The sequence below is a fragment of the Citrobacter sp. Cb004 genome, from assembly GCF_030337065.1.
In the GTDB taxonomy this organism is placed as follows: Bacteria; Pseudomonadota; Gammaproteobacteria; order Enterobacterales; family Enterobacteriaceae; genus Citrobacter; species Citrobacter braakii.
The window spans coordinates 1-114,922 of sequence record NZ_JAOWCH010000050.1 but is presented as its reverse complement, the minus strand read 5'-3'; the positions used below and the strand labels follow the sequence as shown (position 1 = coordinate 114,922).

Sequence of the window (114,922 nt, the reverse complement as noted above, 5' to 3'; positions counted from 1 at the left end):
CGGGTTAATCCGCCCTGCTCTACGAACCACTGATAGCCGTCATCGGCCAGCATTTGCGTCCACAGATAGGCATAATAACCTGCGGCATAACCGCCACCGAAGATATGGGCAAAATAACTGCTGCGATAACGCGGCGGCACGGCCTTGAGATCCAAACCTTCCGCCGCCAGCGCCTGCTGTTCAAATTGATCGACCGGATGAGATGACTCGCTCAACTCCAGAGAGTGCCAGCGCATATCCAGCAATGCAGCGCTGAGCAGTTCGGTCATGTCGTAACCTTTGTTAAACAGACTGGCCCGCTGCATTTTATACCGCAATGCCTGCGGCATTTGCTCCCCGGTATCAACATGTAGGGCAAAACGGGCAAAGACCTGAGGATGGCTCGCCCAGTGTTCGTTGATCTGTGAAGGAAACTCGACAAAATCACGCGGAGTGTTGGTCCCAGAAAGCGTGGCATAACGCTGAGTGGCGAACAGACCGTGCAATGTATGTCCAAATTCATGAAATAGCGTAATAACATCATCCCACAGCAGCAATGCAGGCTGATCCTGCGCAGGTTTTTGATAATTACAGACGTTGTAAATAACCGGTCTGGTTTCGTTAAGCAGCGATTGCTCGACAAAATTGCCCATCCAGGCTCCGCCGCTTTTTGATTCCCGGGCAAAGAAATCACCGTAAAATAGCGCCAACCCTACGCCATCATGATCGAATATTTCCCATACCCGAACATCCGGGTGATAAACCGGAATGTCGAATCGCTCAACGAATTTGATGCCAAAGAGTTGATTGGCCGTCCAGAAAACGCCCTCGTTCAGCACCGAATCCAGGGCAAAGTAAGGTTTGAGCTGTGCCTCATCAAGGTCATATTTCTCACGACGGACCTGCTCGGCATAAAACGACCAGTCCCAGGCCTCGGCGCTAAACGACTCGTGTTCTTGAAAGATAACGTTCTGGATTTCAGCCTGCTCATCCAACGCCCTCGCCCGCGCGGCTGGAACAATAGATCGCATAAATGTCAGTGCCGCTTCCGGCGTTTTTGCCATCTGGTCGGCAATTTTCCAGGCTGCGTAATTGGCAAAACCAAGCAGTTGCGCCTGCTGCATCCGGATTGCTACCAGTCGCTGAATAATAGCTCGCGTGTCGTTGGCATCATCATTTTCAGCCCGCGTCCATGCGCGGGTGAACAGTTTTTCGCGGGTCTGACGATCGCGTAAAACCGCAAGCGCCGGTTGCTGTGTTGTGTTTAATAGCGGGATAACCCAACGCGCTTCAAGCCCTTTCGCCCTTGCAGCTTCGGCGGCAACGGCAATTTCTTCTGTGCTGAGCCCCTCCAGATGCCGGATATCATCCACCACCATAGCACCTGACGTGTTTGCTGCCAGCAACCGTTGATTGAACTGGCTGGTCAGCGTGGCGGACTCCGTATTGAGCGCTTTAAGTTTGGCTTTATCGGTCTCGTTCAGACGGGCGCCGGCCAGTACAAAACGCTGATACACGACCTCCAGCAGACGTATTGATTCGCTATCCAGACTTAACGTACCACGCCTCTGCCAGACGGCTTCGACACGGGCGAAAAGCGCGCCATTGAGATAAATATCATTGGCAAGGTTCGCCAGCTCTGCGGAAAACTCTTCGTCAAGGCGCTGTAGTTCATCGTTGGTGTGCGCCGCCGTCATCGCGAAGAAAACGCTGGTCACGCGCGTGAGCAGCACCCCGCTTTGTTCAAGCGCCAACAACGTATTAGCAAAATCAGGAACCTGTGAGTTTTGCACAATAGCGTCGATCTCGGCGCGTTTTTGCCGCACGCCTTCATCAAACGCTGGACGATAATGCTGCACGTCGATCTGATCAAACTGCGGTGCCTGATACGGCAATGTGCTGTGGTGTAAAAATGGATTCGTTAACGACATCTTTCACTCCTGAAAACGATTTGTTTACCAGAGTAGACTTCCCGGTAATCGACCGCAATCGCGTTAAGCAGGAATAGCTCTGAACGGAAATGACGTGCTATGGTAGTACTACATAAAAAGCGTTGAGGAACAGTGAGATGATCGTTTTAGTAACCGGAGCAACCGCAGGTTTTGGTGAGTGCATTACGCGTCGTTTTATTGAGAATGGGCATAAAGTTATTGCCACCGGACGCCGCCAGGAGCGCCTGCAGGAACTCAAAGATGAGCTGGGTGACCGCCTCTATACCGCGCAACTGGACGTACGTAATCGTGCATCAATTGAAGAGATGCTGAACGCCTTACCCGCTGAATGGCGCGATATTGATGTTCTGGTCAACAACGCGGGTCTGGCGCTGGGCCTTGAGCCAGCCCACAAGGCCAGCGTTGAAGACTGGGAAAATATGATCGACACCAACAACAAAGGCTTGGTTTATATGACCCGTGCCGTTCTGCCAGGCATGGTTGAGCGCAACCGCGGTCATATTATCAATATCGGTTCTACCGCGGGCAGTTGGCCATACGCTGGCGGGAACGTCTACGGTGCGACCAAAGCGTTTGTTCGCCAGTTTAGCCTGAATTTACGTACTGACTTACACGGCACTGCGATTCGCGTTACCGACATTGAACCGGGTCTGGTTGGCGGTACGGAATTCTCTAACGTACGTTTCAAAGGCGATGACGCTAAAGCTGAAAAAGCCTACGAAAATACCACCGCCCTGACCCCGCAAGATGTTACAGAAGCGGTATGGTGGGTGGCGTCCTTACCCGCTCATGTCAACATTAACACCCTTGAAATGATGCCTGTCACACAGTCCTTTGCCGGACTGAGTATTCATCGGAGCTAATTTCTCTGCCCGGCCTTGCGCCGGGTATAGATAGCCTGAAATAAGTGATAAGATCTCCGGGTTAACTCTCTAAAAAGTAAGAATGAATGACCGTAGAAACGCAGCTCAACCCTACACAACCGGTAAATCAACAGATTTACCGTATTCTTCGTCGTGATATCGTGCACTGTCTGATTGCACCCGGTACGCCGCTGTCGGAGAAAGAGGTTTCCGTACGCTTTAATGTGTCACGCCAGCCGGTACGAGAAGCATTCATCAAACTGGCAGAGAACGGTCTGATTCAGATCCGCCCGCAGCGTGGCAGCTACGTAAACAAAATTTCGCTGTCGCAGGTGCAAAACGGCTGTTTTGTTCGCCAGGCAATTGAATGTGCCGTGGTCCGCCGCGCCGCATCACTGATCACCGATAAACAGTGCTATCAGCTCGAACAAAATCTGCATCAGCAGCGCATCGCGATTGATCGAAAACAAATCAATGATTTCTTCCAGCTAGATGACGAATTTCATCAGAAACTGGCTTTAATCGCCGAGTGCCAGCTCGCCTGGGACACCGTTGAGAATATTAAGGCCACGATTGACCGCGTTCGTTATATGAGCCTGGATCATATCTCTCCGCCTGAAATGCTGCTGCGTCAGCATCACGATATTTTTACCGCACTTGAGAAACATGATGGCGATGCCGTTGAGCGCGCAATGATGCTGCATCTCCAGGAAATTGGTGAGTCCGTTCAGCTAATCCGTCAGGAAAATAGCGACTGGTTCAGCGAAGATTAATATTACGCTCACCTCACACCGAGGTGAGTTTCTCCTGCTTTCCCCTCTCCCGCACATCTGCATAAAAAAAGCTGTGATTTTGATCGAAAACAAAAAAAATCATTAACGAGAAGCGTATTTATATTGCGCCCGTTACGTGGGACTAGAGCCCACGGGCTTTGACGGTAAGTTGGAAAGGAGAAAACACCATGAAAACATACGATCGTAACCGTAACGCAATCACCACTGGCAGCCGCGTCATGATTAGCGACACCGGACTTACAGGCCGCATTACAGCGATAGATACCGATGGCCTGACCGCTGAGCAAATTCGCCGCGGGAAAACAGTGGAAATCGAAGGGTGTGAAGGTAAATATGCTCCCCTCGAACTGATTCGTTTGGGCATGAACTAATTGGTGTGAATGCCAGAAAACAATGCGCCATCTGGCCCGTTTATAGCCAGATGGCGACTTAAATGATGTTCTCGTTACTTCATTTTTGCTGCATACTTCGCAACGGTTGCCTTCGCCCCTTCAGCCAGTAAAGCAAGATAGGCTTGTGTGACCTGATTCTTGAACAATTCTACCTGCGGCAGTTCACGACCAAAAATAGCATCGATCGCCAGCAGCGCCTGGACACGATCTTCGCCCTCGTTACTGCTATGCACCGCTTTCTGGATCACCGGTAACAGCGGATCGCTGATTTCAATCGCCTGGCCCTGATCATCCACACCGCCGACGTAACGCATCCAGCCAGCCACGCCCAGCGCCAGCAGTTCAAAGTGGCTACCGTGCACAATGTGCCAGCGAATGGAGTCCAGCATACGCTGCGGCAGTTTTTGACTGCCGTCCATCGCGATCTGCCAGGTGCGATGACGCAGTGCCGGGTTGCTGTAGCGCTCAATTAACAGATCGGCATAGTGCGGAAGATCCACACCTTTCACTTTTAACGTGGGCGCTTGTTCCTGCAACATCAGCGCGCGCGCGGCGAGGCGATAATTTTCATCACCCATGCAATCGTTAATGTGCTGATATCCCGCCAGATAACCCAGATAAGCAAGGAAAGAGTGGCTGCCGTTGAGCATACGCAGTTTCATCTCTTCAAACGGAATGACATCAGCAACCAGCTCCGCTCCCGCCTTCTCCCATTCAGGGCGGCCAGCGACAAAGTTATCTTCAATAACCCACTGACGGAACGGTTCACATGCTACGCCTGCCGGGTCGCGTACGCCGGTAATGTGTTCAATTTTGTCCAGCGTATCCTGGGTAACAGCAGGGACAATGCGGTCAACCATTGTCGACGGGAATGTGACATGTTGTTCGATCCACGCAGCCAGTTCCGCATCCACCGCCCGGGCATACGCGGTGACAACATTGCGCATCACATGACCGTTTTCTGGCATGTTGTCGCAGGACATCACGGTAAAAGCGGCTAAACCCGCAGCTTTGCGGCGTGCAAGCGCCTCAACCACAACGCCTGGCGCAGTTTTTGGCTGTTTTGGATTTTGTAGATCGGCAGCAATCATCTGGTTGTCTAACATCAATTGACCGGTCGCCGGAGAATGGCAATACCCTTTCTCGGTAATGGTCAGGGAAACAATCGCAACCTGCGGTTCACTCATCGCAGCCAGTACGCTTTCCAGCCCATCAACCTGCGCATGCAGCGCATTTTTCACCACGCCCACGACTCTTGCAGTCCAAGCATCTGCGGACATTTCTGCAACGGTATACAGGTTATCTTGCTGTATCAGATCGGCAATCTGCTGCTCGCCGCCAATCAGGTTCACTTCGCAATAGCCCCAGTCACTGCCGTGATCCGCAGCGAGAATGTCAGCGTAAACCCCCTGATGTGCGCGGTGAAATGCGCCAAACCCCAGATGGACAATACGCGGGACCAGTTTTGTACGATCGTAGTCGGGAAGTGCAGCCTGTGCCGTTAAGAGCTTGTTTTGCATGGTATGACCTACTTATCAATGAAATCAGGATTGATTCAGAGTAACGCCTGTATGGTTGTATGTTTTGATTTGCATTAAGCTTTTTATGATTGGTATGACATCACTTAAAGCTGTGTACCATAAAAGGTAAATTTGGCGGCATATTGCCGCCAAAGGATATTAATGTTTCTGCCACTGCTGGTATTCACGTTTAAGCCTTTGCGGTGCAGTTTCCGGCATCATCAGCAAACCAATAACTGAGATGACGCCAAGTACAATCACATAGGTTGCGAGTCCATAATAATGTCCACCAGTTACTTGCAGAATTTTTACTGCTACTAAACCAAGAATCCCACTACCAATTAGCGATCCCAACTGCCAAATTAATGCTATTCCGCTACAGCGAATATGAGTCGGGAAAAGCTCTGGGAAATAAGATGCCTGAGGTGCATAACACATACTATGCCCAACGCTCAGTACCAGGATCATTACTATTTGCGTAAGCCAAAAGCTATCCTGATTGATTGCAAGGAAGAAAGGAATAATCATAACAACCTGGAGCAATGCGCCGATAATATAAACTGGTTTACGCCCAATTTTATCGCATAGCGAGCCCATCATCGGTATTGCAATTATTTCTATAATCACCGCAACAATCATTGTCTCCATCAAGATATTTGCATCGAGATTGTTTGCCTTACCGTATGCAAGGACAATCACTGTAAACATTGCAAATGTGCAAGCCTCAATCAGCTTCGCACATACTCCCTTAACGACAATTCCCGGAAAATCACGGATAACTTCAACTAATGGACGTGATTCTTCTGCTTTTGTCTCCCTAATCTGAGCAAAGACTGGTGATTCATCAATTTTTAAGCGGATAAATAACCCAACAATAACCAGCAACAGACTTAACAGGAACGGTATACGCCACCCGTAATCCATCATTGCCTCTGGAGAAAGTGTGGCATTTAACAACGCAAAGAGTGCTAACGGCAGAAGAAAACCAACTGGGGCACCGATTTGAACCCAACTCGAAAAAAATCCACGATGTTTGGGCTCAGAATATTCAGCAGTCATCAATACTGCACCGGCTTGTTCTCCTCCAACACCAAAGCCCTGTAATACACGAATAAATATAAGTAAAGCTGGAGCCCATACACCTATTTTTTCATATGTAGGTAACAACCCAATACAGAATGTCCCTAAGCCAACGATTAATATAGTAATAACCAGTGCTTTTTTGCGCCCGACCTTATCGCCAATATGCCCAAAGACAATTCCTCCTAATGGTCTAGCCAGGAAACCAACGGCATAGGTTGCAAAAGCAGCCAGCGTACTAATTAACGGATCGTCACTTGGGAAAAATAAATGACCAAAAAAGAGTACGGCTGCTGTCCCATATGCAAAGAAGTCATAGTATTCGGCAGCAGTACCAATTGCGGAGGCTGAAGCCACTCTGCGAATAATGGGTTTATTATCTACGTTATTTTTAATATCGACTGAACTAACCATAAGTTTTACCTTCTGTAGGGTATTGAGTTAATCAACATCTTTCGTACGTAAAATTTATATTTACCAGTTCCACAACGTGCCATCTTCCAGACGAGCAACAGGCAGATATGCAGGGTCATACGGGTATTTCGCCGCCAGCTTTTCGTCAAACTCGATCCCAAGACCTGGTTTGTCTCCAGGATGCATATAGCCGTTATCAAAGGTCCAGTTGTGCGGGAACACTTCCAACATTTGCTCGGAATACCCCATATATTCCTGTACGCCGAAGTTCGGCACCCACAGATCAAAGTGCAACGCAGCGGCCATGCATACTGGGGACAGATCGGAAGGTCCATGCGAACCGGTACGTACCTGATACAGCGACGCAAAATCGGCAATTCGACGCATGCCAGTGATACCGCCCGCATGGGTGATGGTGGTGCGGATATAGTCGATCAATTGCTCTTCGATAAGCTGTTTGCAGTCCCAGATGCTGTTGAAAACTTCCCCTACCGCAATCGGCGTGACCGTATGCTGGCGGATCAGGCGGAAGCATTCCTGGTTTTCAGCCGGGGTCGGATCTTCCATCCAGAACAGACGGTATTGCTCGATGCTTTTGCCGAAACGGGCCGCTTCAATTGGCGTCAGACGGTGGTGCATATCGTGCAGAAGATGTTCGTTGAAACCAAACTTGTCGCGCACGGCTTCAAACAGTGTTGGCGTGAAATCGAGGTATTTCTCCGTTGACCATAACTGCTCTTCTGGCCACTGCCCTTTGGTGGCGGGTTCGTAGGCCAGTCCTTTGCCTTTAGACATACCGTAAGTGGTTTTCATACCCGGCACGCCGCACTGCACGCGAATTGCTTTAAAGCCCATCTCTTTATGGCGCGCATAATCTTCGAGTACGTCATCAACGGTATGGCCTGTGGTGTGACAGTAAACCATAACGCCTTCACGAGATGCACCGCCGAGCAACTGGTACAACGGCATATTCGCCGCTTTCGCTTTGATGTCCCACAATGCCATATCCACCGCGGAAATCGCCGACATGGTGACCGGACCACGACGCCAGTACGCGCCTTTGTAGAAAAACTGCCAGATGTCCTCAATTCGGTGCGCATCGCGACCAATCAGCTGCGGACAAACATGATCTTTCAGATAGGACGCTACGGATAACTCGCGTCCGTTTAACGTCGCATCTCCCAGCCCAGTGATCCCATCGTCTGTCGTAATTTTCAACGTGACAAAATTACGCCCCGGACAGGTGACAAACACTTCAGCCCCAACAATCTTCATCTCTTATTCCTTGCATTTGTTCTTGTGATGCAGGAAATTTACCCAACTGAGCTACTACCATACAAGTATGAAGATCAAAAAAGCGCTGATTGATCACAAAAAAGGCGCTATGCGCGCCCCCACCCAGCCACAATAATCAGCATGCCGCACAATGCCACCAGCGCGCCTGACCAGTCGTACAGGCTAAGTTTTACGCCGTCAACAATACGTAGCCAAAGCAACGCTGTCACCACGTAAACTCCACCATAGGCCGCGTACACACGCCCGCTTGCAGCCGGATGCAGCGTCAGTAACCAGACGAATAAGGCCAGTGACATCCCGGCGGGTATCAGCAGCCAAGCCGTAGCCCCTCGCTTAAGCCAGAGCCAGGGTAAAAAGCAGCCAATGATTTCGCATAACGCGGTGATGAAAAAAAGGAATGTGGTCTTAAGCATTGATGTTATTCAGTTACCTTCGGTTTAACCATGATACGACAGAATGTCGTTAGCGTATCCATCTCCGCTGAGTGGGTATGCCCGCAAGCCGGAATAGTGTAGAATTTAACCCTGTTTTATTGTTTTTCCCCTTTCCCATAAAAGGAATTCGCCATGAATATTACACTGACCAAACGCCTGTGCCTGACGGCTATGCTGACGCTGGCTGCGGCTGTGTACACCTCTTCCGCATTTGCTGAAACCAGTAAACTGATCATTGAATCCGGGGACAGTGCGCAAAGTCGTCAACAGGCAGCAATGGAAAAGGAACAATGGAACGATACGCGTCAGCTACGCCAGAAGGTCAACAAGCGTGCAGAGAAAGAGTGGGACAAAACCGACGCAGCTTTCGATAGCCGTGATAAATGCGAACAGAGCGCTAATATTAATGCGTACTGGGAGCCCAACACCCTGCGCTGCCTCGACCGCCGCACTGGCCGCACCGTTGCCCCATAATGATTGCACTTTGAAAGATATTGAAAGGATACGATATGACTAGCGCCCTCAGTGTTAAGCTGCGCCCGCTGGAGCGTGAAGATTTACGATTTGTCCATCAGCTTGATAACAACGCCAGCGTAATGCGTTACTGGTTTGAAGAACCTTACGAAGCATTTGTTGAACTGTCAGATCTGTATGACAAGCATATCCACGACCAAAGTGAACGTCGCTTTGTTGTGGAATGCGACGGTGAAAAAGCCGGACTGGTGGAGCTGGTTGAAATTAACCATGTGCACCGCCGGGCAGAATTCCAGATCATTATTTCGCCGGAATATCAGGGCAAAGGTTTGGCTTCCCGGGCTGCTAAGCTGGCGATGGATTATGGCTTTACCGTACTTAACTTATATAAGCTGTATCTGATCGTTGATAAAGAGAACGAAAAAGCCATCCACATCTACCGTAAACTCGGGTTTATGGTCGAAGGCGAGCTGATTCATGAATTCTTTATCAACGGTCAATACCGCAACACTATCCGCATGTGTATCTTCCAGCAGCAGTATCTGGCAGAACATAAAACGTCAGGTCCTAACCTGCTGCAACCTACCGCTCAGTAAAGACTGACTAATAGTAATCGATGGTGTTTTCAATCGAGTAATGGTGTTCAACTGCCGGCTTCACGCTCTCGTCAACGATAACAAGCTGGCAGTTGACCGGATTAGCATAGTCATCATACTTGCACGTTTGTTTTACATTACCTAACGGATGGTTATTAAGCAGGCTTACCGCGGTGTAATCCAGCTTCTTTAACGGGTCAACCGACGGTTTGGCATCAACCTGCAAGGTATTGTCCTTATTGACGGTGGTTTTACCCAGCGGGTAGCCTTCCGCATCATAGCGATATTGCACCTTCATCTCTTTTCCCGTGGCGGAAACGACAAAACCGTTATCGTCGGTATCCCATACCACGCCCGCCGCAGGCAGTTCTGCTAACTGACATTTACCCTGTAAGCGGATCCGTTTTTCCAGGGTTTTGGCGTCCCGGTAATAGTTAGCATCGAGGACCAGCGCCATGCCGGTATTGCTTTCAATATCATGCAATTCAAGCGTATCGAAGCACCCTTCCTGTGAGAGCGTACCGACAACGCGCTTGGTGACTTCACCTTTGTCATTAAGCAGCGTCTGGCTGAAATCTTTTACTGGCCCGCGCAGCGGATCGAAATCAAATTCATTGGAAAAACTGGCCATTTCCGGCGTAAAGGAATCCAGGCCTTTGGCGTTATCACACCCGACCAGCATGACGCACAGGAAACCTAACAAGATCTTTTTCTTCACATTTTTCACCGGGATAAGAAGATAATTCTCAATCATATTAGCAAATACAGTTATTTACACCAGAAATGCTAATCTTAGTCCAGGTCGATCATAAAGGAGCTGATGATGAAATACATAACAGGAATTGCCGCGCTCTTACTGGCCGTCGCGTCCCCGCAGGTTTTGGCGGCACCGGCGTCATGTGAACGCGTGAAAAGCGATATCGAACAGCGCATCATTAATAATGGCGTTGCTGAATCCAGCTTTACGCTGAACATTGTCCCCAACGATCAGGCCGATCAGCCTGATTCACTGGTCGTGGGACATTGTGCAAACGATACGCACAAAATTCTCTATACCCGAACCAACAGTGGCAACGCCCCTGCCAATAGCACCCCTGCCCAGGACGGGCACGTCGCCGAACCGCAATAAATCACGCCCTCCGTGCGCGGAGGGTCACTCCTGTTTGATATGCATTAAGATGACATACCCATAAGTGGGTAAACTCAAACCATTATTAGCATGCTATTAATTTCGTTATAGAAATTAATATATAGCGATAACTATAATGGGGTGAGTAATGTCAAAAACTGAGCAATACGGAGGCATTAGCCGCAGGACGTTAGTGAAATCCTCGGCAATGGGTTCGCTGGCGCTTGCCGCGGGTGGGCTGTCGTTACCTTTCGGAATGCGCACTGCCGCCGCAGCGGTACAGCAGGCGATACAGCCCGTTGAAGAGAAGGTTGTCTGGAGTTCTTGTACCGTTAACTGTGGTAGTCGTTGTCTTTTACGTCTGCACGTTAAGGATGACTCCGTCTATTGGGTAGAGTCGGACACAACGGGCGATGATACCTACGGTAATCATCAGGTACGTGCCTGCTTGCGTGGCCGATCGATCCGTCGCCGTATGAATCACCCTGACCGCCTAAAATATCCAATGAAACGTGTAGGCAAGCGTGGAGAAGGAAAATTTGAAAGGATCACCTGGGATGAAGCACTGGACACCATTAGTGGTAATTTGAAGCGGATCCTGCAGGATTACGGTAACGAAGCGGTTCACGTGCTGTACGGTACAGGTGTAGATGGTGGGAATATTACTAACTCCAACGTCCCCTACCGCCTGATGAATTCTTGCGGCGGCTATTTGAGCCGCTACGGTAGTTACAGTACCGCGCAAATCAGCGCCGCAATGGGTTATATGTTTGGTGCTAACGACGGCAACAGTCCTGACGACATCGCCAATACAAAACTGGTCGTCATGTTTGGCAATAACCCTGCCGAAACCCGTATGAGCGGCGGCGGTGTAACCTGGTATGTTGAGCAAGCCCGCGAACGTTCTAACGCACGAATGATCGTTATCGATCCTCGATATAACGATACTGCCGCTGGTCGTGAGGATGAATGGCTGCCTATCCGACCAGGAACTGACGCTGCATTGGCTGCGGCGATCGCCTGGGTACTGATCACCGAAGATCTGATTGATAAACCTTTTCTTGATAAATACTGTGTCGGCTTCGATGAAACCACTCTTCCCGCCAGTGCACCGCGGAATGCACACTATAAAGCCTATATTTTAGGCGATGGACCAGACGGGATAGCCAAAACACCGGACTGGGCTTCCCACATTACCAGCATTCCGGCTGAGAAAATTATCCAGTTAGCGCGTGAAATCGGCGCAGCGAAACCCGCTTATATCTGCCAGGGTTGGGGACCGCAGCGTCACTCCAACGGTGAACAAACCGCTCGCGCGATTGCGATGCTCTCCGTTTTAACCGGCAATGTGGGGATAAACGGTGGTAACTCAGGGATGCGCGAAGGGACCTGGGATCTGGGCGTGGAATGGTTCTCCATGCTAGAAAACCCGGTTAAAACGCAGATATCAGTCTTTACCTGGACGGATGCTATTGATCATGGTGCAGAGATGACCGCGACCAAGGACGGTGTTCGCGGTAAAGATAAGCTGGACGTGCCTATCAAGTTTATCTGGTGTTATGCCAGCAATACGCTCATCAACCAGCATGGCAATATCGCGCATACCCATGATGTCTTACAGGATGACAGCAAGTGCGAAATGATCGTCGGTATTGAGCATTTTATGACTGCCTCCGCAAAATACTGCGACATTCTGCTACCTGACCTGATGCCAACTGAACAAGAAGATCTCATCTCACACGAGTCTGCCGGGAACATGGGCTATGTCATCCTTGGTCAACCTGCGACATCGCCAAAATTTGAACGTAAACCCATTTACTGGATGTTAAGTGAAGTCGCCAAACGTCTAGGTCCGGATGTATATCAAAAATTCACCGAGGGTCGTACGCAGCATGAATGGGTGAAATACCTGCATGCCAAGACCAAAGAGCGTAACCCGGAAATGCCGGATTACGACGAAATGAAAACGACAGGTATTTTCAAGAAAAAATGCCCCGAAGAACACTATGTTGCTTTCCGTTCTTTCAGAGAAGATCCTGGGGCTAACCCATTGAAAACGCCATCAGGGAAAATTGAGATTTACTCTGAACGGCTAGCAACCATTGCAGAAACATGGGAACTCAAAGACGATGAGATTGTTCATCCTCTTCCAGCTTATGCACCAGGCTTTGACGGTTGGGACGATCCTAAGCGCAAAACGTATCCATTGCAGCTCACGGGTTTCCACTATAAGGCGAGAACCCACTCCAGCTACGGCAATATCGATGTTTTACAGCAGGCTTGCCCGCAGGAGATCTGGATAAACCCCGTCGATGCCAGGACGCGCGGCATCCGTAATGGCGACACAGTTAGGGTGTTTAATAATATCGGCCAGATGCTGATCAGCGCGAAAGTCACACCGCGTATTTTGCCCGGCGTCACTGCCATCGGACAAGGAGCCTGGCTCAATGCCGATATGTTCGGCGACCAGATCGATCATGGTGGTTCCATAAATATTCTCACGTCGCATCGACCTTCTCCATTAGCGAAGGGGAATCCATCCCACAGTAATCTCGTTCAGGTTGAAAAGGCATAAGGACTAACCCATGACAACTCAGTATGGATTTTTTATTGATTCCAGCCGTTGCACGGGGTGTAAAACCTGCGAGCTGGCCTGCAAAGATTACAAGGATCTCACTCCCGACGTCAGTTTCCGGCGTATTTACGAATACGCTGGAGGCGACTGGCTGGAAGATAACGGCGTCTGGCAACAGAATGTCTTCGCCTACTACCTCTCCATTGCCTGTAATCACTGCGAAGATCCGGCCTGCACCAAGGTTTGCCCCAGCGGCGCTATGCATAAGCGTGAAGATGGTTTTGTGGTAGTGGATGAAGACATATGCATAGGCTGTCGCTACTGCCACATGGCCTGCCCGTACGGCGCACCGCAGTACAATGCCGCCAAAGGTCATATGACCAAGTGCGATGGTTGTCATGATCGCGTAGCCGACGGCAAAAAGCCCATCTGCGTCGAATCCTGTCCGCTGCGCGCGCTGGACTTTGGTCCAATTGATGAGCTGCGCAAAAAGCACGGTGAACTGGCGGCGGTCGCTCCGCTGCCAGGTGCGCACTTCACCAAACCGAGTATTGTGATCAAACCCAACGCCAATAGCCGCCCGACCGGGGATACCACGGGTTATCTGGCGAATCCGCAGGAGGTGTAACATGGGCAATGGATGGCATGAATGGCCGCTGGTCCTGTTTACGGTGCTGGGCCAGTGCGTGGCCGGAGCGCTGATAGTGAGTGGCTATGGCTGGCTGACCGCTAAAGACGAGGTGGCAAAACAACGTATCGTGCGCAGCATGTTTTTTCTGTGGCTGGTGATGGGCATCGCCTTTCTCGCCTCGGTAATGCACCTGGGTTCGCCACTGCGCGCCTTTAACTCGCTGAACAGAGTTGGCGCATCTGCGCTGAGTAACGAAATTGCCAGTGGTTCACTGTTTTTCGCCGTCGGTGGCCTGTGGTGGCTGGTGGCGTTTCTCGGTAAAATGCCCGCAGCGTTAGGTAAAATCTGGCTGCTGGTGGGCATGCTGCTGGGTCTGGTATTTGTGCTGGCGATGACCAGCGTCTACCAGATAGATACTGTCCCGACCTGGTATAACGGCTACACTACGGTGGCATTTTTTATGACGATGTTGCTGAGCGGACCGCTGTTTGCCGCCCTGCTGCTGCGTGCTGCGGGTGTTTCCTCTGGCACCGCCAGATTCGCCTACATAAGCGTTTTGGCCCTACTGGTGATCGTGGCGGTTATTGTTCTGCAGGGACTGTCGCTCGGCGGGATCCACAGTTCGGTGCAATCCGCCAGCGCGCTGGTTCCCGACTACGGAAGCTTGCAGGTCTGGCGCATCATTCTGCTGGCCGCCGGTCTGGGCTGCTGGATATGCCCGCTGATCCGTCGTAAAGCACCATCCGTCGGCGGCCTGGCGCTGGGCTTAGTGTTAGTCCTCGCCGGTGAAATCATTGGCCGCGGATTGTTTTACGGTTTACATATGACAGTCGGAATGGCTGTTGCAGGTTAACTTTCGGGTGCGGGGCAACCCGCACTGTTCAGGATTGTTTGCATGACCCATTTTTCGCAAGGTGACAACTTTTCTACCGCGGCGCGCGTACTCGGCGCACTGTTTTACTATGCGCCAGATAGCGCGGAAGCCTCTGCATTAGTCAGTGCGTTAAGAGTCGATGGCTGGCAGGCGCAGTGGCCACTCGATCAGGCAATGCTTTTCCCGCTGGCAGTACGGCTACAAGCCGAGGTCGATGAGCCTCTCCCGCAGGCCTGGCAACGCCTGTTTGTCGGTCCATATGCGCTACCCTCTCCGCCCTGGGGATCCGTCTGGCTGGATCGTGAAAACGTGTTGTTTGGCGACTCTACGCTGGCACTCCGTCAGTGGATGCGGGACAACGGCATCCAGTTTGCCATGCAGCAAAATGAGCCAGAAGATCACTTTGGTTCACTGCTGTTGCTGACGGCCTGGCTTGCTGAAAATGAACGCCACACCGAGTGCGAACAGCTGCTGGCCTGGCATCTGTTCCCGTGGTCATCCCGCTTCCTTGATGTGTTTATCGAAAAAGCTGACCACCCGTTTTACCAGGCGCTGGGGGAGTTGGCCCGTCTGACGCTGGCGCAATGGCAGTCGCAGTTACTGATCCCGATAGCCGATAAGCCACTTTTTCGTTAGTTTCACCACAGGCAGGATGTGTCCTGCCTGTGTAGCATCCTGTTGCGCACGCTGAGCTTTTGCTTCTGTTGCCAAATAGCCGCAAAATAAAGCGTCTGAAATTTCCTGTCTGGCCACTCATGCATCATTTACATGCTTATCCTGACCTGCGCGCCATGTTCCGCCGCCTACTGATTGCTGCGCTGATTGGTATCCTTGCTGCGTTGGCCGTCGCAGGATTTCGCCACACCATGCTCCTTCTTGAATGGTTGTTCCTGAGCAATGACACAGGGAGTCTGGTCAACGCGGCAACAAACCTTTCCCCTGTAAGACGCATGCTGACACCTGCGTTAGGAGGGCTGGCGGCGGGTTTGCTGCTTTGGGGATGGCAAACGTTCAACCGGTTAGGCCCGCAGGCTCCCACTGATTACATGGAAGCCTTGCAAACTAACGGACAATTTGACGTCAGTGCAAGCCTGGTGAAATCGCTGGCCTCGTTACTGGTCGTCTCCAGCGGGAGTGCCATCGGGCGCGAAGGTGCCATGATTTTACTGGCAGCGCTGGCAGCCTCCAGCTTTGCTCAACGCTTCACCCCGCGCACAGAATGGAAGTTATGGATTGCCTGCGGAGCCGCTGCGGGTATGGCCGGAGCGTATCATGCCCCACTGGCGGGCAGTCTATTTATTGCTGAAGTGTTGTTTGGCACCTTGATCCTCGCGTCACTGGGACCGGTGGTGGTATCCGCCGTCGTCGCCTTGCTCACCACCAATATGCTGAGCGACAGCAATGCGCTGCTGTATGCCGTGCACTTCACACGGGAACTGCATGCGCTGGAATACGTCATGATCATCAGCACCGGTCTGGCTGCCGGCGTTTGCGGACCGCTATTCATGTGGTTGATGACCGCCAGCCATAATGTTTTTTTGCGCTTAAAACTCTCGCCACCGTGGCAACTGGCGCTTGGCGGGCTGATCGTTGGCCTGATGTCATTGCTCACGCCTGCGGTCTGGGGTAACGGCTACAGCGTGGTGCAATCATATTTACTCTCCCCACCGCTGCTGGCCGTGGTGAGCGGGATCTTCATCTGCAAATTACTGGCGGTGCTTGCCAGCAGTGGTTCCGGTGCGCCTGGCGGTGTGTTTACGCCAACGCTGTTTGTCGGTCTTTCGGTGGGTATGCTGCTGGGACGAGTGTGGGGATTATGGCTTCCGGGTCCGGATGAGATTGCTATTCTGCTGGGATTAACGGGGATGGCCACGCTGCTGGCAGCGACCACGCATGCGCCAATAATGTCGACACTGATGGTTTGTGAAATGACCGGGGAGTATCGTCTGCTCCCCGGATTGCTGATTGCCTGTGTGGTGGCGTCTGTGCTGTCGCGAACGTTACGCCAGGACTCTATCTACCGACAACACGCTGCCGAGCATTGACAGACGGATGTACTGAGACAGCTCGCGTTGCTCTGCGCGAGGCAGATAAGGCAGTTCACCGATCAGCGGTGCGGGTAATTTTTTGCCCAGCACATCAATGATTTCCGCATAATGTGCCAGCCCTGGGTTGATTCGGTTCGCGACCCAGCCAATCAAAGGCAGTCCGTCGCTGGCAATCGCCTGCGCGGTGAGGATGGCATGATTAATACAGCCTTCCTGGATACCCACCACCATCAGCACCGGCAGTTGTTCCTGCACCACCCATTCAGATAACGGACGCAGATCGTTCATCAGGCTCCGCCAGCCTCCGGTGCCTTCCACGACAACGTGATCCACTTTTTCGCTGAGGCTTGCGAGGCCGTTGGATAACAGGGTGTAATTGACCGGACCACTATGCGCTACGCTGCTTTCATCCTCACTCAACGCAATCGGGTTGACCGCCTCGTAGGGCAGTTCGATAGTAGACACGCTTTGCAGCACCAGCGCATCTTTGTTGCGCAGACCTTCAGGTGTCTCTTTGCTTCCTTTAGCCACGGGTTTGTAGCCCGCAACGCTTTTACCCCCTGACGCTAACGCTTGTAGTAATGCGCGGGAAACCACGGTCTTCCCAACAGAAGTGTCTGTACCTGTAATAAAGAAACGCTTCAGCATCACTAACTCCACCGTTATGCTTTGAAAATATAAGTCAGGAAAATAATACAGTGGAGAAAGTCTAAGGTATGACGACGAGAATCGGCTTGAGATAGCGCAATTTTTCGTACAACAGTTAAAAAATGTTAACCCTGTAATAGACGAATCAACAAAGAACCGTTATACATCGCGTCCTTCACGAGCGCCGCCCCTGCCATCGTCCCTTGATTGGTGAACTGCGTACTTTCGACGACAATATGCTGACTGTAGGCCGGGAGCGCTTGCTGACGAATGCAGTCAGCAATAGTGGGAAACAAAATATCCGCCGCTTTACTGAGCGGAGAACCAATCAATATCTTTTGCGGGTTGAACAAATTCACCATGATGGCCAGAATCCGTCCGACATGGGTCCCGACGCCGCTAATGATATCTTTCGCCAATAAATCCCCCTGCATCGCCGCCAGACACAGCGCGTCTACCGTTAACGGTTGCCCGTGTAGAGAAGAACTCATCGACTGCTTCAAGCGTACCTGTGCCAGTTCGAGCACGCTGTCGACGCTGGCGATCGTTTCCAGGCAACCATGGTTGCCGCAATAGCAGCGTTTGCCGTAGGGGTCCACCTGCGTATGACCAATTTCCACCAGGCTACTGCTGCCGGCATGCAGTAGATGACCGTCGGTGATTACTCCGGCCCCCACGTTATGATCGATCACCACCTGAATGACGTCGCGCGCGCCGCGCGATGCGCCAAAAAGCGCCTCGGCCATAGTCCAGGCGCTGATATCATGCTGAATATAGACCGGCACGCCGGTATGATTTTCAAGCGCTTCACCCAGCGGCATCTCTTTGACATCGTCGTAGAATGGCATGCGATGAACGATACCGTTTTCAGTATCAATAATGCCGGGTAAGGTAATGGCGATGGAGGTTAAGCGCTCCAGCTTTTGCTGGTGGCGGATGAAAAACTGATCGACCTGGGTAATAACGCGTTCCAGCAATGGTGTTTCACTGACCAGCGCCATTTCAAGACAATCTTCAACCACCAGTTTGCTGCTCAGATCGCGCAGCGCCAGAAAGATCTCGCCGCGACTGATACGAATGGATAGATAGTGCCAGGCTTCCGTTTCCACAACCAGCCCAACGGCCGGACGTCCTCGGCTGCCCGCTTCCTTGATTTCCAACTCTTGCACCAGGTGCGCTTCGAGCATTTCGCGGACAATTTTAGTAATACTAGCAGGCGCCAATTGTGCCAGGCGAGAGAGATCAATACGCGATACCGGACCCAGCTGATCAATCAGGCGATAAACCGCGCCCGCATTGGTCTGCTTAATTTGATCGATATGCCCAGGCTGACTATCAGCAACCACCACTTACTCCCTTTATTTTCGCGCTCCGAAATAATCTGCGGGCTATGGTGAAGCACTTCAATGGCTTCCGTCAACTTTTTACTTAGCCTTGTGATTTACTGCACATTTTCGCCCATTTTTAAACTAAATTAATCGCCTGAACGGCCGCCAGCAGTTGCTCGCGAAAGCGTTGCGCGGCGTGACTTTGCTCATGATGTTTTGGCCACACCAGCCACATTTCCGAAACGGCATCTTCTTCCGCTATCGGGATCCAACACATTTCATACAATTGCACCCGTTTAAAGGAAGCGGGAAGAATGGAAACGCCTAATCCTGCGGCCACCAGCCCGATGATAGTCATCGCCTCACCAACCTCCTGAGTGATAGTCGGCTTCAGTCCATAGCGACGCATGAGGCCAAGAATATCGTCATACAACCCCGTCCCCACATGCGGATCAAAAAAGACAAATGGCTCATTGGCCAACTCCGCCAATGTGACCACCGGCTTTTGCGCCAACGGATGCGCGCGCGGGATCATCGCCATCAGCGGCTCATGCAGAATGATTTCACGCTCCAGCGTTTCCGGAAGCTGCGTGTTGCGCAGAAGTCCCAAATCCAGCGTTCCTTCATTGAGCGGGGCAATTTGCTCGCGCGTGTTCATTTCACGGGTTTGCATATGTACAGCGGGGTAGCTCTGGCGAAAGAGGGATAACGTATCTGAAACCGCTTTGATAAACGGTGCCGATGACGTAAAGCCGATACGCAATTCCCCCGCTTCTCCCAGATGCAGACGCTCAGCCCTGGCAGCGGCCTCATTAACCAGCCCCAGGATCTGCCGACTGTCTGCCAGAAACTGCTTTCCGGCAGAGGTCAGCGCCACGCTGCGGTTAGTGCGCGCCAGAAGTCGGGCGCCGACCTGCTGCTCGAGGATCTGGATTTGCTGGCTCAGCGGCGGTTGCGAAATATTCAGCCGTGCCGCCGCCCGGCCAAAATGCAATTCTTCGGCAACCGCTACAAAGTAACGTAAATGACGCAGCTCGATATTCATATTTTTAAGATATCATTTGAGATTATTAATATATTAGACAGAATAATGTGATTTTCATACTCTTAATGCTAGTCATGTAGAGGTAATTGATTGAGCAAGGATTTCAAGTGAGCCGTACAACCACTGTCGATACCGCGCCGACAAGCGATGTTGATGAACAGAGAGTTACCCCGCCGGATAGTTTTATCAAACGCGGAACATCCCCATTTATGCGCGTCACGCTGGCGCTGTTTTCTGCCGGACTGGCGACATTTGCTCTCCTCTATTGCGTGCAACCCATACTGCCAGTGCTCTCGCACGAGTTTGGGGTCTCTCCCGCCAGCAGCAGTATTTCGCTTTCCATCTCAACGGCGATGCTCGCGATCGGTTTACTGTTTACCGGTCCACTTTCCGATGCGATAGGCCGCAAGCCGGTGATGGTGACCGCCCTGCTGCTCGCATCCTGTTGTACGTTGCTTTCGACGATGATGACCAGCTGGCACGGTATTTTAATCATGCGTGCGCTGATAGGTCTTTCGCTCAGCGGCGTGGCGGCAGTGGGAATGACCTATCTGAGCGAGGAAATACATCCCAGCTTCGTCGCCTTCTCAATGGGCTTATATATCAGCGGTAACTCGATTGGTGGTATGAGTGGCCGTTTAATAAGCGGCGTGTTTACCGACTTTTTTAACTGGCGTATCGCGCTGGCGGCGATCGGTTGTTTTGCCCTCGCCTCCGCGCTGATGTTCTGGAAAATCTTGCCGGAATCTCGTCATTTCAGACCAACGTCGCTGCGACCGAAAACGCTGTTTATCAACTTTCGTTTGCACTGGCGCGACAGAGGGTTGCCGCTGCTGTTTGCGGAAGGTTTTTTACTGATGGGGTCGTTTGTCACGCTGTTTAATTACATCGGCTACCGTCTGATGCTCTCTCCGTGGGAACTCAGCCAGGCGGTTGTCGGTCTGTTGTCCGTAGCCTATCTGACCGGGACCTGGAGCTCACCGAAAGCGGGGTCGATGACCACCCGCTATGGACGTGGTCCGGTAATGCTCTTTTCAACCGGCGTGATGCTGATTGGACTGTTGATGACCCTGTTCACGTCGCTGTGGCTGATCTTCGCCGGGATGCTGCTCTTTTCAGCCGGGTTCTTTGCCGCGCACTCCGTGGCAAGCAGTTGGATTGGACCACGGGCAAAACGCGCTAAAGGCCAGGCATCTTCCCTGTATCTGTTCAGCTATTATCTGGGTTCCAGTATTGCCGGTACGCTGGGTGGCGTATTCTGGCACAGCTACGGCTGGAACGGCGTGGGCGGATTTATCGCCCTGATGCTGGTGCTGGCGTTGCTGGTCGGTGCACGTCTGCACCATCGTCTGCACGTATAATCCACGTTGCCCGGGTTCCGGGCATCGCCTTCATCAACCATGCTGTAACGTCTGAGCCCCCATTTGCAGGGCAATAACCGTCCCGTTCATCGCTATATGCAGCATAACCGGCATCAGCAGGCCGTTGCTTTTCAGTCTGGCGATGATCAAAACCTGCGACACAAGAAACAGCATCAGCAACGTGCGCAGATCCACATACTGCGTATGCATGATGGCAAAAATGACCGATACCACCACCGACGACAGCCAGGTTTTATTATTGAACCAATACTGGAATGCGTTGAATAAACAGCCCCTGAAAACAATCTCTTCATACACTGGCGCAATAAATATCAGGGTCAGAGTAGATAACCACAGCGCGTAGCTGTTTAGGGATATCTGGCTGGTCACCCACGCTTCGGTTTGTCTGAGGCCCAGAAACCATGGCAGGATAAGCTGAATAAACAGCAGCGCCACGAACAAAATGGCAAACCACCTGGCGTTGAAAATTCCCTTTCCCAGCCCCTCTCTTTTTCTGAAGAAGAAGTAATACAGCGGGACCAGCACAACAAATTCCAGCGCAAACAGCAGCGGAAAAAGTAGCCCTTTGGCAAGCAGAACCTGGCTGGCGGGGAAAAACAACGGAATAAACGTGAGGCCAAACATCAGCAAAAACATGGTAAAACAGCCAGCAACCGCTTTGGTCCTGACGATATACAGGTTGTCGGCATCCTGTGACATACGATCTCCTTGCGCTTATCAAAGATAACTTGATGAATTATCAATATATGATAAAAATTCTCATTATCACTGACAACCTACCAACTTTTACGCAATGCCCACGGTTTACAACGTGTATAGCGTTACAGACTCTTTTCAGCGGAACATTCTCATCAGCTACTCAGTGGAGAATCCGCCAGCGGCAACGAAAAACGGAAACAGGCCCCTGCCGTTGAATTAATCAGGCGGATATCTCCCCCATGCAGTTCGAGCATTCTGCGCACGATCAGTAAGCCCAGACCACCACGCTCAGCCCGCTGCTCACGGGGTAGTAACGCCGTCGGGCGCTGAAATAATACTTCGCGAACAGCCTCTTCGACGCCAGGCCCGCTGTCCTGCACTTCTGCTAACAAGCGGTCTTCATCACGCCAGACTTTTAGCCACACTTCGCCCCCGTCAGGCGTATGACGGATAGCGTTATCCAGCAAATTCGTGACGATTCTTTCCATCATCGATAAATCGGCATTCACCAGCGGTAACGGACCAATTACGTCAAGGTGCAACTGCAAATGACGCGTGGCAACGGGTAGATCAAATTTCTGCGCCACATCCTGGATCAGCTCGCCAATAGCAAAACGTTCACGCTGTGGTTTTATGCCGCCATGCTCAAGTCTCGCCAGCTCAAAAAGCTGTTGTGACAGATGGCGAACCTTATGCCCCTGGCGCAGTGCAATACTAAGATAATGCCGGTTTTCCTCCGGCGTCATCGTATCGGCTTTCAGCGACAGCATTTCCAGATACCCCAGCAGTGAAGTGAGCGGCGTACGTAAATCGTGCGAAATATTGGCGATAAACTCTCTGCGCTGACGATCGCTGTCAGCTAATAAATCCCATTGGTGGGCAATTTTCTGTGCTAACTCAATAAATGCATTGTTCAGCAACGCAATTTCATTCGCCGGAGCTAAATCGGGCTTTTTCTGCGCTAGCTGTTTGATGACGCTAATGCTGTCCTGCTCCAGATTAACCACCTGACCGGTCAGCCTTTTCACCGGATTCGTCACCCATCTCCACACCAGGTACCCCGCGATTGCACCGGCTAATAAAACCAGTATTAACGTCCCGGTCACGGTGTTCCAAAGCGTTTTTTGCCAGGCGGTATTCGCCAGCATATTGAGATCTTCGCCCTGGAGAATAATGTACAAATAGCCATGCAGCTTGCCGTTAAATAAAACTGGCGCGGCGCTGAATACCTTTTGCTGGCTGCTGCGCGGATCATTGCCATAAACGGGCAGCTCGTCCGAATTAAGGAAAACCTGGATCGGCTGTACGCTAATGTTCTGGCGCTGAATATGCCCAGGCGGAGCGGCATCAGCAAGTATCTCGCCTGATGGTGAAACCAGATACAGCTCCACGCTAGGGTTGAGCGTCATCAGGTGATTAAACAGTCCTTTTAAGGTCTGCCGATTAACCTGCCCGCTGGCATCAATAAGCGACTCACTTTTGACAATTTTGCTTGCCAATTCCAGCGAGAGCCTTTGCACCATGGCGTCGCCATACTGTTTACTGCTGCGGATCTGGACAACGCTGACCGCAACCGCGCAAATCAACATAATAGCGGTAAAGACCAGGGTCAGACGCTGGCTCAGCGACAATCGATAAATCATGGTTGATGCTCCGCGTTAACCGCAGCAAGCTTATAGCCTCGTCCCCACACGGTAAGAATAATTTCCGGCTCCGCAGCATCTTTTTCAATTTTGGTGCGCAGGCGATTGATATGACTGTTCACCGTATGCTCATATCCTTCGTGCTGGTAGCCCCACACCTGGTCTAACAACGCCTGACGCGAAAAGACCTCCCCTGGATGGCGGGCGAAAAAATAGAGCAGATCGAATTCACGCGGCGTTAAATCGAGGGATTTACCCTGCAGGCGGACTTCCCGAGCTAATGGATCAATCTCCACACCATGGACGGTGATAATCCCCGCCTCCATACGCAGGTTCTGACTCATCGCCTCTTGACGGCGAAACAACGCCTTCACCCGGGCCATCAATTCCAGCACCGAGAAAGGTTTGGCTAAATAATCATCGGCGCCCATTTCCAGCCCCAGTACACGGTGAGTTTCACTGGTGCGAGCGCTGATAATAATGACAGGTAGATAGAAGCTCATTTGCCGAATGCGACGACAAATTTCCAGACCGTCCACGCCCGGCAGCATTAAATCGAGGATAACGGCATCCCAGACGTGCTTCTCCAGTAGCTCGACCGCTCGTGCCCCATCAGCCTCATGAATAATTTCGTACCCCTCATCCTTCAGGCTAAGTTGCAAAAGTGAGGCAATATCGCTGTCATCTTCCACCAAAAATATCTTTTTTGCGCCTGCCATCAGTGTCATCCCCCTCTCGTCATGCTGAAAGCTTACCTCAGGCAAGGGGCGGAAGTTATCACAAAATTTTTAACTTTTCGTGAGGATCCAGGGATACGCATGCGTCCAGTATGTCGTTATAGATAGGTCAGGCATCAACAGGGAAACGTCGATTTGTTTTCCTTAACATGAAAATAAAAAGGAAAAGTTATGCAGAAAAAACATCCACTTCGGGAAGCTGATGTTACCGCCGAGTCCGTTTTTTTTATGCAACGACGACAGATCCTCAAAGCTCTTGGGATAGGTGCGGCGGCGGCTTCGATCTCTTCCCCGACACAGGCCGGTCTGCTGAATTGGTTTAAAGGCAACGATCGCCCGTCTGCACCGGCGGGCAAACCGCTCGAGTTCACAAAACCCGAGATCTGGCAAAACAATCTGCCCTTGACGCCGGAAGACAAGGTCACGGGCTACAACAATTACTACGAATTTGGTCTGGATAAAGCCGATCCTGCCGCGAATGCCGGTAGCCTGAAAACCGATCCCTGGACGTTAACCATCAGCGGTGAAGTGAACAAACCTTTAACGTTGGATCATGATGCGCTGACGACTCGTTTTCCATTAGAAGAGCGTATTTACCGGATGCGTTGCGTTGAGGCGTGGTCGATGGTTGTACCGTGGGTCGGCTTTCCTTTGCATAAATTATTGGCGCTGGTTGAACCCACCAGCCACGCCAAATACGTCGCCTTTGAAACACGCTACGCGCCTGATGAAATGCCCGGCCAGAAAGATCGCTTCATTGGTGGCGGGTTGAAGTATCCCTATGTTGAAGGTTTACGTCTGGATGAGGCCATGCACCCGCTTACCCTTCTGACCGTGGGCGTGTATGGCAAAGCGTTGCCGCCGCAAAACGGGGCGCCAATACGCCTGACCGTACCCTGGAAGTACGGCTTCAAGGGCATTAAATCGATAGTCAGTATTAAGCTGACGCGTGAACAGCCGCCGACGACCTGGAATATGTCGGCACCTAACGAATACGGTTTTTACGCCAACGTAAATCCGCAAGTCGATCACCCCCGCTGGTCTCAGGCCACGGAACGTTTTATCGGTTCGGGTGGCATTCTCGATGTACAGCGACAGCCCACGTTGCCTTTTAATGGTTATGCCGATGAGGTGGCTTCTTTATATCAGGGCATGGATCTACGGGAGTATTTTTAAGTGAGGTTAACCGCAAAACAGATAACCGGCCTGAAAGTACTACTGCATCTCGCCGGTTTATTACCCCTGCTATGGCTCTTCTGGGCCGCACAGCATGGTGAGTTGGGGGCCGACCCGGGTAAAGATATCCAGCACTTTACGGGCATCACCGCGCTGAAGTTTCTGCTTGCTACCCTGCTGGTGTCACCGCTTGCCCGCTACGCAAAGCAGCCGTTGTTGTATCGCACCCGTCGATTATTAGGGTTATGGTGTTTTGCATGGGCCACGCTGCATATGACCAGCTATGCGCTGCTGGAGTTGGGTATACAAAATCTGGGATTATTGGGACGTGAACTGGTTTCACGCCCATGGCTAACGTTGGGCATGACTGGTTGGATAATCTTATTCCTGCTGACGCTGACCTCCACGCAAGCCGCGCAGCGTAAAATGGGCAAACGCTGGCAAACGTTGCACAACTACGTCTACCTGGCGGCCGTTTTGCTTCCGCTGCATTATCTGTGGTCGGTAAAAGTGTTATCACCGCTCCCCATTATTTATGCCCTCTGTTTTCTCGTGCTACTGGCTTTTCGCTATAAAAAGCTGTTACGCAAAGTCGGGTACAAAGGTGTGTTTATGAAAAGTGAATGAATCACGGTAAACTTCTCATCACACCTAAACAGAACGAGAACAAAAAATGAGTAACAATGATAATTACCATCAGCTCACCCGCACGTTCCAGCGGCTCTCTCGCTTCTCCCACCTCTCGGCAATCGCCAGTTGGGACATGTTCACCATGATGCCATCTGGCGGCAGCAAAGCTCGCGGCGAAGCACTGGCCGAGCTGAGCGTGCTTGAGCACCAGCTGCTAACCGACCCGAAGGTGGCAACGTGGATCGCCGCAGCCCAACAGGAGGACCTTAACGATGTTGAGCAGGCCAACCTGCGCGAAATGTCGCGACTACATCATCAGGCATCCTTACTACCTGAATCGTTGGTAGAAGCGAAATCACTCGCGGGTAGCCGCTGCGAGCATGCCTGGCGCAGCCAGCGACCAGCCAATGACTGGGAGGGATTTTCCGAAAACCTGAAAGAGGTCGTGAAGCACAGTCGTGAAGAAGCCCGGCTGCGTGCGGAAGCCACAGGCTGTTCGCCGTATGACGCGCTACTGGACATATTCGAACCAGGGATGACCAGTGCCCAATTGGATGTCCTGTTTGCAGACGTTAAAAGCTGGCTACCGGATCTGCTCAACAAGGTGGTGGCAAAGCAGTCTCAGCAGTCGCTCATCGCCCCAGTTGGTCCTTTCCCAACCGCAATCCAGCGAGAGTTGGGCCTTGAAACGATGGCGCAGTTGGGATTCGATTTTACGGCTGGTCGACTGGATATCAGTGCGCACCCCTTCTGTGGTGGCGTACCTGAAGATGTGCGTATCACCACCCGCTATGATGAAAACGAATTACTTAGCGCGCTGTTTGGCGTGATCCATGAAACCGGTCACGCCCGCTATGAGCAAAATCTGCCGCACAGTTGGTCAGGGCAACCTATCGCCCTGGCTCGCTCAACCGCTATTCATGAGTCCCAGAGTCTGTTCTTTGAGATGCAACTGGGGCGCAGTAAAGCATTTCTGACGCGGTTAATTCCTGCTGTGACGCGCCACTTTGGCGATCAGGCTGCGTTTGAAGAAAGCAATTTCATCGCCTGGAACCAGCAGGTTAAACCCGGTTTTATCCGTGTTGATGCCGACGAGGTGAGCTATCCTGCTCACGTTATCCTGCGTTATGAAATCGAACGCGCGCTCATTAATGGCGATATTGAAGTGGATGATATCCCGGCATTGTGGAATGAGAAAATGCAGTCCTGGCTGGGGCTGTCAACCATCGGCAACTATCGTAACGGTTGTATGCAGGATATTCACTGGACCGATGGCGGCTTTGGCTACTTCCCTTCCTATACTTTAGGCGCCATGTATGCGGCGCAGTTATTCAGTGCCGCTAACCGCGCATTGCCTGATTTAGAGCAGTCTATTGCGCAAGGTGAGTTTGGTGCCCTGTTTGACTGGTTACGTCAGAATATCTGGCAGCATGGCAGCCGTTTCACCACTGAACAGCTTATTACCCAGGCCACCGGAGAGCCGCTCAGCAGCCGTTATTTCCGCGCTCATCTGGAAGCCCGCTATTTGTAATCTCATACCGTGAGTCATTGTACATATCGTTACACGCCGAAACCAATGACTCACGGAAGCCCTGTGATTACAGCGATATAGTTATTTCAACGGCCCCGCAGTGGGGTTGAATGAAAAAACCAAATCGAGGGTATGAGAATGAAAAAAGTATTAGCTCTGGTTGTTGCCGCTGCTATGGGTCTGTCTTCTGCTGCATTTGCTGCTGAAACAACTGCTACCACCGCTCCAGCTGCTGCTGCAACCACCAAAGCAGCTCCGGCAAAAACCACTCATCATAAAAAACAGCACAAAGCAGCGCCGCAGAAAGCGCAGGCTGCCAAGAAACACGCTAAAAAATCCACCACAAAACCGGCTGTAGAACAGAAAGCGCCAGAGCAGAAAGCGCAGGCAGCTAAAAAACACACCAAAAAAGCCGTAAAACACGACACCGCTAAACCCGCTGCTCAACCAGCTGCATAACACATTTGTAGTTACTATGGCGTCCCCCACGCCATAGCATACGGCGCTAAATCGACCTGATTTAGCGCCGCCTTTTGGAGGGTAAAATGGTGTCACATTATCGCTTTGAGTTCATTCTTATTACCCTGATAATTTGCGCCCTCATTGCCATGCATTTTTATCTATCCTGAGTGTAGTTATCTGATTTTACTCCCACTTTCCCGCCGTCCCGTCTATAGTATTAACTGAGGGTTTGCTGTTAAAAATCATAATTCCCCACCAGAGTGTGATATGCATAAAACCATTGCTGTGTTACTGGGTTCAATTTGTTTACTTCCTGTCGTGGCGCATGCGGACCAGCCTGCAACGGCCAGCGCTGAAGCAGAAAACGTAAAAACGCTGTTTTTTGGTCATGACGATCGCATAAAAGTGACTGACCCAACGCAATCTCCATGGGACGCTATCGGGCAACTGGAAACCGCCAGCGGTAACCTGTGTACCGCCACGCTCATTTCACCACGACTGGCACTGACTGCCGGACACTGCTTACTCACCCCCCCGAAAGGCAAGCCGGATAAAGCCGTGGCATTACGCTTCGTGTCGAAAAAGGGTGTCTGGCGCTACGAGATCCACGGCATTGAAGGACGGGTAGATCCCTCGCTCGGAAAACGTTTAAAAGCCGATGGCGATGGCTGGATTGTGCCGCCTTCCGCGGCCCCGTGGGATTTTGGTCTGGTGGTGCTGCGTTACCCACCTTCTGGCATCACACCGCTGCCATTATTTGAAGGTGATAAAGCGGCATTAACCGCGGCGCTGAAAACCGCAGATCGTAAAGTTACGCAGTCGGGTTACCCGGAAGATCATCTCGATGACTTGTACACGCATCAGGATTGCGTGGTGACCGGTTGGGCGCAGAATACCGTCTTGTCGCACCAGTGCGATACACTCCCGGGCGACAGCGGTTCACCATTGATGTTGAAGACAGATACTGGCTGGCAGTTGATTGGTGTACAAAGCTCCGCTCCGGCGGCGAAAGATCGCTGGCGGGCCGATAATCGCGCCATATCCGTGACCGGTTTTCGCGATAAGCTGGATGAGTTGGCGAACGAATAACCTATGCTGCCCGTAGTAACGGGCAGCACTGAGATCAGGCAAGTTTAATCATTACCATTCCGGCAAGCAGCAGCGCCACACCGATCCAGCCTTTATGATTCAGGCGCTGACCAAACAATACCCAACCTGCCGCTAACGTCGCGGCAATCCCGAAGCCGCCCCACAAGGCGTAGGCAACAGAAAGGTCGATACCTTTTACCGCCTGGGACAGCGCGCTAAAGGCCGCTAACACGGCTGCCAGCGACAGCACGCCATAAGTCTTGCGGCGAAACCCATCTGAAAATTTCAAAAAGACGTTAGCGACGATTTCGAGCACAATGGCTATGCCAAGCCATGCGCCGTGAACCCACTCAAACTGCTGCATGGCTCACCTCTCTGCCCGCCTTTGTCGGTTTTCGTGTACCGGATTTAATCAGCACAATACCTAACACCAGCGAGACCAGTCCAGCCACCTTCATCGTGGACAAGGTTTCGTCAAATAACAGCACGCTGAACAGCGTAATAAATAAAATACCGATACCTTCCCATAAGGCATAGGCCACACCAAGGGCAATTTTTTTAACGGCAAAACTGAGAAAAATATACGATAAGGCAATCATTACCAGCATTAAAATAAAGCCCGAATTACCATGGCCGACGCTTGCCCATTTCATTGACAGCGTACCAGTAATTTCAGCCGCGATGGCCAGACCTAATAATATCCAGTAAAACATAATGCTTCTCCTGCTTGAGAATATAGTCCTTTGGTCCTACTGCATGCAGTAAACCAAAAAATAAAATTAGTTAGCTCAGCGCACAGCGCCAGCTCAGGCAGAAGAAGGGACTAAAGCGCGTTGCGCCAGTGTTGCTCACCCGCAAGCAAGAAAGTGGAGGAGGTACGAAGAAGTGAAGGTAAACGCAAAAACATCCTGAACATATTGTCCATAATATTACAATTATCCGCAGTGTTGCTTCTCATCATCGCGGATGATAATTGTCCTCGGTAGTTAAACACAGATGATTTGTACCATAGCTTCAATGCGAACTCAAAGTCTTTTCACTTCTTTACCTGCCCCATTTGATTTTTGTTATAACGGCTCGACGCAAATCACATTATTATTCAGATTCAAAAATGAAAAATGCAGGAATACACATGGCGAAACCGATCATCACGCTTAACGGCCTAAAAATAGTCATTATGCTGGGCATGCTGGTTATCATCCTGAGCGGCATCCGCGTTGCCGCAGATATCATCGTCCCATTTATTCTGGCGTTATTTATTGCCGTCGTGCTTAACCCCGTGGTGCAGCGGATGGTCAAACTTCGCATACCGCGCGTAATAGCGGTATCATTGCTCATTGTTATTATTGTGATGCTAATGGTGTTGCTATTAGCGTATTTAGGTACATCCTTAAATGAGCTTGCGCGAACGCTGCCGCAGTATCGCTCTTCACTGGTTATCCCACTCAAAAACCTTGAGCCGTGGTTACAGCGCGCAGGGATCGGCGTTTCCGTGGATGAACTCGTCAAATATATCGACCCGAACGCAGCAATGACGCTGGTGACCAATTTACTGGCACAGTTGTCTAATGCCATGTCATCGATATTTTTACTGCTGTTGACGGTGGTTTTTATGCTGCTGGAAGTACCGCAGTTACCCAACAAACTCAAACAAATGATGAGTCGTCCCATTGAGGGAATGGCAGCGATTCAACGCGCCATCGACAGCGTTTCCCACTATCTGGTGCTCAAAACGGCGATCAGCATTGTGACCGGGCTGGTGGCCTGGGGCATGCTCGCCGCACTCGACGTGCGTTTCGCCTTTGTCTGGGGACTGCTGGCCTTTGCGCTCAACTATATTCCTAATATCGGTTCAGTGCTGGCCGCCATTCCCCCTATTGCTCAGGTGCTGGTATTTAGCGGCCTTTATGACGCCCTGGTGGTTTTCGCAGGTTATCTGGTCATTAACCTGGTGTTCGGGAATATCCTCGAACCGCGGATCATGGGACGTGGACTTGGGTTGTCTACGCTGGTGGTGTTTCTGTCGTTAATCTTCTGGGGCTGGTTACTAGGGCCTGTCGGGATGCTGCTTTCTGTACCGCTGACCATCATCGTGAAAATCGCGCTTGAGCAAACCAACGGTGGTCAAAGCATTGCAGTGTTGCTAAGCGATCTCAATAAAGAATGAATATACACGGCGTTTTACGGTGATTAGACGGTTAAAACCGTATGGGTTTATGAGCGGTAATCATGAATAGCGGAGTATTAAAAAGACGGCCTCCGCAGAGGCCGTCTTGGTTTGCGCTGACGATTACAGCGCTTTCAGGATCGCATCCACGCTGGCTTTGGCATCGCCAAACAGCATATGGGTGTTTTCTTTAAAGAACAGCGGGTTCTGCACGCCAGCATAGCCGGTGTTCATAGAACGTTTGAACACGATAACGTTCTGCGCTTTCCATACTTCCAGCACCGGCATACCGGCGATTGGGCTACGCGGATCGTCCTGCGCCGCCGGGTTTACCGTATCGTTGGCGCCAATCACCAGCACGGTATCGGTATCGGCGAAATCATCATTGATTTCATCCATTTCCAGCACGATGTCATAGGGTACTTTGGCTTCCGCCAGCAGTACGTTCATATGACCTGGCAAGCGCCCTGCTACCGGGTGAATACCAAAGCGTACCTTGATGCCGCGGGCGCGCAGTTTCTCGGTGATTTCAGCAACCGGATATTGCGCCTGTGCCACGGCCATGCCATAGCCCGGGGTGATTATCACGGAGTGCGAATTCTTCAGCATTTCTGCCGTGTCTTCCGCATTAATCTCACGATGCTCACCGACTTCTTCATCAGACCCCGTAGAAGAACCGTCAGAACCAAAGCCACCGGCAATCACGCTGATAAACGAACGGTTCATCGCCTTACACATGATGTAAGACAGGATCGCACCGGAAGAACCGACCAGCGCACCGGTGACGATCAGCAGATCGTTGCTGAGCATAAAGCCCGCCGCCGCCGCCGCCCATCCTGAATAGGAGTTAAGCATTGAAACGACGACCGGCATATCCGCACCGCCGATGGACGCCACCAGATGCCAGCCAAAGGCTAACGCAATAATGGTCATCACCAGCAGCGCCAGAACCTGCAGACCCACGCTTTCGGTACGAACAAACACCACCAGCAGCAGGAAAGAAACAACCAGTGCCGCCAGGTTCATTTTGTGACGATTCGGCAGCATCAGCGGTTTAGAGGAGATCTTACCGCGCAGTTTGCCAAACGCCACCACGGAACCGGTAAAGGTCACCGCACCGATGAAGATACCAAGGAACACTTCCGTCAGGTGAATGTTCACCAGAATCGGTTCCAGGCCCGTGTCGTGATACAGGTAGCTGTTAAAACCCACCAGTACCGCCGCCAGACCGACGAAACTGTGCAGAATCGCCACCAGCTCCGGCATCTCGGTCATCTCGACTTTCTTCGCCAGACGAATACCAATCGCGCCGCCGATGATCATCGCCACCAGGATCCACGCAACGTTGCCGGTCTCCGGGCCAAAAATCGTGGCAATCAGCGCAATCGCCATCCCGGCGATACCGTAGTTGTTACCCTGTTGAGAGGTTTCGTGTTTCGAAAGCCCCGCCAGGCTGAAAATAAACAGGATCGCGGCAACAATGTATGCAGCTGTAACTAATCCTCCAGACATATGTTACCCCTTAGTTTTTCCGGAACATTTTCAGCATGCGCTGAGTCACGGTGAAGCCACCGAAAATATTAATGCTGGCAATAAGCACCGCGATAAAGCTCAGGAAACTCACCCAGCCACCCTGGCCAATTTGCAATAACGCCCCGACAACGATGATCCCGGAGATAGCGTTTGTCACGGACATCAGCGGAGTGTGTAGCGCGTGCGACACATTCCAGACCACGTAGTAACCCACTACACAGGAAAGCGCGAACACCGTAAAGTGACCCAGGAACTCTTTCGGCGCGACATCAGCAAGCCAGCCAAACAGTATGACGACCAGTGCCATCAACGCATATTTGCGCCACGGTGAGGCCGGTTTTTTCTCTTCTTTCGGCGCGGGCGCGGCTTTTGGCGCAGCCTGCGGCTGAGCTGAAACCTGGATAGGCGGCGCAGGCCAGGTGATTTCACCCTCGCGAACCACCGTAACGCCACGTACGACCACGTCGTCAAAATCGACGGTGATATTGCCGTCTTTCTCTTTGCACAACAGCTTGAGCAGGTTAACGAGGTTCGTGCCATAAAGCTGGGAAGACTGCGTCGGCAGTCGGCCTGGCAGGTCGGTATAACCGATAACCTTCACCCCGTTCTCGGTGGTGGTCACCTGGTTGGGCACGGTATATTCGCAGTTACCGCCGTTTTGCGCGGCGAGATCGACAATCACGCTGCCCGCCTTCATCGAATCGACCATTTCACGGGTGATCAGTTTCGGTGCCGGTTTGCCCGGAATCAACGCGGTGGTAACGATAATATCAACGTCTTTCGCCTGTGCGGCGAAGAGCGCCATTTCGGCTTTGATGAACGCTTCGGACATCACCTTGGCGTAACCGTCGCCGCTGCCGGCCTCTTCTTTAAAGTCCAGTTCGAGGAACTCAGCGCCCATACTCTGAACTTGCTCTTTCACTTCCGGACGGGTGTCAAAAGCACGAACGATAGCGCCCAGGCTGTTTGCCGCACCGATAGCAGCCAGACCTGCCACACCCGCCCCAATCACCATGACCTTGGCAGGTGGAACCTTGCCCGCGGCGGTGATCTGGCCGGTGAAGAAGCGGCCAAATTCATGAGCGGCTTCAACAATGGCACGATACCCGGCGATATTCGCCATCGAGCTTAAGGCATCAAGCGACTGCGCGCGCGAAATACGCGGCACGGAGTCCATCGCCATAACCGTCACGTTGCGCTCTGCCAGCTTCTGCAACAGCTCAGGGTTTTGCGCGGGCCAAAGAAAACTCACCAGCGTCGTGCCCGGGTTGAGCAACGGGATTTCCGCCTCTTCCGGCGCGTTGACCTTCAGGATGATCTCTGACTGCCAGACGGCATTTCCGTCAACAATTTCTGCGCCTGCTTGTACAAACGCCTTATCGTCAAAACTTGCCAGTTGACCTGCACCGCTTTCAACCGCGACGCTGAAACCCAACTTAAGCAGCTGCTCAACCGTCTTCGGCGTAGCTGCGACGCGGGTTTCATTGGTTAACCGTTCTCTTGGTATGCCAATTCGCATAATGTTCCCTTCCATCTGTATTTGTGATGATGGTTTATCAATGTTCGCACGAGGCATGCGCGCACTCTCGAAAGAGGTCAGTGTTACCCCAATAAAATAAAACAGTAACAAACTCTGTATAACCTACTGAAAATGACGCCTGTGATCTAGCGCCAAAAAACAGTATTTATTATGAAATTCGCGAAATAGAGATGAATCGAACCGCTGGCAGATAAAATACCCTAAAAATAGCCCACAAAGGCCGATAATTCGCTCAAGCGAAGCGGCAAAACATGATTACGTGCCTGCCAAAAACAATTGATTAACATTAAATTAACTTATGAAATTCAACTGCTTTATCAGTTTTGGTCGCCAAACGCCGAAATTTTCGACATATCACAAAATGTTATCTGTGTTGTTACGTCACGTGGCACGATGAGTGAAAATTGACGCAGACACTGACACAATTTAAATGCAATAATCAGCGACGTTTCTAGTCAATAACAATACCAGTACCTGGTTTGCGCAAGGCGAAGGATTATTTTTATGAAGCTTAAGAACACTCTCCTGGCGTCCGCACTTATTTCTGCGACTGCTTTTTCTGTAAATGCAGCGACAGAATTGACGCCGGAGCAAGCGGCTGCCCTGAAACCCTATGACCGCATTGTGGTTACCGGTCGTTTTAATGCTATCGGTGACGCGGTGACCGCCGTATCACGCCGTGCAGATAAAGACGGTGCAGCCTCCTTTTATGTTGTTGATACCTCAGATTTTGGCAGCGGCGGTAACTGGCGCGTTGTAGCCGACATCTATAAAGCCGATGCTGAAAAAGCGGAAGCGTCCAAAAACCGTGTCATTAACGGCGTGATGGAATTACCGAAAGATCAAGCCGTTCTGATAGAACCATTCGATACCGTTACGGTGCAGGGCTTCTACCGCAGCCAGCCTGAAGTGAACGATGCCATCACCAAAGCAGCGAAAGAGAAAGGCGCTTACTCCTTCTACATCGTGCGCCAGGTCGATGCCAACCAGGGTGGTAACCAGCGTATTACCGCATTCATCTATAAGGCTGATGCGAAAAAACGCGTAGTACAAAGCCCTGATGCGATCCCAGCAGATTCAGATGCCGGACGTGCCGCATTAGCCGCCGGTGGCGAAGCCGCGAAGAAAGTTGAGATCCCAGGCGTTGCGACTACCGCGTCTCCGAGCGCTGAAGTCGGTCGTTTCTTCGAAACGCAATCCACCAAAGGTGGGCGTTACACTGTCACGCTGCCGGATGGAACCAAAGTTGAAGAACTGAACAAAGCAACCGCCGCTATGATGGTGCCGTTCGACAGCATCAAGTTCACCGGTAACTATGGCAACATGACTGAAATCTCTTACCAGGTAGCCAAACGCGCAGCGAAGAAAGGCGCTAAGTATTATCACATCACCCGCCAGTGGTCTGAACGTGGTAATAACATGACGATCAGCGCTGACCTGTATAAGTAATACTCAATACCTTATCAGGTCTACAGCCTTGTAGACCTGATAATTTCCCGCCATCCTCCCCTCGGTCAAACAAAAACAGCAGTATTAAGACTACTTTTCACACTATTAGTCACAAATCTCTCTATCCCCATTGCATGCGTTCTCTTCTCTCCGTAAAATCCCGCGCCTTAGTGGCTTTCACCATTTTTATGCGGTTTGCCAAAATAATTATTCTCTCACTCTCGTTTTTGTCACTGGATACAAATGGAAAAGAAATTGGGTCTGAGCGCACTCACCGCGCTGGTTTTAAGCTCAATGCTCGGCGCTGGTGTTTTCAGCCTGCCACAAAATATGGCGGCGGTAGCAAGCCCGGCTGCATTACTGATTGGTTGGGCGATTACCGGTGCGGGTATCCTTTTGCTCGCCTTTGCCATGCTGATTCTGACGCGTATCCGTCCTGAACTGGATGGCGGCATATTTACCTATGCACGTGAAGGTTTCGGTGAGCTGATTGGCTTTTGCTCCGCGTGGGGATACTGGCTGTGTGCTGTTATCGCTAACGTTTCGTATCTGGTGATTGTTTTCTCTGCGCTCAGCTTCTTTACCGACACGCCGGAGTTACGTCTGTTTGGCGACGGTAATACCTGGCAGTCGATTGTTGGCGCATCGGTGCTGTTGTGGGTGGTCCATTTTCTGGTGCTGCGTGGTGTGCAAACGGCAGCCAGTATTAACCTAGTGGCGACGCTGGCGAAATTACTGCCGCTTGGTCTGTTTATCGTGCTGGCGTTTATGCTGTTTAAGCTCGACACCTTTACCCTCGATTTTACCGGCGTAGCGTTGGGCGTTCCCGTCTGGGAGCAGGTAAAAAACACCATGCTCATCACCCTGTGGGTTTTCATCGGTGTGGAAGGCGCGGTGGTGGTTTCAGCTCGTGCCAGAAACAAACGCGATGTCGGACGCGCTACGCTGCTGGCGGTACTCGCCGCGCTGGGCGTTTATCTGCTTGTCACCCTGCTGTCTCTGGGCGTTGTCGCGCGTCCCGAACTGGCGGAGATCCGCAACCCGTCAATGGCCGGTCTGATGGTGAAAATGATGGGGCCATGGGGTGAAATTATTATTGCCGCAGGTCTGATTGTCTCCGTGTGCGGTGCTTATTTAAGCTGGACGATTATGGCGGCGGAAGTGCCGTTCCTCGCCTCCACGCACAAAGCGTTTCCACGCATTTTTGCGCGGCAGAACGCGCAAGGCGCGCCATCGGCGTCGCTGTGGCTAACCAATATCTGCGTACAGATTTGCCTGGTGCTGATCTGGCTCACAGGTTCCGACTACAATACGTTATTAACCATCGCCTCAGAAATGATTCTGGTGCCCTATTTACTGGTCGGCGCATTTCTGCTGAAAATTGCCACTCGTCCAATTCATAAGGCTGTCGGTATCGGAGCGAGTATTTATGGCATATGGTTATTGTATGCGTCAGGTCCGATGCACCTGCTGCTGTCTGTGGTGCTGTATGCGCCAGGGCTGCTGGTCTTCCTTTATGCCCGTAAAACACACGCGCATGAAAACGTATTAAAACGCCAGGAAATGGCGCTGATCGGCCTGCTGCTTGTTGCTGCTGTTCCGGCGACCTGGATGTTGATGGGGTAACATTGTCCCCATCGTTCGCGACACATGGAGATTACGATGGGTAAAAAGCCCCCTTTGCCAATTCTTATCACCGGAGGAGGTCGACGTATCGGCCTCGCCGTCGCATGGCACTTTATTAATCAAAAACAGCCAGTTATCGTTAGCTACCGCACGCATTATCCGGCTATTGATGGCCTGCGAGATGCGGGCGTGCTGTGTATCCAGGCTGATTTTTCCACCGATGAGGGCGTACTGGCCTTTGCGGATGAGGTCAAAGCACAGACGGATGGCCTGCGCGGTATTGTGCATAATGCCAGTGCCTGGCTTGCAGAAAAGCCCGGTGCGCCGTTAACCGAAGTGCTGTCAGCCATGATGCAGATTCACGTCAATACCCCCTACCTGCTCAACCACGCGCTGGAAGGATTGCTGCGCGGGCATGGACACGCGGCCAGCGATATTATCCATTTTACGGATTATGTTGTGGAGCGTGGCAGCGATAAGCACATCGCTTATGCAGCCAGCAAAGCGGCGCTGGACAACATGACCCGCTCGTTCGCGCGCAAACTGGCACCAGAAGTGAAAGTGAACGCGATTGCCCCCTCGCTAATCCTGTTTAACGAGGGTGACGATGCAGAGTATCGTCAGCAGGCATTGAACAAATCACTGATGAAAACAGCGCCGGGTGAAAAAGAGGTCATTGATTTAATTGACTATCTGTTGACCAGCTGTTTTGTCACCGGGCGTAGTTTTGCCCTTGATGGCGGGCGTCATCTGCGTTAGTGCAATTTAATCCAACAAAAAATAAGCAACCATGCGCTCAGGCCCCAGCACACCACTGAACCGCCGAGCGCAACGGGTAAGCGCATAAATCCGGTGAAATACCACAGCGAAACGAGGTAGACAAAATAGGGAATAATCGACCACATGCTGAAGACAATGGTTGTACGCAACGCTTCGATCCCACGTTCACTGGCCACGATATAGTGGGCAATCAACGCAAAGGTCGGGAACAACGGAATTAATCCGGCAATATAGTAGTTCTTTGTTTTCGCCAGCACACCAATCAACACCACCACCAGCGCACCGAGCGCCGCTTTTATAACGAGTCCCATCACTCTGCCTTAACACATCAATAACATCAGCCCCTAGCATAACGGAAGCGTTCTTGTTTAGAAAAGATTAATGGAAGGAAAAACCAGGGCGGTGTATGTTGGCGTTTTATATTCAAAATGAATGATATGAACACCATCGTATTTGTTGAAGATGATCCCGAAGTTGGCTCGCTGATTGCGGCCTATCTGGCCCGGCATGATATTGAGGTTATCGTTGAGCCTCGAGGCGATTTGGCTGAGGAGAAAATCCTGCAAGTTCAACCCGATTTGGTGTTATTAGATATCATGCTGCCGGGCAAAGATGGGATGACTATCTGCCGCGATTTGCGTGGACGCTGGCAGGGTCCAATTGTCCTGCTCACCTCGCTGGACAGCGATATGAACCATATCCTGGCGCTGGAAATGGGTGCCTGTGACTATATTCTGAAGACAACGCCGCCAGCAGTGCTGCTTGCTCGCCTGCGTCTGCATCTGCGCCAGAATGAACATTCAGTCCAGTCTAAAGGCATTCAGGCGGCAACCATCACGCCGCACACGACGCTGCGCTTTGGCACACTCACTATCGACCCAACCAATCGTTCCGTGCTGCTCGGCGGCGAGCAAGTCTCACTCTCCACCGCAGATTTTGAATTACTGTGGGAGCTGGCAACCCATGCCGGGAAAATTATGGACCGCGATGCGCTGCTGAAGAACCTGCGCGGCGTAAGTTATGACGGCATGGATCGCAGCGTTGATGTCGCGATTTCCCGGTTACGCAAAAAACTGCTCGATAACGCGACTGAACCCTATCGAATCAAAACGGTGCGCAACAAAGGTTATCTGTTCGCACCGCACGCCTGGGACGATGAGCCTCAAATGTAATCCCTCAGGGCCGACCATTATACGTTACACCGTCACTTATAATATCACCCAGATTTGGGTGATGAAGATGGTGTGTATCGTCACCGTGAATTAGTCAGACCTCAAGTAAGATCAAAGCCTTCCCTTTCACGGAAGGCTTTCTTTTGTGTCAACTAAACGTCAGCCCGTCGTATTTTTTCCAACGGTAATTTACTGCAGAAATAATCCAGCAGCCGATAAAGACGCCAATAATCGCAAACCCGACATTCCCCATATGGTCACTCAACTCGCTGACGGTATCCCACAAACCTCCCTGGAGCGAAAATGCGTCAGAGAGAAGCCCCAGCGCCTCCAGCCCGCCAATAAAAAGCGCAACAATTACCGAGGTCCCGGTGATGGTCATATTGTAATAGAGCTTACGCTGCGGCTTATTGAATGCCCATCCGTAGGCCTCAACCATCAGGATACTGTCGAGGCAGTCGATCAGCGCCATGCCGCAGGTAAACAGCGCCGGGAACACGAGAATTGACCACACCGACATGCCACTGGACGCGCTTGAAGCAGAAATTCCGAGCAGAGAAATTTCAGTAGCGGTATCAAAACCCAGGCCAAACAAAAAGCCGACAAAATACATATGCCAGTCTTTGCCTACCAGCCGAAACGCCGAGCGGAAAAGCCAGTTCAGCGGGCCTGAAACTGTCATTTCCTCTGTGGTGCCATCGTAAGTACCGGTGCGTTTTAGATGACGAAAAGCCTTCCAGACATGACAGAATATAACGAGATTAATGGTAGCCAGAATCAGCAGAAATACGGCAGAAACCGTGGTACCTATCAGACCGCCGACATTCTGAAACCATGTCATGTGTTGCTTAAACACGCTGGTGGTCAACGCAATGCCAATGCTTGCCAGTACCACAATGGTGGAATGCCCAAGGGAAAACCAGGCTCCCGTCGTCAGGGCGCGTTTTTTCTGCTGCATGAGTTTACGCGTAGCGCTATCTATCGCGGCGATATGATCGGCATCAACAGCATGGCGCAAACCATAGCACCACGCGATCAAACTAAGCGCCAGTAACGACGTGTTGTTGCTAAACGCGGTGAAAGCCCACAGCCACGCCACGATGTTTGCCCCGATGAGTAAGACCATCAACAAAATAATGTTCGGGCGTTTTTTTAAAAATGAAAACAATGCGTTCATTGCTCCCAGCCTGTCAAATTTGCGCTAGACAACACACCACACCGCCGTTCAATGATTGATTAATAAAACATTTACCAGGCTAATGATAACTCTAAATAATTACCAACCCAGTGTCGTAGATCAAAATTGATTACCCCCAAAAGCGAGTTCCGCGCTCGCTAACTCTGCGATGCGCAGGGGTATCGTGGCGCAGTCTCCTTCTTGCAGAAACCAGGCAGACGACAACCCACACCAGGCAATAATCCACATCAGCAAACGCTGCCGTTCAATCCTCGCGATTTCAGACACAATATTTACCCGTTGTGCGAATATTTCTGGCTCAATGGCGACAGGTTTGGTGGGGTCGGCAAGATCGGGATTAGTAAAAATATTGGCGTAATCAAAGCCACGCTCGCCCACCAGCCCTTTAGGATCGATAGCCAGCCATCCTTTCGTTCCGAAATCAAGAATATTGCCGTGGTGTAAGTCACCGTGCAATACGACTTCATTCTGGGGAGAGGAGAGCAATATGTTTGCCACCTCTGCACAATGCGTCAGGATGCCGCCATGCTTTTTCGCGGCAGGAGCCAGATCGCGAAACCAATAAAGTAGCGGTGTTAACGCAGGCGTTGACGCATTCCGTGGGAGATGGAGTCGACTGGCTGCATGGCAAATAATGCGACAGGCCTGCGCATCATTGCCAGACCAGGACATGTCCGCTAAAGACCCCGCCCCTGTTGCACGTTCTAACAGAATCGCCCCTGCTGCATGAGCAAGCACTTTCGCAGCACCATTCCCGTTCCACCAGACCATTAGTTCGCAGCCGTTCCGTTCACTGTCATCGTCGGTGAGTTTGAGTATGGCTTTCTGACCATCTTTGGTCACCACGGGCAAAAGCTGTGATGTGTGCGTCTCAAGCGGTTGGCCATCAGGAGTAAGTCCCCAACGGCTGAGCCAGGTGTTGAACAGACTATTTTCCAAACATTAACCTCATTTTTCGCCGGAAATGCCCCTCGACGGGGGCGGTGTAGACATTATTCCTGCTTTCTGCTGGTTGGGCCACAACGACTCACGCCCACAATACCTGGCTTATCGTGTAGAGCACTAAAGTGCACACCCTTGCGTATCGGTGTGCCATGCTGACTGTGTTTTTTCAATAGAGGAAGACACGATGATCACGTTATGCAAAGCCTGTGGAACATCCTATGAGGTTGCAGACGCCCTTCCTGAACATTGCGATATCTGCCAGGACGAACGTCAGTATATCCCCGCGACCGGACAGGAATGGGTCGATTTTGCCGCACTTTGTGCTTCGCACACAAATAAGTGGCGGCAACATGACAGCACCCTCCTCAGCATCCGCACCGTTCCTGGTTTTGCAATTGATCAACGGGCGTTTATTCTGCGTACTCCGGAAGGCAATATTTTATGGGACTGCATTGCCACGCTCGACGACGCCACAAAAATGCTAATAACGTCCCTGGGCGGGCTTAAGGCCATCGCGATTTCGCATCCTCATTACTACACCACCATGCAAGACTGGGCTGACGAATTTAACGCTCCCATTTATCTCCATGCCAACGACCGCAAGTGGGTAATGCGCGACAGCCCGTGGATTAAATTTTGGGATGGCGACACCCTGGAACTAACACGCGACGTCAGTGTGATACGCCTCGGCGGACACTTTGCTGGCGGCTGCGTTCTGCACTGGGCGCGAGATGAAGGCGTGGTGCTTTCCGGCGATATCGTTCAGGTCACCCCTGGGGCGCATGCCGTCTCCTTTATGTGGAGCTACCCCAATATGTTGCCATTGCCAGCCGCAACGGTCAGCGACATTACCCACCGCCTGAGTACGGTGAAATTTAAGCAACTTTATGGCGCGTTTGAAGGGAAAGACATAACGAAAAATGCCGATGACATCGTGCAGCGCTCAGGTGAAAAGTACGTTTCCTGTCTCAAGTAAGCAGGCTGCCTGTCACTGACGTTCACCAGGATGAAATGGGATAGAAATGATAGGCCGCTCCGATGACAGACACATTCACTATCACACTGATAATAAAGTAGGTTTTGAATGGCTGTTTTTGTGTTTTATGGCGAAAGAGTTGTTGAGCGGCTATCGCGCCACCCCACCCGCCAACAACGCCAAACAGCAGCAAAGTGGACTCCGGCACTCGGCGCCAGGCCCTGCGCGCTGCCATTTTATCCGCACCGTACATTGCCAACGTCAGTATGTTGGCGAGCAAAAACCATATAACAAAGGGATGCGAGGTGAAAATGCAGCCTAACGCTGCGAAAATGAGTAGTAAATAACAACAGCGATTGAAATTCATATTTTTATATCACAGCAATTTTGAGAGTATCGGTGAGCATTATATTATGTATTCGGTGATTTTTTATGAAGAAGCTGTTTGTACAGTTTTATCTCCTGCTGTTTGTCTGCTTTCTGGTGATGACCCTGCTGGTCGGCCTGGTCTATAAATTCACCGCAGAGCGCGCAGGCAGACAATCCCTCGACGATTTAATGAAAAGCTCGTTATACCTGATGCGCAGCGAGCTTCGCGAGATCCCGCCACGTGACTGGGGTAAAACGCTGAAGGAGATGGATTTGAACCTCTCCTTTGACCTGCGCGTTGAACCGTTAAATAAGTACACGCTGGACGTTCAAACAATGCAACGTTTGCGCGAAGGCGATATCGTGGCGCTTGACGATCAGTACACATTTATTCAACGGATCCCACGCAGCCATTACGTGCTGGCCGTCGGCCCGCTTCCCTATCTCTATTTTCTCCATCAAATGCGCTTGCTGGACATCGCGTTGATGGCGTTTATTGCTATCTCGCTGGCCTTTCCGGTACTTATCTGGATGCGACCGCACTGGCAGGAAATGCTGCGACTGGAAGCTGCTGCACAGCGTTTTGGGGAAGGACATCTGGGCGAACGCCTCCATTTTGACAGCGGTTCCAGCTTTGAGCGATTGGGTATCGCGTTTAACCAGATGGCAGACAATATCAATGCGCTAATCGCCAGTAAGAAACAACTTATCGATGGCATTGCCCATGAGCTTCGTACCCCACTGGTACGCTTACGTTACCGGCTGGAAATGAGTGATAACCTCACCGCGCAGGAATCCCAGGCACTAAATCGCGATATTGGCCAACTGGAAGGGTTAATCGAAGAATTACTGACCTATGCCCGGCTGGACCGCCCGCAAAATGAACTGAAGCTCAGCGTCCCGGACCTGGCCGTTTGGCTGACAACCCATCTGGAGGATGTGCAAAGCGTAAATCCTGAGCGTGCGGTGCGCTTACGCCATCTTAATATTGGCGACTACGGCGCGCTGGATATGCGCCTGATGGAGCGCGTACTGGATAATCTACTGAATAACGCCCTGCGCTATTGCCAGTCTACGGTGCAAGCGAGCCTGTTATTGAATGGCAATCAGGCGACGCTGGTTGTGGAAGATGACGGTCCCGGTATTGCTCCAGACGCCCGCGAACAGGTTTTTGAACCGTTTGTACGCCTTGACCCCAGCCGTGACCGGGCGACCGGTGGTTGCGGGCTTGGGCTAGCCATTGTTCACTCGATCGCATTGGCTATGGGCGGTACGGTCGTCTGTGATGAAAGTGAACTCGGCGGCGCCCGCTTTTGTTTCAGTTGGCCCGTCTGGCATAACATTCCTGAAATTTCAGCTGCCTGACCCATTCGGCTCGGTGGTCAAATAGTGGAGCTTGTGCTATAAAAAAGTATGTTGTAACTAAAATGGTAAGTCTATGGCCCGTTACGATCTCGTCGACCGCCTGAACGGCACCTTCCGCCAGATGGAGCAAGAGCTGGCGCTTCTGAACGACAATCTGTTGCAGCAGACGCTGCTGATTGCGCGCGTCTTCTCGTTACCGGAAGTGGTCAAAGAGGCAGAGCATGCCCCACTGCAGAACATTGATGTTAAGCAGCATTTAGGTAAAGAGGCTGAAACGCTGGCGCTACGCCACTATCGTCATCTGTTTATCCAGCAACAGTCCGAGAATCGTAGCAGCAAAGCGGCCGTCCGCCTGCCAGGCGTACTGTGTTATCAGGTAGATAACGCAGCTCAGCGCGCTCTGGAAGAGCAAATACAGCGTATTAACCAGCTAAAAACCACCTTCGAGCGCATTGTCACGGTGGAATCAGGGCTGGCACCGGCAGCGCGTTTTGAATGGGTGCATCGCCACCTGCCGGGACTGATTACGCTGAATGCCTATCGTACGCTCACCCTTGTCAGAGAGCCTGCCACCCTGCGATTTGGCTGGGCCAACAAACACATTATTAAAAATCTGAAACGCGATGAAGTACTACAGCAACTGGAAAAAAGCCTGACGTCGCCGCGCAGCGTACATCCCTGGACGCGGGAAGAGTGGCAGGCGAAACTTGAACGGGAATATCAGGATGTCGCCGCCCTGGGCCAGCAGGCGCGCCTGAAGATTAAACGGCCGGTAAAAGTGCAGCCCATCGCCCGCGTCTGGTACAAAGGAGAACAAAAGCAGGTGCAATATGCCTGCCCGACGCCCTTGATCGCGTTGCTCAACAATGAAAACGGCATGACCGTACCAGATATCGGCGAGTTACTGAATTATGATGCCGACAATGTTCAGCATCGTTTTAAACCTCAGGCGCAGCCGTTGAGATTGATTATTCCCCGGCTGCACCTGTACGTTGCGGATTAACTGCCTGGCCGCATACTGCCAACCATCAGTTCCGGGCGTACCCAGCTGTCAAACTCCGCTTCGGTTAGATACCCCAGCGCCAGGGCAGAGGCTTTTAACGTCAGCCCCTCTTTGTGCGCCTTTTTGGCAATTTCAGCGGCTTTATCATAACCGATATGGGTATTGAGCGCGGTCACCAGCATTAGCGACTCGTTGAGCAGTTGATCGATTCGTTCACGATTGGGCTCGATCCCTGTCGCGCAGTGCTCGTTAAAGCTTTCCATACCGTCAGCCAGCAGACGCACCGACTGCAGGAAATTGTGGATGACCATCGGACGGTAAACGTTGAGCTCAAAATTACCTGACGCTCCGCCCATGTTGATGGCGACATCGTTGCCCATTACCTGACAGCAAAGCATGGTCAGCGCTTCACACTGGGTAGGATTGACCTTACCCGGCATAATGGAGCTGCCCGGTTCATTTTCTGGAATCGAAATTTCGCCAATCCCGCAACGCGGACCGGATGCCAGCCAGCGCACATCGTTGGCGATTTTCATCAGCGACGCCGCCAGCCCTTTTAGCGCGCCGTGGGCGTGAACCAGAGCATCGCAGGTGGCTAGCGCTTCAAATTTATTCGGTGCGGTAACGAACGGCGCACAGGTAATGTCCCGCAATTCATCCGCGACCCGACGGGCATATTCCGGGTGCGTGTTCAGTCCGGTCCCTACCGCGGTTCCTCCCAGCGCCAGTTCCGCCACGTGGGGTAAGCTGTTTTCAATGTGTCTGAGGTTATGTTCAAGCATTGCCACCCAGCCGGAAATCTCCTGGCCAAGCGTAAGCGGGGTTGCATCTTGCAGATGTGTACGACCAATTTTGACGATATCCGCGAAAGCGTGTGATTTATCACTGAGCGTTTTGGTTAACACATTTAACTGCGGGATCAGTGAGTTACGCAGCGCCAGCAGCGCGGCAACGTGCATTGCGGTCGGGAACACATCATTCGAGCTTTGGCTTTTATTAACATCATCGTTGGGGTGAACTTTCCGTTCCATCCCCCGCACGCCGCCCAGCAACTCGCTGGCCCGGTTTGCCAGCACCTCGTTCATGTTCATATTGCTTTGCGTACCTGACCCGGTTTGCCAGATGGCCAGCGGAAACTCATCGCGGTGTTTATCCGCCAACACCTCATCTGCGGCCTGCATAATAGCCCTGGCTTTATCCTCCGCCAGCAGCCCGAGATCCTGGTTAACCTTTGCTGCGGCGCGTTTCGTCAGCGCCAGCGCATGGATCAGCGAGACCGGCATTTTCTCCGTAGAGATACGAAAATGCTCCAGCGAACGTTGGGTTTGCGCGCCCCAAAGCTTATCGGCTGGAACATCAATCGCCCCCATTGAATCATTCTCGCGGCGTACCGTTACCATTACCTGCTCCTTACATTAACAATTGATTAGGTTATGTTTCGACATTGCCCATTTGCATTGGTCTTATGAGTATTAACGAGGATTAATCTGTCGTTTGGTGGTTCGTGCGGTAAAAAAAACCGCCCCGAAGGGCGGCTGACGTTACTTAACGCAGCGTGCGCACTGCGACGTCTGAATCTGCTTGAAGAAATCGTTGCCTTTGTCATCCACCAGGATAAACGCCGGGAAATCTTCCACTTCGATTTTCCAGATGGCTTCCATCCCCAGTTCAGGGTATTCCACACACTCCAGACTCTTGATACTGCCCTGGGCCAGCACCGCTGCCGGGCCGCCGATGCTGCCTAAGTAGAAGCCGCCATGCTTATGACAGGCATCGGTCACCTGCTGGCTGCGGTTGCCTTTTGCCAGCATGATCATGCTGCCACCTGCGGACTGAAGCTGGTCAACATACGAATCCATACGCCCTGCCGTGGTTGGTCCAAGCGAACCAGAGGCATAGCCTTCCGGCGTTTTTGCCGGGCCAGCGTAATAGATCGGATGATCTTTAACATACTGCGGCAAACTTTCGCCGTTATCCAGCCGTTCTTTCAGTTTCGCATGCGCAATATCACGGCCAACAATGATGGTACCGTTAAGCGACAGACGTGTAGAAACCGGGTACTGCGACAACTGAGCCAGGATCTCTTTCATCGGACGATTGAGGTCAACGCGTACCGCTTCGCCTTCTCCCACCTGGCGCAACTCTTCTGGTATATATTTGCCAGGATTATGCTCCAGTTTTTCGATCCAGATACCTTCACGGTTGATCTTAGCTTTGATATTTCGATCGGCTGAGCAAGAAACGCCCATACCAACCGGACACGACGCACCGTGACGCGGCAGGCGGATCACGCGGATATCATGAGCGAAGTACTTCCCGCCGAACTGAGCGCCCAGCCCCAGATTCTGTGCCTCAATCAGCAGCTCTTTTTCCAGCTCCACATCGCGGAATGCCTGACCATGTTCGTTACCTTCGGTCGGCAGCTCATCGTAATATTTAGCCGACGCCAGTTTCACCGTTTTCAGCGTGGCTTCCGCTGACGTTCCACCGATCACGAACGCAATGTGATACGGCGGACAGGCCGCAGTTCCCAGCGTTCGCATCTTCTCAACCAGGTAATTTTTTAATTTGCCCGGCGTGAGCAGCGCTTTGGTCTCCTGGTACAGATAGGTTTTGTTCGCCGAACCACCGCCTTTAGCAATACACAGGAATTTGTATTCATCGCCATCGACGGTATACAAATCTATCTGTGCCGGCAGGTTGGTACCGGTGTTCACCTCTTTATACATATCCAGCGCGGCGTTTTGTGAATAGCGCAGGTTGTCTTCGATGTAGGTGTTATACACACCGCGCGCCAGTGCAGCTTCATCACCGCCGCCGGTCCAGACGCGCTGACCTTTTTTACCCACGATAATCGCGGTGCCGGTGTCCTGACAGGTCGGCAAAATACCTTTTGCCGCAATATCAGAGTTACGCAGGAATTGCAGGGCCACATATTTGTCGTTTTCGCTGGCCTCCGGGTCACGCAGAATGTCGGCCACCTGCTGCTGATGCGCAGGACGCAGCATAAACGAGGCATCATGGAAGGCCTGACGAGCCAGCAGCGTTAAGGCTTGCGGCGCGACTTTAACAATCTCCTGCCCTTCAAATTCGGCAACGGAGACATGGTCACTGGTCAGCAGATAGTATTCGGTATCATCCTTTTTGAGGGGGAAAGGATGCTGATAATGAAAGGGTTTGTTTGACATTGTGCTCTCACTTACTGCTCGGTCTGGTTATTCTCTGGGCAGATGTTCCATTGCCCTGCTTCCCTGCCGCAGGTCGGGTTGTAGAAGGAAAGGCTTTCTGCAACCGGAATTACTCAGGGTATTAAAAGCGAGTCACCACATCCTACACAATTTTTTAACAAAAACTGAGACAAGTACGACTTTTTACATGTGCAGGTTACTTCGCTCAGGGTTTCTTGGTTTAATAGCCGTAGAAAATTCCACATTGAAACAGGGCTTGAGAATGCAAAAACTCATCAACTCAGTGCAGAACTACGCCTGGGGAAGTAAAACTGCGTTAACGGAACTTTATGGGATTGCCAACCCCACTCAGCAACCGATGGCTGAGCTGTGGATGGGCGCGCATCCGAAAAGCAGTTCGCAGGTTCTGAACGCTGACGGCCAGACGCTCGCTCTGCGTGATGTCATCGAACACGATAAATCCGCACTGTTAGGCGATGCTGTTGCGAAACGCTTTGGTGAACTGCCTTTCCTGTTTAAAGTGCTGTGCGCCGCGCAACCTCTTTCGATTCAGGTTCATCCTAACAAGCACAACTCTGAAATCGGATTTGCCAAAGAAAACGCGGCGGGGATCCCGATGGATGCCGCCGAGCGCAATTACAAAGATCCTAACCACAAACCGGAACTGGTTTTTGCTTTGACACCGTTCCTGGCGATGAACGCATTCCGCGAGTTCTCTGACATTGTCGCATTGTTACAACCAGTGTCCGCCGCGCATCCGGCTATTGCGCATTTCCTGCAGGAACCGAGTGCGGAACGTCTGAGCTATCTTTTCGCCAGCTTGCTGAATATGCAGGATGAGGAGAAATCCCATGCGCTGGCGATCCTGAAATCGGCGCTGAACAGCCAGCAGGGTGAACCGTGGCAAACCATTCGCCTGATCGCCGATTTCTATCCGAATGACAGCGGGCTCTTCTCCCCGCTGCTGCTCAATGTGGTGAAGCTCAATCCTAGCGAAGCGATGTTCTTATTTGCCGAAACCCCACACGCCTACCTGCAAGGTGTGGCGCTGGAGGTAATGGCTAACTCGGACAACGTGCTGCGCGCCGGACTGACGCCAAAATACATTGATATCCCGGAGCTGGTCGCCAACGTTAAGTTTGTCGCCAAGCCAGCCAATCAGTTGCTGACCACGCCAGTTAAGACTGACAGCGAACTGGACTTCCCCATTCCGGTCGACGATTTCGCGTTCTCCTTGCATGAACTGACCGCCAATGGCGCAGATATCAGCCAGCAAAGTGCGGCCATTTTGTTCTGCATCGAAGGTGAAGCCGTGCTGAGCAAGGGCGAGCAGCGTCTGGTGCTGCAGCCGGGTGAGTCGGCCTTTATTAGCGCGAATGAATCGCCGGTAAACGTCAGCGGCACGGGCCGTTTAGCTCGGGTTTATAACAAGCTGTAGCAAGATACTGATATTTTTAACAACTCTTGCTAAGCTGTAGTGAGTTAAAGACATGTCACTCCTCCAGGCGTCTTCAAACGCCTGGTTTTATTTTATGGATATCAAAATGAAAAAATCGCTGGTAGCTGCGGGTGTGGTGGTTGCACTGGGTATCGTCTGGACGGGCGGCGCCTGGTACACAGGAAAGAAACTCGAAACGCATCTCGCCGAGATGGTGACGCAGGCAAACGATCAGTTAAAACGCTACTCCCCAGAGGCGGGCATTGAACTGAGTTATCAAAACTACCAGCGCGGCGTGTTCAATAGCCAACTGCAGTTGGTGGTGAAACCTGTCGCCGGTCAGGCAGATTCCTGGCTGAAACCGGGACAAAGCATCGTCCTGAATGAAACCGTGGATCACGGTCCTTTCCCGCTGGCTCAGCTGAAATCACTGAATCTTGTTCCGGCAATGGCCTCCGTGAAAACGACGCTGGTCAATAACGACGTGACGAAGCCGCTGTTTGATATTGCCAAAGGTGAGACGCCATTCATCATTAATTCCCGTATTGGCTACAGTGGGGATACCCGTTCCGCTCTCTCCCTCAAACCGCTGAACTACGAGAAAGGCGACGAAAAAGTGGCCTTTAGCGGCGGGGAGTTCCAGTTTACGGCTGATAAAGAGGGTAATGCGGTGTCGCTGACTGGCGAGGCGCAAAGTGGCCTGGTTAATGCCGTCAATGAGTATGATCAGAAAGTACAAGTTACTTTCAATAACCTGAAAACTGAAGGTTCCAGCAGTATTGCAAGCTTTGGTGAGCGCATCGGCGATCAGAAATTGTCCCTCGAAAAACTGTCGATTTCAGTCGAGGGCAAAGAGCTGGCGGTGCTGGAAGGCATGGGTATCGATGGCAAATCCGATCTGATTAACGATGGCAAAACCGTCAACAGCCAGTTGGATTACACCCTGAACAGCCTTAAATTGCAGGGCCAGGATATGGGGAGCGGTAAGCTGACGTTGAAAGTTGGCCAGATTGACGGTGAAGCACTGCACCAGTTCAGCCAGCAGTACAGCGCCCAAACCAAAGCGCTGATGGCGCAGATTGATGTGGTGCAAAATCCTGAGCTTTATCAGCAGAAAGTCACCGAAGCCTTCTTTAATGCGCTACCGATTCTGATGAAAGGCGAACCGGTTGTCACCATTGCTCCACTGAGCTGGAAGAATGCAAAAGGTGAAACCACATTTAATCTGTCACTGCTGCTAAAAGATCCGACCGCAAACACGGTGGAGCCGCAAACGCTGGCCCAGGAAGTGGATCGTTCCGTCAAATCGCTGGATGCGAAACTGACCATCCCTGTCGATATGGCGACTGAGTTCATGACGCAAATTGCCAAACTGGAAGGATATCAGCAGGAAGAAGCGGCTGGTCTGGCGAAGCAACAGGTTAATGGCCTGGCGGCGATGGGGCAGATGTTCCGCATTACGACTTTGCAGGACAACGTTATCGGCACCAGCCTGCAATACGCAAACGGCCAGGTGACGCTGAACGGACAAAAAATGCCGCTGGATGAGTTTGTTGGTATGTTCGGTATGCCTTCTCTTACACAGCCGGATGCCCCTGCCATCCCGCAACAATAATCACTCGTCAGTGACAGGCCCGATAACAGTGTTTATCGGGCTTTTTTATTTCGCCGCCACCAGACGAGCGGAAAGCGTCAGATTGCGTGAATGACCTTCATCGTGGGCAATGCGTTGTAGCATACGTTCAGCAAGGGTGTATCCCATTTCACGCGCGGGCGAACAGGCCCAGGTAATCGGGATATCGTCCAACGCGTTTTCCGCCACATCAGCGAATCCGGCCAACGATATTTGCTGTTCGAAATAGCGATCGACACCAATTTCACCACTCTGACGTCCTGCTCTCATCAGGCCAAACCAGGCGCCTATGGCGATTATTTCGTTGTAGCACACCACCGCGCTGATCGTGGGATTGCGGCGTAACAGCGCCGTTACCTCTTCTGCGGCCTGCTTCTGGCTGGATGAGCACTCCAACACCCAGTCGCTATGAAACGGTAAACCATATTTTAGTAACGTTGCACAATAACCGCCGACGCGCTCTGCGCGAGTCAATGAAGAACTCTGCCCGCCCAGCCAGGCAATACGCTGGTGTCCGTGGCGGATAAGATGTTCAACCAGTAACTGTGCAGCCTGCATGTTATCGGGCCTGACGGTGTCTGCGTCATCCATGTAGCTGGCGCGTGATGCAAATACCACCGGGATCCCTTTGTCAGCGGCCAACTGTTGCAGTGCATCACTGCTACCGGCGGCCCCGGCAATGACCACGCCATCCACCCCCTGGTTGAGTAACATCGCGAAACGCTGCGCCAGCTGCTCCCCATCTTTACCGCCGTGCAGTAAGAAGACCATGCGCCCCTGCGCTTCTAACGCTTCCGTCAGACCCGCCGTCAGCTCGGCGTAAAACGGCGTTGAAAGATCGCGTACAATCAAACCAACTACTCCGCTCTGCCCGCCGCGCAGCGCTGATGCCTGGCGGTTACGCACAAACCCCAGTTGCTCAATAGCAGCATTCACCCGCTCCCCGGTCGCTGATGAAATTCGCCCTTTTCCACTGAGCACCAATGAGACGGTGCTGACCGAAACCCCCGCAGCCAGCGCAACATCATGGATGGTTATTTTTTTGGCTATAGCCATAAAAACAGAAAACTCCCTGATAACGTGACAGATAAAACGTTTTATCAATCACTTATATTTATACCCCCTATTATCGTTCGATAATGTGATTTATACCGCACTAAAATTAGGTAAAACGTTTTATCTTCTCGCCATCATTAGTCAGCTAGCCTTTACAAGGAGTCGTTTGATGACGGCGAGAACCACACCAAAAATAACGTTATGGGAATTTTTCCAGCAGTTGGGCAAAACCTTTATGCTGCCTGTAGCGCTGCTCTCATTTTGCGGGATCATGTTGGGGATCGGCAGCTCGTTGAGCAGCCATGATGTCTTAACGCTGATCCCGGCGTTGGGGAATCCGGTGCTTCAGGCCATCTTTACCTGGATGAGTAAAGTTGGCTCATTTGCGTTTAGCTTCCTGCCAGTCATGTTCTGTATTGCCATTCCTCTGGGCCTGGCGCGCGAGAACAAAGGCGTTGCGGCGTTTGCCGGTTTTGTTGGTTATGCGGTCATGAACCTCGCCGTCAATTTCTGGTTAACCGCCAAAGGTATCTTACCCACCACAGATGCGGCGATCCTGAAAGCCAACAACGTGCAAAACATTCTGGGGATCCAGTCGATCGACACCGGGATCCTCGGTGCCGTTATTGCCGGGATCATTGTCTGGATGCTGCATGAACGCTTCCACAACATTCGTTTGCCGGATGCGCTGGCGTTTTTCGGTGGTACGCGCTTTGTGCCTATCATCTCCTCGGTGGTGATGGGATTGGTCGGGCTGGTCATTCCCCTGATTTGGCCAGTTTTCGCCATGGGCATTACCGGACTCGGTCACATCATCAATAGCGCGGGGGAATTTGGTCCTATGCTGTTTGGTACCGGTGAGCGTCTGTTGCTGCCTTTTGGCCTGCACCATATTCTGGTGGCACTCATTCGCTTCACCGAAGCTGGCGGCACACAGGAAGTCTGCGGCCATAGCGTGAGCGGCGCACTGACTATTTTCCAGGCTCAACTGAGCTGCCCGACAACGCAAGGTTTCTCTGAAAGCGCAACACGCTTCCTGTCCCAGGGTAAAATGCCGGCGTTCCTCGGCGGTTTACCGGGTGCGGCATTAGCCATGTACCACTGCGCACGCCCTGAAAATCGTCATAAAATTAAAGGGTTATTAATTTCTGGCCTGATTGCCTGTGTCATCGGCGGTACAACTGAACCACTCGAGTTCTTATTCCTGTTCGTCGCTCCGGTTCTGTATGTAATCCACGCCCTGCTAACCGGTCTTGGCTTCACCGTGATGGCGGTGCTTGGCGTCACTATCGGTAACACTGACGGTAACCTGATTGACTTCGTGGTGTTCGGCATCCTGCACGGATTGTCCACCAAGTGGTACCTGGTCCCTGTTGTCGCGGCTATCTGGTTTGCGGTGTACTACGTGATCTTCCGCTTCGCCATCACGCGTTTCAATTTGAAGACGCCGGGCCGTGAAGTCGAAATTGCCAGCAATATCGAAAAAGTAATGGCCGGAGCGCCGGGTAAATCAGGTTACAACGTCCCTGCTATTCTGGCGGCGCTGGGCGGCGCGGAAAACATTGTCAGCCTGGATAATTGCATCACCCGTCTGCGCTTGTCGGTGAAAGATATGTCGCTTGTTAACGTACAGGCTCTGAAGGACAATCGTGCCATTGGCGTAGTACAACTCAATCAGCATAACCTTCAGGTCGTTATCGGTCCGCAGGTCCAGTCAGTGAAAGACGAGATCGCGGTTCTGATGAACACCGTACAGGCTTAAGGACAACAATATGTTTGATTTTTCAAAGGTTGTGGACAGGCACGGTACCTGGTGTACTCAGTGGGATTACGTTGCCGACCGTTTTGGTTCAGCCGACCTGCTGCCATTCACCATCTCCGATATGGATTTTGCCACCGCACCTTGCATTCTGGAGGCGCTGACTCAGCGCCTGTCACATGGCGTGTTGGGTTACAGCCGCTGGAAAAACGATGAGTTTCTGGCGGCGATAAGCCATTGGTTTCTTTCGCGGCATAACACTCAAATAGATCCTCAGTCGCTGGTATATGGCCCCTCGGTCATCTATATGGTGTCGGAGTTGATCCGCCAGTGGTCATCCGTGGGCGATGCGGTGGTTATCCATACTCCGGCGTACGATGCGTTTTACAAAGCGATTGAAGGTAATCAGCGCCAGGTACACGCAGTCGGACTGGAAAAACGCGCCGACGGCTGGTTTTGCGACATGGTTGCGCTGGAGAAAGCCCTGTCTCGACCTGAAAGCAAAATTCTTCTGCTTTGCAGCCCACAAAACCCAACGGGCAAAGTGTGGACGCGCGACGAGCTGGAAACCATGGCAGAACTGTGTCAGCGCCATGGTGTAAAAGTCATCTCCGATGAGATTCATATGGATATGGTATGGTCAGACCGGCCGCACATCCCGTGGAGTAACGTCGCGCGTGGCAGTTGGGCACTGCTCACTTCCGGCTCAAAGAGTTTTAATATTCCGGCATTAACCGGGGCTTACGGACTCATTGAAGATGCTCAAAGCCGCAACGATTACCTCAGCGCGTTAAAAGGCCGCGATGGTCTTTCCTCGCCTGCGGTGCTGGCGCTTAGCGCACATATTGCCGCTTATCAACAGGGTGCAAGTTGGCTTGATGCGCTGCGCGATTATCTTGCCAGCAATCTGCATTACGTTGCGCGTGAGCTTAATGCCGCATTCCCCGAACTCAACTGGCAGATTCCGCAATCCACCTATCTGGCATGGATTGACCTGCGTCCGCTCAATATTGATGACCATGCCTTGCAGGATGCTCTCATCCACCAGCAGAAAGTCGCTATCATGCCGGGATACACCTACGGAGAAGAAGGTCGCGGTTTTGTACGCCTCAATGCCGGATGCCCAAGATCCAAGCTTGAAAAAGGCGTTCAGGGGCTGATTAACGCCATCCGTTCTGTACGCTAATTAAGTTTGCGCAATGAAATTATTCATTGCGCAACATAGCTTTTTATCCCGATTTTTTCATATAATACGACGCACTTTACCTAAATACACGAGTGCGACCATGATTGATACTTCCCTCCCCCTGACCGACGTCCATCGCCACCTTGATGGTAACATCCGTGCCCAAACGATCCTGGATCTGGGTCGTCAGTTCAATTTAACGCTTCCGGCACAAACGCTGGAAACGCTGATCCCTCATGTGCAAGTCACATCAACTGAGCCGGATTTAGTGAGCTTTTTATCCAAGCTCGACTGGGGCGTGAAGGTACTGGCCTCTCTGGATGCGTGTCGCCGCGTGGCATTTGAGAATATTGAGGATGCAGCACGTAACGGCCTGCACTATGTAGAATTACGTTTTTCACCCGGCTATATGGCGATGGCGCATCAGCTCCCGGTTGCGGGCGTGGTTGAAGCCGTCATTGCCGGCGTACGCGAGGGCTGCAAGACCTTTGGCGTCGAAGCTCGCTTAATTGGCATTATGAGCCGTACCTTCGGCGAGGCCGCCTGCCTGCAGGAACTGGATGCGCTGTTAGCCCACCGTGACCATATTACGGCACTGGATCTGGCTGGTGACGAACTGGGTTTCCCGGGCAGTCTGTTCCTGTCGCATTTCAATCAGGCGCGCGACGCCGGCTGGCGTATTACCGTACATGCGGGCGAAGCCGCGGGCCCAGAAAGTATCTGGCAGGCCATTAAAGAGCTGGGCGCAGAACGTATTGGTCACGGCGTAAAAGCCGTTGAAGACCGTGCGTTGATGGATTACCTCGCCGAACACCGTATCGGCATCGAATCCTGCCTGACATCGAACATTCAGACCAGCACCGTCGCCTCTCTGGCAACCCACCCGCTGAAAACATTCCTTGAGCATGGCGTTGTAGCCAGCTTGAATACGGACGATCCGGCGGTACAGGGTGTGGATATTATTCACGAGTACACCATTGCCGCGCCAGCAGCAGGACTCACGCGCGAACAGATCCGTCAGGCGCAAATCAACGGCCTGGAAATGGCATTTCTGAGTAACGAAGAAAAACGTGCCCTGCGCGAGAAAGTCGCGGCAGCGTGACGGTTAAAGTGCCGGATGAGATGCTGAGCATCGCCATCCGGCATTTGCCTAATCAGGCAAGGCACAGCGTCGAGCGATGTTTCGCCGATTCAAGACCCAGCTCAATCAGCTCCATGATTTGAATAGCTTGTCTCGCCGGTACCGGGTTTTCACCATGACCATTTAGCGCATCACGAATGCCAGCATAGTACGCCGGGTAATTACCCGGTACAGTCAGCCAGGTCTCTTCAACCTGCTCTTCGCCTTCTATTCGCGTCAACACGCCATCGCGCATGTCGTAACCCCAGTCTTCCTGAGGCAGTCGCTCGCCATTTTTCAGGCGCTCTTCCTGCGGGTCAAGACCATACTTCACATAGCTGCCACGCGATCCGTGCACGATATAACGGGCCGACTCAGCGGCAGCGAGCATGGTGCCGTGCAGAATCACACGACGCTGCGGGTAAGTCAGGATGGCATGGAAGTAATCCGTCGCTTGCGCACCTGGGCGAAGCTGAGCCAGGTCTACCGTCATGCTGACGGGCAAACCAAACAGGTTAATTGCCTGATCCAGAAGATGCGGTGCTAAATCATACCAGATGCCGCTTCCCGGCCCCCCCTGTTCACGCCAGCGGTCACGAACCTGCGGGCGGAATCGATCGAAATGGGATTCGAAATACGCCACCTCCCCCAAAACGCCATCCGCCAGCAGGGCTTTCAACGTCAGAAAATCACTGTCCCAGCGGCGGTTATGGAAAACGGACAGCACGCGACCAAGGCTACGTGCCAACGCATCGAGTTCGCGTGCTTGTGACAGTGTCACGGTAAAAGGCTTATCAACAACCACATGTTTGCCCGCTTCCAGCGCAGCCTTCGCTAACGGGAAGTGAGTGTCATTAGGCGTGGGGATCACAATCAGGTCGATATTCGGATCGTTAAAAAGGTGTTTAGGCTCAGCAACAACCGCCACCGTTGGCCAGTCTGCCTTCACTTTTGCTTCATCACTACTGGAAACCGCAGCCAGTTCGAGGCCCGGTGTGCCCACAATCAGGGGGGCATGGAAGGTTTTACTGGCGTAACCATAGCCAATTAGCCCAACGCGGATGTTGTCACTCATGTTTTAGCCTCTCAATTCAGGACTGACCTATTTCACACCATACCCTGCAACGTCTCAATAGTTTAATAACCATTGCGCTACAAAGGTTGTTTATTAACTTAAGTCAAACATATGCCACTTATGCTTAACTTGCAGCGAAAAAGAGGGAGAAATCGTTCCCAATTATCTTGCTGTATTATTGAGAGATTAGTAACATTTGCAGCCTGTGTTTATGGATAAATCAAAGCAAATGTCATCAGTAATGAATCGTCTTATTGAATTAGCAGGTTGGATTGTTCTCACCGTCTCTGTGATCCTGCTGGGTGTTGCCAATCATATTGACAATTACCAGCCACCGGAGCCCGTTGCTGCTGTGCAGAAGAAATAAGCATCTGCAGTCCCTTATAACCCGGCAATTAACATCGAGTAACGGCAGGGTTTGGCTGCAAAAGATCGAATTTTGTCAAAAAAAGAGAATAATGCCGCATCCCACTCCGGTGCATATTGCCTGCTGTAGCGAAGCGCGTTACCCTTACCGCAGGTGCGCATAGCGCCTGTTTTTCCACAGGTATGAACACTCTTCTCACTTTTGCGCGTCAATCCGCTTTTACCTGTGCAGGTTGTTTATTATTTATATTTACTACTCCGTTGGTATTATTTTATTAATATGGATTTCCATTTATGACTGTTCAGGATTACTTATTAAAATTCCGCAAAATCAGTTCACTCGAAAGTCTGGAAAAACTGTTCGACCATCTTAACTACACGCTCACCGACGATAGCGACATTATCAATATGTATCGCGCTGCAGACCATCGCCGTGCCGAGCTTATCTCAGGAGGTCGTCTGTTTGATGTTGGTCAGGTACCCAAATCAGTCTGGCATTACGTGCAATAAAGAAGAAAGTAGCGCTCAACGTTAAAAGCTTTATAATAATTGCCCCAAAATGAATGGCATGTTTGATTGCGCGTGTAAACCTGGAGAAGAGATGACTACCACACCGGCACAACGTATCGGGGGCTGGCTACTTGGGCCACTGGCCTGGCTGTTAGTCGCATTGTTGAGCGCTTCGCTGGCGTTATTACTTTATGTCACTGCGCTGGCTACACCGCAAACCTTCCAAACGCTGGGTGCGCAAAGTACGGCAAATTTGCTGTTATGGGGCGTCTCTTTTATTACCGCGATTGCCATGTGGTATTACACGCTGTGGCTGACGATTGCGTTTTTCAAACGCAGAGCCTGTGTGCCTAAGCATTATATTCTATGGCTGCTGATCTCCGTGTTACTGGCGATTAAAGCGTTTGCGTTTTCACCGGTTCCGGACGCCTTTGCCGTGCGCCAACTGCTGTTCCCATTGCTGGCTGCAGCACTGCTGGTGCCCTATTTCAAACGCTCGCAACGCGTTAAATCGACGTTTGTGAATCCGTAATAACCCTACAGTTAACCTGTTGTCGCCTGTTGTAGATTGTCAGATAATAGGCGGCTTTTTTATTTCAGGCCGAAAAATGACTGATTACCTGCTGCTGTTTGTCGGAACTGTACTGGTCAATAACTTTGTACTGGTCAAGTTTCTGGGGCTCTGCCCGTTTATGGGCGTTTCTAAAAAACTGGAAACCGCAATGGGTATGGGCCTTGCCACGACGTTTGTCATGACACTGGCATCCATCTGCGCATGGCTGATTGACACCTGGATCCTCATTCCACTCAATCTCATCTATCTGCGCACGTTGGCTTTTATTCTGGTCATCGCCGTCGTCGTGCAATTTACCGAGATGGTTGTACGCAAAACCAGCCCTGCACTTTACCGCCTGTTGGGGATCTTCCTACCGCTGATCACCACTAACTGCGCGGTATTAGGCGTGGCGTTACTGAATATCAATCTCGGTCATAACTTTTTACAGTCGGCGCTATACGGTTTTTCCGCCGCCGTCGGCTTCTCACTGGTGATGGTACTGTTCGCCGCGATCCGCGAACGCCTCGCCGTGGCGGACGTGCCTGCTCCGTTTCGCGGTAATGCGATTGCGCTGATTACCGCTGGTTTAATGTCATTGGCCTTTATGGGCTTTAGTGGTTTGGTGAAGTTGTAATGAATGCTATCTGGATTGCCGTTGCCGCAGTGAGTCTACTGGGTCTGGCTTTCGGCGCTATTTTGGGTTACGCCTCACGACGTTTTGCCGTCGAAGATGATCCTGTCGTGGAGAAAATTGATGAAATTCTCCCGCAAAGCCAGTGTGGACAATGCGGCTATCCGGGCTGTCATCCTTACGCTGAAGCGATCGGCTCCCAGGGCGAAAAAATCAACCGTTGCGCACCCGGTGGCGAAGCGGTGATGTTAAAAATTGCCGCCCTGCTGAACGTCGACCCGCAGCCGATTGATGGTGATGAACACGATGTTACCCCCGTGCGTATGCTGGCGGTCATTGATGAAAATAACTGTATCGGTTGTACAAAGTGCATTCAGGCCTGCCCGGTTGATGCGATCGTGGGCGCGACCCGCGCCATGCACACGGTGATGAGCGATCTCTGCACCGGGTGCAACCTGTGCGTTGACCCGTGCCCGACGCAATGTATCGAATTACGCCCGGTGGCCGAGACACCTGATAGCTGGAAATGGGATTTAAACACCATCCCTGTGCGCATCATTCCCGTGGAACAACATGTTTAAGTTATTCTCTGCATTCAGAAAAAACAAAATCTGGGACTTTGATGGCGGCATTCATCCACCAGAAATGAAGACCCAGTCGAACGGTACGCCGCTGCGACAGGTTCCGCTGGCGCCACGCTTTGTTATTCCGCTGAAACAACATATTGGCGCGGAGGGTGAGCTGTGCGTAAACGTAGGCGACACCGTGCTGCGTGGTCAGGCGTTAACCCTTGGGCGTGGTAAAATGCTTCCGGTACATGCGCCAACGTCAGGCACCGTTGTTGCTATTGCGCCGCATTCTACTGCACATCCATCGGCATTAGCTGAGCTGAGCGTTATTATTGATGCCGATGGCGAAGATCGCTGGATTGAGCGAGACGGCTGGGCCGATTACCGTTCCCGCAGCCGGGAAGAGCTGATCGCACGTATTCACCAGTTCGGCGTCGCCGGACTGGGTGGCGCGGGTTTTCCCACCGGCGTTAAGCTGCAGGGCGGCGGAGATAAAATTGAAACGCTGATAATTAACGCTGCTGAATGCGAGCCGTACATTACGGCTGATGACCGCCTGATGCAGGACTGCGCGGCGCAGGTCGTCGAAGGTATCCGCATCCTGGCGCATATTCTTCAGCCACGCGAAATTCTACTGGGCATTGAAGATAACAAGCCACAGGCAATTTCCATGCTGCGCGCGGTGCTGGCTGATTCACACGATATCAGCTTACGCGTGATCCCCACCAAGTACCCGTCAGGCGGGGCCAAACAGTTAACGCAAATCCTGACCGGCAAGCAGGTTCCCCACGGGGGACGCTCCTCAGATATCGGCGTGCTGATGCAAAACGTTGGAACCGCCTACGCGATTAAACGTGCGGTGATTGACGGAGAACCGATTACCGAGCGTGTCGTGACGCTGACCGGCGAAGCCGTCAGCCGTCCGGGCAACGTCTGGGCGCGTTTAGGCACGCCGGTTCGTCATCTGCTCAACGACGCGGGCTTCTGCCCTTCCGCCGACCAGATGGTGATTATGGGCGGGCCGCTGATGGGCTTTACGCTGCCGTGGCTGGATGTACCGGTGGTGAAGATAACCAACTGTCTTCTGGCGCCCTCTGCCAGTGAAATGGGAGAAACGCCGGAAGAGAAAGGCTGCATTCGCTGTAGCGCATGCGCCGATGCCTGTCCGGCCGATCTCCTGCCGCAACAGCTTTATTGGTTCAGTAAAGGGCAGCAGCACGACAAAGCAACGGCGCACAATATCGCGGACTGCATTGAATGCGGTGCCTGCGCCTGGGTATGCCCAAGCAATATTCCACTGGTGCAGTATTTCCGTCAGGAAAAAGCCGAGATTTATGCCATTAGTCTGGAAGAAAAACGTGCCGCTGAAGCGAAAGCGCGATTTGAAGCCCGACAGGCGCGACTCGAACGTGAAAAAGCAGCACGTCTTGAACGTCACAAAAGCGCTGCCGTTCAGCCTGCGGCTAAAGATCATGATGCCATTGCCGCCGCGCTGGCTCGCGTAAAAGAAAAGCAGGCTCAGGCAATGCAGCCGGTAGTCATTCAGGCTGGCGAAAAACCTGACAATAGTGCCGTGATTGCCGCACGCGAGGCGCGTAAGGCGCAAGCTCGCGCAACCCGGATGGAAAACCCTCCCCAAACAGGAGGCAGCAGTACAGAGGTCGATCCGCGTAAAGCTGCCGTGGAAGCGGCAATCGCTCGTGCCAAAGCCCGCAAGCTTGAGCAGGAAACCGTAACGGAAACAGCCGAACCGGTCGACCCGCGTAAAGCCGCCGTGGAAGCGGCTATCGCCCGCGCCAAAGCTCGCAAGCTCGAGCAGCAGACGGTTACGGAAACGGTCGAACCGGTGGATCCGCGTAAAGCCGCCGTGGAAGCGGCTATCGCCCGCGCCAAAGCCCGCAAGCTCGAACAGCAGGCGGTTACGGAAACGGTCGAACCGGTGGATCCGCGTAAAGCCGCCGTGGAAGCGGCTATTGCCCGCGCCAAAGCCCGCAAGCTCGAGCAGCAGACGGTTACGGGAACAGTCGAACCGGTGGATCCGCGTAAAGCCGCCGTCGCGGCCGCTATTGCACGCGCTCAGGCAAAGAAAGCCGCCCAGCAGCAGGTTGTAAACGAGGAATAAATGGTATTCAGAATAGCAAGCTCCCCTTATACCCATAACCAGCGCCAGACATCGCGTATCATGATGCTGGTGTTACTGGCTGCATTGCCGGGGATCGCCGCTCAGCTGTGGTTCTTTGGCTGGGGTACGTTGTTCCAGATAGTTCTGGCCGCCATCAGCGCTATCGCCGCCGAAGCGGTCGTGCTTAAACTGCGCAAACAACCCATTGTCGCGATTTTAAAAGACAACTCCGCATTGCTCACCGGGTTACTGCTGGCCGTGAGTATTCCCCCGCTCGCCCCGTGGTGGATGGTAGTTTTAGGCACGGTATTCGCCGTTATCATTGCTAAACAGCTGTATGGCGGCCTCGGTCAGAACCCGTTTAACCCCGCCATGATTGGTTACGTGGTGCTGCTTATCTCATTCCCGGTACAGATGACAAGCTGGCTGCCGCCGCATGAAATTGCGGCGACTGTGCCTGGTTTTTTTGACGCCCTGAACGTTATCTTTAGCGGACATACCGCCAGCGGCGGGGATATGAACACGCTGCGTATGGGTATTGATGGTATCAGTCAGGCAACACCTCTCGATACCTTTAAGACTTCGCTGCATGCGGGACGTACTGTTGAGCAGGTGATGCAATACCCAATCTACAGCGGCATGCTTGCAGGCGCTGGCTGGCAGTGGGTTAACCTTGCCTGGCTGGTGGGCGGCGTCGTGTTGCTATGGCAGAAAGCGATTCGCTGGCATATCCCGGTTAGCTTCCTGCTGTCGCTCGCCGTTTGTGCCACTTTAGGCTGGATTTTCTCGCCAGATTCGCTGGCATCGCCTCAGTTGCACCTACTTTCCGGCGCGACCATGCTGGGTGCATTCTTTATTCTTACCGATCCCGTTACAGCATCAACAACCAACCGTGGCCGCCTGATTTTTGGCGCACTTGCGGGCCTGTTAGTGTGGTTGATTCGCAGTTTTGGCGGTTATCCTGATGGCGTGGCTTTTGCCGTATTGCTGGCAAATATCACGGTTCCCCTGATTGATTATTACACCCGCCCTCGCGTGTACGGACATCGCTAAGGACTCCCTATGCTGAAAACGATTCGTAAACACGGTATTACTCTGGCACTGTTTGCAGCGGGCTCGACGGGGTTAACCGCGGCAATCAATCAATTAACCAAGTCCACCATTGATGAACAAGCCGCGCTGCAGCAAAAAACGCTGTTCGATCAGGTTCTGCCAGGCGATCGCTACAATAATAACTTGTCCGAAAGTTGTTATCTGGTCGATGCGCAGGCGTTGGGCAAAGGCACTCACCGAGTGTATATTGCCCGCCAGGACGATCGTCCCGTTGCAGCAATTCTTGAAGCTACGGCGCCAGATGGTTATTCCGGGGCTATTCAACTGCTGGTTGGTGTCGATTTTTCGGGTACCGTGTTGGGTACGCGGGTGACCGAACATCATGAAACGCCAGGGCTGGGCGATAAAATCGAACTGCGACTGTCCGACTGGATCACCCACTTTAGCGGCAAAACGATCGCTGCGGGTAACGACGCTCACTGGGCGGTGAAAAAAGACGGCGGCGACTTTGACCAGTTTACTGGCGCAACCATTACGCCGCGTGCGGTAGTTAATGCAGTAAAACGCGCCGGTTTGTATGCGCAGACGCTGCCCGCGCAACTTCCTCAACTTAGCGCCTGTGGAGAATAAACCATGAGCGAAATTAAAGACGTTATTGTCCAAGGGTTATGGAAAAATAACTCCGCGCTTGTGCAGTTACTCGGGATGTGTCCGCTGTTGGCCGTCACCTCGACTGCCACTAACGCGCTGGGCCTGGGACTCGCGACTACGCTCGTCCTGACGCTGACGAATCTGACGATTTCTGCCCTTCGTCGCTGGACACCGCCTGAAATTCGTATTCCGATTTATGTCATGATCATCGCCTCCGTGGTGAGCGCGGTGCAAATGTTGATCAATGCCTACGCTTTTGGCCTGTATCAGTCTCTGGGCATCTTTATCCCGCTGATTGTGACCAACTGTATTGTTGTTGGCCGCGCTGAAGCCTTCGCAGCCAAAAAGGGCCCTGCGCTATCCGCACTCGATGGCTTTTCCATCGGCATGGGCGCAACTGGCGCCATGTTTGTTCTGGGCTCGCTACGTGAAATAATTGGTAACGGTACACTCTTTGATGGCGCAGACGGTTTGTTGGGTAGCTGGGCCAAAGTATTGCGCGTTGAGATCTTTCATACCGATACGCCGTTTCTGCTGGCCATGCTGCCACCAGGCGCGTTTATTGGCCTGGGTCTGATGCTGGCTGTTAAGTATCTGATTGATGAGAAAATGAAGAAACGTCGTGCCGAGGCGGCTGTCACGGACAGTCCGGCCGGTGAAACAGGGAATGTGTAATGAACAAAGCAAAACGGCTGGAAATACTGACGCGCCTGCGTGAGAACAATCCGCATCCGACAACCGAGCTAAATTTTACATCGCCGTTCGAACTGCTGATTTCAGTCTTGCTCTCCGCGCAGGCCACCGATGTCAGCGTCAATAAAGCGACGGCTAAGCTCTACCCCATCGCCAATACGCCAGCCGCGATGCTGGAGCTAGGCGTTGAAGGGGTTAAGTCCTACATCAAGACAATCGGTTTGTTTAACAGCAAAGCGGAGAACGTGATTAAAACCTGCCGCATTCTGCTGGAGCAACATAATGGTGAAGTGCCTGAAGACCGGGCCGCATTAGAAGCCCTGCCCGGGGTTGGGCGAAAGACGGCTAATGTGGTGTTAAATACCGCCTTTGGCTGGCCCACTATTGCCGTAGATACCCATATTTTTCGCGTTTGTAATCGTACCCAGTTCGCACCGGGTAAAAACGTAGAGCAGGTTGAAGAGAAGCTGCTGAAAGTCGTACCCAGTGAATTTAAAGTCGATTGCCATCACTGGTTAATTCTTCATGGCCGCTACACCTGCATAGCCAGAAAGCCACGCTGCGGTTCCTGCATTATCGAAGATCTTTGCGAATTCAAAGAGAAAGTCGATATCTGATGCTGCCGGGGCATACTGCTTGCCCCTCGCTAACATAACGATTAGTTATGCACTCCCCTGAGTTTATTTTCCCGACAATGATGCCGTTCAACCGCGCATATCTAATGCAATATTCTTGTTAATTAACACCTGAGCAGGTTAATCGTTTTTTTAGTAAAAGAAATTTCTATCTATACGTGATCCAGATCATCCAGATAACACAATGTTAAAAAATATTTATTTTTTAGTTAAAGTGACAATCAGATGACCTAACTGAACAGTTTCTAAACAAAACATTACACTGGCTATTTTTCAGATAATGGCCTATATCACTGGATTCAAGCGCAAATAGCAGAACATATCGCCACATTGCGGTTTTTACCCTGATTAAACAGTGTAAAAATCTGCCATTTTTCAAATGAAGAAATTTAACGCTAGATAACATTTCACAGCCCCGACGATTTCACCAGTCATGATATATGTAACAGATTATTACAAACCACTTGTCTGAATGGTCAAGATAGTGAACATTACTTGCCGTTTCCCCTCCCACTATAACAATCGGACGGATGAACTTGACTCATCACGTGCCTGAACACCCCCGTTGATATGGGATGTAAAAAAAGAGGTAAAAGTGTCTACTGCAAACAATAAACCAACAGAAAGCGTGAGTTTAAACGCCTTCAAACAACCAAAAGCGTTCTATCTCATTTTCTCTATTGAGCTGTGGGAGCGTTTTGGTTATTACGGCCTGCAAGGAATTATGGCCGTCTACCTGGTTAAACAACTGGGTATGTCAGAAGCGGATTCCATCACCCTTTTCTCGTCCTTTAGCGCCCTGGTGTACGGTCTGGTTGCCATTGGCGGCTGGTTAGGTGATAAAGTTCTGGGTACAAAACGTGTCATTATGCTGGGTGCCGTTGTCCTGGCCATCGGTTATGCGTTGGTAGCATGGTCTGGTCACGATGCGGGCATCGTTTATATGGGCATGGCGGCCATCGCGGTCGGTAACGGCCTGTTTAAAGCAAACCCATCATCCCTGCTCTCTACCTGCTATGCCAAAGATGACCCGCGTCTTGATGGTGCATTTACCATGTACTACATGTCCGTCAACATCGGTTCATTCTTCTCTATGCTGGCAACACCGTGGTTAGCTGCGCATTACGGCTGGAGCACCGCGTTCGCACTGAGCGTCGTGGGTATGCTGATTACCGTTGTTAACTTCGCATTCTGTCAGCGCTGGGTTAAACAGTACGGTTCTAAACCTGACTTTGAGCCGATCAACTTCCGTAACCTGTTGCTGACTATTGTTGGCGTCGTGGTACTGATCGCGATTGCAACCTGGTTGCTGCACAACCAGCAGATCGCTCGTATGGTTCTGGGCGTCATTGCTCTGGGTATCGTGTTTATCTTCGGTAAAGAAGCATTCACCATGCACGGTGCTGCGCGTCGTAAAATGATCGTCGCCTTCATTCTGATGCTGGAAGCGATTATCTTCTTCGTGCTGTACAGCCAGATGCCGACCTCACTGAACTTCTTCGCGATTCGTAACGTTGAGCACTCTATTCTTGGCATTGCTTTCGAACCTGAGCAGTACCAGGCACTGAACCCGTTCTGGATCATCATTGGTAGCCCAATCCTCGCCGCTATCTATAACAAGATGGGCGATACCCTGCCGATGCCAACCAAGTTTGCGATTGGTATGGTGCTGTGTTCCGGTGCGTTCCTGATCCTGCCGCTGGGTGCTAAATTCGCTACCGATGCGGGCATCGTTTCCGTTAACTGGCTGATCATCTGCTACGGTCTGCAAAGTATCGGTGAACTGATGATCTCCGGTCTGGGTCTGGCAATGGTGGCTCAGCTGGTTCCGCAACGCCTGATGGGCTTCATCATGGGTAGCTGGTTCCTGACCACTGCCGGTGCAAACATCATCGGTGGTTACGTAGCCAACATGATGGCTGTACCAGAGAACGTCACTGACCCGCTGATGTCCCTTGAAGTCTACGGTCGTGTGTTCCTGCAGATTGGTGTTGCTACGGCTGTTATCGCTGTTCTGATGCTGTTGACGGCACCGAAACTGAATCGTATGACTCAGGACGATGACGTCAATGAGAAAGCCTCTAAGGCCGCGACAGCGTAATTCTCAGGGAAACTCTTTTTCAGGCCGCTAACTGGTGTTAGCGGCTTTTTTTTTGCCTGAGCTAGCACTACCATACGATATACCTCAGCCAAAAGGAGTTACCGATGAAACTGTTCTACAAACCGGGCGCTTGTTCTCTTGCTTCCCACATCACACTTCGTGAGAGCGGTAAAGATTTCACGCTGGATGGTGTTGATCTGATGAAGAAGCGTCTGGAAAACGGCGATGATTTTTTCGCGGTAAACCCAAAAGGGCAAGTTCCCGCGCTGCTGCTGGATGACGGTACGCTACTGACCGAAGGCGTCGCCATCATGCAATACCTGGCGGACACCGTTCCAGACCGTCAACTCCTTGCCCCGACCAGCAGCCTCTCCCGTTACAAAACCATTGAATGGCTTAACTACATTGCGACAGAACTGCATAAAGGCTTTACCCCACTGTTCCGTCCCGATACGCCGGAAGACTTCAAGCCAACCGTTCGCGCGCTGCTGGAGAAAAAAATGCAGTATGTGAACGACGCGCTGCAAGATAACCAATGGATCTGCGGTTCGCGCTTCAGCATTGCGGACGCCTATTTGTTCACCGTGCTGCGTTGGGCCTATGCGGTTAAGCTGAATATGGCAGGGTTAAGCAATATCGATGCGTATATGGCGCGTATGGCTGAACGTCCGGCGGTTGCCGCGGCGTTGAAAGCAGAAGGGTTAAATTAATTGTTGTTGCCGGGTAGCGCTTGCGCTTACCCGGCCTACAGCCAAACGCAGGCCCGATAAGCGTGAGCGCCATCGGGCATTGGTTATAGCTGCGTCGCGCTGAAGTAGTGTTCAGGCTTCGCGATACAATCCTGCGCAGCCACGACCTGCAGCTCATACTCGTGCATTTTTTTGGTAGCAATCATCACTTCGTACACCGCCGCCGTCACGTGCTCCAACGCCTGCTGTAAAGACGCGCCCTGCAGCAGTTTAACCAACAATAAGCCGCTGGTGACATCACCCACGCCAACCGGTTGACGAGCGCCAAAATCGACTAACGGTCGGCTGATATGCCATGCCTGTTCAGCAGTAACTAACAGCATCTCGAAACGATCTGCGCTGATACCCGCGCGAGCCAGATGCTTCACCAGCACAATTTCTGGTCCCTGAGCGATGAGCTCACGCGCTGCCGCCACGGCCTCATTGACATTATTCACCGCATGCTCGCACAGAATTTCGAGCTCAACCAAATTCGGGGCGATAATATCGCTGGCTGGAAGCGCATGGCGTACATGAAACTCCGCTACGCCCGGCGCGACGATACACCCTTTTTCCGGATGGCCCATCACCGGGTCACAAAAATATTTCGCCTGCGGATTGGCCGCTTTTACTTTGCGTACAATACCCAGAATATGCTCGCCCTGTTCAGCCGAGCCAAGATAGCCGCTCAGTACTGCGTCACAAGTCTGGAGTTTATCGATATCGGCAATGCCCTGGACAATGTCAGTCAGATGACTCGGCGGCATAACGCAACCGGTCCATTTGCCGTACTGTGTGTGGTTAGAAAACTGAACGGTATTCAGCGGCCAGACATTTGCGCCAAGACGACGCATTGGAAATTCTGCTGCACTGTTGCCCGCATGACCAAAAACAACGTGGGACTGGATGGCGAGGATATTCTTCATTTTACTTACCACAACCCTGAAAAAATAAAGGGGCGTAGTTTCCCACGCCCCTGCTAACTAAATCTTACTTCCAGCAAATCAGACAATAGTTCTTCTTGCCACGGCGCAGTAAGGTGTAGCGCCCGAACAGGATATCACTCTCCTGGAAGAAATATTCCGGATCGGATTGCTTCTCACCGTTGATGGTCACCGCATTAGACGCGATAGTCTTACGTGCCTGGCCGCGAGAAGGTTGCAGCTCGGAGTCCACCAGCGCCTGCATCAGATCGGCACCTTTGTCCATCTCGATCATCGGCACGCCATCCTGCGCCAGCTGTTCGAAATCCGCTTCGCTCAAGTCGCTCAGATTACCGTTGAACAAGCTTTCGGTAATACGTTTTGCCGCTACCAGACCTTCTTCGCCGTGAACCAGACGCGTTACTTGCTCAGCCAGAACATACTGGGCGCGCGGCGCTTTACCGCTATTTTTATCTTCTTCTTCCAGCGCATTGATCTCTTCAATGTCCATGAAGGTGAAGAATTTCAGGAAGCGATAAACATCCGCATCGGCGGTATTGATCCAGAACTGGTAGAATTTGTACGGACTGGTTTTCTTCGGATCCAGCCACACAGCGCCGCCTTCCGTCTTACCGAATTTCGTGCCGTCAGCTTTAGTGATCAACGGAACGGTCAGACCAAACACCTGGTTCTGGTGCAGGCGACGGGTCAAATCGATACCCGAAGTAATGTTGCCCCACTGGTCAGAACCGCCAATCTGCAGCGCAACACCGTGCAGTTTGTTCAGGCAGGCAAAGTCATAACCCTGCAGCAGGTTGTAAGAAAACTCGGTAAAAGAGATCCCCTGATCGTCACGGTTCAGACGCTGCTTCACCGCTTCTTTGTTGATCATCTGGTTAACGGAGAAGTGTTTGCCGATATCACGCAGGAAAGTCAGTACATTCATACTGCCAAACCAGTCATAGTTGTTCGCAGCAATCGCCGAGTTGTCGCCACAGTCGAAATCGAGGAACGGTGCAACCTGTTTGCGGATTTTATCCACCCACTCCTGCACGGTGTCTTCGGTATTCAGTTTACGCTCAGCGGCTTTAAAGCTCGGGTCACCAATCAGACCGGTTGCGCCGCCCACCAGTGCGACAGGTTTATGGCCTGCCTGCTGGAAGCGTTTCAGGCATAACAATGGAACCAGATGCCCCAAATGCAAGCTGTCAGCGGTAGGATCGAAGCCGCAATAGAGCGCGATCGGGCCTTGCGCCAGTCGCTCTGCTAACGCTTCCTCGTCCGTCACCTGGGCCACCAGCCCCCGCTCTTGCAATTGTTTAATCAAGTTACTGCTTGCCATCAAAATCTCCATGTATAAAACGACTGCACCTTAGCCGGTACACGACTTTTCGCCTGATGCGAAAGAAACATAGAATAAAGCGCCGGATTGTTCAGCACCAGCGCTTAAAACAAGAATTTTGCATCTTTAGGGGGCCAGGCGATCAATTTTCCACGCGTTATCTTCGCGTTGGTATAAAAAACGATCGTGCAGACGGTTTTCGCCACCCTGCCAGAACTCCATCTGCTCAATACTCACGCGAAAGCCTCCCCAGAAACTGGGCAGTGGAACGTCCCCTTGCTGAAACTTCTGCTTCAGTTCGAGGAATTTGCTTTCCAGAATACCGCGCGCGGAGATCCGACTGGATTGCTTAGAGACCCAGGCGCCAATCTGGCTATCACGTGGGCGACTGTGGAAGTATTTCACCACTTCCAGCGTGGACAGGCGCTCAGCCTTGCCGATCACCATCACCTGCCGTTCCAGCGTATGCCAGGGAAACAGGAGGCTGATGCGTGGGTTTTTCTCAATCTGATGTGCCTTACGGCTACCGAGGTTGGTATAGAAAACCAGCCCTTTATCATCATAATGTTTGAGCAACACGATACGCTGATAAGGCTGACCGTTTTCATCGACGGTAGCAACGACCATCGCAGTGGGATCGGCCAGTTTGGCGTCACAGGCTTGCCCCAGCCAGCGCTCGAACAGCGCAAGGGGCTCGGCGGGAAGATCGCGGCGGCGGAGACCGCCTTTCGTGTATTCACGGCGCAAATGCGCGATTTGCTGCAATTCGTCGTTATCAGACATGATGTTGGCTACGGATTGTCAGTGGGTGACGCTATTGTGCGCCGCCCAGGTGAAAATCTCAACGCTTCGGGTTCTGTAACTGACAGTTATTTAGCACAATTCTGTCTCGTTTATAGACCGTTGCCTCATCGCCTTTAGACCAGAAGACGTAAATACCATCGGTATAGCGAGCACCTGATGCCGACACGCCCTGTTTGAGGTTCAATAGCTGATTATCATAAACAAAACTCGCCATCTGACGGGTATTGTTCAGCTTCACGGTAAGCGGTTTTTCGTCACAGCGGTATTCAAGCGTATCCGTTTGCATACGCTCGACAAATTGGTTGTACACGCTGCACCCGCTAAGCAGTACCGGCAGACACACTAACAACAGTTTTTTCATAGCCATATCCTGAAGACTTTCCTGGTCCTGGAGGGTAATGGCACCCTCCCTAATATCCCTAGTTTATCGACATATGGCGCTGAATAATTTCAGTTAACTCTGAGTTCGTGGGTTAGCGGGATAAATCGCCCCTAAAACGCTCGGTTCTGATGCGCCGGTCACGGAAGGCAGATTTCCCGGTAATCCCGCCAGCGTTCGCCACGCCAGCCAGGCAAAAGCCAGGGCCTCCATATCATCGCCGCTGATCCCAGCCTCATCGGTTGAAGTGACCTCTGTCCCTGGCAATAATGCCGCCAGACGCATCATCAGCAGCGGATTACGGCTGCCGCCGCCGCATACCATTAGCCGTTCACAGCCTCCGCTTAGCAAGACCTGCTCGGAAATGGTCACGGCCGTCAGTTCGGCAAGCGTCGCCTGCACATCCCGCGGGCTTATTCCCGGGAACTGCGCCATATGACGTTCTATCCAGCCATAATTGAAATACTCGCGGCCAGTGCTTTTCGGCGCAGGCGCAGAAAAATAAGGATCGTTAAGCATATTTTGCAGTAAAGGCAGGATCACCGTTCCCGATGTGGCCCACTGCGCATCTTTGTCGTAGGGTTGGCCGCATTGCCGCCAGATCCAGGCATCCATCAGCATATTGCCCGGCCCGGTGTCGTAACCGCGAACGGGTTGCTGTGGGATAAGCAGAGACAGATTGGCAATTCCGCCGATGTTTAGCACCATCCGCCGCTCCGTTGGATGAGCCAACAGCGCCTGATGAAAAGCGGGAACCAACGGCGCGCCCTGCCCGCCGAGAGCAATATCGCGGCGACGAAAATCGCCGATCACCGTTATCCCGGTACGCGCGACGATTTGATTGTTGTCGCCAATTTGCAGCGTGTGCGGCGCAATTCCCGTCGGTTCATGCCACACGGTTTGCCCATGACAGCCAATCGCAACGATCTCCTGCGGTTTCAATTTTTCCTGTGCCAACAGCGCATTCACCGCCTCGGCAAACAGATAACCGAGCTGTGCGTCAAGTTGGCCAAACTGCGATAGCGCAAGCTGCTGCCCCTGACAGATATCCAGGATCGCCTGCTTTATATGGAGAGGGATAGGCCAGGTCAGACTCGCCTGTTGCGCAACCATCGTTTCATCTATTGTCGCCAGCACAACATCGACACCATCAAGGCTGGTTCCAGACATTACACCGATAAAACGGCCCGATTTCATATGTCATCCTTTTAAGCAAATTAGCCTTGACACTCAACCATAAAGTGCCGACTAATGCCATGCTTCCTTAATGATTTTTGAGGGCTAATCATTACAATGGACGCTTTATTACATCAATTATATGAATGATTCGTTTATACTCGGTATATCCGATTTCGGTTAAGATTTTCATATTGTTCCAGTAGAACATGTGACCTTAGGCTCACAAGTGCCATATAATTTAGCCATGAAGGGTGCTTTATTAGCGTTTCGTGGTGTTAAAGGAGATTTGTAAATGATTAAACGTGTGCTGATTGTTGCATTAATGGGTGTGTCTTTGGCGGGCTGCGTTAACAATGATAGCCTTTCAGGCGACGTATACACCGCATCCGAAGCGAAACAAGTTCAGAACGTTACCTACGGTACAATTGTTCATGTTCGTCCGGTGCAAATCCAGGGTGGCGATGACGCAAACGTGATTGGCGCCATTGGTGGTGCGGTACTCGGCGGGTTCCTGGGTAACACCGTCGGCGGCGGTACGGGTCGTTCATTAGCCACGGCGGCTGGCGCAGTTGCCGGTGGCGTAGCGGGTCAAGGCGTACAAGGTGCGATGAATAAAACCCAGGGTGTAGAACTGGAAATCCGTAAGGACGACGGTAATACCATCATGGTGGTTCAGAAACAGGGTGCGACCAAGTTCTCAGCTGGCCAGCGCGTTGTTATGGCTAACAACGGCAGCCAGGTTACCGTGTCTCCACGCTAATCGAATTCACGTGTGGTCAGGCTCTGGCCACACGTCATCTCATCGTTTCAGCCCTGTGACTGCAGTTCAATAATATTGTGTTCCAGTCTGGCGACCAGTTTAATCAGCAGATCAATTTCCTCAGCTGAAATCCCTTCCAAAATTTCTCCACGCGTCTTGTTGATAACCGCTTCCATATCTGCAATCAGCGGCTCTGCTTTTTCTGTCAGTTTAATTCTCTTAGCCCGACGATCGCTGGCGCAAGTCTGTCGTGAAATGAGTCCCTTTTCTTCCAGCTGGTCAAGCGTGCGTACCAACGAAGGCTGCTCGATGCCAATCGCTTTAGCCAACTGAATCTGCGATTGATCAGGCGGCAATTGATGAATGTTGTGCAGCGTAACCCAATGCGTCTGCGTCAACTCCAGAGGTTTCAGGCGATGGTCAATCAGAGCACGCCAAATGCGCACCAACCGTGCCAGATCAGAACCTAATGGCGATTCCAATTTCATCTCCTTATAATTAGCTTGCTAAGTTATTGTGCTGATTTTAGAATAGTGTGCAGCATTTGTATTCCCAAAACAAATGTATTGCCAAATTTGCTTACCGGCTGACATTTTTTCAGACATTATGCGTTACAGAGACTCATTGTCTCTTTTTTGCTAAACCTATAGCAATGCTCTCTTCCGCCAAGGATTTTGCCCGTGAAGTTTATGTTTAATGCAACAGGATTGCCTCTACAAGATTTAATGATCGGAGCATCTGTCTACTTCCCTCCTGTTTTCAAGGCGTTTGTAGCAGGATTTATTCTCTGGCTGGTTGTTCATCGCCTGCTACGCGACTGGATTTACTCCGGCGAAATCTGGCATCCCCTGTTAATGGATCTGTCACTCTTTATGCTTTGCGTATGTCTGGCCTTTGTAATGCTGATTGTGTGGTGATTATGTCGCTTAAAACCATTAAATACTTCTCCACCATTATAGTCGCTGCCATCGCAGTTTTCGCCGGATGGTGGATGTGGAATTACTATATGCAATCGCCCTGGACACGTGATGGCAAAGTGCGTGCTGAGCAGGTCAGCATCACGCCGCAGGTCTCAGGCAGCATTAGCGAACTCAATATAAAAGATAACCAGTTTGTGAACAAAGGCGATGTCCTTTTTATCATCGATAAGACGCCGTTTCACATTGCTGAACTAAATGCGCAAGCGCAGCTGGCGAAGGCACAGTCCGATCTGGCGAAAGCCAATAACGAAGCCAACCGCCGCCGTCATTTATCGCAAAATTATATCTCAGCCGAAGATCTGGATACTGCTAACCTCAACGTGAAAGCCATGCAGGCCAGCGTTGAAGCAGCCGAGGCCAGTCTGCGCCAGGCACAGTGGCAACTGACGCAGACGGTGGTCAAAGCGCCCGTAGCGGGCTGGGTCACCAACCTTTCAACTCGTACTGGAGACTACGCCTCAACCGGTAAGCCCCTGTTTGCCCTTGTCGACAGCCACTCTTTCTATGTGATGGGGTATTTTGAAGAAACCAAGTTGCGCCACATTCGTGAAGGTGCGCCTGCGGTTATCACGCTCTACAGCGGCAACATAAAGTTACAGGGTCACGTATCCAGTATTGGTCGCGCCATCTACGACCAAAGTGTGGAAAGCGATTCCGGTCTGATTCCCGACATCAAACCCAATGTGCCGTGGGTGCGTCTGGCCCAACGCGTTCCGGTCCGCATCGAATTCGACGCTCTGCCGCAGGATGTCACCCTGGTTTCTGGTACGACCTGCAGCGTGTCTATCGGCCAGCGTAAATGAAACTGTCCCACCTGATGCCAGGCCATTGGCCGTGGTTTAAAGCCACGGTAGCGCAGTGGCGTTATGCGTTGCGAAATACCATTGCGATGTGTCTGGCGTTAACGTTCGCCTATTACCTGAATCTGGATGAGCCCTACTGGGCGATGACCTCGGCGGCAGTGGTCAGCTTTCCCACCGTCGGCGGGGTTATCAGCAAAAGTCTGGGTCGTGTTGCGGGTAGCTTGCTGGGTGCCACCGCCGCGTTGATTATTGCCGGTCATACCCTCAATGAGCCGTGGTTGTTTTTGCTGAGCATGTCAGTGTGGATCGGTTTTTGTACCTGGGCATGCGCGCATTTCACCAATAACGTCGCCTATGCCTTTCAACTGGCCGGTTATACGGCGGCGATCATTGCTTTTCCCATGGTCAATACCATAGAGATTACGCAGTTGTGGGATATCGCTCAGGCCCGCGTATGCGAGGTCATCGTCGGTATCCTGTGCGGCGGCATGATGATGATGATCCTCCCCAGCACCTCCGATGGCACTACGCTGCTTACCGCGCTGAAAAACATGCATTCGCGTTTACTGGAGCATGCCAGCTTACTCTGGCAACCGGAGACAACAGATGCGATTCGCACAGCTCATGAAGGTGTTATCGGTCAGATTCTTACCATGAACCTGCTGCGTATTCAGGCGTTCTGGAGTCACTACCGTTTTCGCCGTCAAAATGCGTTGCTCAATTCGCTGTTGCATCAGCAGTTACGTATGACCAGCGTGATCTCCAGTCTGCGCAGGATGCTCCTGAACTGGCCCAATCCCCCGGCTAATACCCGGGAAATCATCGAACAACTGCTCAGCGAGCTGGTCAAATCCAATACCGACACCTACACCGTCGCGCGTATTATCGCCCCCCTGCGTCCTCTCGATGCGCGCGACTATCGGCACGTCGCCTTCTGGCAACGACTGCGTTATTTTTGTCGGCTGTACTTACGCAGCAGTCATTATCTGCATTTACTGGAAAATGGCGTTACCGCCGAGCGTATTACTATCGCCCGCACGCCAGGACTTGCCCGTCATACCGATAATGCGGAAGCTCTCTGGAGCGGATTGCGTACGTTCTGTACACTGATGCTTATCGGCGCATGGAGCATTGGCGCGCAATGGGAATCAGGCTCTGGCGCACTAACGCTCGCGGCCATCAGCAGCGTGCTCTATTCCGCCGTAGCCACGCCGTTCAAGTCACTTTCTTTGCTGATGCGCACGTTGGTTCTGCTGTCGCTGTTTAGCTTTGTGGTTAAGTTTGGCCTGATGGTGCAAATCTCTGACCTCTGGCAATTCATTCTGTTTCTCTTCCCGTTGCTCGCTACCATGCAACTCCTGAAGCTACAAATGCCAGCGCTGGCGGGTCTTTGGGGACAGCTAATCGTGTTTATGGGATCGTTTATCGCGGTGACTAATCCGCCGGTTTATGATTTTGCTGATTTCCTGAATGACAATATGGCGAAAATCACCGGCGTGGCGCTATCGTGGCTGGCATTCGCCATTCTGCGGCCTGGATCGGATGCGCGGAAAGGCCGCCGCCATATTCGCGCCCTGCGCCGGGATTTTGTCGATCAGCTCAGCCGACATCCCTCGCTCAGCGAAAACGAATTTGAGTCGCTGACCTATCACCACGTCAGCCAGCTCAGCAACAGTCAGGATGCCCTGGCGCGACGCTGGCTATTGCGTTGGGGGGTTGTCTTGCTGAACTGCTCGCACGTGGTGTGGCAACTGCGCACCTGGGAGGTGCGTTCAGATCCTCTGGCTCGCGTCAGAGACGTGTGTATTTCGCTGCTTCGCGACGTAATGAGTGAGCGCGGCGTTCAGCAACGACCGCTGAATGCCACGCTGAGTGAGCTACAGCGTATTTGCGACACGCTCGCCCACCATCATCAACCTGCGGCGCAGGAACTGTCGGCGCTTATCTGGCGACTACACTGCTCGCTTTCGCAGCTCGAACAGGCGCCTCCGCCGGGTACGCTAGGCAATTGATTATTTGATAACGCCACAGGCGTAGCGCGCTCCGCCACCGCCAAGCGGTTTTGGTTGATCGGACATATTATCGCCACCGACATGGATCATCAGCGCTTTGCCTTCAACCTCATCGAGCGTTTTCAGCCGCGGCGCAATGACCGGTGTTGTGGCGTTACCGTCGTTATTCACCACCAGCAGCGGCAGGTCGCCCATGTGGCCTGCGCCTTCCGGGCCTTCGTGCTTGCCGGTTTGGTGCGGATCATAATGGCCTCCAGCCGATTCCGCGGCTGAGGCTTTTCCTTCTTTAATCGCCGGTTGGCAACTGCCATTCGCATGGACATGGAAGCCATGTTCACCCGGCGGCAGCGCTTTCAGATCGGGCGTAAACTCCAGCCCTTTCCCGGTTTCAGCAATAGTGACCGTACCAATCGCCTGGCCGACGCCTTGCGACGTTACCAGATTCATCGTCACTTTTTCTTCACTTGCAGCCTGCGCACCTGCACAGGCGAGTAGAGTAATAATGGCCAAACTCAAACGCTTCATAAGACCTCCGTCCGAAAGGTGTCTGATTGATAAGTGTAAACCAGTGACACAAATTTGAACGGAGAAGCGTCAAAAACGCGATTACGGTACGTCGTAACCCAGCGCGGCTTTGCGAATACGGAACCACTGCTGGCGAGACATGTTCAATGACTCAGACTCAACGGCAGCGCGTACGCGCTCTATCTTCCCTGAGCCAATAATCGGCAACGGCTGAGACGGCAGACGTAAAATCCAGGCGTACACCACCTGCTCAATGGACTGCGCGTTTAACTCTTCTGCGATTGTGGCAAGTTCATTACGTAATGGCTGGAACGCATCGTCATTAAACAGACGACCACCGCCGAGGCAGGACCAGGCCATCGGACGAATGCGCAGTTGTTGCAGTTGATCTAAAGTACCATCCAGCAGGAGCGGCTGATGTACCGGTGAGATCTCAACCTGGTTAGTCGCCAGCGTGAACGGCAGACGCGATTGCAGCAGTGAGAACTGTGCCGGGGTGAAGTTAGATACGCCAAAGTGACGCACTTTTCCGCTATGGTGCAATTTTTTGAACGCGTCAGCGACGTCGTCCGCATCCATGAGCGGATCGGGACGGTGGATGAGCAGCAAATCAATATGATCGGTCGCCAGTAACTTCAACGATGCTTCCGCACTGGCAATGATATGCGCGCTGTCGGTGATGTAATGACCCAGCGCATTTTCCGTGCGCGCCGTCGTGGCGATCCCGCACTTGGTAACAATCTGCATTTTTTCACGCAGATGCGGGGCCAGCTTCAGTGCCTCGCCAAACGCCGCTTCACACTGGTATCCGCCGTAAATATCGGCGTGATCGACGGTGGTAACGCCCAGGTCCAGATGTTCTTCAATAAAGCTGACTAGCTGGCGCGCGGACATATTCCAGTCCATCAGGCGCCAATACCCCATTACAAAGCGAGAAAATTCCGGACCTTGCGGCGCAATAGTAATACGCTGAACCATAGCAGCTTCCTTATAAGTGAATGTGCATCGAGTATACGCAATTACGCTTTTAAAAGAGTGAAGGTTGTTGCGGTTCTTCCGAAGGGTTGGCTTTGTTTGCTCGTAATTTACGCATCAGGCGCTGACGACAAAGCCGTAGCACTTCCTGCTTTTCGGCATCGCTCATCTTTTGCCAGTTAAAACGCTCATCCCGACTGCGAAAACAGCCGCGGCAAAAACCGCGCTCGTCAGACTGACATATTCCACGGCATGGGCTCTGGACGGGGAAAAACTCCAGCTGTTCGGCCACATCCCCTCCTTTCGTAAGATTGATATACCTATTGAAGACGTTAACTGAATTTCTCGCAAGCGCTATTGCATTAGACCGACTGGTCTATTACACTCCTTCCCATGAACAAAATCACTGAACACGATACACGCGAACATCTGCTGGCGACGGGCGAACTGCTGTGTATGCAGCGCGGCTTCACCGGTATGGGCTTAAGCGAACTACTGAAAACCGCTGAAGTCCCCAAAGGTTCGTTTTATCACTATTTTCGCTCTAAAGAAGCGTTCGGTGTTGCGATGCTGGAACGCCACTATGCGGCCTATCATCAGCGACTGGCTACGCACTTTGATACGGGGGCAGGAAACTATCGCGACCGTATTCTGGCCTACTATCAGGAAACCCTGAACCAGTTTAGCCAGCACGGCATTATCAGCGGTTGTTTAACCGTAAAACTGTCTGCCGAAGTGTGCGATCTGTCAGAAGATATGCGCACGGCGATGGATAAAGGCGCGCGGCACATTATTGCGCTGTTAGCGCAGGCGCTGGAGAAAGGTCAGGCAAACCATTGTCTGTCCTTTGTTGGCGAGCCGTTACAGCAGGCGCAGGTATTGTATGCGCTGTGGCTGGGCGCCAACCTGCAGGCCAAGATTTCTCGTAGCGCCACCCCGCTGGAAAATGCGCTGGCGCACGTTAAAACCATCATTACTACGCCTGCCGTTTAACAGGCGTTTTTATTTCTTTTATTACTAGACGACCGGTCTATTCAGGAGTGCCATATGTCATCTGAAAAACTTTTTTCCCCACTGAAATTGGGTGCTATTACGGCAGCAAACCGCGTATTCATGGCGCCACTGACGCGTCTGCGCAGCATTGAGCCTGGCGACATCCCTACTCCGCTGATGGCCGAGTATTACCGTCAACGCGCCAGCGCGGGTCTTATCATCAGTGAAGCTACACAGATTTCCGCGCAGGCGAAAGGCTATGCGGGGGCACCCGGCTTACACAGCGAAGCGCAAATTGCCGCATGGAAAAAAATCACCGCTGCCGTACATGCGGAGCAAGGTCATATTGCGGTCCAGTTGTGGCATACCGGGCGCATCTCTCACGCCAGTCTGCAGCCCAACGGTCAGGCACCGGTCGCACCTTCCGCGATTAGCGCCGGAACCCGGACCTCGCTTCGTGATGAAAATGGTCTGGCAACGCGTGCGGATACCTCAATGCCGCGTGCGCTGGAAACGGAAGAAATTCCCGGCATCGTTAATGACTTCCGTCAGGCGATTGCCAACGCGCGCGAAGCGGGTTTCGACATGGTTGAACTGCACTCCGCTCACGGCTATCTGCTGCACCAGTTCCTGTCGCCAACGTCTAACCAGCGTACCGATCAGTACGGCGGCAGCGTCGAAAATCGTGCACGTCTGGTGCTGGAAGTTGTCGATGCCGGTATTAAAGAATGGGGTGCCGATCGCATTGGTATTCGCGTATCTCCGATTGGCTCATTCCAGAACGTTGACAACGGGCCGAACGAAGAAGCCGATGCGCTGTATCTGATTGAACAACTGGGCAAGCGCGGAATCGCTTACCTGCATATGTCTGAGCCGGACTGGGCTGGCGGCGAGCCGTATTCCGATGCGTTTCGCGAAAAAGTTCGTGCGCGTTTCCACGGTCCGATCATTGGTGCGGGTGCCTACACACCTGAAAAAGCAGAAGCACTGATCGAGAAAGGCCTGATCGACGCCGTTGCTTTTGGTCGCGCCTATATCGCTAACCCGGATCTGGTTGCGCGCCTGCAGCGTAAAGCGGAGCTGAATCCGCAACGTGCCGAAAGCTTCTACGGCGGCGGCGCGGAAGGTTACACCGATTATCCTACCCTCTAACGTCACAAACTCCGTTCTGCCATTGATAGCGGCGTAACAACGCCGCTATACTAAAACAACATTTTGAATGTATTAGCCATTTTCGAAGGGGAAAAAGATGCGTTTACTTCATACCATGCTGCGCGTGGGTGACCTGCAGCGTTCCATCGAGTTTTATACCAACGTGCTGGGCATGAAGCTGCTGCGTACCAGCGAAAACCCTGAATACAAATACTCCCTGGCCTTTGTCGGCTACGGCCCTGAAACCAGCGAAGCCGTGATCGAACTGACCTATAACTGGGGTGTCGACAAGTATGAGCTGGGCACTGCCTACGGCCATATCGCCCTGAGCGTAGATAACGCAGCCGAAGCCTGTGAACGTATTCGTCAGAATGGCGGTAACGTCACGCGTGAAGCCGGTCCGGTAAAAGGCGGCACAACCGTAATCGCATTCGTTGAAGATCCAGACGGTTACAAAATTGAACTGATCGAAGAGAAAGACGCCGGGCGCGGCCTGGGCGACTAACCTCCCCACGGGCGCAGATCGTCTGTGCCCGTAGTTTTATACTCATCATTTTGCCATAATACGCGCTGCAATTTTCCCGTATTAAGAGACCCAGATGTCCGATAACGCTCAACTTTCCGGTCTGTGTGACCGTTTTCGTGGTTTTTATCCTGTCGTCATTGATGTCGAAACCGCAGGGTTCAATGCCAAAACCGATGCGCTGCTTGAGATCGCAGCCATCACACTGAAAATGGATGAACAAGGCTGGCTGATGCCGGACACGACGTTACATTTCCACGTAGAGCCATTTGAAGGCGCGAATTTGCAGCCGGAAGCCCTCGCCTTTAACGGAATTGACCCTAACAATCCGCTACGCGGCGCGGTCAGCGAATATGACGCTCTGCATGCCATCTTTAAAATGGTGCGTAAAGGCATTAAAGACAGCGGCTGCAATCGGGCGATCATGGTGGCGCATAACGCTACGTTCGACCACAGTTTTATGATGGCCGCAGCAGAACGCGCCTCGCTCAAACGTAATCCATTTCATCCGTTCGTCACCTTTGATACTGCGGCCTTAAGCGGCCTGTCTCTGGGGCAAACTGTGTTATCGAAAGCGTGCCTGGCGGCAGGAATGGAATTTGACGGGACTCAGGCGCACTCGGCGCTGTATGACACCGAACGGACGGCCGTGCTGTTTTGCGAAATTGTTAACCGCTGGAAACGTCTCGGCGGCTGGCCTCTTCCCGTGCCTGAAGAGGCATAACGGACCGATAAAAAAAGCGACCATCACGAGGTCGCTTTTTTATTTACGCTGATATTATTCAGCGTCCGGCTCTTCGGTTTTGTATTTCGCCGCTGTTTCTTTAATCAGCTGCTGCAACTCACCGCGCTGGTACATTTCGATCAAAATGTCACAGCCGCCAACCAGCTCACCATCAACCCACAGCTGCGGGAAGGTTGGCCAGTTTGCGTATTTCGGCAGCTCGGCGCGAATATCCGGGTTCTGCAGAATATCAACATAAGCAAAGCGTTCACCACAGGCGGACAGCGCCTGCACAGCCTGAGCGGAGAAACCGCAGCTTGGCAGTTTAGGGGAACCTTTCATGTACAGGAGAATCGGGTTTTCAGCGATCTGGCGCTGGATTTTTTCGATAGTGGTGCTCATTATCTTGCTTCCTTAAACTTCTTTTACGGCAGTAGTCTGACATTGTAGCGGGTCAGACAGGCAACGGAAAATAACATTTTCATTACGCGTTATTATTTTATCCCCTGACGCCAAAAGTTGCATTCACAATCTCATTTATCCCCTTAAAGCCTGTGGATTTGATTATTCATTCACCAACGCCAACTTTAATTGCTGATTTTTTTTGCGGTCGGTTACGAAACGTAGTTTTAAACAAAAAAGCTATTAACTTTCCCTCTTTCTATAGATTAGAATCATCAAGTTTTGAAAATCACACGCAGGCATGATAGACCTGCCTTACCAGAGGATTGCTCAGTGGCGCGGATAAACCGAATCTCGATCACGCTCTGTGCTTTACTTTTTACTACACTGCCCTTTACGCCCATGGCTCATGCTTCCAAGCAGGCCAGGACGACACCTACCCATTCCCACACCATCAAAACGGTAGATAAAAAGAAAAGCGCAACAACCAGCCAAAAAACAACAAAAACCAGCAAGAAAACGGCGACAAAAACCACCAGCAAAACCAGCACCAAAACCGCTTCCTCTTCTAAACATCGCACTGCCGCTCCGGCAAAGTCGACTAAAACAGCAAACCGTCGTGGTAAAAACACCGCAGCACAAACCGCTGCCGTTACCTGGACTGAAAAATGCACGCCGCGCAAAGGTCATAAGCCGCGCTGTGTAAAAGTGAAAACCACCGCACCAACGACGCTGGCTGACGCGCATAAAGTGAAAGTGCAGAAAGCCACTAAAACCGCCATGTCCACGCTGATGAACCAGATCGGCAAGCCTTATCGCTGGGGCGGCACCTCACCAAGAACCGGGTTTGACTGCAGCGGTCTGGTCTATTACGCCTATAAAGATCTGGTGAAATTCCGCATTCCACGTACAGCGAACGAAATGTATCATCTGCGCGATGCTGCGCCGATTGAACGTGGCGAACTGAAAAATGGCGATCTGGTATTTTTCCGTACCCAGGGGCGTGGAACTGCCGATCACGTTGGCGTTTATGTTGGCAACGGTAAGTTTATTCAGTCACCGCGCAGCGGTCAGGAAATTCAAATCACCTCTCTGAGTGAAGATTACTGGCAGCGCCACTATGTGGGCGCTCGTCGGGTAATGACGCCAAAAACAATTCGTTAAAAACTTACCCTACAGTACCTGCTGTAGGGTAAGTTCTTCTTTTGCATAACCTTTCAATTTGCTACCCTATCCTTACTCACAATGAGGCTATTGTGTGTACTCAATACAAATAATAAGGAGAGAAGCAATGTCGTTTGAATTACCTGCATTACCGTATGCCAAAGATGCTCTGGCACCGCACATTTCTGCCGAAACGCTGGAATATCACTATGGCAAACACCATCAAACTTACGTGACTAATCTGAACAACCTGATTAAAGGCACGGCGTTTGAAGGCAAATCACTGGAAGAGATCGTACGTAGCTCTGAAGGCGGTGTATTCAATAACGCAGCACAGGTATGGAACCACACGTTCTACTGGAACTGCCTGGCACCGAACGCAGGTGGCGAACCTACCGGTAAACTGGCCGAAGCAATTGCCGCCTCCTTTGGCAGCTTTGCGGATTTCAAAGCGCAGTTCACCGATGCCGCTATTAAAAACTTCGGTTCTGGCTGGACCTGGCTGGTAAAAGGAACGGATGGCAAACTGGCTATCGTTTCCACCTCCAATGCAGGTACACCGCTGACCACCGACGCGACGCCGCTGATGACCGTTGACGTATGGGAACACGCCTACTACATCGATTATCGCAATGCCCGTCCTGGCTACCTGGAAAACTTCTGGGCGCTGGTGAACTGGGAATTTGTTGCGAAGAACTTCGCAGCATAAAAAAGATGACGCAGAAGGAGAACCCTTCTGCGTTTTAGCATTAATTCGCGGTAGTGAAAGCCTCTTCAGGCTGTTTGCGCGCCGAGATAAAGACCAGCAGCAGCGCAAGCCCCGCCACAATTGCCCCCATCACCGGAACAAAGCTGTAGCCCAACCCACCGGAAATCACCGCCCCACCGGCTGCGGCACCCAGAGCATTCCCCAGATTAAACGCGCCAATGTTGACTGACGATGATAATCCAGGCGCTTCGCTGGCAACGCGCATCACGCGCATCTGCAACGGCGGAACGACCGCAAACGTCGCTGCCCCCCAGACCACCATACTAACTGCCGCACCCAGCTCATTACGCGCCAGGAAAGGAATGGCCAGCATAATAACCATCAGCAGCAGTAAAAAGCCTTTCAGCGTACCGTTGACGGAACGGTCAGCCAGTTTGCCACCAAGATAGTTACCGATTGAGAAGCCAACGCCAATCAGCACCAGCATACCGGTCACAAACGCCGGTGTGGCATGGGTGATCGTATGTAACACTGGTGAGATATAGGTATAAAGCGTGAACATCGCCCCGGCTCCCAGAACGGTCGTCAGCAGCGCCGACAGCACCTGCGGACGCATAAGTACCGCCAGTTCGCTACGGACATCCGGGCGCTCTCCCGCCCCACCTTTGGGTAATGAGACGAACAGGCTGACCATGGAGATGACGCCCAGACCCGCCGTTGCCATAAACGACATACGCCAGCCGATGGTTTCACCAAGCCAGGTCGCCGCAGGAACGCCACCAATATTGGCAATGGTCAACCCCATAAACATGGTTGCCACGGCGCTGGCCTGCTTATGTTTGGGTACTACGCTTGCAGCGACAACGGAGCCAAGACCAAAAAATGCCCCATGGTTCAGACTGGTCAAAATACGCGATAACATCAGGGTGGTGTAATCCGGCGAGATAGCCGAAAGCACGTTGCCCAGCGTGAAAATCGCCATCAGGAATATCAACGCATTACGTCGCGCACGATGGGACAGCAGTAATGTCATCAGCGGAGCCCCCACCATCACCCCAACCGCATACGCGCTGATTAACATTCCGGCCGCGGGAATCGAGACATCCACACCTTTGGCAATGACGGGCAATAATCCCATTGGCGAAAATTCAGTGGTGCCAATGCCAAACGCGCCGATCGCCAGCGCCAGTAAAGGATAATTGAGTTTCATATTTCGACTCCGTAACGTCGAGCCGGGGCGCGACATAAAATAAGAGTCAAAAGCATGACATTGATCGCAAAATTAATAAAGTTAACAAAATTGCAAAAGACTTTTGCTTATTCGCAAACAATCGACGGGAAAGGCAAGCGGAAAGGATGAGGGAGAGCGAACTCCCTCGGGGGAAATCAATGCAGCGCTGCGGTCAGGCCACCCGCGACGATCAAACCCAGAACAATAATGGTAGTCACTAACGAAAATTTCAGATCGGTGCTCATCAAGTTTTCTCCTTTTTATTCCCACACAAAAAGTGATATTGCGCATTTTTACACACTTGAAAGCAAAAATCTCTCACGATTTATATTGATAACTGCTTTTAACTCTTCCCCTTTTCGTTAAGATCAGACAAAATTCCACGCTTACTTGATTAGCGTACCGGCCATTGACCCCTTCCTGACGTTCCGTGTCGTTTTCCCGGCGTGCCGCAACCCTTACGTTGCGCTAAGGGTGTGTTAAGGCAAACGTTTACCTGGAGTATTCTCAGGAGCTTAGGATATGGTCTGGAGTGAGATGTAATGGCAACAATTAAAGATGTAGCGAAGCGAGCAAACGTTTCCACTACAACCGTATCACACGTAATTAACAAGACGCGCTTTGTCGCGGAAGAAACGCGTAATGCTGTCTGGGCGGCGATCAAAGAGCTGCACTATTCTCCGAGCGCCGTGGCGCGCAGCCTGAAGGTGAATCACACCAAGTCTATTGGCTTGCTGGCCACCAGCAGCGAAGCGGCCTATTTCGCTGAAATTATCGAAGCCGTTGAGAAAAACTGTTTCCAGAAAGGCTATACCCTGATTCTGGGTAACGCATGGAACAGCCTCGAAAAACAGCAGGCTTATCTGTCGATGATGGCGCAAAAGCGCGTTGATGGTCTGCTGGTGATGTGTTCTGAGTATCCGGAGTCGCTGCTTTCGATGCTCGAAGAGTACCGCCATATTCCGATGGTCGTCATGGACTGGGGCGAAGCTAAAGCCGACTTTACCGATACGGTCATTGATAACGCCTTCGAAGGCGGTTACATGGCGGGTCGGTATCTGGTAGAACGCGGTCATCGTGAGATTGGCGTGATCCCAGGACCAATGGAGCGTAATACCGGAGCCGGGCGTCTGGCAGGCTTTATGAAAGCGATGGAAGAAGCGCTGATTAAAGTTCCTGAAAACTGGATTGTGCAGGGCGATTTTGAGCCTGAATCGGGCTATCGCGCCATGCAGCAAATTCTGTCACAGTCGCATCGTCCTACCGCCGTCTTCTGCGGTGGCGATATCATGGCGATGGGTGCGCTGTGCGCCGCTGACGAGATGGGACTGCGCGTACCGCAGGATGTCTCGCTCATCGGTTACGACAACGTGCGCAACGCCCGCTTCTTCACGCCGGCTCTGACGACCATTCACCAGCCTAAAGATTCACTGGGGGAAACGGCCTTCAACATGCTGTTAGACCGTATTGTGAATAAACGTGAAGAGTCGCAGTCTATCGAGGTTCATCCGCGCCTGGTAGAGCGCCGTTCCGTTGCCGACGGCCCGTTCCGCGATTACCGTCGTTAAGACTGTGGTGCGGGAGCCTCATCGGGCTCCCGCAACCATTCCTTATTCAGCGTTTCACTATCCCCTAAATAGTCCAGCAGCCAGCTCAATGCTGGCGACGTATCGTTCTGTTGCCAGGTCAGGCAGCATGCGGCATCAGGAAATGGATTCTCCAGCTGTAGCGCGACCCATTTGCCGCTATCAATCCACGGTTTGGCAAAATGCGTCGGTACCATGCCCACGCACAGACCTGCAGATAAACAGGTCGCAGAAGATTCCCAGTCAGGCACCACAACGCGCTTTTGGTTATCCAGCAGCCAGGTAATACGCTTAGGAAGCGTACGCGACGTGTCTTCACGCACCAGCGACGGCCAGTTGCGCAACGTGTCGTCGCTTAGCGGTCCGGGCATTGACGCCAACGGATGATGGCTTGCCACCACGCAGCTCCAGCTCAGCATTCCCATGTCGCGGAAGGTATAGCGCCCCCCCACCGGAATCGCCTGCGTGGCGCCGATTGCCAGCTCAACGCGCCCATCGGACAGCGCATCCCAGACACCGTTAAACACCTCCTGGAAAACCAGCAGCTCCACATCATCAAAATGACGGTAGAAATCCACGATCATCTGTCGGGTACGATCCGGGCGGACAATGTTATCTACCGCGATCGCCAACTGCCCGCGCCAGCCGTTGGCAATTTGCTGACATTGCTGGCGGGTGATCTGCATTTTTTTGATAACAGAGCGGCCTTCTTTGAGAAACCATGCACCGGCAGGCGTCAATTCCACGTCCCGATGGCGTCGCTCAAAAAGCGGCACCGCCAGCCACTCTTCCAGTTGACGCACGGTGTAGCTTACCGCCGAGGGTACGCGGTGCAACTCCTGCGCGGCCGAACTAAAGCTACCGTTACGCGCAACCGCATCCACAACTTCAAGTGAATATTCCGACCACATGTTCTGCCTACAAAAAATTTGAAATCAGTAAGCAAATATTAGCGTTTCACAGCAAGAATTACACTCACTACACTCAGCGGCATTGTTCTACTGCTAAAAAAAGAGAAATGATGATGCAACCTGGGAAAGGATTTTTAGTCTGGCTGGCGGGTCTTAGCGTACTCGGCTTTCTGGCAACGGATATGTATCTGCCCGCCTTTGCAGCAATTCAGTCCGATCTGCAGACGCCTGCATCTGCCGTCAGCGCCAGTCTTAGCTTATTCTTAGCGGGTTTTGCCGTCGCGCAACTTCTGTGGGGGCCGCTCTCTGACCACTATGGTCGCAAGCCTGTTTTGCTGCTGGGTTTATCCATCTTCGCGCTGGGCAGTTTGGGCATGCTGTGGGTTGAAAATGCCACCGGTCTGCTGGTACTGCGCTTTGTTCAGGCCGTTGGCGTTTGTGCGGCATCGGTTATCTGGCAGGCGCTGGTCACCGATTATTATCCTTCACAAAAAGTAAACCGCATCTTTGCCACCATTATGCCGTTGGTCGGGCTATCCCCGGCATTAGCGCCGTTATTAGGCAGTTGGATCCTGGTACATTTTTCCTGGCAGGCCATTTTCGCCACCCTGTTTGCCATTACTCTAATCCTGATGCTTCCGGCTCTGCGCTTAAAACCAACAGCTAAAGCACGCGACGACAGCCAGGATAAACTGACTTTCGCTACCCTGTTGCGCTCAAAAGTTTACCGCGGAAACGTGCTGATTTATGCCGCCTGCTCCGCGAGCTTCTTCGCGTGGCTGACGGGTTCCCCGTTCATCCTCAGCGAAATGGGCTACAGTCCGGCGGTGATTGGCCTGAGTTATGTTCCGCAAACCATCGCTTTCTTAATTGGTGGTTACGGCTGCCGCGCTGCGCTGCAAAAATGGCAGGGCCGTCAGTTGCTGCCCTGGTTACTCATTCTGTATGCCTTTAGCGTAGTGGCCACCTGGGCAACCGGATTTATTCACCATGTTGCGCTGGCTGAAATCCTCATCCCATTCTGCGTTATGGCGATTGCCAATGGAGCAATCTACCCAATTGTTGTGGCTCAGGCGTTACGTCCTTTCCCACAGGCTACGGGACGCGCAGCGGCATTGCAGAACACACTGCAACTGGGTTTATGCTTCCTGGCAAGCCTTGTGGTTTCCTGGTTGATCGCCACCCCGCTGCTCACCACCACCAGCGTGATGCTGACAACGGTGCTGCTGGCGGCCGCGGGTTACAAAATGCAATCGCAGAAGGCTAACGCCCCGCACACAGATGATCGGGCGCAAATTGCCCACGGTGAGTCTCACTAGTAATCACCTTTGATAATTGATTAGCCTGCTAATATTTATTGGTTGAATCGTCAAAAATTCAGGCCTATACTGATTTCCGGTTGTTAAAAAAACGATAATTGTTATGTGTTAACGGGGACAAGAACGTTCCCGTTTTCCCATGGATGGTCTTTTCGGCAAGGGTTCCTCCCTTCCTCTGTTCTACGTCGGATTATAGATTCGCGGATTAATTCCGTGAGAGTTCTCACAAAGCCCAAAAAAGCGTCTACGCTATTTTAAGGTTCTGATCACCGACCAGTGATGGAGAAGCTATGAGTTCATCGTGTATAGAAGACGTCAGCGTACCGGATGATGACTGGTACCGCATCACCAATGAATTATTAAGCCGTGCAGGTATTACCATTAATGGTCCGGCACCGGCAGATATTCGCGTAACGAACCCCGATTTTTTCAAACGCGTACTGCAGGAAGGATCGTTAGGGTTGGGCGAAAGTTATATGGATGGCTGGTGGGAATGCGACCGGCTGGACATGTTTTTTTGTAAAGTCCTGCGCGCCGGTCTTGAAAACCAACTCCCCCGCCACTTTAAAGATACGCTCCGTATCGCCACGGCTCGCCTGTTCAATTTACAGACCAAAAAACGTGCGTGGGTCGTCGGCAAAGAACACTACGATTTGGGCAACGATCTCTTTACCCGCATGCTGGACCCTTATATGCAGTATTCCTGCGCCTACTGGAAAGATGCCGATACCCTGGAATCTGCCCAACAGGCGAAGCTAAAAATGATTGCCGAAAAACTGCAGTTGAAGCCAGGCATGCGGGTGCTCGATATTGGCTGCGGCTGGGGCGGCTTATCCCAGTTTATGGCGTCACAATATGGCGTTAGCGTGGTGGGCGTGACCGTTTCGGCAGAACAGCAGAAAATGGCGCAGGCGCGTTGTGCGGGGCTGGATGTCACAATTTTGCTGCAGGATTATCGCGACCTTAACGACAAATTTGATCGCATTGTCTCCGTCGGCATGTTTGAGCATGTGGGGCCGAAGAACTACGCGACTTATTTTGAGGTGGTTGATCGTAATTTAAAACCCGACGGCCTCTTTTTGCTGCATAGCATCGGCTCTAAAAAGACCGACAATAACGTTGATCCGTGGATCAATAAATATATCTTCCCGAACGGCTGTTTACCGTCAGTTCGCCAGATTGCCAACGCCAGCGAGCCGCATTTTGTGATGGAAGACTGGCATAATTTTGGCGCGGATTACGATACAACGTTGATGGCCTGGCACGAGCGTTTCATGAGATCCTGGCCTGAAATCGCCGATAACTATACCGAACGCTTTAAACGGATGTTCAGCTATTACCTGAACGCCTGCGCCGGTGCGTTTCGTGCTCGCGACATTCAGCTGTGGCAGGTGGTTTTTTCCCGCGGCGTTGAACACGGCCTGCGCGTTCCCCGCTAATCGTTATCACCCCCGTGCCAACGGGGGTTTTACACTCTGGCTTAGGCTCCCGCCTCACCCGTTACGTTACTGATGGCGCTTTCACGCGCCGCCAGTACGCGCTCAACGGTATCAACCACCGCCTGGGTTTGAGGATCGATTTCGATATTGACCCGCGCGCCTAACTTTTTCTTACCCAGCGTCGTACGTTCCAGCGTTTCCGGGATCAAATGCACACAGAAACGCGTCGGTGTCACCTCGCCGACCGTCAGACTGATGCCATCAATTCCGATAAATCCTTTGTACAAGATGTATTTCATCAGCGACGGATCCTGAACTTTAAACCACACCTGGCGGTTGTTCTCCGAGGTCAGAATTTTCGACACTTCGGCGGTCGTCATAATATGGCCCGACATTAAATGTCCGCCAATTTCATCACTGAATTTTGCCGCACGCTCAACGTTGACCAAATCCCCAACCTTCAGGTCACCCAGATTGGTGATACGCAGCGTTTCTTTCATCAGATCAAAGCTTATCTGGTTACCGTTGATTTCGGTTACCGTCAGGCAGCACCCATTGTGGGCAACCGATGCGCCGGTCTCCAGCGCATCCAACATATATTCAGGTAACTCCACAACATGCGTACGAAAATTTGGTTTTTCATCAATGGACACCAATTTCGCGGTGCCCTGCACAATACCCGTAAACATACTTCTAACTCCTGAACTGAATTAAGACATCTCTGCACAGCACAATAGCAGGTGGAAATTCAGGTTGCCAGCAATGCGCCGCTACTGCCTGTTTTTTCACTGGAGAATTACGTATTCCTCGCTACAATAGACTGAAATTTCCCCTGCTTTTTCTCCTTGCTGCCATATAAGGCGGCTTTTTTAGTCTCTCAAATAACAACAATATAGTGGTGTACACGTGCAAAAGTATGTAAGTGAAGCGCGTCAGTTATTAGCTCTGGCAATTCCGGTGATTCTTGCGCAAATCGCTCAAACCGCAATGGGATTCGTTGATACCGTCATGGCGGGCGGATACAGCGCCACGGACATGGCGGCCGTCGCCATTGGCACATCTATCTGGCTGCCGGCCATTTTGTTTGGTCACGGACTGCTGCTGGCCTTGACGCCAGTGATTGCGCAACTCAATGGTTCCGGGCGCCGCGATCGTATCGCCCATCAAATACGCCAGGGTTTCTGGCTGGCGGGCAGCGTCTCCATTCTGATTATGATCGTGCTCTGGAACGCGGGATACATTATTCGCTCCATGCATAACATCGACCCGGCGCTGGCGGATAAAGCCGTCGGCTACCTGCGTGCGTTGCTGTGGGGCGCGCCGGGGTATTTGTTCTTCCAGGTAGCCCGTAACCAGTGTGAAGGTCTGGCCAAAACCAAACCGGCGATGGTGATGGGATTTCTCGGCCTGCTGGTGAACATTCCTGTTAACTATGTTTTCATTTATGGGCATTTTGGCATGCCGGAACTTGGCGGCGTGGGCTGCGGCGTGGCAACGGCGGCGGTTTACTGGGTGATGTTTATCGCCATGCTGTCATACGTTAAACGCGCACGCTCGATGCGTGATATCCGTAATGAGCGTGGTTTCCAGAAACCGGACACCGCCGTAATGAAGCGCCTGGTACAGCTGGGTTTACCTATCGCGCTGGCGTTATTTTTCGAAGTGACGCTGTTTGCTGTGGTGGCGCTGCTGGTTTCCCCGCTGGGGATTGTCGACGTGGCCGGACACCAGATCGCGCTCAACTTCAGCTCGTTAATGTTCGTCCTGCCGATGTCTCTGGCTGCAGCCGTCACCATTCGAGTCGGTTATCGTCTGGGCCAGGGTTCCACGCTGGATGCGCAAACCGCAGCCAGAACAGGTCTGGGCGTCGGCGTCTGCATGGCGGTTGTGACGGCGATTTTCACCGTAACATTCCGTGAGCACATTGCCCTGCTCTACAACAATAACCCGGAAGTTGTCGCTCTGGCAGCGCAGCTCATGTTACTGGCCGCGGTGTATCAAATATCGGACTCTATCCAGGTTATTGGCAGCGGTATCCTACGTGGTTATAAAGATACGCGTTCCATTTTCTTTATTACCTTTACGGCATACTGGGTACTGGGTCTGCCGAGCGGTTATATTCTGGCGCTGACCGATCTGGTGGTTGACCGGATGGGACCGGCAGGATTTTGGATGGGCTTTATTATCGGCCTGACCTCTGCGGCAGTGTTGATGATGCTGCGGATGCGTTTTCTGCAGCGCCAGCCGTCAGCGGTTATTTTACAACGCGCCGCACGATAATCCCCAAATAGCCGCCATCTGGCGGCTTTTTTATATCCTCAAAACGGGCTGGCGTTTTGGGCCGTCATCCATTCCTGACTGACCGGATGCCTGAAATGCAGTTCACTGGCATGCAGCATCAGTCTCGACGTCCGTTCGGTGCCTGGCAGCAGACGCCCACCATATAAATCGCACCCCAAAATGGGATGCCCCAACTGCTGACAGTGGATCCGCAACTGGTGGGTACGCCCGGTTTCAGGCGTCAGCCGTACCCGCGTCAAAGCGAGTAACGTCCCATCTTGCTGGCGATGATGAAAACGCTCAATAACCTGATAGCGCGAGCGCGCGGGTTTACCGTTAATGGCGCAAATCGACATCCGTGGAAACAGCGCCGGGTCTTTGGCAATCGCTGCGTCTATAACGCCTTCATCGTTTTTCAGATGCCCGCACAACAACGCACTATACACCTTGCTTACCGCGCGCTGACTGAACTGCTGGCAAAGCGCGGCGTTGATAGCCTTGTTACGGGCAATCACCATCAGCCCTGACGTCCCAAAATCAAGCCGATGTACCAGCGTACAGCCGGGGTAAATCTGTACCAGCCGGTGATGTACCGAATCGAGATTCTGCGGGTTTTTCCCCGACAAACTAAGCAGTCCGGTGGGTTTATTGATAAGCACCAGATGCTCGTCCTGATAGAGGATCGCTATCTCCTCATGACAAGGCGGGGCAATAAAGGTATCGAGGATCGTAGACATGAGCGGCCAGGATGAAGTGTGGAAACGGATGATAGCGAATTTTTACCACACTGGCGAATCAGGGCGCTTAACCAATGACAATCATTGCATGATAGAGTGTGGGATATCCTGAGTGCGATGAGAGGGTTACACCGTGCAACAAATCGATTTCTACATGGTAGATGCCTTTACCACTACGACGTTTGGCGGTAATGCCGCAGCAGTATGCCCGCTCGATGACTGGTTGCCCGATGAAATATTATTAAAAATGTCGCAGCAGCATAACCAGTCGGAAACCGCTTTTTTTGTCGCCAATGAGAATGGCTTCGAGCTGCGTTGGTTTACCACGCAAGGCGAAATTAATCTGTGTGGGCACGCCACGCTTGCCGCCGCACATGTCATCTTTGAACATCTGGATTACCCGGAAGCGACCATCCATTTTGCCACCCGTTTTGTGGGTCCACTGACGGTCACGCGCAGCGGTGATTGGCTGACGCTTGATTTTCCTGCCTGGCAAAGCGAACCTGCCGAACCGCCCACCTTACTGCTGGAAACATTGGGCATCACCGAATATAAAGAAGTGCGCGTCGCGCGCGATTACATGGTCGTGATGGAGAATCAACAGCAGGTTGAGGCTGTGCGCCCGAATATCCACGCCATGATTCCCCTCGGGAAAATGGTATGTATCACCGCGCCGGGTGACGGGGAATACGATTTCGTCAGCCGTTTCTTCTGCCCGGGTGAAGCAGTCGCAGAAGACCCGGTCACCGGTTCGACGCATAGCATGCTGATTCCTTACTGGGCTGCAAAACTGAATAAAACGCAGATGCTGGCGCGACAGGTCTCTGAACGCGGCGGCGATTTACGCTGCCAACTGACAGGAACACGTGTTTATATCGGTGGACAAGCAGTAACTTATCTGACGGGTAAAGTGCTGTTACGCTAGTAGCCTTACCCGAATTAACCAATCCATGGAGGATTTATGGCGAACAAACTCGTGCAGATACACTTTGATTTTCCTGGTCCGTTTGGCGCTGAGATGTCACATCAACTTGTTGAACTGGCCGAATCCATCAACCAGGAGCCGGGTTTCATCTGGAAAATCTGGACCGAGAACGCAGCAAACCACGAAGCGGGTGGCATCTACCTGTTTCAGGATGAAGACAGCGCTCTGGCCTATATCAAAAAACACACGGCCCGCCTGAAGCACCTGGGAGTGGAAGACGTGACGTGCAAAATCTTCGATATTAATGAGCCGTTAAGTAAGATTAACCACGGCCATATCGGCTAATTTTTGGCTTTAACGCCCCGCCCCGGGGCGCTTCTTCACTCCCCTGCTTTACCCTCATCAAAAGCGTTCCCCCTCTTTCACCGCGCCAGGATAGCTATATAACGTGGGTCACGTTTGCCTTAGTTCACAAAATCATCACCTGTGAAAACTATCACTAGCCGAACGCGGTATGAAAGCGTATAAAATAATACAAACAGTATTATTTTATACAAAATGAATTATCAATAACTACAGGAGATTCTCTTATGTCCGTGGACATTACATTGAACTCATCTGCAGGAGGTTTTCCGCCTGCAGGTCATTACTCACACAGTACAACGGCTGGCGGATTCGTCTTCATTTCTGGTCAGTTGCCGGTCACGAGTGATGGCGAAAAAAAAACCGAGGCCTCTTTTGAAGAGCAGACGCGGCTGGTACTGCAGAATATTGATGCCTGCCTGGCTGGCGCAGGGGTTTCTCGACAGCACCTGGTGTCAGTACGCGTCTATGTGACAGATATCAACCAATGGCCAACGTTTAACAAAATCTATGGGGAGTGGATCGGTGATTTCCGGCCCTCCCGCGCGGTAGCGGGCGTTGCAGAACTTCATTATGGTTTCGCGCTGGAAGTTGAAGCTATTGCCCTGGCCCCACAAGCATGACGTTTAACGACATACAGGTGAACAACAATGACTGAAATGACACTGCCTGATTATAACGATGTTGCCGCCGCGGCAGAGCGCATCGCCGACTATGCCAACAAAACGCCGGTGATGACCTCCCGAACGGTTAATGACGAATTTGGTGCTGAAGTTTTCTTCAAGTGCGAAAACTTCCAGAGAATGGGCGCGTTTAAATTTCGCGGAGCCATGAATGCGTTACGCCAGTTCACGCCAGAACAACGCGCTGCGGGCGTCGTCACCTTTTCGTCCGGCAACCATGCACAGGCCATTGCCCTGTCGGCAAAATTGTTGGGGATCCCGGCGACGATTATCATGCCGCATGATGCCCCGGCGGCTAAAGTTGCAGCCACAAAAGGCTATGGTGGAAATGTGGTGATTTACGATCGCTATACCGAAGATCGTGAAAAAATCGGACGGGAGCTGGCAGAGAAACAAGGATTGACGCTGATCCCGCCATACGACCATCCGCACGTGATTGCGGGCCAGGGTACCGCCACAAAAGAGCTGATTGAAGAAGTGGGTCAGCTAGACGTTCTTTTCGTGTGTCTGGGCGGTGGCGGCCTGCTTTCGGGCTCCTCACTGGCAGCCAGACATCTGTCACCTGACTGCATCATCTATGGTGTCGAGCCGGAGGCAGGAAACGATGGTCAACAATCGTTTCGCAGCGGAAAGATTGTTCATATCGATACGCCGAAAACCATTGCTGACGGTGCTCAGACCCAACATCTCGGGAATATTACGTTTCCGATTATCCAGCGAAATGTGCACGATATTCTGACTGTCTCAGACGATGAATTAGTCGCCTCGATGAAATTTATCGCTGAGCGAATGAAAATTGTCGTGGAGCCGACTGGCTGTCTGGGTTTTGCCGCCGCCAGAGCACGCAAAGCTGAACTTCGCGGCAAAAAAATCGGCATTATCATCAGCGGTGGGAACGTGGATATCAGCCGCTACAGTGAATTCCTTGCCGGGTAATCAAGAAGGTATCTGCCATGCGGATACCTTATTACCGTCTGAACACTCGCGTCTGGAAAAGCGAACCCTGCTCACTGTAAACTGCCCGCAATCATGGCAACAGGCATCACCGCAGGAGACTGGCATGCCAAAAACCGATAACAACTCACTTCTCAGCCAAATTGACACTATCGCCAGGGGCTTGAGCGAGACCTTCTCTCCGTTTTGCGAAGTGGTGGTTCATGATCTCAAAAATCCTGAACATGCCATTTTATCCATCCATAATAACCTGTCCGGGCGAGAACCCGGCCAACCGGCAACAGAACTGGGTCTGGCGCGAATCGCATCGCCTGAATTTCCCAGCATTATAGCCAACTACAGCAACCAGTTTGCCGATGGCCGCCCGGTGAAAAGTACCTCCATCGGCATCAAGGATGACGAAGGCAAATACGTAGCAGCACTCTGTCTGAACGTGGATATGACGCTGTTTCGTGGCATGCAGAGTGCCCTTGCGCGTTTTACTGAAACCGCGGACTCTCCCATTAAGGAACATATCGATCCCGGCAGTAACGAAGTCATCCGCCAGCGTATCGATGACTTTGCCGCTAAATGCGCAACGACGGCCCGCGCCCTGAAACCTGAAGACCGTAAACGACTGATTCAACAATTACGCAAAGACGGTTTGCTGAACGTACGAAAATCTATGGACACAGTGGCGCAGCATCTGGGCGTCTCCAGAGCAACCGCGTATCTGTATGCCCGCCAGTCGGCTCAGGCTGGCGAATAAGCCCGGTTATGCGGCGCTCAGCAAGGTATATCCGCCTGGCTCATGCAGCAAGCCAGCGCGGCATATTCCCCCAATCGCGGTGCATCCAGCCATTGATAAGTTCATTAAGTTGCTGACGATCCCGTAGGTGATTTTGCATATTTTGAATTCCTGATAATTGACTATTTTTGAACGTCTGCTACGCCTGTGGAATCTAATCCCGGGAATAGGCAAAAGTTTGATTTATTCAACAAGGTTACCCGCCGATAAAACAACGATTCCCTGTCGCTGCACAAAAAAAATAAACCTTTATGATCGTGTGATTTTTTAACAACCACAGAGTGAGTGTTTTTTGTACAGACACAACAAAAATCACCGTCCGCTAATAACAGACTTCGCCTGATTTAATAAATATTCATAACCATTAATCATGGTAACTCATTGATTTAAATAAATTAAAATACAAACAACTTCACATCATCAATAATAGACAGGCGGAATATATAAATAGCGTGATATCTAAATTATAATTCTTTTACATCCGGCTGATTGGTGAGGTTAGAATGCGGTTAATAGTCATGTTGGTAAGCGTTGTGCTCTCCACCCAGCTTTGGGCGGGTGAACTTTCCAGGCCCACCGGTAAAGTTCTTTTAACGTTATCCGGTAATATTGAAAATACAAATGAAGACGGGAAAGCGGTTTTTGATACCGCCAGCCTTGAGAAGCTGGGCATGGTAAGTTTTCAGACCACCTCCCCCTGGTATAATGGACGTACGACCTTTACGGGTATTCCACTACAAAAACTCATGGATTATGTTGGAGCGAGCGGCTCCGTTGTAAAGGTTACTGCGCTTAATGACTACACCACCGTTATCCCTCTCAGTGATTTCAAAAAATACAATGCCATCCTTGCTTTAAAAATCAACGGAAAATATATGCGCATCCGTGATAAGGGCCCATTATTCATTGTGTACCCCTATGACAGCATGCCGGAACTAAATAATCAGATTTATTATTCAAGGTCTGCATGGCAGGTCAGTAGTATGGATATTGAGTAAGCGTTCAGAGGAACATCATGAACAGAATACTGGCTGGCATCATCTTTTTTCTTTTTATATCGACCGGATATATCTCTTTCCTCGTACATGAAAGGCAACAAGAGCTACAGAAACTGACTCACTACACCGATTCCTGGTCTGCCGCTCAGTTGGTATCACAATATTACCGATTTGAATCGTTGCTTGGTCTTTACACTATCGATGATACGATGAATCTTGATGATGTACGCATGCGTCTCGACATTATGCTCAGCCAGAGTGATTTGATAAAAGAAGGTGATTTGGGGCGCTACATAGAAAGCAATATTGCCCACCGTGAGCTAGCGGTAACACTTGAAAATATCCTTAGTTATCTGGATGATAATCTCGAGAAAATGAACCGTCCAGCACTCCAGGCGTATCTGAAAAAAATGCATACCCTGGATGCACAACTTGGGCGTCTTTCATCCGGCGCATTAAACAAAGATGTAAACTCGATTAATAACGCCAACCAAAAAATTCAAACGCTGTACTATATTTACTCAACGACATCTGTACTGCTAATAATACTGAGTGCGATTCTGGGCGTGCTCATTTTTTATCAAAACAGAAATATTCTGCGGGCGCACCTTCAGGTCAAGAGTCTTGCCGAAGAACTGCAGAAATCGAAGGAAAAGCTACAAATTCAGAATGCCAAACTGGAATATGACGTCTACCATGACTCGCTCACCGAGATGAATAACCGCCAGTTATTCTGGAGCGATTTAAATAAAACAATCGAAATGGCAGAGAAAAATAACGATGCTGTGACGGTGATGTTGTTTGATTTAGATCGATTCAAAGAGGTCAATGATACATATGGTCATGATGCCGGTGATATGTTACTGCGCCAGATATCGGATCGCCTGATTTCGACAAGCCTTACGTCGGATACGCTGTATCGCTTAGGCGGGGATGAGTTTGCGTTTCTCTCAAGTGGTCTGACAGAAAGTCGGGCCGTTTCGCGAGCCCAGAAAATATGTGAGTTTATCAGCCAGCCCTACACTATTTACAACACAATTATCAACATAACCACCTGTGTTGGCATTGTTATCTCAGAAAATGAGCGTCGCTCTGACTATCTTTATAAATTTGCCGATCTGGCCCTTTATGAAGCCAAAAATGAAGGCTCTGGCAAGATAAAAGTCTTCCGGCAACGAATGTTAGAAAAATTGCAGGAAAGCAGAACGCTTGAGCATGATATGGCATTAGCAATAGTGAACAAAGAGTTCGTGGTGTATTACCAGCCTATTGTCGATTCTTTCAGTCAGAAAATATACAGCTATGAGGCGCTTATTCGTTGGATCCATCCTCTCAAGGGCCTCCTGTCGCCGGATAGCTTTATTCCTGTTGCTGAAAAAACAGGGATGATTAATGAGATGGGGAAAGCGGTACTGGAAATTGCCTGCAGGGAAGCCGCGGGTTGGGCGGTTCCGGCTAAAATTTCAGTCAATGTCTCCCCTGTCCAGCTAATCAGCAAGGCCTTTGCAGGAATCGTGTTAACCATTCTGAAAGAAACTGGACTTCCACCTGACCGCCTCGAACTGGAAGTGACTGAATCCTCTCTCTTTACCGAGAGTGCTACGCCGATAAATACGCTTAATAAGCTCCGGGCCCTGGGGGTAAAAATCTCCATCGATGATTTTGGTACCGGATACTCTTCTCTTTCGCGCCTCAGCAGACTGGCCTTCGATAAAATCAAAATAGACAAGTCCTTTGTGCATTCGATATCTACGCAGGAAGACGCCCTGACTATCATCAAACTGATCACGGGCATGGCGAAATCTCTCAATATGAAAGCTGTTGCAGAAGGTGTTGAAACGCAGGAGCAGCTGACAAGACTTCAGGCTCTGGGCTGCGATTTCGCGCAAGGATATCTGTTTGGCAAACCTCAGCCTTGTATCGATGAAGAAATCAGAAACGGTTAAATCGCGGTCGGCACATTTGCCCGTGGGTGCAGGGCCGCATTTTCTCATCGATTACACACCGTGAAAGTTATCCCTGCTTAAACGCATCAGAAAACGGCAGGGATAACCTTCGCGAACAACGGATATTTCTGCCCCAGATTTACTCGCCATCAGGCTAATTAATCATTAACCGTAGGGCTAAATCCTTCGGATAAGGATCAAAATAGTTCTGGGTAAGCAAATAGCTGTCTGGGTATTCAGCAAGGTAGTGCTTGAGCAGAGTCAGTGGCGCCAATATTGGCAGCAGTCCGCCGCTATAGTTGAGGATAACGTCACGCAACTCTCCGCGCTGGCGGGTGTTCAACCGATCGCGGAAGTAGCCCTGAATATGCATCAGTACGTTGGTATGATTTTTCCGTGAGGCGGGCTTTTTGAGGATCGCCATTAGCTTTTCGCGATATACCACGAAAAAAGCGTCCAAATCATCCCACTGATGGAGCGAGGCGACAAAAGGGCCAATATCCCGGTAACCCGCCTGGTGATGAGCCAAAAGCTGGAGCTTATAGCGACTGTGGAAGTTGAGTAAACCGTGGCGAGTAAGACCAGAGGCTCGCAGCATATTAAGCTCATGTAACGCAAACACTCGCTCAACAAAATTCTCCCTCAGCACCGGATCGTGCAAGCGGCCATCTTCTTCGACCGGCAACCACGGGTAGGTTTCCATTAATGTGCCGGTAAACAGACCGGTTCCCTCTTTTCGCCCACGATTTCCCTTTTCGTCATACAGCCTCACTCTCTCCATTCCGCAGCTCGGTGATTTAGCACAGACGATAAAACCCGACAGACCGCCAAGCCCATTGATATATGAAGCGGTGAAATCGGACATTTTATCGGTTACATCCTCACCAGGCGCATGGCTAAAACACATGCGGATATTCCCCTGGGCGGTTTGAACCAAACGCAACGCGGGGCGTGGTACAGGCAAACCGATGGACATCTCCGGGCAGACAGGTTTAAAAGTCACCCACTGAGCCAGCTCGTCCATCACAAATCCCATCCGTTTATGCCCGCCGTCAAATCGCACGGCTGAGCCGGTTAAACATCCACTAATCCCGATGACAGGTTGAGTGTTCATAACGCCCCCTCTTTTTTGACGCCCTTTTTCGGGAAGAAAAGTATGACTGTTTCACTAATAAATCATAGCGTACGTTATTTATCTGTCGCAGGCTCCCTACGAAAAACAGGTTAACCAATTTAAGTAAATATGCGCAGCGAAAGTTGGTAATTCCCCTGAACGGTTCTATAGTCGGGACTGCTTCTCATTACAGGGTTCACTAATGCGATTTAACGGACTGACTAAAGGTTTCTTCATTTTCATACTTGCCCTCGTGACCTGGGCGTTCTTCGATGTGTTGTCTCCCTATTTCTCTGCCATTTTGTGGGCCGCAATCTTAACCACCATCTTTAACCCGGTGAAAAACAGACTGCGCAGCGCGCTTGGCGAACGTAACGGGCTGGCGTCACTGCTCACCATCGGCATCATCTGTCTGATTGTTTTTATCCCACTGATGGTGATCTTCTCCTCGTTGGCTATTGAGCTGAACGTGGTGTATGCCAAATTACAACAAAACGACACTCAGTTCCCGGAAGTGGTCACCGCCATTATTTCGTATCTTCCTGACTGGGCCAGAGGATTCCTCGCAGAACATAATCTGGATAACGTCGCGCAGATCCAGAAAAAACTGTCCGACGTTGTACTGCAGGGTGGACAGTACCTCGCCGGCAGCGCGTTCCTGATTGGTAAAGGGACATTCGGCTTTGCTATTAGCTTTGGCATCATGCTGTATCTGCTGTTTTTCTTACTGAAGGACGGGCCGTACCTGGTGCGCCAGATTCTGGACTCATTACCGCTTTCTGATTTTGCTAAACAGCACCTGTTTGCCAAATTCGTCGGCGTGACGCGGGCAACGGTCAAGGGCACAGCGGTCGTGGCGTTGGTTCAGGGTATTCTTGGCGGCATCGCGTTTGCAATTGTCGACATCGACGGCAGCGTCCTGTGGGGCGCGCTGATGGCGTTTCTCTCCCTCGTGCCCGCGGTCGGCTCAGCGATCGTCTGGGTACCTGCGGCAATATTCCTCTTCGCCACGCACCAGCTGTGGCAAGGGCTGTTTATCGTTGGCTTCTTCGTGATTATCGTCGGGCTGGTGGACAATATCCTGCGCCCGCTGCTGGTGGGTAAAGACACCAAAATGCCGGATTATCTGATTCTGATTTCCACTCTCGGCGGAATGGAGATCTACGGCATTAACGGCTTTGTGATTGGCCCCCTGATTGCCGCACTGTTCATTACCTGTTGGAACCTGTTTTCCGGGCGCGATCATGAAGGTAACGTGGAAGGAATCGACGAAGCCTTTATGGAAGAAGGAAAAAATCCTCCAGATTTATGATGGCAGGACGATAACAGAAGGCGGTCCTGAGACCGCCTTTTTTATTTTCACGCAAAATCATACGTTTCCTATAATTTCAATCATGCTTATTCATTAATCGTCGCAGAAGGAACTAATCAGTGCGAATTGCCACAATCACCAACTGGGCCTACAGCGCGACGGTGTGTCTGACCATTGCCTCCGGCGTTGTCATGTTGATGGCCTCCAGCGCCGATAACACCGAACGCCAGGTGGTGGAGCAGCGTTATCAATTCGATCAACTGACCGAAGAAGTCGAGCTCGATGCCTGGTCGCTGTCCAGTCTGGCACGCGAATATGTTATTGCAAAAGACCCGGAAGCGCTTAACGCCTACCGCCAGAAAGAAGCGTCGCTGAAAGCCGTTGAACAGCGGCTGTCGAAACTAAAAGACATTGGAGCGACGGATGAAGAGCTGGCGCTATTGCATGAAGGGCTGCAGATTGTTGATACCCTACAGGATGAGCAAGCTACGGCGCTTGCCAGCGTCGCGCGCGGAGAAGAGTCGCAGGCCATCGCCCTGCTGTATGGCAAATCCTATGAACAGGAACTGGAGCGAGCCCAGGACCGGATAGATCATTTCCGTCAGTTACTCGACAGCCGCGTACGCAACACCATTGAAGATGCCACTCAGACATCGCGCACGCTACGTACGGCTTCTGAAGTGATGGTCGGGCTGACGGCGCTGCTATTTTTGTTCGTTCTCGGCTTTATTTTAAAACGCCGCGTACTGCGTCCCGTGGTGCGTTTGAGCGATGTGGTTAACCGTCTGGCGTCGCAGGATTACGCCGTTGAGACACCCAGCTTTAATCAGATCGACGAAATCGGCGATATGGCGCAGGCGATCCGCATTTTTCGCGAGAACGGCCTGGCACGTCAGCGACTGGAGAAAGAACGAGACGCCGACTGGGCAATCCGCGAGCTGCTCGCACGTATGACTCAACGTTTGCAAGGCTGCGAGAATTTTGCCGATGTCATTAATGTGGCAGAGCTGTTTGCGCCGAATGTTGCTCCCGGTATTGCCGGGCGGCTTTACATACTGGATCGAGAGCCCTGGCAAATGCGCTGCGTTGCGCAATGGCTTTCACCGCAGGGCAAAGCGGATGCTTTCCACCCGGACGAATGCTGGGCAGTGCGCCGCGGTCAGAGCCATCCACCGGTGCAAGGCGAACCCGATATCGCCTGCTACCATCTACCGGAATCATGCCAGCAGCATACCCTGTGCGTGCCACTGATTGCCCAGGGTGAAGCCATCGGCCTGCTCTCATTCCAGAACCTCAGCAATGATTCCGCTCCCTCTCGCGCGTATCTGGAACTGATGGCGGAAGCACTCGGTCTGGCGTTAGCCAACCAGCGCCTGCGTGATGCGCTGCTGGAGAAAGCACTCTACGACCCGCTAACCGGCCTGCGCAACCGTCATCATCTGGAAGATACGCTGCGCACCCAGATGAGCCAGGCAGTGCGTAACAAAGAGCCAATCAGTTGCCTGATGATCGATATCGATCATTTCAAAAATATTAACGACCGCTTTGGCCATGAGGCGGGCGATAGCGTGATAAAAAGTATCGCCACCGCTATTCAGCGCGTTGTCCATGACAGCGGCATGGCCTTCCGCTACGGCGGTGAAGAGTTTCTGGTGTTGCTGGCCAATACGGATGAGCAGGCCGCCAACCGCTTTGCGACAGATATTTATAATGGTGTACACGAACTGTCGCTGCGCTTTGGACTCTCAGAGATTGGTCACGTTGATGTCTCTATCGGCGTTGCCAGCTATCCGCAGCACGCCCAGAGCGACAATCTTCTGCGCGCCGCAGACGTGGCGCTGTATCGCGCGAAAGAGTTAGGCCGTTCGCGCATCGTGAGCTTTGGCATGCTGGAAGCGAGCTAAGATACGTCAGTACGCCGCGCATTGCTTTACCTCTGCGCCAGGCGGTGATATGTTGACTGGATGAACACAAAACACGATATCACCGCGTTTAATCACAACCTGTGGTGGCTGCCTTCTTAAAGGCGGTCAGAATGTGTTTTCCCCATTTTAAATAACCGCCGAAAGGCGGTTATTTGCATTTAAAGACCCCTTTCGGTTTTTTGATTAAGGAGTCTTACATGAACAACAAAACTATCATCCTCACTGGCGATCGTCCCACTGGCCCGCTGCATCTCGGCCACTATGTTGGCTCTCTGCGCCAGCGCGCCACGCTGCAACATGATTATCAGCAGTATATATTGGTTGCTGACCTGCAAGGGCTGACCGATAACGGCAGCACACCACAAAAGATCCGCAACAATATTCCCGAAGTGCTGGCTGATTACCTCGCCGCAGGAATCGACCCGTCACTCACCACCCTTTGTCTGCAGTCGGCCCTGCCCGCCCTCGCTGAGCTGACCGCGCTTTATATGAACATCGTTACCGTGGCTCGCGTGGAGCGAAATCCTACGGTCAAAAACGAAATTGCGCAGAAAGGATTTGCCCGCTCGTTACCGGTTGGCTTTCTGGTTTATCCCATCAGCCAGGCGGCAGATATTACCGCCTTCAAAGCCGAGGTGGTTCCCGTCGGCGACGATCAGTTGCCCATGATCGAACAGACCAATGAGATCGTGCATAAGATGAATAGTCTGTTACCGACCTCTGTCTTGTCGCATTGTAAAGCGCTACTGAGTGAGACCAGCCGTCTTCCAGGGATCGACGGTAATGCCAAAATGTCAAAATCGCTCGGCAACACACTACTCCTGTCTGCCAGCGAAGAGGCTATTCATCATGCGGTCAGCGCAATGTACACCGATCCCAATCATCTAAAAGTGTCCGATCCGGGGCAGATTGACGGCAATATGGTATTTACTTACCTCGATGCTTTTCATCCGGATAAAGCAAAAGTGGCGGAGATGAAAGCACATTATCAGCGCGGCGGGCTGGGTGACCGGACATGCAAAAACGAGCTGGAGATGTGCTTGCAGGAGCTTATCGCCCCGATGCGCGAGCGGCGGGCAACCTACATCCAGGATAAAGGTATGCTGATGGCGATGCTCAAAAAAGGAAGCGAAGAGGCGCACGAGGTCACGCAGCAGACATTAAAAGAAGTAAAGCAAGGACTGGGTTTGCCGGTGTTCTGAACTCGAAGCACTACAGGTTCGATAATTAAAGATAGCTCCCGACGAATGACAATCGCCGGGAGTGGCGCAGCCACGCGTTGACACGTAAAGGTAACCACTGTCACAGAGGCTAATTAATTCGCTGTTTAATAATCCACTCAATACAATATGTCGTTTTTTTATGCAGCGTTATTTCTACCCTGCACCTTCAATTATTTCAACTAATCATTATGAATTACCCATTACATGTACGGGTTCGAAATCCTCACCTTGCCTGAGATATGATTATTTGTTAAATTAACCGCATTAGCGTTAAATACATTGAGCATTACACAGACGCTATTTATACAATAATGAATGATGGAGTTAAAATGAAGTATGCGTTTGCATTAATGTTGAGTATGGTATTATCAGGTTGTACCGCAAATGATTGGGTGGATGCTGCAAGTGGGATAATGCAGGCAAAAGACCAACAAGATAAAGACGCAAGAAACAATCGCATCAAAGAAGCCAACAGGGCTGCAGGCTACTGATATTTAAATGATTAGCACATCCCTCTTCTTGTCTTTATAAACAGAAGAGGAATGGTATTCTAAACAAATTTACTGACTAAATAGCACAATTAAAATTGGTGTATAGCGCATACACATCCTTGCAGAGAATATAATAACCTAACGCTCAGTCCGCTCCGCGCCAGATGCTGGCTTTGCAAGTCCCCTGACCCTATTCCTCATGTAAAAATGGCACTAATTGAAAGATGCCAATCCACCTCCTCATGTATATCTATATCCACACATAGTCATAAAGAAAAGGATGGATGAAGATGCTAAGAGGTAAAAGAGCCGTAATTACGGGTGGAGGCGGAGGATTTGGTCAGGCGCTGTGCGTGTGGCTGGCGCGAGAAGGCGTTGAGGTGGATTTTTGCGCGCGGCGTGCTGATGATATTCAAAAAACCTGCAGTATCATCGCGGCTGAAGGCGGGATTGCAAAAGGATATATCTGTGATTTAACCCAGCCTGAATCCCTTTCGCAGTTTTCTTCACAGTTGTTAACTTCAGACAAGCCCATCGATATTTTAATCCTCAATGCCGCCCAGTGGCTGTCAGGAACGTTAGACGATCAACCAGACGCAGAAATTATCAATACCATCAGTTCAGGCCTGACAGGTGCGATTCTACTGACTCATGCATTGTTGCCTGGGTTAAGACGTTCAGAAAGCGCGGATGTCGTCTCAATAATATCTTCATGTGGGATTCCGAATTTTACGGATTCAATTGCGCATCCCGCTTTTTTTGCCAGCAAACACGGGCTTAGCGGATTCACAACTAAACTGTCACACCAGTTGTCCGAAGAAAATATACGTGTGACCGGGTTGTATCCACCGGATTTCGAACTTACAGGGTTAGATACGTTTGTTGATAGTCAATCCAGAATGGGGGAACGTTTATTAAATGGACGCTCAGTCTGGGAAACAATTCGTTTTGTGCTCGCTCAACCGCGTAGTTGCCATATAGGTAGTATCTACTTTCAAGGTCCAACTCGCGAGAAACTGAGTGCCAGGGACGGCTCCTCGTAAAAACATTAACATCAGTAAGAAAAGGTTTGTCTCGCTCCATTTAGGTTAGAAAAGCGATCTCATCTTCTAAAATTTTCGCTCGATATGATGTGGTCAACTAAAACTGACCACCGCTTTAGAGTTTTTCCTGTATCGGCTTTCCGATTCGTTTGGGGGTAACCCTCCGTTATAGTCATGCGCCCTTAGCGAGCTGTAATACCCGACGATATAGTCTGTGATCGCATGAGCAGCTTCGCTAAAGTTTATATAACTTGTCGCTGGCACCCACTGTTTTTCAGACTCTGGAAGAAGCATTTCATCGGGCTGTTGTCCCAACCGTTTCCACATCGGCTGATACTCTGCCTGATCCGGCAACGCCACAGTAACTGCCGGAACTGCCTGCTTGTAGAGTGGCTACTCTGGTCACTGTAGAACATCGCTCCGACTGGTTTACCCATCGCGTCATGGTAGAAAAACCCACATCCATAGCACCGGCCAGCAGCATCCCGGCCGACCCTGGCCGAAATGGTGGAGCAGATAACACCGTTGAACATGCCGGATGAGGTTTACCGATACACCGGTGTGCCAGATGCCGTCCTTTACCCTGCTGCGAGAAGCCGGTTTTCAAGCTCACCGTGGGGGCTAGACTGGGGTTAATCAATACCCCGCGCCGTCGACGCGGGGATTACGCATTACGGGACGTTCACTGTAAAAGAGGAAAACAGACAGCTGCCTTCGCTTGCCTGGCCGTGCAGGTTTAGGGCCGCCAGCCCCAGTTTAGCACCCACCCATTTGCCTTTTCCGGCGGCAAAGGTGCGGGGACAACTCTGCCATTCTTCGCCGTCGCTCCGCCAGCTAAAACGGCAAATGCCGCCGGCACCCACTTCGACGCGCAACTGGCACTGTGAACCGGCAAGCAGGGTTATACACTCAGTCTCTTCCCGTACCTGACCGCTATCGCTCATCCAGCCGCACACCCACAGCAAACGGCAGGCATTATCGCCGTGTTCAAGCAATAATGCCGCGTAGCGCTCGCCATACACGATCAGGCCGCCGGCATCTCCCGACCGTGCGGTATCAAGCTGCAATGCCGTTTGTGCGCTGAATGTCCTGGCGGGGAATTTTTGCAGCAGCAGATTGGGCGACCAGTAAAGCGCCTCGCGCCGCACGGGCTGGAAGGTGAGATGAAGTCCACCACTGCCCGCTTTACGCCACTGTGGCTGCGGGTTGGCCTGCCATTGCCACTGTAAACCGGGTACACCGTGGTGAAAGTCATCGCTGGTTTGTGGGCCACCGTGCTCAGCAGCGAGCAATCCCGAAGGAGACGGGCACTGAGATACTGGCTGTCCGACACCCGTCTCCCCGATCTGCTCGCCGATGCGCGGCCAGTCATCATCTCCCCAGAACATCGGTTGCAGATGAACGATGCGGCCATAGATATGGGCATCCTGGAAATGGACAAACCAGCATTCCCCCTGCTCGCCCTCTACCCAGCCCCCTTGATGCGGCCCGTTAACCGGCGTATCGCCCTGAAAAAGCACATTACGCGTCTGCCATGGGCCCTGCATGTCCCGGGCGCGCAACACGGTTTGCCAGCCTGACTCCACGCCTCCGGCTGGGGCGAAGATGTAATACCAGTCGTTGCGCTTATAGACCTTCGGGCCTTCCAGAGTCGGTAAATCGCAGGTTCCGTCATAGAGAATTTGCCCTTCGCCGGTGACCGATTTGCCGTCTGGCGTCATCGGCAGCAACTGTAACTTATGCTTGATGCCGCTGCGGCTGTGGGCGAAGGCATGCACCAGCCAGGCCTTGCCATCGTCGTCCCAGAATGGGCAGGGATCGATCCAGCCTTTGGCCGCTTTGACGCAATGCGGAGGCTGCCACTCCCCCCAGGGATCCTGCGTCCAGGACATAAAAATCCCTTCATCTGGGGTGCTGAAAAAGACCCACAGCTTCTCATCATGCCAGCGAATCGACGGCGCCCAGGCCCCCTTACCCGGCTGGACCTCCTCATAGCCAGGCAGCGGCAGCGTTTGCAGAACATGGTTGATGATTGTCCAGTTCACCAGATCCGTCGAGTGCAACAGCGGCAAGCCCGGCATGTGATTAAAGCTGGAGGCGACCATAAAAAAATCATTACCAACGCGAACGACGTCCGGGTCGGAATAATCGGCGCAGATAATCGGGTTGTGATACATCGTCATCCTCCTCAGGCTTTGTTCAGCGACACACACGTCACTTCTGGCGTGGCGTTATCAACAGGTGCTGCAGCCGTTTGTCGGGCCGACAGGTCGCGCTGGATAGTGGCCATGGTCTGGTCATCAAGTTTATAGAAGCGCGACAACCACCACAGAACCAGGTAGGACAGCGATGGCCCGAGTGTCAGCAGGCCAATAATGCCCATGGTCGCCATCGGCGTCTGTTCCGCCACGCCGGACTGATAACCGAAGATTCCCAGGGAGAAACCGACCAGCGCTCCGGCGACAGCCATTCCCATTTTGAGGGCAAACAGGTTGCCAGAATAGGACAGCCCGGTTATCCGGCGGCCAAATTTCCATTCACCGTAATCGGCGGCGTTGGCCATCATGTTCCACTTAAAGGGCTGGTACATCTGATGGAAGAAGCCGACCAGGAAATAGAGTGGGAACACCACCGCAAGCCAGGTTGGTGGAATAAAGAACATCACCACACCAACGGCGACCAGCAGCAGGTTGATATTTTTAAACAGCGACACGGCCCGGTAACGTTTTGCCAGATACCCCGCTGCGATACTGCCAATAATGGTGCCGACGACGCTTGTGGAGACAAACGCGGATTTCATTGCCGTACCTGCAGCAGACGACACGCCATCCATCATCAGATAAGTGGCGTAGTAGAGCGTTGCGGCGCTGCGCATCACCCCGGCCATACTGGAAAAGAAGGTGATAATGGTGACAATCCGCCACTGATCGTTTGCCAGCAGCTGGCGAATATCTCCTTTCACATCTCCCTGATTTTCAACAATGGGGGCCACGCGCTCTTTGGTAGTGAAGAAACAGAACGCTAGCATTGCGATGGCGATAGCCCCCATGATGCCCATTGTCGCCTGGAAGCCAAATTGTTTATCGTCTTTGCCCAAATAATCGACCAGAAACAGCGTTGCGACCGAGACCATCAGCCCGGCCAGCGAGGAGATCGTAAAACGATAAGATTGCGCGGAGAGACGGTCTTTCTCGTCACGGGTAATCACCCCGCCGAGGGCGCAATACGGAATGTTGATAAAGGTATAACACAGCATCAGCAGGGTGTAGGTGATGTAGGCATACACAAGCTTGCCGGACGCACCAAATTCCGGAGTGGTGAAGGTCATCACCGCCAGCACCGCGTAAGGCACGGCGAACCAGATCAGCCACGGACGAAAATGTCCCCAGCGGGTTTTAACCCGGTCGGCCACAATCCCGGTCAGCGGGTCGGTAATGGCATCAAGCACACGCGTCACCAGAAACATTACGCCAACCGCAGCGGCAGAAAGTCCATAGATATCAGTGTAAAACCAGGTCAAAAACATGGTTACGGATGAATAAACAATCCCGCAGGCCGCATCCCCCATACCGTATCCTAACTTCTCGGCCACCGATAACTTATTGTCATGATTCACGATCAGTCCCCCCTGTATTAATGTGGATTTAACTGTATAAGCCCTTCCTTTTTGCGCGTATTGCTTTTTTTTGTTATGCGATTATGTAATTTGATAACTGAGAAAGTTGTCACACATCTTTCTAACTGGTGTTACAGGTATAACTTTCATATGAAGCATTTAGCGGCCTCACAGCCACAAAACGTAGGCTAACCGCACCGGTTCAAGGTAGAGTCTTAGGACGTGGTGTAAATGGTCGAGCCTGATTTTTATTGGCATATGTGCCTGGTTACATCCGATTGGTGACCTCACGACCGCCACAACCGCGTATCAAACTCGCGCATTCGATACAGGGTTCGTCAACGGTTATCAGACCCTGGATGTACAGCCCGGTGCGGGGCGCAACGAACGGTATGCAGGTGATGAGCGCCTATGTCGAGACTGTTTTTGGCGTTTATGGCCGGGTGTTGTTGGCGGGGATCTATAGTGCTTAAACGCGGTTCAGAGCATGTCCCATCCCGTCAACAAAGTATCTGTCGATGCTCTGTTAGTGGAGAGACATGAAAGCCACGAAATCAACAAATGTTTAAAATAATAATTTTGTTTAATTTAAAGTTAAGTCATGCTACCGTGCTACTACACTTTCTTTAGGGCAAATCTGACACATGTCTATCGTACGCTACCCCACGACCAAGCCTTTTCCCTTTTCAGACGCCGTGCAGGTGAACGGGTTTGTTTTTCTTTCAGGCCATGTCGCCATGAGCCCCGAAGGTGAACCGTTGTATGGATCTGTCACCCAGCAGACCCGGCATATCATGCACGCCATCCGGGAAACTCTGGCGCGGGCGCATACGACGCTGAACCACATTGTGAAAGTCCAGGTTTGGTTAAGCAGCATGGAGCACTTTAGCGAATTCAATGTTGCTTACAGCGCGTTCTTCCCGGAAGGTTTCCCCGCAAGGAGCGTCGTCACCAGCCACCTTGCATTTGATTTAGACGTCGAAATAGAAGTCCAGGCCGTTGTCTGATGGAGAGAGCAAAATGAAAGACGAACGTGAACGTTTAATCACTATTTTGACGGCTTCGCTTGAGGCATTGAGAACCACGCTTCCCTTAAACACAGAAGCAGTTCTGCATGACCTTACCCGCCCCGAATCGTCCGTGATAAGCATCATTAATGGACACGTCAGCGGCAGGAAAGCCGGTGATGCGCTGTTGTCCGGCCCGGAAAATGACACGGGATTTTTAGGTTTACTGGATGCTTCGCAGCGTGTTTCCAGTCAGGTATTCAGTGGATATACCACCACCACTCTCTCTGGCACCACATTGAATAGCGCATCGACGATTTATTACAGCAAGGACGGCGTGCCGTTAGTAGCTTTTTGCATTAACGTCGATATGGATGTGGTATCAAAACTCAAACGCGACCTGGACTATTTACTCCATCCGGCCGCCGCGGCTGAAACGCCGGATAATCCGCTAGCTGATATTCAGGATAAATCTCTGGATGACGTTATTTCGAAATACAGACCCACGGGTTCAGAAAATAAAATTGATTTCAGAAAACGGGTTATTTCTGAAATACATGCTCAGGGCTTTTTCAAGATTAAAGGCAGCGTTAATCATGTCGCTAAAGCGCTGGGCGTCACCCGATACACCGTTTACAACTATCTGGATAAATTAAATGACAAAGTCTGACACCACAGTAATTCCTTTTTATCAGGTTGATGCTTTCACCTCTCAACCTTTTGGCGGCAACCCGGCGGGCGTTTGTCCGTTAACTGAGTGGCTGCCTGACCCTGTTCTGCAAGCCATCGCCACGGAGAATAATCTTTCTGAAACCGCGTTTTTTGTGCCGGTCGAGGAGGGTTATCAACTGCGCTGGTGTACGCCTGCGGTTGAAGTGGATTTGTGCGGTCATGCCACTCTCGCTGCATCCTGGGTGCTGTTCAACAAGCTTGGCTACCAACAAGAAACTATCAGCTTCCACACCCGCAGCGGCCTGTTGACGGTGAGTAAGAACGGGGACGAACTCTGCATGGACTTCCCGGCTAAATCGGCCATGAAGATTGATACTCCTGATGGGCTGCTGGCAGCCCTCGGCATTACCGCCGGTGTTATCGGGGTGTGGAAATCGGACGATCTGATTGTACTGGTCGATGACAAAACCATCATCGACGGGCTTAATCCTGACTTCAACAAGCTGGCGGTATTCAACACCCGCGGGGTGATCGTGACCGCCGCTGATAACCAGTTTGATTTTGTGTCCCGTTGGTTCGGCCCGCAGGTCGGCGTGAACGAAGATCCCGTCACCGGGTCGGCACACACTTTCCTCGCCCCGTTCTGGGCAGCGCGTACGGGTAAAAATGTCCTGACCGCTCAACAAGGCGGGAAGCGTAAAGGGGCGTTGCGCTGTGTAGTTCGGGATGACGGGCGCGTGGAATTGCATGGCTTCGCTCGTATGACCATCGAAGGGATATTCCAGTTGTAATAACGATGTATGACCGGAACGGTGACCAGGCATATAATGACCACGCCTTCCAAAGCATGATGTTTATATAAAATAAGAGTTAATAATGACAGCAAACACCAGACTTTCATTGCCAGAGACAATGGCTCTTGGCGGGATGACCCTTGCGCTTTTTTTGGGTGCAGGCAATATTATATTCCCGCCGCTGGTCGGCATGCAGGCGGGCGCAAACGCCTTTAATGCAGGCTTTGGCTTTATCATCACAGCGGTTCTGTTCCCGGCGCTGGCGATTATTTCCCTTGCCATTAATGGCGGAGATATCGCGGAATTAACGAAACCCTTAGGCAAATGGCCGAGCCTGATTTTTATTGGCATTTGCTTTTTAACGCTGGGGGTTTTATTTGGTACGCCACGCACCGCGACGATTAGCTACGAAGTCATCACCGATGGCGCAGCTAGTTCCCTGATGCAGAAGATTATATTTTCCGCCGCGTTCTTTGGCCTTGCTGGCGCGACGCTGGCTAAGCCGGGGAAAATGCTGGAAATCGTCGGTTTCTTCCTTTCGCCCATTAAAATTAGTGCCCTGATTTTTATCGGCATATGTGCCTGGTTACATCCGATTGGTGA

General features: G+C 51.8%; 117 protein-coding genes and 2 pseudogenes (1 of these 119 cut by a window edge). 75 read left to right on the top strand and 44 right to left on the bottom strand.

Annotated elements, in window-relative coordinates:
* Window positions 1-1,910 carry the 5' portion of a peptidyl-dipeptidase Dcp gene (gene dcp / locus OGV65_RS08965; RefSeq protein ID WP_286454866.1) on the bottom strand. 136 nt of this gene lie to the left of the window's left edge, so the window shows 1,910 of its 2,046 coding nt (coding positions 1-1,910); its start codon is at window positions 1,908-1,910; the stop codon falls past the left edge of the window.
* 137 nt (window positions 1,911-2,047) lie between these two features.
* On the opposite strand from dcp, the gene ydfG reads away from it, so the two are divergent.
* The 3 genes from ydfG (at window position 2,048) to ydfZ (ending at window position 3,959) form a co-directional block, all read left to right on the top strand.
* Complete coding sequence (ydfG, locus tag OGV65_RS08960) at window positions 2,048-2,794, top strand: bifunctional NADP-dependent 3-hydroxy acid dehydrogenase/3-hydroxypropionate dehydrogenase YdfG (protein WP_016153061.1); 747 nt, start codon at window positions 2,048-2,050, stop codon at window positions 2,792-2,794.
* 86 nt (window positions 2,795-2,880) lie between these two features.
* On the top strand, window positions 2,881-3,567 hold the full coding sequence (locus OGV65_RS08955; protein ID WP_016153060.1) for a GntR family transcriptional regulator: 687 nt from the start codon (window positions 2,881-2,883) through the stop codon (window positions 3,565-3,567).
* 188 nt (window positions 3,568-3,755) lie between these two features.
* A complete protein-coding gene (ydfZ, locus tag OGV65_RS08950) occupies window positions 3,756-3,959 on the top strand; it encodes a putative selenium delivery protein YdfZ (RefSeq protein ID WP_003032393.1) in 204 nt (67 codons plus the stop codon).
* Between the two features lie 74 nt (window positions 3,960-4,033).
* Here the strand turns inward: ydfZ and OGV65_RS08945 are convergent, their stop codons facing one another.
* The 4 genes from OGV65_RS08945 to OGV65_RS08930 form a co-directional block, all read right to left on the bottom strand.
* Window positions 4,034-5,500: a mannitol dehydrogenase family protein gene (locus OGV65_RS08945; RefSeq protein WP_286454865.1), complete on the bottom strand. Its 1,467-nt coding sequence runs from the start codon at window positions 5,498-5,500 to the stop codon at window positions 4,034-4,036.
* 159 nt (window positions 5,501-5,659) lie between these two features.
* Window positions 5,660-6,994: an MFS transporter gene (locus OGV65_RS08940; RefSeq protein ID WP_049041486.1), complete on the bottom strand. Its 1,335-nt coding sequence runs from the start codon at window positions 6,992-6,994 to the stop codon at window positions 5,660-5,662.
* Window positions 6,995-7,054: 60 nt separating this feature from the next.
* On the bottom strand, window positions 7,055-8,269 hold the full coding sequence (gene rspA, locus OGV65_RS08935) for a starvation-sensing protein RspA (protein WP_016153056.1): 1,215 nt from the start codon (window positions 8,267-8,269) through the stop codon (window positions 7,055-7,057).
* Between the two features lie 107 nt (window positions 8,270-8,376).
* Window positions 8,377-8,703 (bottom strand): YnfA family protein, encoded by a 327-nt coding sequence (locus OGV65_RS08930; RefSeq protein ID WP_016153055.1) that lies wholly within the window; start codon window positions 8,701-8,703, stop codon window positions 8,377-8,379.
* A gap of 153 nt (window positions 8,704-8,856) precedes the next feature.
* Between OGV65_RS08930 and OGV65_RS08925 the strand changes: the two genes are divergently transcribed.
* Both OGV65_RS08925 and speG read left to right on the top strand, forming a co-directional pair.
* Window positions 8,857-9,198 (top strand): DUF1283 family protein, encoded by a 342-nt coding sequence (locus OGV65_RS08925; protein WP_016153054.1) that lies wholly within the window; start codon window positions 8,857-8,859, stop codon window positions 9,196-9,198.
* Between the two features lie 35 nt (window positions 9,199-9,233).
* Complete coding sequence (speG, locus tag OGV65_RS08920) at window positions 9,234-9,794, top strand: spermidine N1-acetyltransferase (protein WP_006684613.1); 561 nt, start codon at window positions 9,234-9,236, stop codon at window positions 9,792-9,794.
* A 7-nt stretch (window positions 9,795-9,801) separates the two neighbouring features.
* Here speG and OGV65_RS08915 read toward each other — a convergent pair whose 3' ends face one another.
* The gene (locus OGV65_RS08915) at window positions 9,802-10,512 is read right to left on the bottom strand and encodes a YnfC family lipoprotein (protein ID WP_080763004.1); all 711 of its coding nucleotides are present in this window, start codon (window positions 10,510-10,512) and stop codon (window positions 9,802-9,804) included.
* Window positions 10,513-10,614: 102 nt separating this feature from the next.
* On the opposite strand from OGV65_RS08915, the gene OGV65_RS08910 reads away from it, so the two are divergent.
* The 6 genes from OGV65_RS08910 to clcB all read left to right on the top strand — a co-directional run bounded on the left by OGV65_RS08910 (window position 10,615) and on the right by clcB (window position 17,048).
* Window positions 10,615-10,923, top strand: a complete 309-nt coding sequence (locus OGV65_RS08910) for a DUF1161 domain-containing protein (protein ID WP_085951053.1) — start codon at window positions 10,615-10,617, stop codon at window positions 10,921-10,923.
* A gap of 148 nt (window positions 10,924-11,071) precedes the next feature.
* The gene (gene ynfF, locus OGV65_RS08905) at window positions 11,072-13,498 is read left to right on the top strand and encodes a selenate/tellurate reductase subunit YnfF (RefSeq protein ID WP_049281794.1); all 2,427 of its coding nucleotides are present in this window, start codon (window positions 11,072-11,074) and stop codon (window positions 13,496-13,498) included.
* Between the two features lie 10 nt (window positions 13,499-13,508).
* Window positions 13,509-14,126, top strand: a complete 618-nt coding sequence (locus OGV65_RS08900) for a DMSO/selenate family reductase complex B subunit (protein WP_046276317.1) — start codon at window positions 13,509-13,511, stop codon at window positions 14,124-14,126.
* 1 nt (window position 14,127) lies between these two features.
* Window positions 14,128-14,982 carry a dimethyl sulfoxide reductase anchor subunit family protein gene (locus tag OGV65_RS08895; protein ID WP_049281796.1) on the top strand — a complete coding sequence of 285 codons (855 nt, stop codon included), beginning with the start codon at window positions 14,128-14,130 and terminating at the stop codon, window positions 14,980-14,982.
* A gap of 42 nt (window positions 14,983-15,024) precedes the next feature.
* Complete coding sequence (dmsD, locus tag OGV65_RS08890; RefSeq protein WP_279264946.1) at window positions 15,025-15,639, top strand: Tat proofreading chaperone DmsD; 615 nt, start codon at window positions 15,025-15,027, stop codon at window positions 15,637-15,639.
* Window positions 15,640-15,758: 119 nt separating this feature from the next.
* Window positions 15,759-17,048 (top strand): voltage-gated ClC-type chloride channel ClcB, encoded by a 1,290-nt coding sequence (gene clcB / locus OGV65_RS08885; RefSeq protein ID WP_279264947.1) that lies wholly within the window; start codon window positions 15,759-15,761, stop codon window positions 17,046-17,048.
* Here clcB and bioD read toward each other — a convergent pair.
* The 3 genes from bioD to ynfL form a co-directional block, all read right to left on the bottom strand.
* The gene (bioD, locus tag OGV65_RS08880; protein ID WP_016153046.1) at window positions 17,004-17,699 is read right to left on the bottom strand and encodes a dethiobiotin synthase; all 696 of its coding nucleotides are present in this window, start codon (window positions 17,697-17,699) and stop codon (window positions 17,004-17,006) included. The genes clcB and bioD overlap by 45 nt on opposite strands.
* Window positions 17,700-17,824: 125 nt before the next feature.
* Window positions 17,825-19,045: a sugar metabolism global transcriptional regulator Mlc gene (gene mlc / locus OGV65_RS08875; protein ID WP_047500478.1), complete on the bottom strand. Its 1,221-nt coding sequence runs from the start codon at window positions 19,043-19,045 to the stop codon at window positions 17,825-17,827.
* A 118-nt stretch (window positions 19,046-19,163) separates the two neighbouring features.
* The gene (ynfL, locus tag OGV65_RS08870; RefSeq protein WP_016153044.1) at window positions 19,164-20,072 is read right to left on the bottom strand and encodes a multidrug efflux transcriptional activator YnfL/SxtR(Kp); all 909 of its coding nucleotides are present in this window, start codon (window positions 20,070-20,072) and stop codon (window positions 19,164-19,166) included.
* A 107-nt stretch (window positions 20,073-20,179) separates the two neighbouring features.
* Here ynfL and ynfM point away from each other — a divergent pair, with 107 nt between their 5' ends.
* Window positions 20,180-21,433: a multidrug efflux MFS transporter YnfM/SxtP(Kp) gene (gene ynfM, locus OGV65_RS08865; protein WP_047500485.1), complete on the top strand. Its 1,254-nt coding sequence runs from the start codon at window positions 20,180-20,182 to the stop codon at window positions 21,431-21,433.
* Window positions 21,434-21,466: 33 nt separating this feature from the next.
* Here the strand turns inward: ynfM and OGV65_RS08860 are convergent, their stop codons facing one another.
* The 3 genes from OGV65_RS08860 to OGV65_RS08850 form a co-directional block, all read right to left on the bottom strand.
* Entirely contained in the window at window positions 21,467-22,153 is a 687-nt protein-coding gene (locus OGV65_RS08860; RefSeq protein WP_049281799.1) for a CPBP family intramembrane glutamic endopeptidase, read from the bottom strand.
* A 152-nt stretch (window positions 22,154-22,305) separates the two neighbouring features.
* Entirely contained in the window at window positions 22,306-23,796 is a 1,491-nt protein-coding gene (locus OGV65_RS08855; RefSeq protein ID WP_016156464.1) for a sensor histidine kinase, read from the bottom strand.
* Window positions 23,793-24,515, bottom strand: a complete 723-nt coding sequence (locus OGV65_RS08850) for a winged helix-turn-helix domain-containing protein (protein WP_016153040.1) — start codon at window positions 24,513-24,515, stop codon at window positions 23,793-23,795. Before OGV65_RS08850 ends, OGV65_RS08855 begins: the two co-directional genes overlap by 4 nt.
* A 189-nt stretch (window positions 24,516-24,704) precedes the next feature.
* On the opposite strand from OGV65_RS08850, the gene msrP reads away from it, so the two are divergent.
* From msrP to OGV65_RS08825, 6 genes are all read left to right on the top strand, one after another.
* Complete coding sequence (msrP, locus tag OGV65_RS08845; RefSeq protein WP_279264948.1) at window positions 24,705-25,709, top strand: protein-methionine-sulfoxide reductase catalytic subunit MsrP; 1,005 nt, start codon at window positions 24,705-24,707, stop codon at window positions 25,707-25,709.
* On the top strand, window positions 25,710-26,336 hold the full coding sequence (msrQ, locus tag OGV65_RS08840) for a protein-methionine-sulfoxide reductase heme-binding subunit MsrQ (protein ID WP_019076758.1): 627 nt from the start codon (window positions 25,710-25,712) through the stop codon (window positions 26,334-26,336). It abuts the gene before it with no gap.
* Between the two features lie 46 nt (window positions 26,337-26,382).
* Window positions 26,383-27,870, top strand: coding sequence for a carboxypeptidase M32 (locus tag OGV65_RS08835; RefSeq protein WP_095715962.1), 1,488 nt, complete (start codon window positions 26,383-26,385; stop codon window positions 27,868-27,870).
* Window positions 27,871-28,008: 138 nt separating this feature from the next.
* A complete protein-coding gene (gene asr / locus OGV65_RS08830) occupies window positions 28,009-28,329 on the top strand; it encodes an acid resistance repetitive basic protein Asr (RefSeq protein ID WP_080625159.1) in 321 nt (106 codons plus the stop codon).
* Window positions 28,330-28,415: 86 nt separating this feature from the next.
* On the top strand, window positions 28,416-28,499 hold the full coding sequence (ydgU, locus tag OGV65_RS25480; protein WP_049259791.1) for a small membrane protein YdgU: 84 nt from the start codon (window positions 28,416-28,418) through the stop codon (window positions 28,497-28,499).
* Window positions 28,500-28,599: 100 nt separating this feature from the next.
* Window positions 28,600-29,421, top strand: a complete 822-nt coding sequence (locus OGV65_RS08825; RefSeq protein WP_016156459.1) for a trypsin-like serine peptidase — start codon at window positions 28,600-28,602, stop codon at window positions 29,419-29,421.
* A 34-nt stretch (window positions 29,422-29,455) separates the two neighbouring features.
* Here OGV65_RS08825 and mdtI read toward each other — a convergent pair whose 3' ends face one another.
* The 3 genes from mdtI to OGV65_RS25475 all read right to left on the bottom strand — a co-directional run bounded on the left by mdtI (window position 29,456) and on the right by OGV65_RS25475 (window position 30,415).
* A complete protein-coding gene (mdtI, locus tag OGV65_RS08820; RefSeq protein ID WP_047500497.1) occupies window positions 29,456-29,785 on the bottom strand; it encodes a multidrug/spermidine efflux SMR transporter subunit MdtI in 330 nt (109 codons plus the stop codon).
* Entirely contained in the window at window positions 29,772-30,137 is a 366-nt protein-coding gene (gene mdtJ, locus OGV65_RS08815; RefSeq protein WP_161623250.1) for a multidrug/spermidine efflux SMR transporter subunit MdtJ, read from the bottom strand. Before mdtJ ends, mdtI begins: the two co-directional genes overlap by 14 nt.
* 107 nt (window positions 30,138-30,244) lie before the next feature.
* Window positions 30,245-30,415, bottom strand: a complete 171-nt coding sequence (locus tag OGV65_RS25475; protein ID WP_085951052.1) for a protein YdgV — start codon at window positions 30,413-30,415, stop codon at window positions 30,245-30,247.
* A 138-nt stretch (window positions 30,416-30,553) separates the two neighbouring features.
* On the opposite strand from OGV65_RS25475, the gene OGV65_RS08810 reads away from it, so the two are divergent.
* Window positions 30,554-31,588, top strand: a complete 1,035-nt coding sequence (locus OGV65_RS08810) for an AI-2E family transporter (RefSeq protein WP_019076755.1) — start codon at window positions 30,554-30,556, stop codon at window positions 31,586-31,588.
* Window positions 31,589-31,711: 123 nt separating this feature from the next.
* Here the strand turns inward: OGV65_RS08810 and pntB are convergent, their stop codons facing one another.
* Both pntB and pntA read right to left on the bottom strand, forming a co-directional pair.
* Window positions 31,712-33,100, bottom strand: a complete 1,389-nt coding sequence (gene pntB / locus OGV65_RS08805) for a Re/Si-specific NAD(P)(+) transhydrogenase subunit beta (RefSeq protein WP_016153031.1) — start codon at window positions 33,098-33,100, stop codon at window positions 31,712-31,714.
* Window positions 33,101-33,110: 10 nt separating this feature from the next.
* A complete protein-coding gene (gene pntA / locus OGV65_RS08800) occupies window positions 33,111-34,640 on the bottom strand; it encodes a Re/Si-specific NAD(P)(+) transhydrogenase subunit alpha (RefSeq protein WP_029139532.1) in 1,530 nt (509 codons plus the stop codon).
* Window positions 34,641-35,165: 525 nt separating this feature from the next.
* Here pntA and ydgH point away from each other — a divergent pair.
* The 3 genes from ydgH (at window position 35,166) to folM (ending at window position 38,495) form a co-directional block, all read left to right on the top strand.
* Window positions 35,166-36,110 carry a DUF1471 family protein YdgH gene (gene ydgH, locus OGV65_RS08795; protein ID WP_016156455.1) on the top strand — a complete coding sequence of 315 codons (945 nt, stop codon included), beginning with the start codon at window positions 35,166-35,168 and terminating at the stop codon, window positions 36,108-36,110.
* 243 nt (window positions 36,111-36,353) lie between these two features.
* Window positions 36,354-37,736 carry an amino acid permease gene (locus tag OGV65_RS08790; RefSeq protein ID WP_016153028.1) on the top strand — a complete coding sequence of 461 codons (1,383 nt, stop codon included), beginning with the start codon at window positions 36,354-36,356 and terminating at the stop codon, window positions 37,734-37,736.
* A gap of 36 nt (window positions 37,737-37,772) precedes the next feature.
* On the top strand, window positions 37,773-38,495 hold the full coding sequence (gene folM / locus OGV65_RS08785) for a dihydromonapterin reductase (protein WP_049041460.1): 723 nt from the start codon (window positions 37,773-37,775) through the stop codon (window positions 38,493-38,495).
* Here folM and OGV65_RS08780 read toward each other — a convergent pair.
* Window positions 38,492-38,827 carry a GlpM family protein gene (locus tag OGV65_RS08780; RefSeq protein WP_016153026.1) on the bottom strand — a complete coding sequence of 112 codons (336 nt, stop codon included), beginning with the start codon at window positions 38,825-38,827 and terminating at the stop codon, window positions 38,492-38,494. The two genes, folM and OGV65_RS08780, sit on opposite strands and share 4 nt — an antisense overlap.
* Window positions 38,828-38,944: 117 nt before the next feature.
* Between OGV65_RS08780 and rstA the strand changes: the two genes are divergently transcribed.
* Entirely contained in the window at window positions 38,945-39,688 is a 744-nt protein-coding gene (gene rstA / locus OGV65_RS08775; protein WP_286454862.1) for a two-component system response regulator RstA, read from the top strand.
* Between the two features lie 148 nt (window positions 39,689-39,836).
* Here the strand turns inward: rstA and OGV65_RS08770 are convergent, their stop codons facing one another.
* Window positions 39,837-40,865 (bottom strand): HoxN/HupN/NixA family nickel/cobalt transporter, encoded by a 1,029-nt coding sequence (locus tag OGV65_RS08770; protein ID WP_286454861.1) that lies wholly within the window; start codon window positions 40,863-40,865, stop codon window positions 39,837-39,839.
* 120 nt (window positions 40,866-40,985) lie between these two features.
* Window positions 40,986-41,825, bottom strand: a complete 840-nt coding sequence (locus tag OGV65_RS08765; protein WP_049281806.1) for an aminoglycoside phosphotransferase family protein — start codon at window positions 41,823-41,825, stop codon at window positions 40,986-40,988.
* Between the two features lie 190 nt (window positions 41,826-42,015).
* Here OGV65_RS08765 and OGV65_RS08760 point away from each other — a divergent pair, with 190 nt between their 5' ends.
* Entirely contained in the window at window positions 42,016-42,807 is a 792-nt protein-coding gene (locus tag OGV65_RS08760) for an MBL fold metallo-hydrolase (RefSeq protein ID WP_286454860.1), read from the top strand.
* A 22-nt stretch (window positions 42,808-42,829) separates the two neighbouring features.
* On the opposite strand, the gene OGV65_RS08755 is transcribed toward OGV65_RS08760, so the two are convergent.
* The gene (locus OGV65_RS08755) at window positions 42,830-43,174 is read right to left on the bottom strand and encodes a DUF1294 domain-containing protein (RefSeq protein ID WP_049041453.1); all 345 of its coding nucleotides are present in this window, start codon (window positions 43,172-43,174) and stop codon (window positions 42,830-42,832) included.
* Between the two features lie 65 nt (window positions 43,175-43,239).
* On the opposite strand from OGV65_RS08755, the gene rstB reads away from it, so the two are divergent.
* Together rstB and tus are read left to right on the top strand one after the other, a co-directional pair.
* A complete protein-coding gene (gene rstB / locus OGV65_RS08750) occupies window positions 43,240-44,541 on the top strand; it encodes a two-component system sensor histidine kinase RstB (protein WP_016153020.1) in 1,302 nt (433 codons plus the stop codon).
* Between the two features lie 73 nt (window positions 44,542-44,614).
* On the top strand, window positions 44,615-45,544 hold the full coding sequence (tus, locus tag OGV65_RS08745) for a DNA replication terminus site-binding protein (RefSeq protein WP_131405896.1): 930 nt from the start codon (window positions 44,615-44,617) through the stop codon (window positions 45,542-45,544).
* Here tus and fumC read toward each other — a convergent pair.
* Both fumC and fumB read right to left on the bottom strand, forming a co-directional pair.
* A complete protein-coding gene (gene fumC, locus OGV65_RS08740; RefSeq protein ID WP_016153018.1) occupies window positions 45,541-46,944 on the bottom strand; it encodes a class II fumarate hydratase in 1,404 nt (467 codons plus the stop codon). The two genes, tus and fumC, sit on opposite strands and share 4 nt — an antisense overlap.
* A gap of 141 nt (window positions 46,945-47,085) precedes the next feature.
* Window positions 47,086-48,732, bottom strand: coding sequence for a class I fumarate hydratase (gene fumB, locus OGV65_RS08735; protein ID WP_279263288.1), 1,647 nt, complete (start codon window positions 48,730-48,732; stop codon window positions 47,086-47,088).
* A gap of 262 nt (window positions 48,733-48,994) precedes the next feature.
* Here fumB and manA point away from each other — a divergent pair, with 262 nt between their 5' ends.
* Together manA and OGV65_RS08725 are read left to right on the top strand one after the other, a co-directional pair.
* Complete coding sequence (gene manA / locus OGV65_RS08730) at window positions 48,995-50,170, top strand: mannose-6-phosphate isomerase (RefSeq protein WP_286454858.1); 1,176 nt, start codon at window positions 48,995-48,997, stop codon at window positions 50,168-50,170.
* Between the two features lie 106 nt (window positions 50,171-50,276).
* Window positions 50,277-51,785: a YdgA family protein gene (locus OGV65_RS08725; protein ID WP_279263289.1), complete on the top strand. Its 1,509-nt coding sequence runs from the start codon at window positions 50,277-50,279 to the stop codon at window positions 51,783-51,785.
* Between the two features lie 45 nt (window positions 51,786-51,830).
* Here OGV65_RS08725 and OGV65_RS08720 read toward each other — a convergent pair whose 3' ends face one another.
* Window positions 51,831-52,859 carry a Mal regulon transcriptional regulator MalI gene (locus OGV65_RS08720; RefSeq protein ID WP_016153014.1) on the bottom strand — a complete coding sequence of 343 codons (1,029 nt, stop codon included), beginning with the start codon at window positions 52,857-52,859 and terminating at the stop codon, window positions 51,831-51,833.
* Window positions 52,860-53,028: 169 nt separating this feature from the next.
* On the opposite strand from OGV65_RS08720, the gene malX reads away from it, so the two are divergent.
* The 3 genes from malX to add all read left to right on the top strand — a co-directional run bounded on the left by malX (window position 53,029) and on the right by add (window position 56,906).
* Window positions 53,029-54,621, top strand: coding sequence for a maltose/glucose-specific PTS transporter subunit IIBC (gene malX / locus OGV65_RS08715; protein ID WP_016153013.1), 1,593 nt, complete (start codon window positions 53,029-53,031; stop codon window positions 54,619-54,621).
* Between the two features lie 10 nt (window positions 54,622-54,631).
* Complete coding sequence (locus OGV65_RS08710; protein ID WP_153690387.1) at window positions 54,632-55,804, top strand: MalY/PatB family protein; 1,173 nt, start codon at window positions 54,632-54,634, stop codon at window positions 55,802-55,804.
* A gap of 100 nt (window positions 55,805-55,904) precedes the next feature.
* Window positions 55,905-56,906 carry an adenosine deaminase gene (gene add / locus OGV65_RS08705; RefSeq protein WP_279263291.1) on the top strand — a complete coding sequence of 334 codons (1,002 nt, stop codon included), beginning with the start codon at window positions 55,905-55,907 and terminating at the stop codon, window positions 56,904-56,906.
* A 52-nt stretch (window positions 56,907-56,958) separates the two neighbouring features.
* Here add and OGV65_RS08700 read toward each other — a convergent pair whose 3' ends face one another.
* Complete coding sequence (locus tag OGV65_RS08700) at window positions 56,959-57,999, bottom strand: oxidoreductase (RefSeq protein ID WP_016153010.1); 1,041 nt, start codon at window positions 57,997-57,999, stop codon at window positions 56,959-56,961.
* A 241-nt stretch (window positions 58,000-58,240) separates the two neighbouring features.
* Between OGV65_RS08700 and blr the strand changes: the two genes are divergently transcribed.
* The 12 genes from blr (at window position 58,241) to gstA (ending at window position 68,596) form a co-directional block, all read left to right on the top strand.
* Window positions 58,241-58,366: a division septum protein Blr gene (gene blr / locus OGV65_RS08695; RefSeq protein ID WP_019076739.1), complete on the top strand. Its 126-nt coding sequence runs from the start codon at window positions 58,241-58,243 to the stop codon at window positions 58,364-58,366.
* Between the two features lie 293 nt (window positions 58,367-58,659).
* Window positions 58,660-58,875, top strand: a complete 216-nt coding sequence (gene ydgT, locus OGV65_RS08690) for a transcription modulator YdgT (protein ID WP_003832804.1) — start codon at window positions 58,660-58,662, stop codon at window positions 58,873-58,875.
* Window positions 58,876-58,966: 91 nt separating this feature from the next.
* The gene (locus OGV65_RS08685) at window positions 58,967-59,407 is read left to right on the top strand and encodes a DUF2569 domain-containing protein (RefSeq protein WP_016153009.1); all 441 of its coding nucleotides are present in this window, start codon (window positions 58,967-58,969) and stop codon (window positions 59,405-59,407) included.
* 76 nt (window positions 59,408-59,483) lie between these two features.
* Window positions 59,484-60,065, top strand: a complete 582-nt coding sequence (gene rsxA, locus OGV65_RS08680; protein ID WP_003029144.1) for an electron transport complex subunit RsxA — start codon at window positions 59,484-59,486, stop codon at window positions 60,063-60,065.
* Window positions 60,065-60,643 carry an electron transport complex subunit RsxB gene (gene rsxB / locus OGV65_RS08675; protein ID WP_006684670.1) on the top strand — a complete coding sequence of 193 codons (579 nt, stop codon included), beginning with the start codon at window positions 60,065-60,067 and terminating at the stop codon, window positions 60,641-60,643. Before rsxA ends, rsxB begins: the two co-directional genes overlap by 1 nt.
* On the top strand, window positions 60,636-62,753 hold the full coding sequence (rsxC, locus tag OGV65_RS08670) for an electron transport complex subunit RsxC (RefSeq protein WP_286454856.1): 2,118 nt from the start codon (window positions 60,636-60,638) through the stop codon (window positions 62,751-62,753). Before rsxB ends, rsxC begins: the two co-directional genes overlap by 8 nt.
* The gene (rsxD, locus tag OGV65_RS08665) at window positions 62,754-63,806 is read left to right on the top strand and encodes an electron transport complex subunit RsxD (RefSeq protein ID WP_016153007.1); all 1,053 of its coding nucleotides are present in this window, start codon (window positions 62,754-62,756) and stop codon (window positions 63,804-63,806) included.
* A 9-nt stretch (window positions 63,807-63,815) separates the two neighbouring features.
* Window positions 63,816-64,436: an electron transport complex subunit RsxG gene (gene rsxG / locus OGV65_RS08660; protein ID WP_016153006.1), complete on the top strand. Its 621-nt coding sequence runs from the start codon at window positions 63,816-63,818 to the stop codon at window positions 64,434-64,436.
* Between the two features lie 3 nt (window positions 64,437-64,439).
* Complete coding sequence (locus tag OGV65_RS08655; protein WP_016153005.1) at window positions 64,440-65,132, top strand: electron transport complex subunit E; 693 nt, start codon at window positions 64,440-64,442, stop codon at window positions 65,130-65,132.
* The gene (nth, locus tag OGV65_RS08650) at window positions 65,132-65,767 is read left to right on the top strand and encodes an endonuclease III (protein WP_016153004.1); all 636 of its coding nucleotides are present in this window, start codon (window positions 65,132-65,134) and stop codon (window positions 65,765-65,767) included. The genes OGV65_RS08655 and nth overlap by 1 nt, the downstream gene beginning before the upstream one ends.
* A 613-nt stretch (window positions 65,768-66,380) precedes the next feature.
* Entirely contained in the window at window positions 66,381-67,886 is a 1,506-nt protein-coding gene (dtpA, locus tag OGV65_RS08645) for a dipeptide/tripeptide permease DtpA (RefSeq protein WP_016153003.1), read from the top strand.
* Window positions 67,887-67,990: 104 nt separating this feature from the next.
* Window positions 67,991-68,596: a glutathione transferase GstA gene (gene gstA, locus OGV65_RS08640; RefSeq protein WP_016153002.1), complete on the top strand. Its 606-nt coding sequence runs from the start codon at window positions 67,991-67,993 to the stop codon at window positions 68,594-68,596.
* Window positions 68,597-68,679: 83 nt separating this feature from the next.
* On the opposite strand, the gene pdxY is transcribed toward gstA, so the two are convergent.
* The 5 genes from pdxY to anmK form a co-directional block, all read right to left on the bottom strand.
* On the bottom strand, window positions 68,680-69,540 hold the full coding sequence (pdxY, locus tag OGV65_RS08635; RefSeq protein ID WP_019076734.1) for a pyridoxal kinase PdxY: 861 nt from the start codon (window positions 69,538-69,540) through the stop codon (window positions 68,680-68,682).
* Between the two features lie 64 nt (window positions 69,541-69,604).
* Window positions 69,605-70,879, bottom strand: a complete 1,275-nt coding sequence (gene tyrS, locus OGV65_RS08630) for a tyrosine--tRNA ligase (RefSeq protein ID WP_003836431.1) — start codon at window positions 70,877-70,879, stop codon at window positions 69,605-69,607.
* Between the two features lie 126 nt (window positions 70,880-71,005).
* A complete protein-coding gene (pdxH, locus tag OGV65_RS08625) occupies window positions 71,006-71,662 on the bottom strand; it encodes a pyridoxamine 5'-phosphate oxidase (RefSeq protein WP_047500532.1) in 657 nt (218 codons plus the stop codon).
* Window positions 71,663-71,720: 58 nt separating this feature from the next.
* Window positions 71,721-72,050 (bottom strand): C-type lysozyme inhibitor, encoded by a 330-nt coding sequence (mliC, locus tag OGV65_RS08620; RefSeq protein ID WP_085951051.1) that lies wholly within the window; start codon window positions 72,048-72,050, stop codon window positions 71,721-71,723.
* Between the two features lie 87 nt (window positions 72,051-72,137).
* Window positions 72,138-73,259: an anhydro-N-acetylmuramic acid kinase gene (anmK, locus tag OGV65_RS08615; protein WP_286454855.1), complete on the bottom strand. Its 1,122-nt coding sequence runs from the start codon at window positions 73,257-73,259 to the stop codon at window positions 72,138-72,140.
* Between the two features lie 274 nt (window positions 73,260-73,533).
* On the opposite strand from anmK, the gene slyB reads away from it, so the two are divergent.
* Window positions 73,534-74,001: an outer membrane lipoprotein SlyB gene (gene slyB / locus OGV65_RS08610; protein WP_046276343.1), complete on the top strand. Its 468-nt coding sequence runs from the start codon at window positions 73,534-73,536 to the stop codon at window positions 73,999-74,001.
* Window positions 74,002-74,048: 47 nt separating this feature from the next.
* Here slyB and slyA read toward each other — a convergent pair whose 3' ends face one another.
* Window positions 74,049-74,489 (bottom strand): transcriptional regulator SlyA, encoded by a 441-nt coding sequence (slyA, locus tag OGV65_RS08605; protein WP_019076732.1) that lies wholly within the window; start codon window positions 74,487-74,489, stop codon window positions 74,049-74,051.
* Between the two features lie 192 nt (window positions 74,490-74,681).
* Here slyA and OGV65_RS08600 point away from each other — a divergent pair, with 192 nt between their 5' ends.
* The 3 genes and pseudogenes from OGV65_RS08600 (at window position 74,682) to OGV65_RS08590 (ending at window position 77,821) form a co-directional block, all read left to right on the top strand.
* Window positions 74,682-74,918 (top strand): DUF1656 domain-containing protein, encoded by a 237-nt coding sequence (locus tag OGV65_RS08600; protein WP_286454854.1) that lies wholly within the window; start codon window positions 74,682-74,684, stop codon window positions 74,916-74,918.
* A gap of 2 nt (window positions 74,919-74,920) precedes the next feature.
* A complete protein-coding gene (locus tag OGV65_RS08595; protein WP_016152996.1) occupies window positions 74,921-75,784 on the top strand; it encodes an efflux RND transporter periplasmic adaptor subunit in 864 nt (287 codons plus the stop codon).
* Window positions 75,781-77,821, top strand: a pseudogene (locus tag OGV65_RS08590) (FUSC family protein). Before OGV65_RS08595 ends, OGV65_RS08590 begins: the two are co-directional and overlap by 4 nt.
* Here OGV65_RS08590 and sodC read toward each other — a convergent pair.
* The 3 genes from sodC to OGV65_RS08575 all read right to left on the bottom strand — a co-directional run bounded on the left by sodC (window position 77,797) and on the right by OGV65_RS08575 (window position 79,588).
* Window positions 77,797-78,321: a superoxide dismutase [Cu-Zn] SodC gene (gene sodC / locus OGV65_RS08585; RefSeq protein WP_286454853.1), complete on the bottom strand. Its 525-nt coding sequence runs from the start codon at window positions 78,319-78,321 to the stop codon at window positions 77,797-77,799. The pseudogene OGV65_RS08590 and the gene sodC overlap by 25 nt on opposite strands.
* An 81-nt stretch (window positions 78,322-78,402) precedes the next feature.
* Window positions 78,403-79,299 (bottom strand): aldo/keto reductase, encoded by an 897-nt coding sequence (locus tag OGV65_RS08580; protein WP_016152993.1) that lies wholly within the window; start codon window positions 79,297-79,299, stop codon window positions 78,403-78,405.
* A 49-nt stretch (window positions 79,300-79,348) separates the two neighbouring features.
* A complete protein-coding gene (locus tag OGV65_RS08575; RefSeq protein WP_016156428.1) occupies window positions 79,349-79,588 on the bottom strand; it encodes a DUF1289 domain-containing protein in 240 nt (79 codons plus the stop codon).
* Window positions 79,589-79,689: 101 nt separating this feature from the next.
* On the opposite strand from OGV65_RS08575, the gene OGV65_RS08570 reads away from it, so the two are divergent.
* The 4 genes from OGV65_RS08570 (at window position 79,690) to rnt (ending at window position 82,688) form a co-directional block, all read left to right on the top strand.
* On the top strand, window positions 79,690-80,289 hold the full coding sequence (locus OGV65_RS08570; protein ID WP_016152991.1) for a TetR/AcrR family transcriptional regulator: 600 nt from the start codon (window positions 79,690-79,692) through the stop codon (window positions 80,287-80,289).
* A gap of 54 nt (window positions 80,290-80,343) precedes the next feature.
* The gene (locus OGV65_RS08565; RefSeq protein WP_286454852.1) at window positions 80,344-81,441 is read left to right on the top strand and encodes an alkene reductase; all 1,098 of its coding nucleotides are present in this window, start codon (window positions 80,344-80,346) and stop codon (window positions 81,439-81,441) included.
* A gap of 97 nt (window positions 81,442-81,538) precedes the next feature.
* Window positions 81,539-81,946, top strand: coding sequence for a lactoylglutathione lyase (gloA, locus tag OGV65_RS08560; protein ID WP_003029198.1), 408 nt, complete (start codon window positions 81,539-81,541; stop codon window positions 81,944-81,946).
* A gap of 94 nt (window positions 81,947-82,040) precedes the next feature.
* Window positions 82,041-82,688, top strand: a complete 648-nt coding sequence (rnt, locus tag OGV65_RS08555; RefSeq protein ID WP_016152990.1) for a ribonuclease T — start codon at window positions 82,041-82,043, stop codon at window positions 82,686-82,688.
* A gap of 54 nt (window positions 82,689-82,742) precedes the next feature.
* On the opposite strand, the gene grxD is transcribed toward rnt, so the two are convergent.
* Window positions 82,743-83,090: a monothiol glutaredoxin 4 gene (grxD, locus tag OGV65_RS08550; protein WP_003832760.1), complete on the bottom strand. Its 348-nt coding sequence runs from the start codon at window positions 83,088-83,090 to the stop codon at window positions 82,743-82,745.
* A gap of 333 nt (window positions 83,091-83,423) precedes the next feature.
* Here grxD and OGV65_RS08545 point away from each other — a divergent pair, with 333 nt between their 5' ends.
* Together OGV65_RS08545 and sodB are read left to right on the top strand one after the other, a co-directional pair.
* Window positions 83,424-84,254, top strand: coding sequence for a C40 family peptidase (locus OGV65_RS08545; RefSeq protein ID WP_019076728.1), 831 nt, complete (start codon window positions 83,424-83,426; stop codon window positions 84,252-84,254).
* A gap of 127 nt (window positions 84,255-84,381) precedes the next feature.
* Complete coding sequence (sodB, locus tag OGV65_RS08540) at window positions 84,382-84,963, top strand: superoxide dismutase [Fe] (protein WP_016152988.1); 582 nt, start codon at window positions 84,382-84,384, stop codon at window positions 84,961-84,963.
* 40 nt (window positions 84,964-85,003) lie between these two features.
* Here sodB and OGV65_RS08535 read toward each other — a convergent pair whose 3' ends face one another.
* Both OGV65_RS08535 and cydH read right to left on the bottom strand, forming a co-directional pair.
* Window positions 85,004-86,173, bottom strand: a complete 1,170-nt coding sequence (locus tag OGV65_RS08535; protein WP_103766268.1) for an MFS transporter — start codon at window positions 86,171-86,173, stop codon at window positions 85,004-85,006.
* 176 nt (window positions 86,174-86,349) lie between these two features.
* A complete protein-coding gene (gene cydH / locus OGV65_RS08530; RefSeq protein WP_003029209.1) occupies window positions 86,350-86,439 on the bottom strand; it encodes a cytochrome bd-I accessory subunit CydH in 90 nt (29 codons plus the stop codon).
* A gap of 297 nt (window positions 86,440-86,736) precedes the next feature.
* On the opposite strand from cydH, the gene purR reads away from it, so the two are divergent.
* On the top strand, window positions 86,737-87,762 hold the full coding sequence (gene purR / locus OGV65_RS08525) for an HTH-type transcriptional repressor PurR (protein ID WP_003832757.1): 1,026 nt from the start codon (window positions 86,737-86,739) through the stop codon (window positions 87,760-87,762).
* Here purR and punR read toward each other — a convergent pair.
* Window positions 87,759-88,691 (bottom strand): DNA-binding transcriptional activator PunR, encoded by a 933-nt coding sequence (gene punR / locus OGV65_RS08520; RefSeq protein WP_049281608.1) that lies wholly within the window; start codon window positions 88,689-88,691, stop codon window positions 87,759-87,761. The genes purR and punR overlap by 4 nt on opposite strands.
* 113 nt (window positions 88,692-88,804) lie before the next feature.
* Here punR and punC point away from each other — a divergent pair, with 113 nt between their 5' ends.
* A complete protein-coding gene (gene punC / locus OGV65_RS08515; protein ID WP_016156423.1) occupies window positions 88,805-90,010 on the top strand; it encodes a purine nucleoside transporter PunC in 1,206 nt (401 codons plus the stop codon).
* 290 nt (window positions 90,011-90,300) lie between these two features.
* A complete protein-coding gene (gene cfa / locus OGV65_RS08510; protein WP_016152983.1) occupies window positions 90,301-91,449 on the top strand; it encodes a cyclopropane fatty acyl phospholipid synthase in 1,149 nt (382 codons plus the stop codon).
* A 41-nt stretch (window positions 91,450-91,490) separates the two neighbouring features.
* On the opposite strand, the gene OGV65_RS08505 is transcribed toward cfa, so the two are convergent.
* On the bottom strand, window positions 91,491-92,138 hold the full coding sequence (locus OGV65_RS08505; protein WP_016152982.1) for a riboflavin synthase: 648 nt from the start codon (window positions 92,136-92,138) through the stop codon (window positions 91,491-91,493).
* Window positions 92,139-92,355: 217 nt separating this feature from the next.
* On the opposite strand from OGV65_RS08505, the gene mdtK reads away from it, so the two are divergent.
* Window positions 92,356-93,729: a multidrug efflux MATE transporter MdtK gene (gene mdtK, locus OGV65_RS08500; protein ID WP_016152981.1), complete on the top strand. Its 1,374-nt coding sequence runs from the start codon at window positions 92,356-92,358 to the stop codon at window positions 93,727-93,729.
* A 38-nt stretch (window positions 93,730-93,767) separates the two neighbouring features.
* On the opposite strand, the gene OGV65_RS08495 is transcribed toward mdtK, so the two are convergent.
* Window positions 93,768-94,466: an RluA family pseudouridine synthase gene (locus OGV65_RS08495; protein ID WP_049281610.1), complete on the bottom strand. Its 699-nt coding sequence runs from the start codon at window positions 94,464-94,466 to the stop codon at window positions 93,768-93,770.
* 133 nt (window positions 94,467-94,599) lie between these two features.
* On the opposite strand from OGV65_RS08495, the gene OGV65_RS08490 reads away from it, so the two are divergent.
* The 7 genes from OGV65_RS08490 (at window position 94,600) to OGV65_RS08460 (ending at window position 101,122) form a co-directional block, all read left to right on the top strand.
* A complete protein-coding gene (locus OGV65_RS08490) occupies window positions 94,600-95,391 on the top strand; it encodes a PhzF family phenazine biosynthesis protein (protein ID WP_181628686.1) in 792 nt (263 codons plus the stop codon).
* 36 nt (window positions 95,392-95,427) lie between these two features.
* Complete coding sequence (locus tag OGV65_RS08485; protein ID WP_016152978.1) at window positions 95,428-95,736, top strand: monooxygenase; 309 nt, start codon at window positions 95,428-95,430, stop codon at window positions 95,734-95,736.
* A 245-nt stretch (window positions 95,737-95,981) separates the two neighbouring features.
* Window positions 95,982-96,377 carry a RidA family protein gene (locus OGV65_RS08480; RefSeq protein WP_019076721.1) on the top strand — a complete coding sequence of 132 codons (396 nt, stop codon included), beginning with the start codon at window positions 95,982-95,984 and terminating at the stop codon, window positions 96,375-96,377.
* Window positions 96,378-96,404: 27 nt separating this feature from the next.
* A complete protein-coding gene (locus OGV65_RS08475) occupies window positions 96,405-97,373 on the top strand; it encodes a threo-3-hydroxy-L-aspartate ammonia-lyase (RefSeq protein ID WP_016156418.1) in 969 nt (322 codons plus the stop codon).
* Between the two features lie 124 nt (window positions 97,374-97,497).
* Window positions 97,498-98,139, top strand: a complete 642-nt coding sequence (locus tag OGV65_RS08470) for a helix-turn-helix transcriptional regulator (RefSeq protein WP_016152975.1) — start codon at window positions 97,498-97,500, stop codon at window positions 98,137-98,139.
* 542 nt (window positions 98,140-98,681) lie between these two features.
* The gene (locus OGV65_RS08465; protein WP_016152974.1) at window positions 98,682-99,176 is read left to right on the top strand and encodes a putative pterin-binding protein; all 495 of its coding nucleotides are present in this window, start codon (window positions 98,682-98,684) and stop codon (window positions 99,174-99,176) included.
* Window positions 99,177-99,193: 17 nt separating this feature from the next.
* The gene (locus tag OGV65_RS08460; RefSeq protein WP_286454851.1) at window positions 99,194-101,122 is read left to right on the top strand and encodes a putative bifunctional diguanylate cyclase/phosphodiesterase; all 1,929 of its coding nucleotides are present in this window, start codon (window positions 99,194-99,196) and stop codon (window positions 101,120-101,122) included.
* Window positions 101,123-101,276: 154 nt separating this feature from the next.
* Here the strand turns inward: OGV65_RS08460 and OGV65_RS08455 are convergent, their stop codons facing one another.
* Window positions 101,277-102,236, bottom strand: a complete 960-nt coding sequence (locus OGV65_RS08455; protein WP_016156416.1) for a YbgA family protein — start codon at window positions 102,234-102,236, stop codon at window positions 101,277-101,279.
* A 202-nt stretch (window positions 102,237-102,438) separates the two neighbouring features.
* Between OGV65_RS08455 and OGV65_RS08450 the strand changes: the two genes are divergently transcribed.
* From OGV65_RS08450 to OGV65_RS08430, 5 genes are all read left to right on the top strand, one after another.
* Window positions 102,439-103,548, top strand: a complete 1,110-nt coding sequence (locus OGV65_RS08450; RefSeq protein WP_016156415.1) for an AI-2E family transporter — start codon at window positions 102,439-102,441, stop codon at window positions 103,546-103,548.
* 119 nt (window positions 103,549-103,667) lie between these two features.
* A complete protein-coding gene (locus OGV65_RS08445) occupies window positions 103,668-105,452 on the top strand; it encodes a sensor domain-containing diguanylate cyclase (protein ID WP_279264962.1) in 1,785 nt (594 codons plus the stop codon).
* Between the two features lie 218 nt (window positions 105,453-105,670).
* Entirely contained in the window at window positions 105,671-106,675 is a 1,005-nt protein-coding gene (gene trpS, locus OGV65_RS08440; protein WP_279264963.1) for a tryptophan--tRNA ligase, read from the top strand.
* 350 nt (window positions 106,676-107,025) lie between these two features.
* Window positions 107,026-107,187 (top strand): hypothetical protein, encoded by a 162-nt coding sequence (locus OGV65_RS08435; RefSeq protein WP_181012492.1) that lies wholly within the window; start codon window positions 107,026-107,028, stop codon window positions 107,185-107,187.
* A gap of 290 nt (window positions 107,188-107,477) precedes the next feature.
* Window positions 107,478-108,230 carry an SDR family oxidoreductase gene (locus OGV65_RS08430; protein ID WP_153690398.1) on the top strand — a complete coding sequence of 251 codons (753 nt, stop codon included), beginning with the start codon at window positions 107,478-107,480 and terminating at the stop codon, window positions 108,228-108,230.
* A gap of 93 nt (window positions 108,231-108,323) precedes the next feature.
* Here the strand turns inward: OGV65_RS08430 and OGV65_RS08425 are convergent.
* A pseudogene (locus tag OGV65_RS08425) lies at window positions 108,324-108,673 on the bottom strand (IS3 family transposase); the annotation flags it as partial.
* On the opposite strand from OGV65_RS08425, the gene OGV65_RS08420 reads away from it, so the two are divergent.
* On the top strand, window positions 108,620-108,772 hold the full coding sequence (locus OGV65_RS08420; protein WP_200080049.1) for a hypothetical protein: 153 nt from the start codon (window positions 108,620-108,622) through the stop codon (window positions 108,770-108,772). The pseudogene OGV65_RS08425 and the gene OGV65_RS08420 sit on opposite strands and share 54 nt — an antisense overlap.
* A gap of 129 nt (window positions 108,773-108,901) precedes the next feature.
* Here the strand turns inward: OGV65_RS08420 and OGV65_RS08415 are convergent, their stop codons facing one another.
* Together OGV65_RS08415 and OGV65_RS08410 are read right to left on the bottom strand one after the other, a co-directional pair.
* Window positions 108,902-110,413: a glycoside hydrolase family 43 protein gene (locus OGV65_RS08415; RefSeq protein ID WP_279264964.1), complete on the bottom strand. Its 1,512-nt coding sequence runs from the start codon at window positions 110,411-110,413 to the stop codon at window positions 108,902-108,904.
* Window positions 110,414-110,418: 5 nt separating this feature from the next.
* On the bottom strand, window positions 110,419-111,846 hold the full coding sequence (locus OGV65_RS08410; protein ID WP_279264965.1) for a glycoside-pentoside-hexuronide (GPH):cation symporter: 1,428 nt from the start codon (window positions 111,844-111,846) through the stop codon (window positions 110,419-110,421).
* Between the two features lie 241 nt (window positions 111,847-112,087).
* Between OGV65_RS08410 and OGV65_RS08405 the strand changes: the two genes are divergently transcribed.
* From OGV65_RS08405 to OGV65_RS08385, 5 genes are all read left to right on the top strand, one after another.
* Complete coding sequence (locus OGV65_RS08405; protein WP_227021119.1) at window positions 112,088-112,312, top strand: branched-chain amino acid transport system II carrier protein; 225 nt, start codon at window positions 112,088-112,090, stop codon at window positions 112,310-112,312.
* Window positions 112,313-112,490: 178 nt separating this feature from the next.
* Window positions 112,491-112,853: a RidA family protein gene (locus OGV65_RS08400; protein WP_032947028.1), complete on the top strand. Its 363-nt coding sequence runs from the start codon at window positions 112,491-112,493 to the stop codon at window positions 112,851-112,853.
* Between the two features lie 13 nt (window positions 112,854-112,866).
* The gene (locus OGV65_RS08395; protein ID WP_279264966.1) at window positions 112,867-113,523 is read left to right on the top strand and encodes a helix-turn-helix transcriptional regulator; all 657 of its coding nucleotides are present in this window, start codon (window positions 112,867-112,869) and stop codon (window positions 113,521-113,523) included.
* Window positions 113,510-114,316 (top strand): PhzF family phenazine biosynthesis protein, encoded by an 807-nt coding sequence (locus tag OGV65_RS08390; RefSeq protein ID WP_279264967.1) that lies wholly within the window; start codon window positions 113,510-113,512, stop codon window positions 114,314-114,316. The genes OGV65_RS08395 and OGV65_RS08390 overlap by 14 nt, the downstream gene beginning before the upstream one ends.
* A gap of 85 nt (window positions 114,317-114,401) precedes the next feature.
* Window positions 114,402-114,922 (top strand): branched-chain amino acid transport system II carrier protein (locus OGV65_RS08385; RefSeq protein WP_286454850.1); only part of this gene is annotated, 521 nt, incomplete at its 3' end.

Coding starts and splice junctions, on each gene's coding strand:
- ydfG (WP_016153061.1), top strand. CDS start 2,048: ATGATCGTTTTAGTAACCGGAGCAACCGCAGGTTTTGGTGAGTGCATT.
- OGV65_RS08955 (WP_016153060.1), top strand. CDS start 2,881: ATGACCGTAGAAACGCAGCTCAACCCTACACAACCGGTAAATCAACAG.
- ydfZ (WP_003032393.1), top strand. CDS start 3,756: ATGAAAACATACGATCGTAACCGTAACGCAATCACCACTGGCAGCCGC.
- OGV65_RS08945 (WP_286454865.1), bottom strand. CDS start 5,500: ATGCAAAACAAGCTCTTAACGGCACAGGCTGCACTTCCCGACTACGAT.
- OGV65_RS08940 (WP_049041486.1), bottom strand. CDS start 6,994: ATGGTTAGTTCAGTCGATATTAAAAATAACGTAGATAATAAACCCATT.
- rspA (WP_016153056.1), bottom strand. CDS start 8,269: ATGAAGATTGTTGGGGCTGAAGTGTTTGTCACCTGTCCGGGGCGTAAT.
- OGV65_RS08930 (WP_016153055.1), bottom strand. CDS start 8,703: ATGCTTAAGACCACATTCCTTTTTTTCATCACCGCGTTATGCGAAATC.
- OGV65_RS08925 (WP_016153054.1), top strand. CDS start 8,857: ATGAATATTACACTGACCAAACGCCTGTGCCTGACGGCTATGCTGACG.
- speG (WP_006684613.1), top strand. CDS start 9,234: ATGACTAGCGCCCTCAGTGTTAAGCTGCGCCCGCTGGAGCGTGAAGAT.
- OGV65_RS08910 (WP_085951053.1), top strand. CDS start 10,615: ATGATGAAATACATAACAGGAATTGCCGCGCTCTTACTGGCCGTCGCG.
- ynfF (WP_049281794.1), top strand. CDS start 11,072: ATGTCAAAAACTGAGCAATACGGAGGCATTAGCCGCAGGACGTTAGTG.
- OGV65_RS08900 (WP_046276317.1), top strand. CDS start 13,509: ATGACAACTCAGTATGGATTTTTTATTGATTCCAGCCGTTGCACGGGG.
- OGV65_RS08895 (WP_049281796.1), top strand. CDS start 14,128: ATGGGCAATGGATGGCATGAATGGCCGCTGGTCCTGTTTACGGTGCTG.
- dmsD (WP_279264946.1), top strand. CDS start 15,025: ATGACCCATTTTTCGCAAGGTGACAACTTTTCTACCGCGGCGCGCGTA.
- clcB (WP_279264947.1), top strand. CDS start 15,759: ATGCATCATTTACATGCTTATCCTGACCTGCGCGCCATGTTCCGCCGC.
- bioD (WP_016153046.1), bottom strand. CDS start 17,699: ATGCTGAAGCGTTTCTTTATTACAGGTACAGACACTTCTGTTGGGAAG.
- ynfL (WP_016153044.1), bottom strand. CDS start 20,072: ATGAATATCGAGCTGCGTCATTTACGTTACTTTGTAGCGGTTGCCGAA.
- OGV65_RS08860 (WP_049281799.1), bottom strand. CDS start 22,153: ATGTCACAGGATGCCGACAACCTGTATATCGTCAGGACCAAAGCGGTT.
- OGV65_RS08855 (WP_016156464.1), bottom strand. CDS start 23,796: ATGATTTATCGATTGTCGCTGAGCCAGCGTCTGACCCTGGTCTTTACC.
- OGV65_RS08850 (WP_016153040.1), bottom strand. CDS start 24,515: ATGGCAGGCGCAAAAAAGATATTTTTGGTGGAAGATGACAGCGATATT.
- msrP (WP_279264948.1), top strand. CDS start 24,705: ATGCAGAAAAAACATCCACTTCGGGAAGCTGATGTTACCGCCGAGTCC.
- OGV65_RS08835 (WP_095715962.1), top strand. CDS start 26,383: ATGAGTAACAATGATAATTACCATCAGCTCACCCGCACGTTCCAGCGG.
- asr (WP_080625159.1), top strand. CDS start 28,009: ATGAAAAAAGTATTAGCTCTGGTTGTTGCCGCTGCTATGGGTCTGTCT.
- ydgU (WP_049259791.1), top strand. CDS start 28,416: ATGGTGTCACATTATCGCTTTGAGTTCATTCTTATTACCCTGATAATT.
- OGV65_RS08825 (WP_016156459.1), top strand. CDS start 28,600: ATGCATAAAACCATTGCTGTGTTACTGGGTTCAATTTGTTTACTTCCT.
- mdtI (WP_047500497.1), bottom strand. CDS start 29,785: ATGCAGCAGTTTGAGTGGGTTCACGGCGCATGGCTTGGCATAGCCATT.
- OGV65_RS08810 (WP_019076755.1), top strand. CDS start 30,554: ATGGCGAAACCGATCATCACGCTTAACGGCCTAAAAATAGTCATTATG.
- pntB (WP_016153031.1), bottom strand. CDS start 33,100: ATGTCTGGAGGATTAGTTACAGCTGCATACATTGTTGCCGCGATCCTG.
- pntA (WP_029139532.1), bottom strand. CDS start 34,640: ATGCGAATTGGCATACCAAGAGAACGGTTAACCAATGAAACCCGCGTC.
- ydgH (WP_016156455.1), top strand. CDS start 35,166: ATGAAGCTTAAGAACACTCTCCTGGCGTCCGCACTTATTTCTGCGACT.
- OGV65_RS08790 (WP_016153028.1), top strand. CDS start 36,354: ATGGAAAAGAAATTGGGTCTGAGCGCACTCACCGCGCTGGTTTTAAGC.
- folM (WP_049041460.1), top strand. CDS start 37,773: ATGGGTAAAAAGCCCCCTTTGCCAATTCTTATCACCGGAGGAGGTCGA.
- OGV65_RS08780 (WP_016153026.1), bottom strand. CDS start 38,827: ATGGGACTCGTTATAAAAGCGGCGCTCGGTGCGCTGGTGGTGGTGTTG.
- rstA (WP_286454862.1), top strand. CDS start 38,945: ATGAATGATATGAACACCATCGTATTTGTTGAAGATGATCCCGAAGTT.
- OGV65_RS08770 (WP_286454861.1), bottom strand. CDS start 40,865: ATGAACGCATTGTTTTCATTTTTAAAAAAACGCCCGAACATTATTTTG.
- OGV65_RS08760 (WP_286454860.1), top strand. CDS start 42,016: ATGATCACGTTATGCAAAGCCTGTGGAACATCCTATGAGGTTGCAGAC.
- OGV65_RS08755 (WP_049041453.1), bottom strand. CDS start 43,174: ATGAATTTCAATCGCTGTTGTTATTTACTACTCATTTTCGCAGCGTTA.
- rstB (WP_016153020.1), top strand. CDS start 43,240: ATGAAGAAGCTGTTTGTACAGTTTTATCTCCTGCTGTTTGTCTGCTTT.
- tus (WP_131405896.1), top strand. CDS start 44,615: ATGGCCCGTTACGATCTCGTCGACCGCCTGAACGGCACCTTCCGCCAG.
- fumC (WP_016153018.1), bottom strand. CDS start 46,944: ATGGTAACGGTACGCCGCGAGAATGATTCAATGGGGGCGATTGATGTT.
- fumB (WP_279263288.1), bottom strand. CDS start 48,732: ATGTCAAACAAACCCTTTCATTATCAGCATCCTTTCCCCCTCAAAAAG.
- manA (WP_286454858.1), top strand. CDS start 48,995: ATGCAAAAACTCATCAACTCAGTGCAGAACTACGCCTGGGGAAGTAAA.
- OGV65_RS08725 (WP_279263289.1), top strand. CDS start 50,277: ATGAAAAAATCGCTGGTAGCTGCGGGTGTGGTGGTTGCACTGGGTATC.
- OGV65_RS08720 (WP_016153014.1), bottom strand. CDS start 52,859: ATGGCTATAGCCAAAAAAATAACCATCCATGATGTTGCGCTGGCTGCG.
- malX (WP_016153013.1), top strand. CDS start 53,029: ATGACGGCGAGAACCACACCAAAAATAACGTTATGGGAATTTTTCCAG.
- OGV65_RS08710 (WP_153690387.1), top strand. CDS start 54,632: ATGTTTGATTTTTCAAAGGTTGTGGACAGGCACGGTACCTGGTGTACT.
- add (WP_279263291.1), top strand. CDS start 55,905: ATGATTGATACTTCCCTCCCCCTGACCGACGTCCATCGCCACCTTGAT.
- OGV65_RS08700 (WP_016153010.1), bottom strand. CDS start 57,999: ATGAGTGACAACATCCGCGTTGGGCTAATTGGCTATGGTTACGCCAGT.
- blr (WP_019076739.1), top strand. CDS start 58,241: ATGAATCGTCTTATTGAATTAGCAGGTTGGATTGTTCTCACCGTCTCT.
- ydgT (WP_003832804.1), top strand. CDS start 58,660: ATGACTGTTCAGGATTACTTATTAAAATTCCGCAAAATCAGTTCACTC.
- OGV65_RS08685 (WP_016153009.1), top strand. CDS start 58,967: ATGACTACCACACCGGCACAACGTATCGGGGGCTGGCTACTTGGGCCA.
- rsxA (WP_003029144.1), top strand. CDS start 59,484: ATGACTGATTACCTGCTGCTGTTTGTCGGAACTGTACTGGTCAATAAC.
- rsxB (WP_006684670.1), top strand. CDS start 60,065: ATGAATGCTATCTGGATTGCCGTTGCCGCAGTGAGTCTACTGGGTCTG.
- rsxC (WP_286454856.1), top strand. CDS start 60,636: ATGTTTAAGTTATTCTCTGCATTCAGAAAAAACAAAATCTGGGACTTT.
- rsxD (WP_016153007.1), top strand. CDS start 62,754: ATGGTATTCAGAATAGCAAGCTCCCCTTATACCCATAACCAGCGCCAG.
- rsxG (WP_016153006.1), top strand. CDS start 63,816: ATGCTGAAAACGATTCGTAAACACGGTATTACTCTGGCACTGTTTGCA.
- OGV65_RS08655 (WP_016153005.1), top strand. CDS start 64,440: ATGAGCGAAATTAAAGACGTTATTGTCCAAGGGTTATGGAAAAATAAC.
- nth (WP_016153004.1), top strand. CDS start 65,132: ATGAACAAAGCAAAACGGCTGGAAATACTGACGCGCCTGCGTGAGAAC.
- gstA (WP_016153002.1), top strand. CDS start 67,991: ATGAAACTGTTCTACAAACCGGGCGCTTGTTCTCTTGCTTCCCACATC.
- pdxY (WP_019076734.1), bottom strand. CDS start 69,540: ATGAAGAATATCCTCGCCATCCAGTCCCACGTTGTTTTTGGTCATGCG.
- tyrS (WP_003836431.1), bottom strand. CDS start 70,879: ATGGCAAGCAGTAACTTGATTAAACAATTGCAAGAGCGGGGGCTGGTG.
- pdxH (WP_047500532.1), bottom strand. CDS start 71,662: ATGTCTGATAACGACGAATTGCAGCAAATCGCGCATTTGCGCCGTGAA.
- mliC (WP_085951051.1), bottom strand. CDS start 72,050: ATGGCTATGAAAAAACTGTTGTTAGTGTGTCTGCCGGTACTGCTTAGC.
- anmK (WP_286454855.1), bottom strand. CDS start 73,259: ATGAAATCGGGCCGTTTTATCGGTGTAATGTCTGGAACCAGCCTTGAT.
- slyB (WP_046276343.1), top strand. CDS start 73,534: ATGATTAAACGTGTGCTGATTGTTGCATTAATGGGTGTGTCTTTGGCG.
- slyA (WP_019076732.1), bottom strand. CDS start 74,489: ATGAAATTGGAATCGCCATTAGGTTCTGATCTGGCACGGTTGGTGCGC.
- OGV65_RS08595 (WP_016152996.1), top strand. CDS start 74,921: ATGTCGCTTAAAACCATTAAATACTTCTCCACCATTATAGTCGCTGCC.
- sodC (WP_286454853.1), bottom strand. CDS start 78,321: ATGAAGCGTTTGAGTTTGGCCATTATTACTCTACTCGCCTGTGCAGGT.
- OGV65_RS08580 (WP_016152993.1), bottom strand. CDS start 79,299: ATGGTTCAGCGTATTACTATTGCGCCGCAAGGTCCGGAATTTTCTCGC.
- OGV65_RS08570 (WP_016152991.1), top strand. CDS start 79,690: ATGAACAAAATCACTGAACACGATACACGCGAACATCTGCTGGCGACG.
- OGV65_RS08565 (WP_286454852.1), top strand. CDS start 80,344: ATGTCATCTGAAAAACTTTTTTCCCCACTGAAATTGGGTGCTATTACG.
- gloA (WP_003029198.1), top strand. CDS start 81,539: ATGCGTTTACTTCATACCATGCTGCGCGTGGGTGACCTGCAGCGTTCC.
- rnt (WP_016152990.1), top strand. CDS start 82,041: ATGTCCGATAACGCTCAACTTTCCGGTCTGTGTGACCGTTTTCGTGGT.
- grxD (WP_003832760.1), bottom strand. CDS start 83,090: ATGAGCACCACTATCGAAAAAATCCAGCGCCAGATCGCTGAAAACCCG.
- sodB (WP_016152988.1), top strand. CDS start 84,382: ATGTCGTTTGAATTACCTGCATTACCGTATGCCAAAGATGCTCTGGCA.
- OGV65_RS08535 (WP_103766268.1), bottom strand. CDS start 86,173: ATGAAACTCAATTATCCTTTACTGGCGCTGGCGATCGGCGCGTTTGGC.
- cydH (WP_003029209.1), bottom strand. CDS start 86,439: ATGAGCACCGATCTGAAATTTTCGTTAGTGACTACCATTATTGTTCTG.
- purR (WP_003832757.1), top strand. CDS start 86,737: ATGGCAACAATTAAAGATGTAGCGAAGCGAGCAAACGTTTCCACTACA.
- punR (WP_049281608.1), bottom strand. CDS start 88,691: ATGTGGTCGGAATATTCACTTGAAGTTGTGGATGCGGTTGCGCGTAAC.
- punC (WP_016156423.1), top strand. CDS start 88,805: ATGCAACCTGGGAAAGGATTTTTAGTCTGGCTGGCGGGTCTTAGCGTA.
- cfa (WP_016152983.1), top strand. CDS start 90,301: ATGAGTTCATCGTGTATAGAAGACGTCAGCGTACCGGATGATGACTGG.
- OGV65_RS08505 (WP_016152982.1), bottom strand. CDS start 92,138: ATGTTTACGGGTATTGTGCAGGGCACCGCGAAATTGGTGTCCATTGAT.
- OGV65_RS08495 (WP_049281610.1), bottom strand. CDS start 94,466: ATGTCTACGATCCTCGATACCTTTATTGCCCCGCCTTGTCATGAGGAG.
- OGV65_RS08485 (WP_016152978.1), top strand. CDS start 95,428: ATGGCGAACAAACTCGTGCAGATACACTTTGATTTTCCTGGTCCGTTT.
- OGV65_RS08480 (WP_019076721.1), top strand. CDS start 95,982: ATGTCCGTGGACATTACATTGAACTCATCTGCAGGAGGTTTTCCGCCT.
- OGV65_RS08475 (WP_016156418.1), top strand. CDS start 96,405: ATGACTGAAATGACACTGCCTGATTATAACGATGTTGCCGCCGCGGCA.
- OGV65_RS08470 (WP_016152975.1), top strand. CDS start 97,498: ATGCCAAAAACCGATAACAACTCACTTCTCAGCCAAATTGACACTATC.
- OGV65_RS08465 (WP_016152974.1), top strand. CDS start 98,682: ATGCGGTTAATAGTCATGTTGGTAAGCGTTGTGCTCTCCACCCAGCTT.
- OGV65_RS08460 (WP_286454851.1), top strand. CDS start 99,194: ATGAACAGAATACTGGCTGGCATCATCTTTTTTCTTTTTATATCGACC.
- OGV65_RS08455 (WP_016156416.1), bottom strand. CDS start 102,236: ATGAACACTCAACCTGTCATCGGGATTAGTGGATGTTTAACCGGCTCA.
- OGV65_RS08450 (WP_016156415.1), top strand. CDS start 102,439: ATGCGATTTAACGGACTGACTAAAGGTTTCTTCATTTTCATACTTGCC.
- trpS (WP_279264963.1), top strand. CDS start 105,671: ATGAACAACAAAACTATCATCCTCACTGGCGATCGTCCCACTGGCCCG.
- OGV65_RS08435 (WP_181012492.1), top strand. CDS start 107,026: ATGAAGTATGCGTTTGCATTAATGTTGAGTATGGTATTATCAGGTTGT.
- OGV65_RS08430 (WP_153690398.1), top strand. CDS start 107,478: ATGCTAAGAGGTAAAAGAGCCGTAATTACGGGTGGAGGCGGAGGATTT.
- OGV65_RS08415 (WP_279264964.1), bottom strand. CDS start 110,413: ATGACGATGTATCACAACCCGATTATCTGCGCCGATTATTCCGACCCG.
- OGV65_RS08400 (WP_032947028.1), top strand. CDS start 112,491: ATGTCTATCGTACGCTACCCCACGACCAAGCCTTTTCCCTTTTCAGAC.
- OGV65_RS08395 (WP_279264966.1), top strand. CDS start 112,867: ATGAAAGACGAACGTGAACGTTTAATCACTATTTTGACGGCTTCGCTT.
- OGV65_RS08390 (WP_279264967.1), top strand. CDS start 113,510: ATGACAAAGTCTGACACCACAGTAATTCCTTTTTATCAGGTTGATGCT.